Genomic DNA, 95240 nt, shown 5'->3' with positions numbered 1-95240 from the left:
CCGAAGACAAAATCCGGACAGCCGACTCAGCACCGGCATCCCCATCCGGAGCCGAAGACAAAACCCGGACAGCCACCCACACAGACACACAAAAAAGCACCCGCATGCGGGTGCTTTCCTCTTGCATAAAGCTGTGAAACCAAACCTTAAAACTACAAACCTTGAAGCTGTAAAGCTGTATTGCTATTCATAGGCGTCCTGCAGATCTTCTTTCGTCTGCGCTTCGCCTTCTTTCGCATCTTTGCTTTCCAGATCTTTTGTATTTTCATTTGCGCCACGCTCTTCTTCGCGAGCCTGTTCACGCTTCTCTTCTTCGAACACATCTTTTTTATCTTTGTTTCCAGCCACTTGAATCACTCTCCTGGGAGAATATCAATATATTATATTATTATCTGTACTCCATATATACCCACGCCCTGTGAAGCTAAACATACATATTCAAAAGTTTTTTCCGATGATGAAGCACATCTTAAAATGCGCCTTCCGTCACTTACAGAATGCATTCTTCCTCTATTTCTACTATAATGGGGAGGGACTGAGGTGAAACAGATGTTAAAAAAATTCAGGGATCAGAGTGAAGTGCACATCAGCCTGCTGCTCGGCTTGTTCTTCATTATATTGGGCATTTTCATTCTATTCAACACGGGCAGGATCCGGGATGCGGCAGACGGCACTCCCGTGGACGAAGCCGATATAGAGACGATATGGGATCTGGTGAACGCGTTTTTCCTTGAGGTGATGAATATGCTGTCGATCCTGATCGGGGATTTCCCGATCATCGCCGGCATCCTCATGATCATATTCGGGGTATTCATGTTCATGATCGGCAAGACGGTCCGGGACACCACCAGGTATGACGGTGTACTGTCTTTCTTCTTCATGGGCCTGGCGCTGTTCTTATTCATCGTCACGACCATATTGATGATGCAGGTGTACGGATGGTGGGCACTCCTCTTCCTCATTGCATTCATGGTTCACCTGCTCTATAACATCTTCAATGAATATTTGGACCCGCTGCACCGGAAAGAGCATTACATGATCATCATGTTCTTCTACGGCGTCGCTTATTTCTTCACCCAAAACGCGGTGTATGCGAATATCGAAGATGCACTGAGCCCGGCGGATGTGCTCAGCGTCAACATGTTCTTCGCCCTGGTGCTGGTGTTGTCCCTGCTCGCACTCTGGGTGGGCGTCTTCTTATCGAAATCCAAAAATTTCCTTAAAAAGCCGAAGGCAAGAAGCGGGGAGGATATGTCCAGAAGTTCCAAGCGGGGCATGAACAGACTGAATCCGAACCAGTACCTCGGGTTTTCGGAGAAGATCTACCGGTTCAGGAACAGCCTGCTCACACGGATCAAAGATTTCCTGGAGATCGGCGTGCCGGGCTGGCTCAAGGTCAACTATCTTGAGCTTCTGCTCGGTCTGCTGGTGCTTGTATTCATCGGCGTGGAGTTCAACAACAGGCAGGGTGTGTTCACGGAAGGTCATTTCAGATTGTCACAGATGAGCCACCTCTATGAGTGGATCAACCTGTTCCTGACGCTGGTGCTTGCTCTGGCCTATCTGTTCTTCACAGTCATGAACATGTGGAAGAACATCCACTACCACAGGCAGATGATCGTCATCATTGCATTGTGGCTCAAACTGACGGTGAGCCTGTTTGTGACGGTTTACCATGATGTTGAGCTGTCGCTGTTCATTCTGCCGTTCAACATCATACTCGTGCTGCTGACGACGCCGCTTGTTCTGTTCAGCATCTTTAAAGAATTCAATGGAGGGACGACAAATGACAGAAATAAGAAAGCATGATCTCAAAGGTCGCGTTGATCATCCTGATGTCAAAGAAAGGATCCACCAGGTACTGGAGGATTATGGGAAGAAGGAGACGGCGCACCCGGCGCCCGTCTTCCTCGGGTTTGCCTCCGACGAAGGCGTCATGCGCAATAAAGGCCGCGCGGGAGCCGCGGAAGGGCCTTTCAAGGTCCGTGAAAAGCTTGCAGGCCTGCCTTATACTGAAGAAATCTACGACTACGGCACCGTGATGGGCACGGAAGATCTGGAGTCTTCACAGCAGGCACTCGGCAGCGCGACGGCGGAAATCTTAAACAATAAAGACTTCCCGCTCATCATCGGCGGGGGGCACGAAACATTATACGGGCACTATCTCGGGGTCCGCGAGGCGCATCCCGATGCAAAGATGGCGGTCCTTAATTTCGACGCGCATTTCGATCTCAGGATCGAGGACCGGGCGACATCCGGAACCATGTTCTACCAGATACTGACCAAGGATACCAATGTGGATTATTTTGTGCTCGGCATCCAGGAGAGCGGAAATACCGGCACCTTGTTCGATACCGCGGATGCGCTCAATGTGAATTATGCGAAGATCAATGAGATGCGCAGCTCCCCCAAAGTGACGGACTACATGTTCAAGGCGCTCGGCAACTATGACTACGTCTTTGCGACATTGTGCATGGATGCCGTGGCCGAAGCGTATGCACCCGGTGTCAGCATGGGATTGCCGAACGGGTTCACTTCGGTGGAGATACATGACCTGATCGAAAGGCTTGCGGGCGTGGACAACCTCGTCAGTTTCGACATCAGTGAAACTGCACCGGCGCTTGATGCGGGGGACCGCACCAGTGCACTCACCGCAAGCATCATACACAGGTTCCTCATTACAAAGGATGGTTTTGAATGAATACTATACAATTGAAAAAGGGCGCTGAAAGACCTTTCCATAAAGGGCGGTTGAATATCGCCGAAGAAGACCTGAGTGATGCCGTCTTTTTGAAGGACGGTGAAGTGGTGGAGCTGACGGACTATCTCGGAGCATTCATCGGTTATGCGATGATGAGCTTCGAACAGCGGACCCATGGCTGGATCCTCAGCAGGGATGAGGATGTACAGATAGACGAACGGTTCATCAGGGAGAAGATCATTACAGCGATCGAGGAGAGGACACCGCTTTATAATCAGGAGGATACGGATGTATTCCGCATCTTCAATGAAATAGGCGACGGCATCGGCGGTCTGTCCATCGATGACTTCAACGGACACCTTCTGATCACTTATTATTCCGCGGGGATATATAAGATCCGCAACCTGGTCGTCCAGGTGCTGATAGAGACCCTCACCCCGGAATCGATCACCGAACAGACAAGGTTCTCCATTGACGGCCGGATGCAGATCGAGAACACTCCCGTGACGGGCAATGCGCCGGAAAGAATCATCGTCACGGAAAGCGGCATGCGTTTCAACGTGAACTTGACGGCCGGGCCGATGACGGGGCTTTTCCTCGATCAGCGGGAAACTAGAAAGGCGCTGCTTAAAAATAAACACTCCCATAATGAAGCGTTTTTGAATCTCTTTGCCTACAGCGGTTCATTTTCTGTTGCAGCGGCCCTTTCCGGCATGTCCACCACCAGTGTGGACATGGCAGGCAGGACGACGGCGCTCGTCACGGAAAACTTCAATGTGAACGACCTGCCGCTCGACAATCACCATATCCATATCATGGATACTTTCGACTACCTTAAATATGCGGAGAGGCAGGATCATCAGTTCGATACGATATTGATCGACCCACCGAGCTTCAGCCGCAATAAGAAGAAAGTCTTCAAGGTCGGGCGGGATTACCCGAAATTGATACGTGAAGCCGTTAAAATATTGAAACCGGGTGGAGAACTGATCTTAAGCCAGAACCTGGAGACATTCACGCTGAACCAGTTCAAAAAGCAGATTGATGAAACGATGAAGCACATGGGCCGCGGGTATACCCTGCAGGATGTCAAAGGACTGCCGAAAGACTTCAGGACGACCAGCGGATACAGGAACGGGAAGTATTTGAAAATTGTAACGATAAAGCTCGCCAACGATTAAAAACCGGAGATTTGGGTATTGTAAACATTAGATAAGTATTCTTGAAGAGAAGAGGGTTATTTATGGTTCAATATCAAATGACTGAACAAAATCTGAAGGATAAACAGGAAAAAGCACAGGCACTTGTGCAGAAGAAAGCGAGGACTTCTGCCATAGCGGCCGTTGTGCCGATTCCGTTCCTCGATGTCGGCACCGACATCAAATTGATGAGGGAGATACACGGCGAGATTGAGGAAATCTTCGAGATAGACCATGATGATGTATCGTCCACGAGCGATGACATCGTTACACGCGCACTGGTCATGGCCACAAGCATCGGGAGTGACCTGGTCCGTAAAAGAATTACGCCTTTCGTCTTCAGGAGAATAAGCAAAAAGCAGAAATTCAGCAGATTCGGTCTTGTGACCATCATCGGCAATGTTCTCGGGGCCGCAATCAGCTACTATCTGATGAGGAAGCTCGGGAATGACCATATCGACCATGTAATGCAGCATTTAAGGAATGAAGCTGCCTGAACCGGGAGCTGACACTTTGTCGGCTCTCGCTGTTGTGCAGGTTGATGTGAACGGTTAAGGATAAACCCAAATATAATCATTTTATTTCATGACAAAAAGGAGCTAATCAGCAATGGAGCAAAAATCATATTTTATAACGGATGAAACAGGTATACATGCAAGGCCGGCGACGATCCTGGTGCAGACGGCGTCGAAGTTCGATGCGGATCTGCAGCTGGAGTTCAACGGCAAGAAAGTGAATTTGAAATCCATCATGGGCGTCATGTCACTTGGTGTGGGGAAAGATTCGGAAGTCACGGTCTATGCAGACGGCAACGATGAGGAAGAGGCTCTGCAGGCGGTGACGGATACATTAAGCAGAGAAGGGCTGACTGGCTAATGTCAAAAATACTGAATGGAATCGGTGCGAGTGAGGGCATAGCGATGGCAAAAGCCTACTCTCTCGCAGAACCGGATTTGAATTTCACTGAAACTTCAATCGAAGGCAGTGCATCGGCAGAGGAAGTTCAAAAGTTCAGGGACAGCATCCACAATACAAAAGTGGAAATCACCAAAATCCGCAACCATGCAGAAAAGGCTGTAGGGCCTGAACACGCGGCCATTTTCGAGGCACACCTATTGGTTCTCGACGACCCTGAATTCATCGGTCCCATCGAAGAGAAGGTCACCGGTGAATTACGGAGCGCGCCGCAGGCACTGGTGGAAGTGCGGGATCAGTTCATCAGCACGTTTGAAAATATGGAAAATGAGTATATGAAGGAGCGTGCCGCAGATATCAAGGACGTCTCCAAGCGGGTGCTTTCACATCTGCTCGGACGTCCCCTGCCGGACCCTGCATCCATTGATGAGGCGGTCATCATCATCGCCGATGATCTGACGCCTTCGGATACCGCGCAGCTCGATAAACGGTTCGTCAAAGGTTTTGTGACGAACGCCGGCGGGCGCACATCCCATTCTGCAATCATGGCGCGTTCCCTGGAAATCCCTGCAGTCGTGGGGACGAAAGAGGTGACGGCTTCAGCCGCTGGCGGCGGCATGGTGATCGTTGACGGCACAGTCGGAGATGTCATCATCGGCGCCACCGCAAAGGAGATCAAAGCCTATGAACTGAAGGCCGAAAACCTGGAGCAGGAAAGGGAAAACCTGCTTGAACTGAAGGGCGATGAAACCAAGACGCAGGACGGCGTGACAGTCGAGCTTGCTGCAAATATCGGCACCCCGGATGATGTGGACGGTGTGCTTGCGAATGGTGCAGAGGGCATCGGCCTGTTCCGTACGGAATTCCTGTATATGGGCCGCGATACATTGCCGGAAGAGGATGAGCAATATGAAGCTTATAAGAGCGTCCTTGAGAAAATGGATGATCAACCCGTCGTCGTGCGGACGATCGACATCGGGGGCGACAAGGAAGTTCCGGCCCTCGATATGCCGAAAGAGCTCAATCCATTCCTCGGCTACAGGGCGGTACGCTTGGCCCTCGGCAATAAAGAACTCTTCAGGACGCAGCTCCGTGCACTGCTCCGGGCGAGCGTGCACGGGAATCTGAAAATCATGTTTCCGATGATCGCGACGATACAGGAGTTCGAGGAAGCGAAAGCACTGCTGGTCGAGTGCAGAGATGAACTGAAGGCGGATAAAGTGGATGTCAAAGATGATATAGAAGTCGGCATCATGGTCGAAATACCATCGGCTGCCATCCTTGCGGATGAATTCGCCAAAGTGGTGGACTTCTTCAGCATCGGGACGAACGACCTGATCCAGTATACATTTGCTGCCGACCGTATGAACGAGAACGTCTCCTACCTTTATCAGCCCGGCCATCCGGCATTGCTGCGCCTGATCGACAACGTCATCAAATCGGCGCATGCAGAGGACAAATGGGTCGGCATGTGCGGTGAGATGGCGGGGGACCCTGAGGCGGTGCCACTCCTGATCGGCCTTGGTCTCGATGAGTTTTCAATGAGTGCAGGCAGTGTGTTGAAAGCGCGCAGGCAGATCAAAAACCTCAAGAAGACGGATATGCAACACCTGGCTGAAACTGCATTGCGTTCACCGGATGCGGAAACGGTGAATGCGCTCATCAAAGAGTACACAGAGCGTATATAAGTTAACCCGGACACATGAAATTCACCTCAGGCTGATGTGGATTCATGTGTCTTCATTTTTGGATGGAAACAGGATGAACGTTTTCGGAGCGCCCGGCCTTTATTGAACATTTTTTCACAATATTGTCATGTAACACCGATTGAAATGCGGTGAAATGGTTATATAATTAGGGGTACGGATATAAGGAGTGATTTAAGTGGATGATGTTCTGTTAGGACGTATAATAACAGCAAGTACTCTTGGTTTTCATATTATCTTTGCCACTATCGGCGTCGGTATACCCATAGTCATCATGGTCATGGAATTTCTGGGAATCAAAAAGAAAGACTCGCAATACTTGACGATGGCAAGACGGATTGCCAAAGGCTTCACAGTGACCGTTGCAGTGGGGGTCGTGACAGGCACGATCATCGGCCTGCAGCTTTCACTGATATGGCCGGACTTCATGAGGCTTGGCGGGCAGATCATCGCGCTGCCGCTGTTCATGGAAACTTTTGCGTTCTTCTTTGAAGCCATATTCCTTGGGATCTTTCTATATACATGGGGACGCTTTAAAAACCCCTGGCATCATTGGCTGCTGAACATACCAATCGTCATCGGTTCCACGTTGTCGGCCGTATTCATCACTTCGGTGAACTCTTTCATGAATACACCGGCCGGATTCGAACTGTCTGAAGAGACATTCGTCAACATCGATCCTGTGGCAGCGATGCTGAACCCCTCAGTCTATGTGAGGGTCTTCCACGTGGTCGCGACGGCGTATATGACAGCAGCATTCATCCTTGCATCAATCGCCGCATACAAGCTCATCAAAAATAAATTTGAAAAAGACCGCGAGTACCATAAAAAGGCTTTGAAAGTGACGATGTCCATCGGTGTCATCATGAGTCTGCTCACAATCGTTGCAGGGGACTTCTCGGCTAAATTCCTTCATAACGAGCAGCCGGAAAAACTGGCGGCGATGGAATGGCATTTCGAGACCGAAACCCATGCCGACCTGGTCTTGTTCGGCATATTGGATGAGGAAAACCAGGAAGTGAACTATGCCCTCAGGATCCCTTGGGCGCTCAGCTTCCTGTCAGGCAATTCCTTCGATACGGAAGTGACCGGACTGAACGATATACCTGAAGAAGAGCATCCGCCTCTGGTCATACACTATTTCTTCGACCTGATGGTCATGTTCGGGATGTATGCCTTCGGTGTCTCGGTGATTTACTTCATCGTCAAGAAGTTCACCCGGTTCAATGAACATCATCCGGCACTGTTATACGCCTACTTCCTGACCGGACCGTTATCCATGATGGCCATCGAGGCAGGCTGGTTCCTGGCTGAGATGGGCCGTCAGCCGTGGATCATCCGCGGCTATATGCGGGTGGCGGAAGCCGTGACGAATGCGGAAGGTCTTGGCATGGTGCTGATCGCATTCATCATACTATACATCGTGCTCGGGTTTACATGTGCATATGTATTGATCAAAATGTTCAACAACAGCTCAGCCGAATCTTCACGCGCGGAATATTATGGTGAGGGAGTGGATGCCAAATGATGGACTTGAACTATGAAATGATCGGCATCACGGTGCTCTGGACCTTTCTATACGGATATATCATCGTCGCAGCCATCGACTTTGGTGCGGGGTTCTTCAACTATTATGCGATACAGACCGGACAGCACCGGAAAGTCAGTCATATCATCCAGCGTTATTTGAGCCCGGTCTGGGAAGTGACGAATGTTTTCTTCGTGTTCTTCTTCGTCGGCATCGTCGGGTTTTATCCCGACACGGCTTACTACTTCGGCACGACACTGCTGATCCCCGGGAGCATCGCGCTGATTCTGCTTGCCATCCGCGGGAGTTATTATGCATTCAATTCCTATGCGACAAAACCGCGTAAATCGTGGGCGTTCCTTTACGGGGTGACTGGTCTCCTGATTCCGGCATCACTATCGGTGGTGCTGGTGATCTCGGAGGGTGGATATATTTATGGGGATGGTGACGGGGTGCAGCTCGATGTCATGGAGCTGCTGCTCAGCCCCTATGCCTGGACCGTCGTTTTCCTGGCGATCATACTGGTCCTTTATATATCCAGCGGATTTTTGACTTACTATGCAGCAAAAGCGAAAAATGAAAGTGCCATGGAAACATTCAGGGGCTGGTTCATGATCTGGACACTGCCGATGCTTGTAATCAGCCAGTTCACGTTCTTAAGCTTAAGGGAACACAACCTTGAACACTTCGTGGCTGCGCAGGACTACTGGTATCTATTCGGCCTGAGCCTGCTGTCGATGATCATCGCGGTCTTCCTGATATGGAGGAAGCGGCACTTCGGGCTCGCCTTCATCATGATCATGCTTCAATTCGGCTTTGCATTCTACGGATACGGCATCAGCAAGCTGCCGTACATCCTGTACCCTTATATTGATATCAACACAAGTGTTGTAAATGAATCGATGGCTTTCAGCCTGACCATCGCTTTCATACTTGGACTGCTGCTGTTGATACCGAGTATCATACTTCTCCTGAGGCTGTTCATATTCAACACCGAATATGTGGAAGGCAGGAATGAGGAAGGGTACTAGGCCTGGTCAATTTGGCCGCGTCCGTCACAGGACGCGGTTTTTTCATTTATTTGTTGAATTTTACAGCAGGAAGTTTATTATATGAATTATGGTTGGAAAAGATGTTTTAAGAAGCGGAGGAGTCAGGAATGAAAAAGGAATTCGCAGTGATCGGACTCGGCAGATTCGGCGGCAGCATAGTGGAGGAGCTGAATGAACTGGATGCCAACGTGCTTGCCATTGACAGGGATCAGGAAAGGGTGAAGGATTTTCAGGATATCGCCACTCAGTCGGTGATTGCAGATACAACGGAAGAGTCCGTGCTGAAGGATCTCGGGCTCAGAAATTTCGATCATGTCATCGTGGCGATCGGGGACAACATCCAGTCGAGTATCCTGACCACACTTCTTTTAAAGGATATCGGCGTCAAGAGAGTCACCGTGAAAGCACAGAGCATGTACCACGCCCGGGTGCTCGAGAAGATCGGTGCAGATTATGTCGTCCACCCGGAACGAGATATGGGCCGCCGCATCGCCCACAAGATGATGTCGAGTTCGGTGCTGGATTACCTGGAGCTGAGCGATGAATTCTCGGTCGTGGAATATCTTGCCGGAAAGAAACTGGCGGGGCGGTCGATCCTCGAGCTGGATATCCGTGCGACTTACGGCATCAGCATCATAGCAATAAAACGGGATGACTCGATCATCATTTCACCGGACCCGAATTTGGAGATAGAACGTGATGATGTATTGATTGCGATCGGCGGGGACAGTGATTTGACGGCTTTTGAAAAGAAGATGATGGATTAGAGGCGTGGCGGCAGTGACTGCCGTGAAGACTTAAGATGATGGAGACACCAAAACCGCCCCGGCAGATCTGCCGGGGCGGTTGTTTCATCTACTACTTCTTTTGGAGTTTCTCGTCATTGATCCTCATGATCATTGGCAGGATCATGGGACTGCGTTTCGTTTTTCTGTAAAGGTGCTGGCTGAGTTCTTCGATGATGAGCTGTTTGACGTTGAACCACTCGACATTCTCCTTGGATTCAAGCAGCTTGGTCACATCGTCTTTTATTTTCCTCTCCGCACTGCGGATGAGTCCGTAGGATTCACGCATGTACACGAATCCGCGGGAGATGATGTCCGGGCCGCTGAGCAGCTGCTTCGTCTCGAAGTCGATGGAAACGACGACGATGGCCAGCCCCTCCTCGGACAGATCCTTACGGTCACGGAGGACGATATTTCCGATATCCCCGATGCCTATGCCGTCAACAAACACTGTCCCTGCCTGTACACGGTGGCTCAAGCGCGCCGAATCTTTTGTCAGTGCGACGACGTCGCCGATTTCCGTGATGAAGACATTCTCCTCTTCCATGCCTGTGGAGACGGCCAGGTCTTTATGCAGTTTCAGCATGCGGTACTCCCCGTGGATCGGCATGAAATATTTCGGCCTGATCAGGCGCAGCATCAGTTTCTGCTCCTCCTGGGAACCATGACCTGAAGTATGGATGTTGGAGAGACGGCCGTGGATGACATCCGCTCCGGCTTTGAACAATGAATTGATCGTGCGGTTGACGCTCAGTGTGTTGCCCGGAATCGGTGAAGAACTGAAAATGACTGTGTCATCCGGGATGATGCTGATCTGGCGGTGGGTGCCGTTGGCGATCCTGGACAGTGCCGCCATAGGCTCCCCCTGTGATCCTGTACACAGGATCATCACTTTGTGCTTTTCGATTTTGTTGATCATCTTCGGTTCGATGAATGTTTCGGGCGGCGCTTTGATGTAGCCGAGCTCCGTACCGATTTTGATGTTGTTTTCCATGCTGCGTCCGAAAATGCAGATCTTGCGGTCCAGTTTGACTGCGGCATCGATCGCCTGCTGTACGCGGTAGATATTGGATGCGAATGTCGCGAAGATGATCCTGCCCGTACACTTCCTGAATATATCCTCGACATTCTGTCCAACCGATTTTTCACTGATTGTGAAGTTCGGGACGGTGGCGTTCGTCGAGTCGGATAGGAGGCATAAGACGCCTTCCTCGCCGAGCTGGGCCATTTTGGCAATGTTTGCCGGCTCACCGACAGGCGTGAAGTCGAACTTGAAGTCACCGGTGTGCACGATGTTGCCTTCCGGTGTCCTGACGACCACTCCGTACGCTTCCGGTATGGAGTGTGTGACCAGAAAGAAATCAACGGTCATATTGCCGAAGTCCAGCACGCTGTCCTCCTGGATTTCATTCAATTCCGCCGTACGCAGCAAGCGATGCTCTTCCAATTTGTTGCGTATCAGCCCGAGTGCAAGCGGACCGGAATAAATCGGTACGTTGATCTCTTTCAATAGAAACGGTATACCGCCGATGTGGTCCTCATGCCCGTGTGTAACGATGAGTGCTTTGATTTTGGATTGGTTTTCAATCAGATAGCTGTAGTCGGGAATGACATAGTCGATGCCGAGCTGCTCGTCATCCGGGAACTTGATGCCTGCATCAATGATGATGATTTCATCCTTATATTCGACACAATACATGTTCTTGCCGATTTCACCGAGGCCGCCCAGTGCGTATACGCCGACTTCCTGTTTTTCAAGTGACATTATAAATTCTCCACCTTAAATTGTGAATTGTTTTCTTTTTCGTAATTCAGGTGAGCATCGCTGAGTTCCTCGACAAGCTCGATATTGTAACCCGAGTCGCTTAAAATCCTGCGGACTTCCGTTTCCGACTCTGCTTCGAAATACTTTGTATGCGTATCTTCACGAATGATGCGGTCGGTCAGGTTTTCCTGATAAAACACTTTGAATACTGCCATGTCCATTTCTCCTTTTTATTAAAAATATATATAGTGTTGATCTAAATATCATCAAAAAAATTGTGCTCATATAAGTTAAGCACAATTTTAGGATCATTCTCACTTCCTGAATTCACTGCCTAATGAACATTCTCTTCCGGGAATGCGTCCCGGTCCCTGCCTGAATATGCGGCATGACCGTTTGAGCATGATGACTGCATCCCCCATCCACTTACTTTTTATTCTACAATATAGACGACTTGCATGCAAAGACTTTATAATAGTAGTGAATGGAGGGAAACTTGTGAAAGCACAAAACTTATTGACCCGCATACTAATGGAGGCGGAGCGTGAAGATCGGAATTTCAGCCGCCTCGAGTTCAACGTCCGTGACAAAGGCGTGGTGATGACCTATGAATATGCAGCGGATTCAGATGCTGAAGATGTCCACCGCCCGAGGCACGGCAAAGATCCGGAAGTATTGGACCTGGACACTTTTGATGAACTGAAACCCCTGCTCTATGAAAAAAACATCCCGTTCAAAGAACGCCGGGATGATTTCCTGTAAAACCCGTGGTGTCACGGGTTTTTGTTATTCCAGCGGCTTGGCGCCGATTTTAGGATCGTTCGGAAAGTCTTTGTCGATGTGGTCATAAAACAGGATGCCGTCCAGATGATCCAGTTCATGCTGAAGTATGACCGCGAGGTAACCTTTCGCTTTGATTTCGATTTTCTCCCCGTCTGTCGTCGTTGCTGTGACACGTATCCTCTGATACCGGTGGACGAGCCCTTCGATATCTTCATCGACGCTGAGGCAGCCTTCACCGCCGGGCAGATAGGTTTGGTTCACGGAATGGCTCTTCACTTTAGGATTGATCAGCATATAATCATATTCCGCTTCTCCATCCTCATTCTCCACATAGATTGCGAGCATCCTCTTATTAAGGCCTATCTGGGGTGCGGCAAGGCCCACACCGGGACGCAGTCCGTATTTTTCCGCCGTCTCCGCGTCCTGGGAATTGATCACATATTCCCTCATCTCTTTCAATTGTGAAACCGTCTCTCCATCTATATCGGTGACCTCTTCGGCTTTGGTCCTGAGTCTGGGATCCGGGTCACGTACGATATCTTTCATTGTCAACAAGGCAAACCCTCCTGTTTTTGTGTAGGAATATTTATAGTATACTATAAATGACCGTGATAGATAACATCTGGTAACCATTTAAATCTGGATATTATGGAGGACTTTATTAATGAAGAAGATTGCCGGGCTCATGATGGCAGGTTTGGTTTTTCTGCTGGCATCATGCAGCAACGAAATGGATGAGTTGGAGGGCTTCTACACAGAATTCCAGGAGACGCTGGATATTGAAGCGGAAATCAGCGACATCAGTGAAGAATATAATGCACTTGAAAATGAGCGCGGGCGCATCCAGGACAGCCTTCCGACTGCTGAACGCAGTGAATTGACTGAGATGGGGGAAGCGCTGGCTGACAATACGGAGGAACGTCTCGGACTGATCAGGGAGGAACAGGAAGTCATGGCTGCTTCTGAAGAGCAGGCGGCGGAAGCATCTGAAGAGATCGATGACATCAGCAACGCGGAGTACAGACAGCAGGCGGAAGCATTGATCGCCGCGGCGGATGAACGTTACGACGTGCATGATGAGCTGATGGGAGCCTTCGAGTCCGTGCTGGGAAGCGAGATGAACCTGTTCGAACACCTGCAGACGGAAGAACTGAATCAGGATACCATCGATGACCGCATCAACACGCTCAATGAAGAGTATGAAGCGCTGTCTATATTGCAGAGCGAGTTTGCGACGGCGACGGAACGGTTAAATGAAGTGAAGGACGAAGTTTACAGTATATTTGCAGAATAACGTCGTGTAATATAACAGATCTTTCTGTTTCGCATGTTCATTCCCTTTAAATTAAGGATTATCACAAACTGTTTCACACCATTGAAATTTACTGTTATAACAGGGTGTGATAAAATTAAAGGTAATAGATACAAAATAAACATTAAAAATGTGAAAGGTTCGGTGAACATTCCATGGCATCTAAAAAAGGATTCGATCCTGTGAAAACATTGGAAGAAATCGAAGACAAATTTGAAATGTACCAGATTCTGAACGAAAAGGGGGAAGTGGTGAACGAGGCTGACATGCCGGATTTATCAGACGATGAGCTTGTGGAATTGATGACGCGCATGGTCTGGACGCGTGTCCTGGATCAGCGTTCCATATCATTGAACAGACAGGGGCGTCTCGGTTTCTATGCGCCGACTGCAGGTCAGGAAGCTGCACAGCTTGCCAGCCAGTACGCGCTTGAACAGGAAGATTATATCCTCCCGGGCTACAGGGACGTACCGCAGCTCATCTGGCACGGTCTTCCGTTGACACAGGCGTTCCTCTTCTCACGCGGACACTTCAAAGGGAACCAATTCCCCGAAGGTGTAAACGCTTTAAGTCCGCAGATCATCATCGGCGCGCAGTTTGTACAGACCGCCGGGGTCGCGCTCGGCATCAAGAAGCGCGGAAAAAAATCGGTGGCAATCACCTATACGGGCGACGGGGGCACGTCGCAGGGCGATTTTTATGAAGGTATGAACTTCGCGAGCGCCTACCTGGCACCTGCAATCTTCTTCGTCCAGAACAACCACTACGCAATCTCGACACCTGTCGATCTGCAGACGAATGCGAGAACATTGGCTCAGAAAGCGGTTTCTGTGGGCATCCCGGGTGTACAGGTGGACGGCATGGATCCGCTCGCCGTATACAAAGTGACGAAAGATGCCAGGGACCGTGCAGTGAACGGTGAGGGCCCATCCTTGATCGAAGCACTGTGCTACCGTTACGGGCCGCACACGATGGCAGGGGATGACCCGACGCGCTACCGTACTTCCGATGAAGATTCCGAGTGGGAGCAGAAGGACCCGCTTGTGCGCTTCCGTAAATTCCTCGAGTCGAAGGACCTGTGGGACGAAGATAAAGAGAATGAAATCATGGAACAGGCTAAAGAAGATGTTAAAAAAGCGATCAAAGAGGCGGATGCCACAGATAAACAGACTGTGACGCAGCTGATGGAAATCATGTATGAAGATATGCCTGCGAACTTACAAGAACAGTATGAAGTCTACAAAGAAAAGGAGTCGAAATAGATAATGGCTGAAAAGACAATGATTCAGGCAATCACTGAAGCGATGGCCACTGAACTCAAAAACGATGAAAACGTCCTTGTCTTTGGTGAGGATGTCGGTGTCAACGGCGGTGTCTTCCGTGCGACGGAAGGCCTGCAGAAAGAATTCGGCGAAGAGCGCGTATTCGATACACCACTTGCAGAGAGCGGCCTCGTATCCATGGGTCTCGGCCTGACGCTTGAAGGATACCGTCCGGTCATCGAAATACAGTTCTTCGGGTTTTTATTTGAAGCGATGGACGGGGTTGCGGGTCAGATCGCAAGGCACCGTCACCGTTCAGGCAATTCCAAGCCGATGCCCGTCGTCATCCGAGCGCCATTCGGCGGCGGTGTGCATACACCTGAGATGCACGCGGATTCATTGGAAGGTCTGATGGCCCAGACCCCGGGCCTGAAAGTGGTCATTCCATCAAATCCGGTGGATGCTAAAGGCCTGCTGATTGAAGCGATCCGTTCCAACGATCCTGTCATTTTCCTTGAGCATATGAAATTATACCGTTCTTTCCGTGAAGATGTGCCGGAAGAAGACTACACAGTTGAAATCGGCAAGGCCAAAGTGAAGCGGGAAGGCACCGATGTGACACTGATTGCATACGGTGCAATGGTCCAGGAATCACTGAAAGCTGCAGAAGCGCTTGAAGAAGAGGGCATATCGGCCGAGGTCATCGACCTGAGGACCGTATCCCCGGTCGATTACGAAACATTGATCGAATCTGTAGAGAAGACGAACCGCGTGGTCGTCGTGCAGGAAGCACAGCGTCAGGCCGGGATTGCAGCAAATGTTGCAGCCGAGCTGTCGGAGCGTGTGATCCTGAGTCTTGAAGCACCGGTCAAACGTGTGACGGCACCGGATACCGTCTATCCATTCACACAGGCGGAAGAAGTATGGCTGCCGAACAAAGATGATATCATTGAAACTGCAAAAGAAGTATACAATTTCTAAATGGTAAACACCTGAAAAAGGAGGAGTTACAGTGGCTTTTGAATTTAAACTGCCAGATATCGGTGAAGGTATCCATGAAGGCGAAATCGCGAAGTGGATGATCGCAGAAGGCGATGAAATCAAGGAAGATGATGTGCTCGCTGAAATCCAGAACGATAAAGCGATGGTTGAAATACCATCGCCGGTGGACGGGACGGTCAAAACAATTCATGTTGGAGAAGGCGAAGTGACCACCGTGGGCACTGTCATCGTGACGATTGATGACGGGTCGGAAGACAGCGGCGGGTCTGAAGAAGCGGCCGGGAAAGAAGAAAGCTCTGAAGAAGAGAAAGAAGACGACTCCAAAGAAGAGGAAAAAGAGCAGCCGAAAGAAGCAGACAGCAAACCCGAAGAGGCGTCCAAAGACGAATCCGAAGAAAAAGAAGAGACTTCAGGCGGCCGTGTAATCGCCATGCCGTCAGTACGCAAATTCGCACGTGAAGAAGATGTCGATATCAACCAGGTGACCGGTTCCGGTAAAAACGGCCGCGTGACCAAAGAAGATATAGAGGCATTCAAGAGCGGCGACGCTCCGGCTGAATCCGATGATGCGGAACAGGCGGCATCTGAAGAGGGCGGCCGGGAAGAAGCTCAGCCTGCTGCAAGTGCTTCAGCGGATGAAGCACGTGAAACAAGGGAAAAGATGTCCGGCATGAGGAAAGCGATCGCCAAAGCGATGGTCGACTCCAAGCAGACTTCCCCTCACGTGACGCATCTTGATGAAGTCATCGTGGATGATCTCTGGGATCACCGCAAGAAGTTCAAGGAGATTGCTGCGGAGCAGGGCGTCAAGTTGACATTCCTGCCTTATGTGGTCAAAGCGGTCGTTTCAACACTCAAGAAATTCCCTGAACTGAACACTTCGATCGACAGTGAAACGATGGAAGTCATCCAGAAACATTATTACAATGTCGGTATAGCGGCGGACACCGAACGCGGCCTCGTCGTCCCGGTGATCAAAGATGCCGATAAGAAGTCGATGTTTGAAGTCTCGGATGAAATCAATCAGCTTGCAGAAAAAGCACGCGACGGAAAATTGTCGGGTGATGAGATGAAAGGCGGCTCCATGTCGATCTCAAATCTTGGTTCTGCAGGCGGTTCACACTTCACTCCGGTGATCAACCAGCCGGAAGTGGCGATCCTCGGCATCGGCCGTATCGAGGAAAAAGCTGTGGTCAGGGACGGTCAGGTTGTGCCGGCACGTGTTCTTGCGTTATCATTGAGCTATGATCACAGGCAGGTTGATGGCATGAAAGCCCAAACTGCATTAAATCATATCAAGAGATTATTGAATAATCCGGAATTATTACTCATGGAGGGATAGTTGGAATGGTAGTTGGAGATTTTCCTATTGAAACAGACACAATTGTAGTTGGTGCAGGTCCTGGAGGTTATGTTGCGGCAATACGTGCAGCACAGACAGGCCAGAAAGTGACGATCGTTGAAAAAGAAGCATGGGGCGGAGTTTGCCTGAACGTCGGATGTATACCGTCGAAAGCGGTCATCTCTTCATCCCACCGTTACCAGGAAGCGCTGAACGGTGAGGAAATGGGCGTCAAGACTGAAGGTGTGAGCCTTGATTTCACCAAAGTCCAGTCTTTCAAGCAGAGCGTCGTCGACAAACTGGTCGGCGGTGTCGAAGGTTTGCTGAAAGGCAACAAAGTCGAGATGGTCAAAGGTGAAGCCTACTTCGTCGACAACAATACGATGAAGGTCATGGATGAAAAGCAGTCCCAGACTTATAAGTTCAAAAATGCGATCATCGCTACAGGTTCCCGTCCAATCGAAATCCCGGGCTTCAAATTCGGTGAACGCATCATCGATTCGACAGGTGCGCTTGCACTCGAGGAAAAACCTGAAAAACTCGTTGTCATCGGTGGCGGCTACATCGGTACGGAGCTCGGTACAGCATATGCAAACTTCGGTACGGAAGTGACGATCCTTGAAGGACAGAAAGATATTCTCGGCGGTTTCGAAAAGCGCATGACTTCACTCGTCAAACGCAACCTCAAGAAGAAGGGCACCAAAATCATCACTCAGGCGATGGCGAAATCTGCCGAAGAAACAGAGAACGGCGTGAAAGTCACTTACGAAGCCAAAGGTGAAACCCAGGAAATCGAAGCCGACTACGTACTGGTCACCGTCGGCCGTAAACCGAATACTGAAGAGATCGGCCTGGATGAGCTCGGCATCAAGAAGGATGACCGCGGCCTGATTGAAGTGGATAAGCAGTCAAGAACTTCAATCGACAACATCTACGCGATCGGTGATATCGTTGCGGGACTGCCGCTGGCCCATAAAGCGAGTTACGAAGGCAAAATCGCTGCTGAAGCGATTGCAGGCGAGAAATCGGAAGTCGATTACATCGGCATGCCGGCGGTATGTTTCTCAGAACCTGAGCTGGCGACTGTCGGACTCAACGAAGCGGACGCCAAAGAAGAAGGCCACGAAGTCGTCACAGGCCAGTTCCCGTTCGGAGCCAACGGCCGTGCACTCGGTCTGAACAAATCAGACGGTTTCGTCAAAGTCGTTGCACGCAAAGAAGACGGACTTGTACTTGGTGCACAAATTGCAGGGGACGGTGCTTCCGACATCATTGCGGAGCTCGGGCTTGCTGTCGAGACAGGCATCACTCTGGAAGATATCGCTCTGACTATCCATGCACACCCGACATTAGGTGAGATTCCTATGGAAGCGGCTGAAGTTGCATTGGGCAGACCGATCCACTCCATGTAATATCGAAGGCGTCTTTATGACGCCTTTTATTTTTTACTTTTATCATGTAGAGGTGAATGAAATTGGCGCAGGAATACAGTTATCCGCTGGATTTGGACTGGACGACGGAGGAGATCGTCAAAGTGGTCGAGTTTTTTGAAGCCGTCGAAACCGGTCATGCAGAAGGGATCACTGCCGGTGCACTCAGGCGGCACTATAAGAATTTCAAAAGTGTCGTACCGTCGAAGAGCGGAGAAAAAACGCTGTTCAGGGAATTCAAGGCACAGAGCGGCCTTGAAGCCTTCACCCTGACCAGGCAGCTGAAAGACGCCGGTGACGAGGATGTCATCAGGGCATGACCATTTGCAGGAAAAAGAACAGTTTTTATGAATTGAATCATCCTTTCAGATCATTTGTGATTAAAATGAGTCAGCAGGGGTAATATTTAAAAAGAAAGCAATTTTAATAAACACAATTTATGGGAGGTTCCTATGGCTAAAAGAGAATATACTCAGACTGTAAGGCCGGTGAGCCGGATTGCAGAGAAAATCTTTGGATGGCTGGCATGGCTCGGCCTGCTGATCATCGCCGGCGCCCTTTTATTCTTCTCATTGGTGACGGTGAACGATCAGGCATTCGTCAATGATTTCACCACCGGGATGCAGCAGCAGCTGGAAGGACAGAATCTTGAAGGTTTCACACCTGAAGAAGTGAGCCAGATGATGCTTGATCTGCTGAACAATTTTTGGATGGTGGCATTGTATCTGGCACTGCCCCTGATACTGGGTCTGTTTGGACTCCTGACCATGAAACGTCGTATTCTGGCAGGTTTTCTCCTGCTGCTTGCGGGACTGTTGACTGCACCGCTTGTACTTGGAGTCATCACAGGATTGATTCCTTTATTCTTCATAATTTCAGCGATTCTCCTGTTCGTCAGAAAAGATGAGGTGATCACCGATGACCTTGAGCCGATGGACGGAAGACGCGGCGTCAGGGACCGGGCTGAAGAGCCGGACGCCGGGCCTGTAAGACACGACCGTGACCTCGGTGATGAGAGGACACGCGGCCGCAGCGATGATTATGCGCGCAATCAGCAGTACGAACGTGAGCGCGAATATGAAGGCGGCCGTGGAAGCGGGGCGGTGGCAGATGATGTGCGCACCGACCGTGATTATAGAGACAATAGGGCCCGCAGAGACGACAGGGGCGACATCGAGGATACACGGCAGTTCGATAAGATCAATGAAGGCGAGCATTATAAAGAGACGCGGGAAAATGACCGCTACGTTGACGGCAACATCGATTCCGAAGGTACGGTCGAACCTGTGAGCGAAGAGGAATATAATCGTACACACGGTATCGCAGTCGAAGATGAAGACGGACGTGCACGCGACAGGGAAGGTTACGGCTACGAAAGCGACGCCACCACGGAGCGACGCCAGAATGTCGACCGCCGAAACAATGATAAGTATTGATGTGGAATTTTAATGAGTGCCCACCTTATGTGGGCACTTTTTTTGATCATGTACGGGACGGTGTTCCCCCTCAGTCCGGGGCCGCAGCACCAGGTCCCTGATGATCGGAACATCCGGGTGAAAATTGTAATGAAAATTTACTGACAGGTTGTAATCGGTACCAATACGATGAAATCAACATCCTGGTAGTAAGGTGAATGCGCTGAAAGGTGGAAACATTCTAAAAATTTAAAATTAAGGCTATGGACTTCTTCGGAAATTTGGTATTATAAGTGCTATTAAATATATTTACATAGAATGGGGTCTTGAGTTATGAATGCATTAATTCGTTTCAGTCAGTTTGTGGGGAGCACGTTTGCCATATGGGCGCTGGCCTTTGCCGTTTTGGCATTTGCCTTTCCGGCCGGCTTCACCTGGATTGCACCTTACATTTCGATTCTGCTGGGTGTGATCATGTTCGGGATGGGGCTGACCTTGAAGCTCACCGACTTCAAAGAAGTGGTGAAGGCGCCTAAGGCGGTCCTCGTTACAGTTCTCGCACAGTATACGATCATGCCGCTGATTTCCATACTGCTGGTATGGGTGTTCCAGCTGCCTGCCGAGATAGCGATCGGTGTCATACTGCTCGGGTGTACACCCGGCGGGACGTCCTCGAACGTCATGACATACCTTGCCAAAGGAAATGTGGCTGTGTCCATCGCAGCGACTTCAATTGCCACACTGCTGGCGCCGGTGGTCACACCGATGCTGACATTGCTGCTTGCAAGCGCACTGCTGCCGGTCTCATTCATGGACATGTTCATTTCAATCGTGCAGATTGTACTGATACCAGTCGTTCTGGGTGTGTTCGTCAATTACCTCCTCGGTGAGCGTGTGGAAAAAGTGGTCGGTGTTTTACCGTTGGTATCGGTTATTGGTATAATCGGTGTGATTGCAGCGGTCGTTTCGAATAATGTGCAGAACATCATCGAGACCGGGCTGTTGATCTTTGCAGTCGTCATACTGCATAACCTGCTCGGTTACACTGCCGGCTATCTTCTCGGTAAGATGCTGAACTTGAAGGTCCAGGACCAAAAAGCGGTCTCCATCGAAGTGGGTATGCAGAATTCAGGGCTTGCAGCGACACTCGCAACCGCGCATTTTTCACCATTGGCTGCAGTACCGGGGGCGATCTTCTCGGTATGGCACAATATTTCAGGTTCACTTGTTGCGAACTGGATGAGCAAAATTAAAAACGATGACGACGATGTTAAGGAGACTAAGAAAGAAACAGGTCAAACAGAAGAAATAATCACTTAAAAGGCGGGATTTTTATGTCAGAGAAGAAAGATCTGAGGATCAACAGTAAAGTTTATACAGAAAGTAACGTCAAGGCACCGAATCGGGCGATGCTGAGGGCAGTCGGCTTCACTGATGAAAAGTTTCAGATGCCGCAGATTGGTGTGGCGAGCAACTGGGCGGAGACGACACCGTGCAATATCCACCTGAATGATCTGGCTCAGTTTGCCAAGGAAGGTGTCAGTACTGCAGGTGGTGTGCCCATTCAGTTCAACACGATCACCGTCGCTGATGGCATTGCGATGGGTACCCAGGGCATGCGTTTTTCGCTGCCTTCCAGGGACATCATCGCAGACTCGATCGAAACGATGGTCGGAGGCCAGAACCTGGATGCGCTTGTCGCAATCGGCGGATGTGATAAGAACATGCCGGGCTGTGCGATCGCCATGGCAAACCTCAATGTCCCTGCCGTGTTCGTTTACGGCGGTACGATTTCCCCGGGCCGCCACAAAGGTGAAGACATCGATCTGGTCAGTGTATTCGAAGGTGTCGGAAAATGGAATAACGGCGAGATAGACGACGATGAATTGAAATCGATAGAATGCAACGGCTGTCCGGGACCTGGCGGCTGCGGGGGCATGTATACAGCGAACTCCATGGCTGCTGCACTCGAGGCGATGGGCATGAGCCTGCCGGGATCAGCTTCAAACCCGGCGGTTTCGAAAGATAAAGAACAGGATGTCTATGAAGCCGGACAGGCTGTTTTGAACCTGCTTGAAAAAGAAATTTATCCTAAAGATATCCTGACGAAGGAAGCATTTGAAAATGCGATTACGGTCGTTTATGCACTCGGCGGTTCGACGAATGCAATCCTTCACCTGCTCGCAATCGCACACGCAGCGGAAGTGGAACTGACCATCGATGATTTCAACATCATGCAGGAAAAAGTCCCTCATCTGGCTGATCTGAAGCCGAGCGGCAAATACGTGTTCCAGGACCTGTATAATGTCGGCGGTGTGCAGGGTGTGATGAAGTATCTGTACGAGAACGGCCTGATCCATGGTGACTGCCTGACGGTGACCGGGAAGACGATTGCTGAAAACCTTGAGGCAGTCGATCATTTGAAAGAAGGCCAGGACGTAGTCATGACACTTGAAAATCCGAAGCGTGCCGACGGCCCCCTCATCGTTCTTAAAGGGAACCTTGCACCGCTTGGCGCAGTCGCCAAAGTTTCCGGCGTCAAAGTGCGCCGGCATGAAGGTCCGGCTAAAGTGTTCAATACCGAACAGGAAGCCATCGATGCGGTGATGGCCAACGAAATTGAAAAAGGTGACGTCGTCATCGTAAGGTATGTCGGTCCGAAAGGCGGGCCGGGGATGCCTGAAATGTTATCCTTGTCCAGCCTGATTTCAGGCAAAGGGCTCGGCGAAGACGTGGCGCTTCTGACGGACGGCAGATTCTCCGGCGGCACCCGCGGGCTTGTGGTCGGACATATCGCGCCTGAAGCCCAGGAAGGCGGCCCGGTCGCACTTGTCAAAACAGGGGACCTGGTGACGATCGATCAGGATACGAAAGAGATCACCATGGCTGTTTCGCCCGAAGAGATGAAGGCACGTGCAGATGCACTGGAATTGCCGCCGCTTCATAGAAAAGGTGTGCTCGGCAAATATGCGCATATCGTCTCCCATTCCTCGCTCGGCGCAGTGACGGATTTCTTCAACAGGGATGATATCAATCAAAAATAAGTCATTGGATTAAACCCGGATGAGTACCTTTCATCCGGGTATTTTCATCTCTTCATCCACAGTTGCATTGTCGGAAGCCGTAAAACCACGAAAAAACATAAAAAAAAGTTTGGAAATCCGAACGATGCACCATGAAAGCATTGTAATCGTTTTCACTTACAAAAAATTTAGACAATTTAAAAAAATTTCGGATAAACGGTTGATTTCTTTGCCGAAACGATGTAATATAACTCTCAACATCATATTACTGAAATATCAGATTAATTCTGAGCTGAATAATCTTCAAAGCTGTGAAGGGAATTTAAAGTTTGCAATGTTGATTTAAAGAGAATGGGGCCCGGCTGAAAACCCAGATCAATTGAAACTTTATGCTCATCCCTGAGTGCTCATCTGAAAGGCCCATGCCGATTAGGATCAGCCGGGTGCACGCCACCCGTTATACAAACGGACTGCATGGTAAGTCATAAATTAAATGGAATGACCGCCATATAATTAACTCCTTATTAACTTTACCTCTTCTTATCATGCAGTCCATAAGGCCGGCGCCGTGAGGTGCCGGCAAAAAATGGGTGGTACCGTGAGTGAGCTCTTTTCTCCCCATTGTTACTTTGTAGCAGTGGGTGGAAAAGAGTTTTTTTTATTTAAAATTAAAAGTGATTGAATGAGGAGGTCTTATCAATGAAGACAGAACTAGCCATTAAAGAAGCGCAGTTGAACAGTAGAGTTGAAGAAGATTTTATGACGGGTGCGGATGTCTTGATTGAAGCGTTGGATAATCAAAATGTAGATACAGTATTCGGCTATCCTGGAGGTGCTGTATTACCCATTTATGATGCACTCCACAAGAGCGATGCATCATTCAATCACATTTTATGCAGACATGAACAGGGTTTGATCCATGCAGCAGAAGGATATGCCCGGACGACCGGGAAACCGGGCGTCGTGATCGCGACAAGCGGTCCGGGTGCGACAAACCTGATTACAGGCATCACTGACGCGATGATGGATTCACTTCCAATCGTCTGTCTGACAGGTCAGGTGTCTACAGCAGTCATCGGTACTGATGCGTTCCAGGAGGCAGACATCATCGGTCTGACGACGCCGATCACAAAGTACAATTATCAGGTGACGGATGTTAAGGATTTACCAAGAATCATCAGGGAAGCATTTCATATCGCCACTACAGGCAGGCCGGGTCCTGTAGTGGTCGATGTCCCGAAAAACATTTCGCAGGAGATCGTTACAGAAGCTTTCGAAACGGATTTCCATCTACCCGGATATCAGCCGACGATCAATCCGAATCCGTTGCAGATCAAGCGTCTGATGGAAGCGATGCGGGTGGCGAAAAGGCCGGTCATACTGTCAGGTGCGGGTGTCCAGTTCGCAAAAGCGGGTGAAGATCTGCTCCAGTTCGCAGAGGAATACCGCATCCCCGTCACAACGACGTTGCTTGGCCTCGGCACATTCCCGGGTACACATGAACAGGCACTCGGCATGGCGGGCATGCACGGATCCTATGCCGCGAACATGGCAATATATGAAGCAGACCTGCTGATCAACATCGGCGCACGTTTCGACGACAGACTGACCGGTGCGATACAGCACTTCGCACCTGATGCGAAAGTGGCGCATATCGACATCGACCCGGCTGAAATCGGCAAGAACATCGAAACGCACATCCCTGTTGTAGGGGATGCCAAAGAAGCATTGAAACGCATGAATCAAACGGAAGTGGACTGCGAAGACCATTCCGAATGGTTCGAACATGTCATGGCAAATAAAAAGGATTCGCCATTCTGGTACGAACGCAGCGACGACTTGATCTCACCACAGTGGCTGATCGAACAAATATATGAAGAGACCGACGGTCAGGCAATCGTCACGACCGATGTCGGCCAGCATCAGATGTGGGCGGCACAGTTCTATAAATTCAATGATTCGAACCGCTTCGTCACAAGCGGCGGCCTCGGCACGATGGGCTTCGGCCTTCCGGCCGCGATCGGTGCTCAGCTTGGTCATAAAGACGATACGGTCGTTGCAATCGTCGGAGACGGCGGATTCCAGATGACGATGCAGGAAATGCAGACCCTGAAGCATTACAACCTGCCCGTCAAAGTGGTCATCGTCAATAACGAGGCGCTTGGGATGGTCAGGCAGTGGCAGGAAAAGTTCTACGAAGAGCGCTACTCCGAATCACTGCTTGATAACAACCCGGATTTCGTTAAGCTTGGAGAAGCTTTCGGCGCTGAAACTTTCCAGGTGACGGAAGAAAGCAAAGTAAGGGAAACATTGAAGAAAGCATTCGAACACGACGGCCCGGCTTTGATCGATGCACGCGTCGTCAAACTGGATCTGGTGTTTCCTATGGTTGCACCAGGCAAAGGGAACCATGAAATGATAGGGGTGAAACCATGCGAAGAATAATCACTGCAACGGTTCAGAATTCGAGCGGGGTTTTGAACCGGGTCACCGGTCTCCTGTCGAGACGCGGATTCAATATTGAAAGCATTACAGTCGGCGGGACAGAGCAGGAGGGCATTTCCAAGATCACGTTTGTGGTGGAAGTTGAAGAATCACAGAAAGTCGAACAGCTTACAAAACAGCTTCATAAGCAGATTGATGTCCTTAAAGTGAACGACATCACCCACCACAATAAAGTGGCAAGGGAACTGTGCCTGATCAAAGTGGTTGCCACACCCCAGAGCCGCTCAGAAATCAGCGGCATCGTGGAACCGTTCCGGGCAAGGATCCTCGACATCTCGAAGAATTCCCTGATCGTCGAAGTGACCGGCAAGCCGGATAAGGTTGAAGCTTTGATCGACCTGCTCACACCATACGGCATCAAGGAACTTTCCCGTACAGGCATCACGGCATTCACAAGAGGTACACAAAATAAGCAGATTTCTGATTATCAGACATTAATAGTATAAATTCACAGGAATGAAAGGGAGAAAAATTATTATGACTAAAGTATTCTATGACAAAGATCTTGACCAAGCAGTATTGAACGGAAAAAAAATTGCCATCATTGGTTACGGTTCGCAGGGCCACGCTCACGCGCAGAACTTGAGGGAGAGCGGTTATGAAGTAGTCGTCGGTCTCAGGGAAGGCAAATCTTTTGATAAGGCAAAAGAGGATGGCTTCGAAGTCAAAGCGGTAGCGGAAGCAGTTAAGGATGCGGATGTCACGATGATTTTACTTCCGGATGAACATCAGGCGAAAGTATACAATGAAAGCATCAAGGACAACATGAAGCCCAACAGTGCACTGGCTTTCGCACACGGCTTCAACGTCCACTTCAGCCAGATCGTACCGAGGGAAGATGTGGATGTGTTCCTCGTAGCCCCCAAAGGACCGGGCCACCTTGTACGCCGTACCTATGAAGAAGGTGCAGGAGTACCTGCATTGTACGGAATCTTCCAGGATGTGACAGGTGAAGCGACACAGGTTGCAATGTCATATGCCGGCGGCATCGGTGCAGGCAGGGCAGGTATCCTTCAGACGTCTTTCCAGGAAGAAACGGAAACCGATTTGTTCGGTGAGCAGGCGGTGCTCTGCGGCGGCATGACTTCACTCGTCAAAGCAGGATTTGAAACGCTGACGGATGCAGGCTACCAGCCTGAAGTGGCGTACTTCGAATGTCTGCACGAATTGAAGTTGATCGTAGACCTGATGTACGAAGGCGGACTTGAAAACATGCGCTATTCGATTTCCGATACAGCACAATGGGGTGACTTCGTCAGCGGCCCGAGAGTGGTCAACGAAGACACAAAAGCGCGTATGAAAGATATTTTAACTGAAATACAGGATGGCTCATTTGCGAAGGACTGGGTGCTTGAAAACCAGGCAGGACGTCCGAGATATAATGCTATCAACAACCGGGAATATAACCATCCAATCACGCAGGTTGGCAAGGACCTGAGGGAATTAATGCCGTTCGTTGGAGAAGCAGTGAATAAATAATTGTAGGAAAGGATGATTGGCAATGGCTGATATTCAAATTTTTGATACTACACTGAGGGATGGTGAGCAATCACCGGGGGTCAATCTGAACAAGAGTGAAAAGCTGGAGATCGCCAAGCAGCTCGAGCGCCTCGGTGTGGATATCATCGAAGCAGGTTTCCCTGCAGCTTCCGAAGGGGACTTTGAAGCGGTGAAGCTGATTGCCGACAGCGTTAAGCACTCATCGGTGACAGCACTTGCGCGGACGCATCAAAAAGATATCGACCGGGCATACGAAGCCTTGAAGGACACTGAAAGACCGAGGATCCATATCTTTCTCGCAACATCTCCCATCCATATGGAATATAAGTTGAAGATGACCGAAGAGGAAGTTCTGAACAAATCGGTGGAGATGGTCACATATGCCAAAGAGAGATTCCCGGAAGTGGAATTTTCAGCGGAAGATGCGACACGTTCCGATATTGATTTCCTGTGCAGACTGATCGAGCAGGTGATTGATGCCGGTGCAACCGTGATCAACCTTCCGGATACAGTAGGCTTCACCACACCTTATGAATACGGCCGGATGTTCAAAATCATCAGTGAAACAGTGCCGAACATCGATAAAGTCAATCTATCCTGCCACTGCCATGACGACCTAGGCATGGCGGTGGCGAACTCCATCGCAGCTGTTGAAAACGGTGCGACCCAGGTGGAATGTGCGGTCAACGGCATCGGGGAGAGGGCCGGCAATGCCGCTCTTGAAGAGATCGCCGTGGCACTGGAAATCCGTAAAGATTTCTATCCATATGAGACATCCCTTATCCTTAACGAAATCAAACGTACAAGTGATATCGTCAGCAAACTGACGGGCATGTACATTCAGGCAAACAAAGCGGTGATCGGCCGGAATGCCTACGCACACGAATCGGGCATCCACCAGGACGGCGTGTTGAAAAATGCCGAAACATACGAAATCATCACGCCTGAACTCGTCGGTGTATCCGAGAACACCCTGTTCCTCGGCAAACACTCCGGGCGCCATGCTTTCAAAGACAAAGTCATGGAGTTCAAACTCGACTTGAGCGAGGATGACATCACGACAGCATTCAAGAAATTCAAACTTCTGACAGATCACAAGAAGGAAGTCACTGAAGACGATATATACACGATATTGATGGAAATAAAGACCGCAGATACTGATATCCCTATGTACAAACTTGAGGACTTCCAGGTGAACTACGGGCCTGAAAACGGGACGGAAAGTGAAGTCTCTCTCCGCACGCCGGACGGTCGGGTCGTCTCGAACAAGACCACGGGCAGCGGCAGTGTGGACGCACTTTACGGCACGATAAAAAGCCTGATCGATATGGAATTGAATTTGATCGATTACCAGCTGAACTCTGTCGGACGCGGTAAGGACGCACTTGCTGAAGCGCACCTGCAGTTGAAAGTCGACGGTCAGGTGATGAACGGACGGGGCTCAGCACAGGATGTGATCGAGGCATCTGCAAATGCCTACATCAATGCAGTGAACCGTTACCTGATCAAAAATACAGAGGAAAAATCAGTCTCTGTCAGCAGTTAGAAAAGGAGTGCCATCGATGAAGAAACATATACTGACACTTCCGGGCGACGGCGTCGGCCCTGAAATAATGACGGGTGCAAAATCAGTCCTGGAGAAGATCGCTGATGACTTTAATCACGAATTCACATTCGAAGACGGTCTGATCGGGGGCGCTGCATATGACGCCTCCGGGACGCCCCTGGATGATGGGACGCTGAGCCGGGCGAAAAATGCGGATGCAATCCTGCTCGGAGCAGTCGGCGGACCCAAGTGGGACACGGTAGAGAAAACATTGAGACCTGAACAGGGACTGTTGAAGATCCGTAAAGAACTCGGGCTGTTTGCCAACTTACGGCCGATAAAAGTATTCGACAGACTGATACCGGCTTCTCCCCTGAAAGAAACCATCGTCGGCGGCACGGATATTTTATTCGTCCGTGAACTGACGGGAGGACTGTACTTCGGAAAACCGAGTGAGCGGAGGGACGGCGGCAATTCAGTGGTCGACACCCTGGCATATACTAAAGAGGAAATAGAACGGATCGTAGAGTACGGCTTTCAGGCTGCAAAATTGCGCGGCAATAAGCTGACTTCGGTGGATAAGGCGAACGTACTGGAATCCAGCCGCATGTGGCGTGAAATCGTGGATGAGAAAAGTGCCGCATACCCTGAAGTGGAAGTCGAACATGCGCTTGTGGATTCCACAGCCATGAAGCTGATCACCAACCCGAACGACTTTGATGTCGTCGTCACAGAAAATCTTTTCGGGGATATATTGAGCGATGAGGCATCTGTCATTACAGGGTCGATCGGGCTTCTCCCGTCGGCGAGCCTCAACAGTTCCGGCTTCGGCCTGTATGAACCGGTGCACGGGTCAGCCCCGGACATCGCCGGGAAGGGTATCGTCAATCCTCTGGCAATGATTTTATCAGCTGCCATGATGCTGAAATATTCCTTCCATTTAAGTGAAGAAGCGGAAGCGATTGAAGCAGCGGTGGACAGTGCTTTGAAAGACGGCATACATACATCAGATCTTGACTTCGAAGGCGGCCGCACTGTCAGCACTGAAGAAATGATTGGAACGGTAATAAGCTACATTAAATAATATGAATAAGAGAGTTGATTGAGGAATGGCTGAGAAAAAGACTATAATTGATAAAATTTGGGAAAATCACGTTGTTCATAGAGAAGAGGGACAGCCGGATTTGATATATATTGATCAACATTTAGTTCACGAAGTCACTTCTCCTCAGGCATTTGAAGGTTTAAGACTGACAGGAAGAAAAGTCCGGCGGCCCGATTTGACTTTTGCAACGATGGATCACAATGTACCGACGAAAAACCGTGAAAACATCAGGGATGAAATTTCTGCAAAACAGATGGATGCGTTGAAGAAGAACTGTAAGGATTTCGGCGTGAAGCTTGCAGACATGTTCCACCCTGATCAGGGCATCGTCCACGTCATCGGCCCGCAGCTCGGATTGACACAGCCGGGCAAGACGATCGTCTGCGGAGACAGCCACACTTCCACGCACGGTGCATTCGGCGCACTGGCTTTCGGCATCGGTACAAGTGAAGTGGAGCACGTGCTTGCGACACAGACTTTATATGGAGACCGTCCGAAGACGATGAACGTCAAAGTCAACGGACCACTTGGGGCAGGCGTGACTGCAAAGGATCTCATCCTTGCGATCATAGCAAAGTTCGGTGTGAAGTTCGGTACCGGATATGTCGTTGAGTATACTGGTGAAGCTGTACGCGACCTGACGATGGAAGGCCGCATGACGGTATGTAACATGTCCATCGAAGGCGGCGCAAGAGCCGGACTGATCTCCCCGGATGAAAAAACGGTCGACTTCCTGACCGGCCGCCGCTATGTCCCTAAAGACGAGGAAGAATTCAATGCACTTGCCGGCGATTGGCTGGCACTCGCCACAGATGAAGGTGCAGAGTATGATAAAACGATAGAAATCGATGCAACACAGATCGAACCGCAAGTCTCATGGGGCACAAACCCGGGCATGGTGGTTCCGATCAGCGGCACGACACCGTCACTTGATTCTGTCGAGAACAAGGATGAGATCGGCCGTGCCCTGACTTATATGGACCTTGAAGAGAACCAGCCGATCACATCGATTGAAATCGACCACGTGTTCATTGGATCATGCACGAACTCGAGAGTGCTCGATCTGCAGCGTGCAGCGAAGATCATCGAGGGAAAAAAAGTCAAAGCCGGCATACAGGCCATGGTGGTGCCGGGCTCATTCCTGGTTAAGCAGGAAGCCGAAGCGCTCGGCCTGGATGAAGTGTTCAAATCTGCAGGGTTCGAATGGCGGGATGCCGGATGCAGTGCATGCCTCGGAATGAATGATGACATCATCCCTGCAGGCGGCCGCTGTGCCTCGACATCCAACCGGAATTTCGAAGGCCGCCAGGGCAACGGTGCAAGAACGCATCTGGTGAGTCCTGAAATGGCTGCAGCTGCAGCCATCGAGGGCAGATTCGTGGACGTCAGGGAATACGGGAAAGAACCACAGATTTCTTAAGGGAGGATATCGATGATGGAAGCAATTGAAAAGCATACCGGTACTGTTTATCCTCTCGGGAGGGATAACGTGGATACCGACCAGATCATTCCAAAACAATTCTTAAAAAGGGTTGAACGCACGGGTTTCGGTGAATTCGTCTTCTACAACTGGCGTTTCGATGATGAAGGCAATCCGAAGGAAGATTTTGAGATCGACAGCCCGAAATATGAAGGTGCATCAATACTCATCGCAGGGGAAAACTTCGGCTGCGGATCTTCAAGGGAACATGCACCGTGGGCGTTGCTCGATTATGGTTTCAAAGTCATCATCGCCCCAAGTTTTGCAGACATCTTCTACAGCAATGCCTTCAAGAACGGCATCATCGTCATTGAGGCTGAAGAGGATAAAGTGAAGGAATGGCAGGAAAAAGCCCAAAATGGAGACTTCATGCTGGCAGTGGATCTTGTCGAACAGACAGTGACTTCTGACAGCGGAGTATATAAATTTGATATCCCATCATACCATAAAGAAAAACTCATCAATGGATGGGATGACATCTCATTAACTTTGCAGCTCGAGGATAAAATCAAACAATATGAGGAAAGTGGTGGTCGCATGGGGATTTCTTAACCGGTGGATTAGTGGTTGACGCATGGAGTCAACTCGGAGGAACAATCCACAATACGCCTTTAGTCACATCGAATACTACGAATTTACGTACAGACAGAGAAGTTTATTTCAAAATGGAAAATCAACAGAAGACGGGCGCTTTCAAATTCAGGGGCGCAAGTTATAAGTTGATGAAACTGTCTGCTTTGGAGTTATCGAAAGGTGTGCTCACGGCTTCGGCCGGGAACCACGCGCAGGGTGTAGCGCTCGCTGCCTCGAAACTCGGTGCAGCCGCCACGATATTCATGTCGGAGTCCACTCCGACCAATAAAGTGGAAGCGACGAGAGGGTATGGAGCAGAAGTGATACTCGTCGGGGAAAGTTTCCAGGAAGCTTATGAAGCCTCCCTGGAACATCAGAAAAAAACCGGCGCAACTTACGTCCACCCTTTTGATGACTACGATATTATGGCAGGTCAGGGGACAATAGCATTTGAAATGCTGGCTCAGCAGCCGGATCTCGACACACTGATCGTTCCGATCGGTGGCGGCGGGCTGATCAGCGGCATTGCAGTCGCCGCCAAAAGCATCAATCCGGATATACGCGTGATTGGTGTACAGGCCGAGAGGGCACCATCCATATTTAAAGCCTATCATGAGGGACAGGTTGAGCGGTTGAAGACCGTCACCACCATTGCGGAAGGCATTGCAGTCAAAGAGCCAGGTCAGTTGACATTGCCTATAATCAATAAGTATGTAGACGATGTAATTTGCGTATCGGAGCCGGAAATCGCTGATGCGATGATCTACTTCCTTGAAAGAAGCAAGACACTGGTGGAAGGTGCAGGCGCAGCGGCACTTGCGTGCCTGCTCAGCCATCACGATGTCATCGATTCTGATAAAACCGGTGTGGTCGTCAGCGGCGGCAACATCGACATCTCGAAGATGCCCGACATCCAGAGTCTGGCAAAAGAACTTCGTGTTGAAGCGGGCTTACCGAAACGGGAGCTCGTCAAGAATCAGCATTGAGAATAAAGTTAAAGTTAAAGATGCGTCCGGGAGACCGGGCGCGTCTTTTTGGTTTGGGGTGTGGGGGATGTAGGATCTGAAGGGACAGATGTGAGCAGAATCTGCTTACTCAGCTCATAAAACGGGCCTGAATGAGCAGGCATGAGCAGAATCTGCTTACTCAGCTCATAAAACGGGCCTGAATGAGCAGACATGAGCAGAATCTGCTTACTCAGCTCATAAAACGGGCCTGAATGAGCAGACATGAGCAGAATCTGCTTACTCAGCTCATAAAACGGGCCTGAATGAGCAGACATGAGCAGAATCTGCTTACTCAGCTCATAAAACGGGCCTGAATGAGCAGACATGAGCAGAATCTGCTTACTCAGCCCTGAAAACGGGCTCGAATGAGCAGGCAGAAATAAAAACTGCTCATCCGGTTATGATAATCATAACGAATGAGCAACTATGTTTTATAATCCCTCAGTAGTCAATCCAATTTTTTTGTCTATAACGTCTTATTGTGGCACTGCTGAAAGTATGACCGCTATATTCAGCTAACTTATTAGATGAAAATTGCCAGGATGAATTGAGTGTGCGTAATTCTTCAACTAGCTGCTTCAATACTTCAACCGAAGTGTAGTCATGTGAGCAGGATGCACACCTGAATCTTCCGCGATGCACCCGGCGCAGCGGGCCATTCGCTCAATCCGGACAGAACACTCCGCCGGAGAGTTCATCGAAGGTGACATTGGCGTCCGCATCATAGGCGGATTTGACGACACGCCTTGAATCGAGCAAATCAATGAAGCGGGAGTAATCATACTGGTTAGGCTGCAGCACGTACTTCAGCCGCTTCATCAGATTGTTACGGATATATATGTTCTGATGGTTCGGCAAATTGTAGATCGTCTGTTCCGGGTGGATGAAGACAATATTGTTTGTCATCTTGAAGTGCATATTGAATTCACGCATCATTTCCGTCAGGACATTCCGGTGGTTGTCGACCTGGTTCAGCGGGTTGACGATTTCCTTGCCGCCGGCAAATCGCCATGACCGGTCGACCGTGTATTCAATATCGTACTGGTAGTTCTTTATTTCGAATGTATAAATCCGGTCGCCGCCGATGATGATATTATCAATCTGGACTTCAGCCGGTCCTGCGGTGGTTTTACTGTTTTCCGCGGCAGCATCAAGCCGGAACCTGTAATCTTTCAGATGCACGACCGGCACCCCGAGGTCTTCCACAATTTCATCAAACTGCAGTTCTCCGGCATATCCCAGCTGATATTTCATCAGGTCCTTCTTGTCCCGGGGCGTGAGGACGGTGCGCCTGTTCAAAATTTCAAGCTGGGCATGCCTCAGGGACTTCCCCCTCATCAATAAAACTTCATGAGCCTGGTCATCACCTTTTCCAGATCGGCGATGAAAGCCTCATCGGATTCAAGCTCGGAATCCCCGGGACGATAGACTTTTCCGACAAGGAATTCGCCTTTCTTCACATCCCGTAAACGGACCAGTCCAGCCTCGATGTCTTCATCGGATAACTCCGAGAGCTGCGGTTTCACGGGCTTCATATGATCGAGTGAAATGGAATAATCCTGGGGCAGCGCCCTGAACAGATCGATATCCTGAAGCCATTTATCAGCCATATTCTTCTTATCCGGGGATTCGTAGATCACCCCGTACATGCAGAAGGCATGGTCTCCCCAAAGCCCGATTTGGAAATGGGGCATCATCTTGTAGCCGCGCTTATTCGGCGAGAATGCCACCCAGGTGTCATCAGGGGGATTCACTTTGCGGCGGGCATGCATCGCCACATGCGCAAACTGCTCCTCACCCGTGAGATCTGTCAGGAACCCTGAAAAATGGTCCCCGAGATTGTAAAGTTTAACACGCGGGTTTTCCTTCAATGCTTCCATGCGTGGTTCTAGGCCGTCAATTTGAAATATATCAAAATCTTTTTTTGTAAAGCGATATTTTGTCATGTACATTTTCCCTTCTGAAATAATCCTTATGAATATGATAAAATAATATAAGAACCCAATCAAACTTTTGAGGTGTATTTATGGAAATCTATAAATTTGCACAGGAAGTCATATCGGATGCGGGAGCATTCATCCGCCAGCGTATGACCGAAGATTTTAACATTGACAGTAAATTGAATCCGAACGACCTCGTGACGGATGTGGATAAAGAAACAGAGCGTTTCCTGTTCGAAAAAATTGAAGAAAGATACCCCGACCATAGAATTTTGGGAGAAGAAGGCCAGGGGGCGGACATTGAGGACACGGACGGTGTGTTGTGGATCATCGACCCGATCGACGGGACTTTAAACTTCGTGCATCAGCTGGAAAACTTTGCCGTCTCAATCGGCATTTACATTGACGGTAAACCCTATGCAGGATTGATACTGGATGTCATGAAGGACGACCTGTACCACGCGGCTTATGAGCAGGGCGCTTATAAAAACGACCGGCCGCTTCACGACATCGAGGCGTCCAGCCTGAAATCCTCACTCATCTCCACCAACGCCAACTGGCTCGTACGTGACGGGATCAACACGCCGTTCATTCAGATAGTGAAAGATGCCCGCAGCGTACGTTCGCTGGGCTCTGCTGCCCTGGAATTCGTCAATGTCGCCCGCGGGACGAGCAGTGCGGCTCTATTCTACCGTCTGCATCCATGGGATTTCGCAGGCGGCGTCATTTTATTGAACGAGGTGGGCGGCATAACGACGACGCTGCTCGGGGACGGGCTCAGGCTGCTCAACACGAACAGCATAATCGCCGCGAATAAAACGATCCACGCCGAGATCATCGAGTATTTCAAGGCTGATGAGGCGTTCATCAGAAATCATAAAAAGTTCCACAAGCTTTAATCCCTGCGTCCGGTGAATTCATATCTCCGGGCGGAAACTTTCTGGAAAAGCATCCCGGTCAGCCTGGTGTAGGCGTAATTGTTCAAGTCAAAACCGAGATGGTGCATTATATCGCGTCGGCTGTAGACGGTCTCCGGCATGACCTTGTCCAGGCAATGAAAGTAATCCTCCGCCAGGTGAAGCAGATTATCGATGGTCATACAGGTGTTGCACTGAAGCAGGTTGCTGTTGAATATCTTGAAATCAAGGGACAGGCACTTCAGGCACCTCATGCCGGGTTTGAATGCAGCAAGATCGAAATCATGATCAGGTTTCAGTGATAAGTCGACTGGGGAGTGGCGCGTCCTTCTTTTTCAATACGGCTGAGTGTTCGATGGCCTTCAGGTAATAGTCAAGGTTCTCCTTAGATAAAAACAGGTCGGATTTACGGGTCTTCAGTCTGAATTCATCGTTCATCATCACGTATTTCACGATGATCGGGCGCTGGAACGCCCCTTCATCGATCAGCTGGGCCCTGAACATCTGATAAAGTTTTTCACTGCGGTTCAAATCCAGCACCGCATCGTGTGCATCATTGCAAAGGATGTTGAAGGCATTGATATAATGACTGCCGGCAAGGTCATGAAGGATGAATATGTAATAGCAGTAATCCGTGACGAGCAAAACATGGATGAATTCGCATCTGCCATCCACGTACACCTCCGAGTGCCAGTGGATCTCCATATTTGCGGTTTTAATCCTGCTCAGGTGCCGCTCGAACGCCTCTTCCAGTTTTTCAGAGCGGCGGAGGGCCTGATATTCTTTCGCCTCATCTTCGGAAAACGGCAGGCGGTTGTACAAAAACTCATAAACCTTCAGTTTTTCATTCTTTTTGCGCATCTGTAGCACCCCTTTGTATGTATTATTTCAATTGTGCACAAAAGGTGAATTGTCGTCAAAATGCAATAATTTGATTTCAGGCATGAAAAAAGAACAGAAACAAGGTTTCTGTTCTTCAGGATTTCAAATTCTGCAGATGCAACGACTCAGAAATACGAAATCTGTAGTTTTTATAACCAGCCGTTTTCACGGTACTTCTTCTTCAGCGTAAAACCGGCACCGAAGATACCGATGAAAATCAGCACGGTCAGTGCAGCCAACAGCCACATTGCCTCCGCGGCGAAAACAGAAAAAGCGACCATCATTAAAACAGCCAGAAAGGCGAGGAGTAGAAATACAGCTTTTGATTTGGGTTTATCCATCATCCGGAGCTCCTTACGTATCATTATATTATAACAGTATAGCATATTTACCATATTATCAACACTTTACAAGATATATGATTTAAAGGGTAACTGTGATATAATGGTACAGTTAAAGATCAATTCTAACAATGAAGGGAAAGTCTTGATGAAATTAAGAGAAGATATCCGTAATATTGCCATCATCGCCCATGTCGATCATGGAAAAACCACATTAGTTGACCAATTATTGAAGCAGTCCGGCATATTCCGTGAAAATGAGCATGTGGAAGAACGCGCAATGGACTCGAATGACATAGAGAAAGAACGCGGTATTACGATTCTTGCCAAAAACACCGCAATTGATTATAAAGGCACCAGGATAAACATCCTGGACACGCCGGGCCACGCGGACTTCGGCGGGGAAGTCGAGCGTATCATGAAGATGGTGGACGGCGTCATCCTTGTAGTGGATGCATATGAAGGGACGATGCCGCAGACACGCTTTGTACTGAAGAAAGCACTCGAACAGGATTTAAAGCCCCTCGTCGTCGTCAATAAGATAGATAAAGAAGCAGCACGTCCTGAAGAAGTGGTGGACGAAGTGCTGGAACTGTTCATCGAATTGGATGCAAACGACGAACAGCTCGAATTTCCGGTCGCCTACGCCTCCGCGATGAACGGTACAGCAAGTGAGGATCCGGACAAGCAGGATGAGAATATGCAGTCACTATACGAAATGATCGTCAACCAGGTGCCGGCCCCTGTCGATAACAGGGATGAGCCTCTGCAGTTCCAGGTGGCTTTGCTGGATTACAACGACTATGTCGGCAGGATTGGTGTCGGCCGTGTATTCCGCGGGGAGATGCGTGTCGGTCAGCAGGTTTCATTGATCAAAATCGACGGCACCGTAAAGAACTTCCGGGTGACCAAGATATTCGGCTTCTTCGGGTTGAACCGTGTGGAAATCGACCATGCAGTCGCCGGTGATCTCATCGCTGTCAGCGGCATGGAAGACATCAACGTCGGCGAGACGGTGACGCCTGTCGACCATCAGGAAGCAATGCCTGTGTTGAGGATCGATGAGCCGACGCTTCAAATGACGTTTTCAGTGAACAATTCTCCATTTGCCGGCAGGGAAGGCAAGTTCGTCACTGCAAGCAAAATTGAAGAACGTCTTGAACAGCAGTTGGAAACGGATGTATCCCTGAAGGTCGAGCCGACCGATCAGCCGGATATGTGGATCGTTTCAGGCCGCGGTGAACTGCATTTGTCCATCTTGATCGAGAATATGAGGCGCGAAGGATTTGAACTGCAGGTATCCAAGCCGATCGTCATTGAAAAGGTGATCGACGGCGTCAAATGTGAACCATACGAACGCGTTCAAATCGATGTGCCCGAAGGGGATACAGGCAGCATCATCGAATCACTGGGCCAGCGTAAAGGTGAGATGCTGGATATGGCCAACACCGGAAACGGCCAGACGCGCCTTGTATTCCTCGTGCCTGCGAGAGGGCTGATCGGCTACAGGACCGAGTTCATGTCCATGACGAGCGGATATGGTATATTGAACCACACATTCGAAGAGTATCGTCCGGCCATCAAAGGCCGCATCGGCGGCAGAAGGAACGGGGTGCTGGTATCCATGGATAAAGGCGCCGCCTCCACTTATGCCATACTACAGCTTGCAGGCCGCGGCACCAACTTCATGGAGCCGGGGACGGATGTGTACGAGGGCATGATCGTCGGTGAAAATTCACGTGATAATGACCTGACGGTGAACATCACGAAAGTGAAAGCAGCGAACAACATCCGTTCAGCAACAAAAGAACAGACGGAAACGATGAAAAAACCCCGTGTGATGACGCTGGAAGAGGCGCTCGAGTTCATCAATGACGATGAACTGGTGGAAGTGACCCCGGACACTGTCAGGTTAAGGAAGAAGATACTTGATAAAAGCGCGAGGGAACGCGCCCAGAAGAAAGAAAAGATAAGACTTGAATCGGAGTGAGTATAATTGTTTCTCCCAGCTGTACTGTCAAACGCTTCAGTCAACGTCAATGAGCGTCTGACCTTTTTCGGCCGTCTCTACGGCCTGGACACGAACCCGGAGCTCGGAATGTGGCTGTTGTTCATTACAATTTTTGTGCTCTCCATCATCGTTTATGTACTGGGTTTCGCCCGAAAGATCAAACCATGGCAGAACATCGTCATATATATCGTCATGTTCTTCGGATGCCTGATCTTAACGTTTTTCGGTGCGTTCCTGCCCGTGGCTGAAAGTCTCATCGTTGCAGCGATCGTACTCGGCCTGTACCGTTTCAGGCTGCACAGGGAAAGAAAAGCGGGCAACATACCGCCGAAGGAAAAGGAAGCCAGATAAAAAACACGCCCTCTGCCTGGTACCACTGAAGTTTACAGTTTATTTATTTCAACTGTAGACTTAGGAGGTAGCAGATCAGCAAGGGCGTGTTTTTATTTTATGGTGATGGCCGTCACATGTTTTAAGCGTGTTTTAAGATCATTATCGTCGATGACGACGAGGTCGATCATATTGTCTTCGTACAGTCTTTTGCCGTCCTGACTGAATTGGGCATAATGTTTGTCCCGGTCGTTGTACGGGAGGATCGTCGTGCCTTCATCATGGGTATATGTAATCATCGCTGCTTCGCCGCGTCCGGGTTCCGTATACTCAAGGAAAGGCTTCAGGTTGATGATGAAAGTTTCCTCAAGCAGCTGTTGATTCTTATATTTCTTTTCCGACTTCAGTGTCGGTGGTTTTGAGCTCCCTTCAATGATCTGACGGTTCCATTCGGTATCATCTTTGAAGGAGATGACTTCCTCTTCCTTCGGGGCAGTCAGTGCTTCATCCAAAGCCACTTTACGGTCGTCAAAGATCCAAGTCGAAGGGTCAAGTGTAATCTGGAATTTAATGTCTCCCTGAATTTGTATAATCATAACATCGCTCCTTATGAGGTCAATTATATCAAAGTATACTTTGATATCATACGCCTTTGATTAATTTAAGCCCTTTGGTTTCCTTGCAATTTCACCTTGCGTGATATAAAATTTTATTATAGTGAGTAGAGGGGGTAAGTGAGTCCATGAATGAAGAATTGCGTCATCAGGCATATGCACAGCTCGAAGCGGATGCAGATCGTATAGTACGGCTGATCAAGGTGCAGATGGACAATTTGACGATGCCCCAATGCCCGGTCTATGAGGAAGTTTTGGACACGCAAATGTACGGACTTTCCAAAGAAGTGAATTTCGCCGTACGTCTTGGATTGGTTGATGCAGAAGATGGACGGGAACTGCTGGAGAAGTTGGAAGTTGAAGTTTCTAAAGTCCATGATCTATATATGCAAGAGGAAAAACTTGAGTCTAAAGAAATTTAATCTTTAGACTCTTTTTAAATGAGGGAAATGATATGGGATACATAAAGGATTTTTTCAGTTACGTCAAAGCATATTCCAAATATGTGGACTTCACCATCATCATCACATATGTGCTGCTGAGCCTGATCGGCCTCGTCATGGTGTACAGTGCCAGCATGGTCATGGCATCCAGGGTGGAAGGTTCGCCGGAGTTCTACTACCTGAGGCAGATTTTATTCATCGGCCTGGGTTTCTCCATCGTTTTTTTCATGACCTATTTCATGTCGGGGGAGCTGCTCAGGAATAAAAAATTCCAGATGACCTCACTTATAATCATATTGGTACTGCTGTTGTATACGATGTTTTTCGGTGTGGAAGTCAACGGGGAGAGGAACTGGATCGATCTGGGGCCGTTGCGCCTGCAGACTTCCGAGTTCTTTAAAATCGTCGTCATCATCTATATGGCCTATATATATGACAAGAAGCTGTCCCAGCACAGGCTGGATAATACGGATTACATTTATCCTCTGACATTCATTGGAATATGTTCGACGCTTGTATTGTTGAACGACTTCGGCACCTGGCTGGTCATCATTTCCATCATAGCCGGCGTCTTCATGTATTCGGGTGTACCATTGAAACTCATCATGAAGACAGGGCTCGTCCTCACCGTCGCCGCCGGTGTGCTGATGGGCATCGCGATGCTCATCCAGGGTCAGGTGCTGTCCAACTATCAGATTGCACGTATTGAAACGTTCATGAATCCGTTCGTGGATCCGATGGGGGCCGGCTATCAGCTGACGAACTCGCTCATCTCAATATCCCACGGGGGATTGTTTGGTACAGGTCTTGGCAACGGTGTGATGAAGCTCGGTTATCTGCCTGAACCGCACACTGATTTCATATCTGCGGTCATCGCAGAAGAACTGGGTCTTGTGGGGATATATGCGATATTGATCCTTTACATCGTATTGGTTTTCAAGGCACTCAGGTATGCTGCGATTTCAAATGATAAGTTTTACAGTCTGATATGCATCGGGGTCGCATTGTATATTGCCATGCAGCTGTTCATCAATATCGGCGGGATATCGAAAATCATTCCATTGACGGGAGTGCCGCTGCCGCTGCTCAGTTACGGCGGCTCTTCCTTCCTGTCGGTATCCATTGCGATAGGGTTATTGAACATTGCAGCGAAACATGTCAAAAGAGAAAAAGAAGTATTTTAACACCGGTAATCTAAAAATTACCGGTTTTTCGTACAAAAAGTAGTGTGAATTTTTTAATATCTATTATATAATAAATTCATTATGCTTTGTGGGAGGAATGCGTTTATGAGGAAGATACATAAGTTACTCGTTGCAAACAGGGGTGAAATTGCAATCCGGATTTTCAGGGCTGCGACCGAACTCGATATCACCACTGTTGCAATCTACAGCAACGAGGATAAAGGTGCCCTGCACCGTTATAAAGCGGACGAAGCTTATCTGGTGGATCCGAATTTATCCCCGACGGAAAGCTATCTTAATATAGAAGCAATCATCAAAGTGGCCAAGGATGCCGGTGTGGACGCGATCCACCCGGGCTACGGCTTCCTGAGTGAGAATAAAGAGTTCGCGACCCGTTGTGCGGAGGAGGGCATCATCTTCATCGGACCTGAAGTCCGCCACCTCGAAATGTTCGGGGATAAGGTCCGTGCACGTGAAACGGCGATCCAGACGGGTCTGCCGATCATCCCGGGCAGCGATGGTGCCATCAGCGATTTCAGCGAGGTGGAAGCCTTCATCGAAAAGCACGGTTATCCGATCATCATCAAAGCCATTTCAGGCGGCGGCGGTAAAGGCATGCGCGTCGTCACCGAAGACGACAACCTGAGGGATGCATATGACCGTGCGAAAAGTGAAGCATCGAAATCATTCGGCAACGCCGAAGTGTATCTTGAAAAATACATCAATGAACCGAAGCACATCGAAGTCCAGATCATCGGGGACACGCACGGCAACATCGTGCATTTATACGAAAGGGACTGTTCCGTGCAGCGGCGCCATCAAAAGCTCGTCGAAGTGGCGCCGTCCGTCGGGCTGACGGATGAACTGCGTGAAGATATCTGCAACGCGGCGAAAAGCATGTCCGAGCAAATCGGCTACGTCAATGCGGGCACTGTGGAATTCCTGGTCGCCGACGGCGAGTATTATTTCATTGAAGTCAACCCGCGTGTCCAGGTTGAGCATACAATCACGGAAATGGTCACTGGTGTGGATATCGTCAAGACACAGGTCCTCGTTGCAGACGGTGCCAAGCTGTTCGGCGAAGAGGTCGGCATGCCACAGCAGGAAAACATCCCGCTGATGGGCTTTGCAGTCCAGTGCCGAATCACGACTGAAGATCCCCTCAATGATTTCATGCCGGATACCGGGGAAATCATGGCTTACCGTTCAAGCGGCGGATTCGGGGTCAGACTCGATGCCGGTGACGGTTTCCAGGGTGCAGAAATTTCACCTTATTACGATTCACTGCTCGTCAAGCTGTCGACCCACGGCCTGACTTATAAGGATGCCAATGAAAAGATGGCACGAAGCCTGAAGGAAATGAGGATCAGGGGCATCAAGACGAATCTGCAGTTCCTGTTGAATGTAGTGGAAGATGAAGATTTCCTTAAAGGTGACTACTCCACGAAATTCATCGATACGACACCGTCACTCTTCGTTTTTGAAAAGCCGAAGGACAGGGGTACAAAGACGCTCCAGTACATTTCGACGATCACGGTCAACGGCTTCCCGGGAGTGGACAAACGTGAGAAACCGCATTTCGATCCCCCGAGGATTCCGCAGCACACGCCTGAAATCGTCAACGGCACAAAACAGATCCTCGATGAACGCGGAGCGGAGGGGTTGAGCAAATGGCTGAAGGAACAGGATGAGACGCTCATCACGGATACGACGATGCGTGATGCGCACCAGTCACTGCTGACGACACGCATCCGTACTTATGATATGAAGAAGATAGCACCGTACACCGCAGAAGGCCTGAGCAACGCATTCAGCCTTGAAATGTGGGGCGGGGCGACATTCGATGTCGCCTATAACTTCCTGAAAGAAGATCCATGGACACGCCTTGAGACGCTCAGGAAAGACATTCCAAACGTGCTGTTTCAGATGCTGCTCCGTGCTTCGAACGCGGTCGGCTATAAGAACTACCCGGACAACCTTGTCGAGAAGTTCATCAAGGAAAGTGCTGCAAGGGGCATAGATGTATTCAGGATCTTCGACTCCCTGAACTGGCTTGAAGCGATGAAGCCGGCAATCGAGTCCGTGCTCAAGACCGGCAAGGTTGCAGAAGGTGCCATCTGTTACACGGGTGACATCCTGGATCCGGAGCGTTCAAGTGTCTATACTCTGGATTATTATAAAGATATGGCCAAAGCACTTGAAGCTGAAGGTGTGCATATACTGGCGATCAAGGATATGGCCGGCCTCCTGAAACCTCAGGCTGCCTACGAACTGATCGGAGAACTGAAAGCAACGGTCGATCTGCCGATCCATCTCCACATGCATGATACGAGCGGCAACGGCATCATGACTTATGCGAAAGCGATTGAAGCGGGTGTTGATGTAGTGGATACGGCTCTCGGAGCGCTCTCTGGGCTGACGTCTCAGCCGAGCGCAAACAGTCTGTCCTATGCACTCGATGGTGCGGAAGGGAAGATCCGTGCAGACATAGAGAGTCTGGAAACGCTCAGCCAGTATTGGGAAGATGTGCGTAAATATTATGTCGATTTTGAAAGTGACATCAAGAGCCCGCACACTGAGATCTATGAGCATGAAATGCCGGGCGGCCAGTATTCAAACCTGTTGTCCCAGGCAAGATCAATGGGACTCGGGGAAAGGTACGGCGAAGTGAAGAAGATGTATCAAAAAGTCAACATCCTCTTTGGGGATATCGTCAAAGTGACGCCTTCCTCCAAGGTCGTCGGCGACATGGCCCTGTTCATGGTGCAGAACGATCTGGATGAAAATACTCTGTTCGAAAGAGGCAACCATCTGGACTTCCCTGATTCGGTCGTAAGCTTCTTCAAAGGTGAAATCGGCATTCCGGTCACAGGCTTCAATGAAGAACTTCAAAGCCTCGTCCTCAAAGGCGCAGAACCGCTCAAGGACCGTGCAGGCAGGATTCTGGAGCCGATCGATTTTGAAGCGCTTAGAGAAGAGGTTGTTGAATTCCAGGAAAGTGAAGTCACGGATAAAGATGTATTGAGCTACGCCCTCTATCCGAAAGTCTACAGGGACTTCGTCACGACGAATGAGACATTCGGCAACGTCGACAGACTGGATACACCGACGTTCCTCTTCGGCATGAGGAAGAATGAAGAGTTGGAAATCGTCATCGATAAAGGAAAGACCCTGATCGTCAATCTGCTGTCGATCGGTCACGTCCATGAAGACGGCTACCGCTGGTTGTACTTCGAATTGAACGGCTTCCCGCGTAAAGTCAAGATCAAGGATGAAAGTGTCGAGTCCAAAGTCGCCAGACTTCAGAAAGCCGACCCTAAAGACCTGGGTCATATCGGCGCGCAGATGCCGGGAACAGTCAGTTCACTGCCATTCAAGGCCGGAGATGCATTCGATAAGGGTGACATCATCATCATCACGGAAGCGATGAAGATGGAAAACTCCGTGAAAGCACCATTTGCCGGTAAAGTGACGGATGTTTACGTCGAAGAAGGCGACAAGGTCGAATCGAATGATCTGATGATGAAAGTGGAGAAAACGGAATAATATTTAAAAGAGCATCAGCCGGCGGCTGATGCTCTTTCATTTAGGGTGCATCTTTAAAATAAAACATCCAGCGCGGCAGGGGCCGTGCTGGATGATGATATCAGAATCCACATCATTTGGTTCGGGAGAGCAGCATTATGAAGTAGCATAACAGTCCGAAGAGCAGCGTGATGAACAGTGCATGCAGCAAAGCGATGAAGATGTTCACCATGGTGAATACACTGAGCAGTCCGGTGATCATCTGAAGCATGATGAGAGTGAATGCAATGATCCAGCCGTACTCTATCACACGATACTCACTGTAATGGCGTATCGCATGAATCATGATGAGCAGGACCCAGATGATGGCAACGCCGGCGAGTGCACGGTGGCCCATCTGGACGGCTTCATAGAAATTCGTCGGCATGATGTGGCCCGGCTTGCAGTGGGGCCAGCTCAGACAGGCAAGCGATGAATCCGTATGTCTGACCAGGGCACCTGAATAGACTACCAAGTATATGTAAATGGTTACGAATATCGTATTGTATCTTAAAAATGATCCGACTTTCAGTCTGGTCGCATCAAATTTCAAATCCACTTCAAAAATCAGCAGGGTCAGCAGGAATACGGCGGCAAAACAAATCAGCGATATGCCGAAGTGTGCGGCAAGTACGAAATCGCCTTCCCATATTCCGACGACTGCGGCAGCGCCTATCAATGACTGGATGATGATGAAGCCGAAAGAAACGATGACCAGGAATTTCGTTTCGCGCTTTTCAGGTATCTGCCTCCACGCCATGATACATAGAATGGCAAGAAGGATGATGGCGATGCCCGAGACGCCCCTGTGTGCAATTTCAATGATGGTTTCCATCGGCCAGTCGCTTGGAATGACCTGTCCGTGGCATAAAGGCCAGGAGTCCCCGCATCCCTCGGCAGATCCCGTCTTGGTGACGAGTGCCCCGCCGATCTGGACGAAGACCATGGCAAGAGTGGTTATGAGTGCCACAATTTTCAAATTTTTATACAATCGTTACACCCCAATTAAGTCGTTATAGATTAACTTCATGTTTTCATAATATAAATGAAGGAAGTTACATTTGCAATGTCATTTATTTAGAATTGCTCTTAACAATTCTTGAATCTGTGGTAAAATCAATATGTGAAACACTCTAAACAATTATAAATCAGTTCATCATTTGGTACACAGGTTGTTCATGAAGAATTTATGAACGATTTGTTAAACCTTCTACAAACATAATAAAATGTAACCATTTTATTACGGGTTTGTATAGTATTTGTGTCTCAAGTAATTTATTATTAGAGGTAAATGTTTCTGTTATGAAAGGAGGCGTGAAGATGCAAGGTGATGCTTACAGTGAAAATGTACAGCAGAATCCAAATGATATAACATTTAATGCAGTGAAGACGTTGCTGAAGGATGGGATCATCAAGTCCAACCTCATTCCAGCATTTGCTGCCGGATTTGTCGCTGTGATGTACTACAGCTTGTCATTTTTTCAGAATTTGCCACTTTTACTTTTGATGACGCTCGCAACAGCGCTGGTCATTGGTGGTGTTTGTGCGCTGAATAATTTTTATGACAGAGACATCGACAGAATCATGGAGTCGAAACAGGACCGTCCCAGCGTAGACGGTACATTTACCGGGACACAGATATTGGTGATCGGTTTTAGTTGTCTGGCGGCCGGTCTGCTGATTTTATTCTCGGTCAACGTGACGGCGGGAACACTTGGCTTGGTCGCGGCATTCGGGTATGCAGTTGTATATTCGATGTTTGCGAAGAGGCATTTCGTCTCCAACACCATCATCGGTGCGATACCCGGTGCGATGCCCCCTTTGATCGGATGGGCAGTGATCGATCCCGGTCTGCATACGTTAGCCTGGGCGATGTTCATCGTGATGTTCATCTGGCAGATGCCGCACTTCTACGGTTTGGCGATCAGACGTAGCGAGGAGTACGCACTCGCTGGCATTCCTATGCTGCCATCAGTTAAAGGTAACGAAAGAACCAAGCGCTCAATCGTGTTCTGGGTAACACTTCTTTTGTTCACACCTGTTTTATTGGTGGAACTCGGTTTATGGTTTGCACTGCTGGCGACAGCTTTAAATGTGGCCTGGCTGTACATATCTCTCAATCGGTTCAAACCTGTCGAAGACTATAACCGCTATGCCGGTCGGATATTTGTCTTCTCATTGAATTACATCATTATATTTTTCGTGATGATCGTGATTGCCGGCTTACTCGTGAATATATAAAGTTATTGGATGAAAGAGGGGTTAAAACATGAAGAATCATTGGATGAAGGCAAGATGGATTGGTTTGATCACCGTCCTGATGGTCTTCTTATCTGGATGTGGAAAGAATCACCTGAGTACACTCAGGCCTGCCGGGGAAGTCGGGCAGGAACAGTTCAACTTGATGATCCTTTCAATTATCATCATGCTGTTCGTAGTGGCAGTCGTCACTATACTATTTACACTTGCGGTTGTAAGGAACCGCCGGAGCAAGCGAGGCGAGGATTTCCAGCCGAAAGATGTCGCTTCGAACCATACGCTTGAAGTGATCTGGACAGCTGTACCTATCGTACTGCTCATCATACTTGCAGTGCCGACCGTCTATCTTGTTTTCAAGCAGGCGGATACGAGCGCAAGTGTGACGGAGGATGGGGAAGTCAATCCGGAAGAGACTGTGATCAACGTACGTGCCTACCAGTACTGGTGGGAATTCGAATATCCCGCTGAGGGTGTAGTCACTTCACAGGATCTTGTGGTACCGACGGATACGAGGGTTTACTTCAACTTGCTGGGTGCGGATGTCAAGCACTCATTCTGGATTCCGGCGGCCGGTGGAAAGATGGATACGAACATCGACGGCATCAACAGTTTCTATCTCATCTTTGATGAGGATGCCGCCGAGGAGACAGACCGCCTGTTCTACGGAAAATGTGCAGAGCTGTGCGGACCATCCCACGCATTGATGGATTTCAAAGTGACTGCACTGGCTGAGGAAGATTATGATCAGTGGCTGGCCGATATGCAGGCGATAGAAGAGCCTGTACAGGCATCATCTGAAGATGCTCAGGCTGGGCAGGAGATTTTCGCTGACTCATGCATGGGCTGTCATGCAACCACTTCGACCGGCGCAGGCGCAATGGGGCCAAACCTCACGAACTTTGCAGATCGCGAGCTGATTGCCGGTTACCTGGAGCACAATGAAGAGAACCTACAGGAGTGGATCAGAGATCCTGAGACACTTAAACCAGGTAACAAGATGACAGGCACCTATGATCTTACAGACGAAGAAATTGAACTGGTATCCGCTTATCTTATGGAACTTTCAGTTGAAGAAGGATCCGGAGACCTAGAAGCCCTTGAGGAATCAAGGCATGGCGGCGGAGACGGTGAATCCGAAGATGAGGAATCACCGGAAGATGATGAAGATGAAGAGGAGGGGAACTAACACATGGCACAAACATCTGCACAGAAAAAAGGTGTTGGTTCTGTAATTTGGGAGTATTTAACGACAGTTGACCATAAAAAGATTGCTATCCTATACTTGATAGCCGGTGGTTTCTTCTTCGTACTCGGTGGTATAGAAGCGATGTTGATCCGTATACAGCTTGCGGTTCCGAACAATGATTTCTTATCAGCAGGGTTGTTCAACGAAGTGATCACGATGCATGGTACAACGATGATATTCCTTGCAGCCATGCCGTTGCTATTTGCATTCATGAACGCGACCGTCCCGCTGCAAATCGGGGCACGTGACGTAGCTTTCCCTTTCCTTAACTCGCTGGGGGTCTGGCTGTTCATCTTCGGTGGTATCTTCCTGAACCTTTCATGGTTCATGGGAGGCGCACCGGATGCAGGCTGGACGAGCTATGCATCACTGTCCATCGCATCACCTGGACACGGTATCGACTTCTACGCACTTGGTCTACAGATTTCAGGTGCAGGTACATTGATTTCAGGTATCAACTTTGTAACGACGATCATCACGATGAGGGCGCCTGGTATGACTTACATGAGGATGCCGCTCATGACGTGGACGACTCTTGTAGCGTCCGTCCTGATCGTATTCGCATTCCCGCCGCTCACCATCGGTATCTTCCTGTTGATGTTTGACCGTATGTTCGGCTCAAACTTCTTCCTGGTCGAAGCAGGCGGTAACACGATCATCTGGGAGCATTTATTCTGGATATTCGGACACCCTGAAGTGTACATACTGATACTTCCGGCGTTCGGTATATTCTCCGAGATCTTTGCGACATTTGCCCGTAAGAGATTGTTCGGTTACTCGGCAATGGTCTTTGCTACGGTTCTCATCGGGTTTTACGGCTTCATGGTCTGGGCGCACCACATGTTTACAGTAGGCCTCGGACCGGTTGCAAACGCGATTTTCGCAGTAGCGACCATGGCAATCGCAGTACCGACAGGTATTAAGATATTCAACTGGATCGCCACCATATGGGGCGGGAGTATAGAATTCACGACACCGATGCTGTATGCACTCGCATTCATTCCATCGTTCACGATGGGCGGGGTGACAGGTATCATGCAGGCGGCTGCGCCAGCTGACTACCAGTATCACGATTCATACTTCATCGTTGCCCATTTCCACTACGTCATCGTCGGTGGTGTGGTGTTCGCATTACTTGCAGGCCTGCATTACTATTGGCCGCTGATGTTCGCTACGATGCTGAATGAAAAACTGGGTAAGATCACCTTCTGGCTGTTCTTCTTCGGTTTCCACCTTACATTCCTGATTCAGCACTTCCTAGGATTGTGGGGCATGCCGAGAAGGGTGTTCACTTATCTTGATGGTCAGGGTTACAACGCCGCCAACATGATATCGACAGCGGGGGCGTTCCTGATGGCCGTGGCAGTCATTGTACTCGTGGTCAACATCATCATGACGATCGCTAAAAATGAAAGGGTCGGAATGGACCCGTGGGGCGACGGACGTACCCTGGAATGGTCACTGCCGCTGCCGGTCCCATACTACAACTTTGCACAGATTCCACTGATCCGCGGTCTGGATCCATATTGGGTTGAGAAGAAAGAGGGTAACGGCAAGATGCTGCCGTCGGAATCACTCACTGACTTCCATATGCCGAATAACTCCATCCTGCCGGTAGTGATGTCACTTGGGCTGTTCATCGCAGCGTTTGGTGCGATGTTCTTCCCGGATGGAAAAGACTGGGCAATCGATGCAGTATCAGGGCTCGACCCGAAACCTTGGGCACTGCCTGTATTGATCATAGGTCTGGGTACGACATTCGTAGCGATGGGTATCCGCTCCTGGAAAGATGACCTGGGTTATTACGTGAAAAAAGAGGAAGTCGAAAAAGATCTTGAAGAACTGGAAAGGGGTGGGAAATAATGGCTGAGATGGAATATAATGTCCCTACTGAAAGATGGCCTGCCCATCCCGAGACGGCGACGCAGGAAGGTAAGAATAAATTCGTAGGCTTCTGGACATTCCTAGCAGGTGAGACTGCATTATTCGCATCACTTTTTGCGACATATCTGGCATTGAAGGACTCAGTGCCGAGCGATGACCATATGCTTGCTTCCGAGTTGTTCCACCTGCCGCTTGCATTCGTCATGACGATGTTGCTTTTAACATCGTCACTGACAAGTGTGTACGCGATATATCATATGAGGAACAATAACTTCCAAAAGATGCAGTTGTGGCTTGGCATCACAGTGCTGCTCGGTGCCGGCTTCCTTGCGCTCGAGATCTATGAGTTCATCGAGTATTACGGCTATGGCCATACTTTCAGAAGCAGTGCCTTCGGAAGCGCATTTTACTTCCTGATCGGTACTCACGGTTTCCACGTCATTGTCGGACTGATCTGGGCTGTCCTGCTCATCCTGCGTAACGCAAAACGCGGCCTGTCCGTCTACACTGCAGCGAAAGTGAACACTTTTGCACTTTACTGGCACTTTATCGACGTAGTATGGGTATTCATCTTTACTATCGTTTACTTGTTAGGGGTGTTATAAAATGGCAGAACTTAATCAGGAACATATGACAAAGGCACAGAAGGAATACTTGAGAAAAGAACGCACTAGAGAGATGCGCCAGCAGCTGGTCTCATTCGGACTGATGATTTTCCTTACATTCATCGCTTTCGGCCTGGCTGCGTTGGAAGTGATTCCGGCACAATTCACGATTCCGATCGTCATCGGTTTTGCATTCATCCAGGTCATACTGCAGTTCTACTATTTCATGCACATGAAGGACAGAGGCCATCAATTCGCCAAACTGTTCATGCTGACAGGTTTTTATTTCGCATTAGCTTTCATTGTGGCATTCATTTACATCGTATGGATTGGTGCACCAGTCAACTAAGCGTTTAAAAGACCAACACTCCATGTGTTGGTCTTTTGTCATTATTTTGACATGTATCGAAGCGAACGTTTGTTGTTAAACATCCGGGAAGTATCTATAATATAGTTAGTCATAATAATTAAGGGTGATGTTGATGGATAATATTTCTTCCATATCTATATTTGGGTTCATAGCGAATTGGAGCCCGTTCTTCTTTATTTTCGTATTGATGGTGACCTTAGTCTACTTTTTGGTGACCAAGAGATGGTACAGGGAATTCGAAGGCGGCCGTCCGATCACTAATAAGGAATCGGCAATCTTTATAATCAATATGGTGCTTGTCTATATCATCTATGGATCACCTGTGGATCTGCTCAGTCATATCCTGTTCAGTTTCCACATGCTGCAGATGGCATTTGGATATCTGCTCATCGCCCCGTTATTCTATGCGGCGATTCCGGACTACCTTCAGAAATACATAGTCAGCCTGCCGGTGGTGAAGCAGATTTTTGCGATAGCAAAGAAACCTCTTGTTGCCTTGATTTTGTTCAACGGGGCATTTTCGGTGTATCATCTGCCGATTGTCATGGATAACCTGAAGATGAGTGCCACAGCGCATTACGCGGTGATCATCATCCTGTTCGTTCTTGCCCTGGTGATGTTCTACCCGATTTTCAATAAGGTCGAACCAAGAGAGAATCATATGAACGGCCTGTTCAAAATGCTTTATATCTTCGGTATCGGTATGCTGCTCACACCGGCCTGCGCATTGATCATCTTCGCCTCCGAACCGATGTTCAGGACGTACACGAACGGTGACGCATGGCTGTCCGCCATGGAACTCTGTGTACCTGCGGGGACACTCGAGAGCCTGAAGGGGCAGGGCATGATTTCCGGTCCTGAATACTTCACCGGCATGGATCCGATACATGACCAGCAGACGGGCGGCATCATCATGAAGATCATGCAGGAAATCTTCTTCAGTTTCATGCTGGGCTTCATCTTCTTCCGCTGGTATAAACACGAAAGAAAAGACGAGGATGAGATGACGCGCCATTCGCTTGAAGAAGCAAGATTGAAAAGAGAACTGCACAGTCAGTTCAGATAAGTAAGGAGAAGACACGACTATATGGAATTCATACTGCCTACAATAAACACAGCTTTCATCATCCTCAGTGCAATCTTCATGGCCATCGGGTTGAAGCATATCCGAAACAAGCAGTTCGAACTGCATGAAAAGTGGATGAAACTCGCAGCTCTCGCGGCGTTAATATTCTTTATAGGCTATGTTTCAAAAACTGTGTTCATCGGAAGCACCCAGTTCGGCGGACCGGAAAACCTGGTGCCTTTCTATGTGACGTTCCTGATCAGTCATATCATACTATCAACGACCGGCGGTGCACTCGGTGCATTTCAGCTCTATGCCGGCGTCAAAAGGAAGCTGCCTATTCACCGCAGGGTCGGGCCGGTTGCGGCCGTCGTCTGGTTCCTGACGGCGATTACAGGAGTCATGGTATACGCACTGCTTTACGTCATCTATCCGGGCGGCTCCACAGCAGGCCTGTTTGATGCGATTTTCCATTAAGATGCAATATGAACGAAAAATGATTACGATCACGCCCGGGCTCTGATATGAGCCCGGGCGTTTTCGCTGGAACGACATAAAAAGCCTCAAATCTTCAAAAAGATTTGAGGCTTTTATATTAGGATGAACGGTTTAGAGCAGTTCCTGTAAATCCTTGGTGACAGTGCGCAGATTGTTGACTGCATGTTCAACGATTCTTTCCGGGAAGTTTTCATCGGCCCCGTATTCAAGGCCTGTCGGGAAATAATGTTTCCCCATATACGGATCCATCAGCTGGAGTTTGGCATTCCTTGCACCGACATCCCCTTCAATCGCATACCCCGGCAGGCGGAGATAAAATATGCCTTCAGGTATCTCATACTTATAATCAAAGGTCATACGCTCATAATCCCATGAGCCGCCAAGTACCCAGCCGTTTTTGTTCATAATATTTTGTAAGACATCTTGAGGCACGATCATTTTCTCAAGACCAGAGTTTTCGAAAATCATGAAATTTCCTCCCTAGCATTAATAACATTAATTCAATTTTAATCTATAAACTTGATAGTTGCAAATAGAATTTCAGTGTCGCAAAGAATAATGAAGTCTGATACTATGAATTGAGAGGTGATTTTATGAATACACTGCAGGAACTGACAATGTTCGATCAGCTCGACCATCTGAATGACATGATTACCCAGACTGAAGAGTTCAAGCGATTTTGTAAATATAGTCATCTTATGGATAATGATCCGGAAGTTCTGGAAATCATTTCGAACTTCAAAAAACTGAAAGAGGACTTCGAAGAAGTACAGCGCTTTGGCAAATACCATCCCGATTTCACTGTAAAAAGAAGGGAAGTCAATCAGTACAAAAAGAAATTGGATTTACACCCGGTAGTCATGGAATACAGGCGGGCGGAGTACCAGCTCCAGGAACTGCTCGATGAAGTGCTCTTCCATATCAGCGAAGACATCAGTGATAATGTCAATATTGTCAGTGACAATCCGTTCTTCACCAGAGACTCATCCGGCGGCTGTTCAACCGGCGGCGGATGCTCATGTGCCAGCTGATTTCATTATATACACTCCCGGCCTCCTAAAACGGAGGGCCGGGATTTTTTGAAGCCGGGGCAGTCCTCGATAGCATGCGTTGTACGGTACAAAATAAAAACCCCTTCAAGAGAAGGGGTTTTATATTAATATCTCTGGTTCAACAGGTGGTGACTGATGTCGGGGAAGTCGGTCACAATCGTATGTGCGCCTTTTTGGATCAGTTCATCCATTTTGTCCATATCGTTGACCACCCAGTAGCCGACCGCTACATTCAGGTTCTGCAGGAAAGCGATGAACCTTTCACTGTCGAGAGGGTAGCCTTTCATATCCACGGGGATCTGGAAGGTGTCCGCGTCCGGCTGATACAAGTGGCTGAACCCGGATTTGAAGCTTAAATAAGCTTTCTTCACCTGATCTTTACCGGCACCGAGTGCAATTTCATCCCCGGAGTAAAGCCTGAATCTGTTGATCTGCGCATCGTGGAAGCTTGTCACAAGTACACGGTCTTCCACACCGAGCTCTTTGATCAGGCGGTACAGCACCGTCGGCATGAGACTCCCCTCGTAGGTTTCGGGCCTGTCCTTGATTTCGATGTTGATCAGTTTATCCGGATAGTTCTCAATCAGCTCCCTCAAAGTGAGCACATTGGCGTCCGGATGGCCCCGGAATGGTGTATTGCCTTCGACATCCCTGAAATGGTGGCCGAAATCCAGCTGCTTCAATTCAGCGAGTGTCAGGTTGCTGACACGTCCGGCGCCGTCTGAAGTACGATCCACATATGCATCATGCAATACGACGATCTCTTCATCCCTGGTCAGGCGGATATCGATTTCAAATCCATCAACGTTGAATTCATTTGCTTTGTCGAAAGCAAGTTTCGTATGTTCGGGGGCGAGCCCCATGGCGCCGCGATGGGCGAAGATGTATGGGGAGCGTCTTTTGAAATAAGGCTTGATGTGCTGTACTTTCGTTTCGGTTGTAAGTTTCGTCCCCAGCCATAACCCGCCGATGATTCCGCCGGTTATTCCTGCCGCCGTCATTAAACCCTTGATACATTTTCTCATTTTAAATATCCTCCAATGACTCAATCTTAAATGATACTGTTAAAAAATTGTTTCCAAGATGGTATGATATCTTTATACGAACACAAACAGATGGGTGGTATGAACATGTTAAAGAAACGCCTCGGCATTTACATTTATTTTAAACAAAATAAATTCATCCGACAATTAAAACGCTACGGCCATCTGATATATGTAAATAAAGACAAGAAGTACTTATTATTATATATTGACGAATCCGATGTCTCTCAAACAATAAAAGAACTGGAGAGACTCAAGTATGTCTCTGATATCATTGTCTCACAATACCCGAACATTAAAAGGGAATACGATCGGGAAAACCATGAAGCCAGGGATTACAGGGTCATTTAAGACAACGGCGGGATCAGGTTGTTCAGTCTGAGCACACCGAGCATATACTGGAAGTATTGTGTCCGGTCATGGAAATCACCGGGGTCCCTCGTCGTCATCTCGACTTTGCTGATGTTGTATTTTTCCAGGTTTTCATTGATGATTTTGTATTTTTGCCTGCTTTTGCTCGTCATGGGTATGCCCTGGTAAATGGTGTAGAGCGCCTGGAAATTCCCGCGCACCGGGGCCATGACAAGGATGAAAGTGGAAGGTTTGCCTTCCACATGCAGATAGATGCCTGATTTGATGCGCTGATGATTATTTTGGATGAGTGCCTCGAGTTCGAAGACATCTCCGTAGCCCTCACCGAGCTGGATGAACTTTTGCATTGACTATCAACTCCTGGTACTTATAGTATCGTATATCGTCTGAAAATGAAAAGAGGTTTTTTATGAGAGTGATCAGCGGCAGTTACAAAGGTAAGAAGATAAATTCACTGTCCCATAACGACACACGTCCGACGACGGACAAGGTCAGGGAGAATATATTCAACATACTCGGTCCGGTCGATGGTGATGTACTGGATTTGTTTGCAGGGACCGGGGCGCTCGGCATCGAGGCACTTTCGCGTGGTGCCGCTTCATGCATATTCATAGACGGGGCGAAAGATGCAGTCAAGATCATAAAGGAGAACACACAGGACGTGGAAGAAGAGACTGAAGTCTACCGCAATGACTACAGACGTGCGTTAAAAGCGCTTGCCAAAAGAGGCAGGACCTTCGATCTGATTTTCCTGGATCCGCCTTACGATAAAAACATCATCCCCCGTGTGCTCCCGGAAATCAGCAGAACAGGGCTGCTGAAGGCCGGCGGCAGGATCGTCGTGGAAACACGCAAAGATGAAGGCTTCGACCATCCGGATTTTGACAATGTCCGGGAGGTCGTCTATGGTACAGTTAAAGTAAATATTTTGATCAATAATGAGGAGTAATTTCCATGAAAAGAATAGCGGTCTGCCCGGGCAGTTTCGATCCGATCACTTACGGGCATTTGGATATAATTGAAAGAGCGAGCAAAGTGTTTGATGAGATCTATATATCAGTATTGAGGAATTCTTCCAAAGAAGGGTTGTTTACGCCCGACGAAAGGGTGGACATGATCGAGGAAGTGACAAAGCACCTCGGGAATGTGAAGGTCAGGCAGTTCAACGGGCTGTTGATTGAATTCTGCCATCAGGTGGGGGCAGGGGCCATCGTAAGGGGGCTGCGTGCGGTCAGCGACTTCGAATATGAAATGCAGCTGACGAGCATGAACAGGAAGCTCGACAGTGACATCGAAACGATCTATATGATGACGAACAACAATTATTCATTCATATCATCCTCCATTGTGAAGGAAGTGGCAAAGTACGGCGGCAAGATTGAAGATGTGGTGCCGCCGCATGTTGCCAACCTGCTTGAAGAGAAATTCAACGCACGATGATGACTGGGGTGTTGAAATCGTGGCGGTTTGAACCGCTGGCTATATTGTAAACGTCGGTCGCCATGATTTCATCTGAAAGATGACGGGCATTCTTCTTGTTGACATTGGTGATGATTTCAACATCTTCATCCTTCAATGTGCTTAAATATTCACGGCCCTTTGAATTCATGCCGAGGATGCGGACGGCATTGATGTCCTTCATACTATAGTCTTCCATATCGCGCCATCCGATGTTGAGGAGGATGCAGACCATCAGACGGTTCAGGCGTGTCCATGTGTAACGTTTGGTCTTAATGCGGTGCATATACTCATCATAATCATCCGCACCGCGCATCATCGTTTTCAGCCGGTGCTCGAGGCCTTCGGTCATCATATAGATTTCCCGGAGCTCAGCGGGCGTGCGATGGGTGATGAGCAATTTCAAGGCATTGAAGAAGTGTTCGTTGCTCACGGGCCCTGCCTGCAGTATGTCCTCAACCAAATCGGGCGGCATGAATCGTTTGGCATTTTCAGCCCCACCTTTCATGATGCTGCAGCGGAGGCTGGTGGCGCTCGAAAATGCACCTTCCGACAGTGTCCGGTCATTGTACTGATTACTCTGCCTTTTTATTGTCATGGGAATGATGGGACTTCCGAGCGTCTCGAGTGCTTTCAGGTAACTGAGGCCGAGTATGTTGTTCGAGCCGCCGGCATCCGGGTTTCCGATCATTGCCTCCAGTGCCCGCGGGTGGCTGTAGCCCTGCTTGATGAGCCGGGACAGCCGGCCCTTGTCAAAGTGGTCTTTCGTCTCGGCATGCAGCCGCTTCAAAGCATTGATGTCACCTGATTCGCTGCCGAAGACGAGATGCGTGCTCTGCAGAAGATCTGCAATATGCACGCCGCCAAGTGCGAAATCGTCTGCGTAACTGATGGTTGATTTCAGGGGCATTTCGGCAACAAGGTCGACATGACGGAGTGCATGGCGCGTACGGATGAATTTATCGGTGACCGCAGCCTCTCCACGCTGGGTGAAGTTGCCGCTCATGATTGCAATGACGACATCCGGCCGCGCGGCTTTACGGCTTTCCTCTATATGATAAATATGCCCGTTATGAAATGGATTATATTCTGTGATCAAGGATGTGACACGCACATCAAATCCCCCCTTTGGTCTTTATTGTAGCAAACAATCTGTTAAGAAAATAACTTGACATACATCCCCATAAAATGTACAATATTTTTTGTGCTCAATAAGAGGTGAAGAGTATGAAATGGACACTGTCTCAATTAAGAAAATTTAATGATGAAGCGGTTGAATTTGATGGTGAACTCAATATTCATGACTTAACGGATCGCAGGGATGTCGTCTCTGTGGAATCGGCCTATGTCAAAGGTGAAGTGCTTGTACAGAGGGATCAATTTCATGTACAGCTCAGTATTGATTCAATCATCAACATGCTCGATAGTCGAACATCTGAAGAAATTCAAGTCCCGGTCAGCGTCGAGTCAATGGAAATATTCGATGAGACGGTCGACGATGAGGATGATCTGGCAGAAAATGTCCATCCCGTCATTCACACGCTGGATTTGGAACCTGTAATCAGGGAGCTCATCATAGTCAACCTTCCAAACGCTTATACGAAAAGCGAAGAGCTGACCGCAAGCGGGAAAGACTGGACGGTCATCGATGAAGATGATCATCTGCACGAAAGTGCGGAGAAAGTCGATCCCAGGCTTGGGAAATTAAAAGCACTACTGGATAGTGACGAAAAAAAGGAGGATTAATCATGGCAGTACCTAAAAGAAGAACGTCTAAAAGCCGTAAAAATAAACGCCGTACGCACATCAAACTTTCAGTGCCGGGAATGGTTGAATGTTCAAACTGCGGTGAAATGAAACTTTCACACCGTGTATGTAAAGAATGCGGAAGTTACAAAGGTGAAGAAGTAGTAAGCAAGTAAAAAAAGATGAGCTGATTGCTCATCTTTTTTATTGTTTTAAAGAGTAACCTTCCGGATACCAGATGTAAGCGTCATCTGCAAGATCGCGCTCAATATCATACTTCAATGTTTCAAAGCCGTGTTTTTCGAAGAAAGTCCGGGCATTTTGCCGGCTGATCGCCTTGATTGGCATGCCCTGTTTTTTTACATAATCGATCATCGCCGTGCCAAGTCCACGGCCGCGGTACTTCTCCAATACCTCAAGTTTCCAGATGACCAGATAATCATGGGGCGGTTCGAAAATCGGCTGGTCCGTATCTTCCTTTTTCAAAAGACACATGCGGGCCGCGAGGTTCTCCCCGACATAGATGCCGTAAAAGGGTGAATCGGTATCCGCATCGATCATATTGGCTTCCAGCTCTTCCTTCATCTGAAGTTCCTGGGCGCCGTATTCCCGGAATTTCTTGAATTCTTCAGCTGTTTTGTAATTGATCGGTAAACGCTTGATTTCAAACATTAGCATTCGCTCCTTTCACCTCATTATATTATATTTGCTGAACAGTTCAATTGTTTTATGAAATGAAAAAATCTATAATTTTAATTAATTACCGTCACAAAGGAGAAGAATCATGGAAATCGAATGTATGAATTTCTCTAAAGATGATTTCATCGATAAATTCAATCAACAGGAAGAGGATATACTGAAATACTACCAAAACCTTTCACTCAATCAAAAGAGTGTGGAGGAAGTGATTGGACGTCCGGCACACGGTCATACCGCCGCACTTGCAGACCTCATACGGAATGATATGGAGCGCTACGGCATCTCCGAACCCCAGGAGCGGAACTTGAAGCAGCTGGCCGGGGGCAGGCGTGTGGTCATCGGCGGCCAGCAGGCGGGATTGTTCATGAGCCCGGCCTACATCCTCCATAAAATCATGTCCGTGATCATCGTGGCCAAAGACGTGAAGGCAAAATATGATTATGATGCCGTACCCGTCTTCTGGATCGCAGGGGAAGACCATGACTATGAAGAAGTCAACCATACATTTGTCTATGACAGCATGCACAGGAAGCGCAGGAAGGTCACTTATAAGCCGAATCTGCGCATCAATATGAGCATCGGGTTCTATGAATATGACAAAAAAGTGATGAAGGAGACGTTGCATAAAATCATCGAGCTGTGCGGGGACAGGGAAGACCTTCTCATTTTAAAGGGCAAAGTCGAAACGATGATCGAACGGCACACCTACTGGACAGAGCTCTTCCATGCGCTCGTGCATGATGTCTTCAAAGACGAAGGCCTGCTGATATTCAACAGCCATCTCCCTGAGGTGAGGGCGCTTGAAAAGGGGATGTTCAGGCGCATGATAGAGTCGCACGGGGACATCCATGAGGCTTTCATGCGGGGGCAGAAGGATTTCACCGAAGCGCTCCGCATCCCGCCGGTCATACAGACGGATACGAACGTGCATCTCTTTACCGGCTCAACCACATCACGAACCCTTTTATCAAATGAAGATGGGCATTTCACCGCTGACGGGGTGCGGTATACAAAAGGAGAATTGCTTGAACTGCTTGAAACTTCCCCTGAAGTGTTCAGCAACAATGTCGTCACCCGTCCGCTGATGCAGGAAATGCTTTTCAATACGCTTGTTTTTTTGGGCGGGAACGCCGAAGTGAAATACTGGGGGGAGCTGCATGAAGTCTTCAAGGTGATGGATGTAGATATGCCGATCGTTTCAAAACGCATGGAGTTCGCCTATATGCCCTCCCGCCTTGAAAAGATGGCATCAAAATACCAGCTGCTTTTCGGTCCCGGCTTTCATCAGCAGGCAGACGACTATATAAATGCGGTCGTGCAGGATGATATCAACCCTGAGTTCGTCAATAAAGTCCACGAAATCACTGAAAGTGCAAAAAAGCATTATGATGACCTCCATGACCTGAATTCCCAGGAATTCATGACCGATATCGTGGAGGCGAACTTCAGGCACCATCTTAAACAGCTGGATTATCTGGAGCGCAGATACAGGACGGAAGTGAAGCGGCAGAAGCGGAAGGAACTGGGCGATGTCAAAGAACTACAGGAAAGGCTGCTGCCCGGGGGCGCGCTGCATGAGCGCATCTATCACCCGTGGCAGTATATGACCGGCATCAGTTGCTTCCCGCCACTTTCATACACAACTGATCTGGTGATCGTCAAAACACTGTAGAGACAGGCTTTAAAAGGGCGGTTCTCCCGTAAGGGAGAACCGCCCTTTTATTATGCATGAAATATAATGCTGAATTTTTATAAATTGTGGTGAAAAGTGGTGGAATGTGGTAGTTTATAAATAGAGGCAGGTGACGGCCATGTTCATGGGGGAATACAACAATAAACTGGATGCAAAAGGGCGGATGATTGTTCCGAGCAAGTTTCGCGGAGAGTTATCAGATCAGTTTATAATCACCCGCGGGCTGGATAAATGTCTCTTCGGCTATACAGAAGATGAATGGTCACGAATTGAAGAGAGCATGAAGCGCCTGTCACTTACGAAACGCGACGCCCGCAAGTTCATGAGACTGTTTTTCTCCGGTGCAACAGTCGTCGAAGTGGATAAGCAGGGGAGGATCAACATCCCCCGTAACTTACGCACTTATGCCGGACTGGAAAAAGATTGCACGATAATAGGTGTTTCGAACCGTATTGAAATTTGGGATACCGCTGAATGGACCGATTTTTATATAGATTCTGAAGAAAACTTTGAAGATATCGCTGAGGATTTAATCGACTTTGATTTATAGGATGTGACGATGTGTTCACACATGACACGGTATTATTAAAAGAAACGGTGGACGGTCTGGGTGTACGTGAGGACGGTGTATACGTGGATGCGACCCTGGGCGGCGGCGGTCATACCGAATATCTGCTCGGAAAAGTCACGACCGGGAAAGTGATCGCATTCGATCAGGATATTTATTCGATAAACCATGCGCGTGAGAAATTCAAGGCTGATCCAAGACTGATACTTGTACACAGTAATTTTGAAAATTTAAAGGCTGAACTTGAAGAATTGAACATCCATGGCATCGACGGCATCATGTACGATCTCGGGGTGTCCAGCCCACAGCTCGACATCACCGAAAGAGGTTTTTCCCATTCAAAAGAGGCAAGGCTTGATATGAGGATGGATCAATCCCAATCCCTGGATGCGTACGAGATCGTGAATACATATTCATATGAAGCACTTGTGAGCATATTCTTCAGATACGGCGAGGAGAAATTCTCGAAGAAGATAGCAAGGGAGATTGAAAGGAAAAGAAAAGAACAGGACATCAGGACGACAACCGAACTGACTGAGATCATCAAATCACAAATCCCCCACAAATTCAGGCGCACAGGAGGCCATCCGGCAAAAAGGGTGTTCCAGGCACTCCGCATAGCGGTAAATGATGAACTTGGAGTCTTTGAACGGTCGCTGGAAGCCGCAATCGGACTGTTGAACAAAAACGGGAGGGTGTCGGTCATCACTTTCCATTCATTGGAAGACCGCATATGCAAGCAGATGTTCGTGGAATACGAAAAAGGGCCGGATCTGCCCAGGAACCTGCCCGTCATTCCTGAAGAGTATCAGCCGATCCTTAAAAGGGTGAACCGTAAACCGATCCTTGCAAATGAAGAAGAACTGGAGACCAATCCCAGAGCCAGAAGTGCGAAACTACGGATTGCAGAGAAACAAAAATAGGATGTGATAGCATGGCAGTTGAAAGATACAGACAGGTGGCACCTGAGACTAAAAACTTTGAAGAGAGACAGAGGGACTCCGGCAGGGGAACGCGCACCAAACGTAAGATCGTCGGTTTAAGAAGGACTGAGACGATGATTTACCTGGTGTTGATGTTTGTCATTGCCCTTACCGCAGTTGTTGTATTATCGCTACGGATGGAAGCATACCAGCTGCAAAGTGAAATCACGAACATCGAAAATGAAATCGCCACGACAAATGGTGAAATCGACGAGCTGAATACGGAAGTGACACATTTGGCATCCTATGATAGAATTTACGAGAAAGCTGGTGAGCTCGGTCTGGAACTGGACAATGGCAATGTAAAGGTTGTTGAAAGACATGGCGAAAATTAAAGTAAAGTTTATGAATAGAACTACATCTTTTTCCCTGGGTGCGCTCCTTATATATTTAGGTATAGGAGTGCTTTTTCTTTTGATATTTTGGCAATTTTCCTATCTGATGATAGGTAAATCCCTCGATGACGAAGATCTGATCGCCCATGGCGATGATAAATTCACAAGGACGGCTGTGAACAACGCAGAGCGCGGTGACATAACCGACCGGGATGGCAACGTACTGGCAAGTGATATGGAAGCTTACCGTGTGGCGCTGATCATCGATGATGAATATCCCAATCATGTTGCGAATGTCGAAGAAGTGGCCTCCCTCTTGAATGAAGTGCTGGATATTGATGAAGAGGAAGTCACCGAACGCATTGAAAAAGGGATGGAGGACGAACGCTTCCAGGTGGAACTCGGCCGTGCGGGCAGAGACATTTCATATAATGAGAAACAGGCGTTGGAAGCAGCTCAGCAGGATGAAGATTTGGAAGTCAGCGGACTGTATTTCGTTTCTGAAACTAAAAGATTTTATCCGAATGGCAACTTTGCCTCCCACCTGGTCGGTTTTGCCGAACAGGATGAGGAATCGGGTGAGCTTTCAGGTCAGATGGGGCTTGAACGTGCCTACGATGAAGAATTGGCGGGCGAAGCGGGCTCCACGGGCTATACGCAGGATATTTGGGGGTACATCGTGCCGAATACGCAGAACGAGGTGAAAGCACCTGAAGATGGGGCGGATATTCAGCTTACGATCGATTCCAATATCCAGTTGTACCTGGAAGATTCCCTGGACACGATGGAGGACCACTTTGAACCCGAAGAATTATTTGCGGTTGTGGCCGATGCTGAATCAGGCGAGATACTCGGGTACGGACAGAGGCCTTCCTTCAATCCAAGGACCCGGGAGGGATTCGGCAACAGCTGGCTGAATATGCTGTACCAGTATTCCTTTGAACCGGGTTCGACATTCAAGGTTTTCAGTCTGGCAGCGGCGATCGATGCCGGAGAATATGATCCGAATGCGACCTTTGAATCAGGCGCCTTTGATGTCGGCGGTCATACGATCTATGACTGGGAGCCCGAAGGGTGGGGGAACATCACTTATAATGAAGGTATGCAGTATTCCTCCAATGCTCTGATGATGATTCTTCAGGACCGGGTCGGCCAGGAAAGGATGCTCCAATATTACAAAGATTTCGGTTTCGGAACTTCGACGGAGTCGGAGTTTCCGGGTGAAGTATCGGGCGTCATCGCATGGGATGAGGAACTGCAGCGTAAAACGACATCGTTCGGTCAGACTTCCACTGTCACCCCGATCCAGATGATCCAGGGGATGACAGCCATCTTGAACGACGGGCAGATGAAAAAACCTTACGTGATTGATTCCATAACGGATCCGAACACGGACGAAGTCCTGTATCAGGGCGGTGAATCTGTGGTGAGGGAAGTCATCAGCCCCGAAGCGGCACAAAAAACCCAGGAAGAGATCAACACCTTCGTGGGCGGCTCGATGGACAGGAACCCCCAGTATCAGCTGGAAGAATACGAAGTGGCCGGGAAATCGGGGACGGCCCAGGTCATCGACCCCGACGGCGGCGGATACATGGATGGACCGTATGAATTCCTCACGTCCTTCATAGGATATGCACCCGAGGAAGATCCGGAAGTGATCATTTATTACGGCATCAAGCTTGCATCCAAAAACAAGGCGGATACATGGGACTACGGTGTCATGCACGGATTCAACCCGCTGATGGAACGCACGCTCAAGTATCTGGAAGTCGGCGGAGGGAGCGGTGATTCCAAGGCTGAAACCGTTGTTGTCGAAGATTATACAGGTGCCCCGGTGGACGACCTGCTGCCGGAGAAGGAGACCATCCGCAAGGTGGTGGTCGGCGAAGGCAGTGAGGTGGCAGACCACTACCCGAAAAATGATACACTGCTCCCGTACGACACTTTCTTCATTAAGACGGACGGCGAAGCGACTATGCCTGATCTGACAGGCTTATCAAAACGCGAAGCGATTATTTTTGGAGAGTTCACAGATGTGACTGTAAATATCGAAGGTGAAGGGTATGTCAGCGGCCAGTCCCTCGAGGCCGGCCGCCTGATGGAAGCGGGCCATGAAATTGACCTCACCCTGAAATCGATGGATCCAAATGATTAGGAGGATATGATGAATTTAATATTTTTATTGCTGGCATTCACCATGACGGCAATCTTAGTACCGGTGACCATCCCATTATTGAAACGTTTGAAATTTGGCCAGTCCATCCGTGAGGAGGGGCCTGAGTCCCACCAGGCAAAGACGGGGACGCCGACGATGGGCGGCCTGACCTTCCTTTTGCCGGCAATATTCCTTGCTCTGATCGCATTGTTCTTTGTCGATGACATATATAAGATGCTGGTGTTGATCATAGTCACACTCGGATTCGGCCTGATCGGCTTCATCGATGACTATATCATCGTGGTCAAAAAGGATAATACGGGCCTCACGACAAAACAGAAATTCACGGCCCAAATCCTTGTCTCAATCATTGTATACATCATAATGATCAACTGGATTCCGGATATCACCAACAGTATCCACATACCGGGTACGGATTGGGCGATTCCTCTCGGCTATGCCTTCATACTATGGATCATCTTCTGGCTGGTCGGATTCAGCAATGCAGTGAATCTGACCGATGGACTGGACGGACTTGCGACAGGTTTGTCCATCATAGCGTTCGGCGCCTTCCTAACACTCGCGTCCATGTATCATGAATATGAACTCGCAACATTCCTTGCCATCATCATCGGTGCGCTGATAGGATTCCTGATCTACAATAAATACCCTGCAAAATTATTCATGGGAGACACCGGGTCGCTGGCACTCGGCGGCTTGATCGGGATCGTATCGATCATGATCAACAACAGTCTCCTGCTGCTGATCATCGGGCTCGTCTTCGTCATAGAAACGGCATCCGTCATACTGCAGGTGGCATCTTTCAAAATCACGGGCAGAAGAATCTTCAGGATGAGCCCGATCCACCACCATTTTGAACTCGTCGGATGGAGTGAGTGGAAGATCGTCGGCGTTTTCTGGGCCGCAGGGGCCATCGCTGGCATTATCGGCATCCTGCTTGGAGGGATGTAAATGACCCCTAACAACTATTCAGGCCAGAAAGTCATCGTACTCGGCTACGGGAGAAGCGGTAAAAGTGCTGTCAGCATGATGCTCCACTTCGGTGCCGATGTCACACTCACCACTAATGAAGTGTTCGCAGATGAAGAAGCAAGGAAGATGCTGGAAGGCCGGGGCGTGGAGATCGTCGACGGCCATCATCCCGTCAGCCTTTTGAATGACGCGGATCTCATCATCAAGAATCCGGGCATCCCTTATACAATAGATTTCATAAAAGAAGCCCAAAAAAGAGGCGTGCCGATCATAACGGAAGTCGAACTGACAGGGGCGCTCACCAAGGCCCCCATCATAGGCATCACCGGTACAAACGGCAAGACGACAGTCACCCATCTGATTGGTGAGATGTTGAAAAATGACGGTAAAAAGCCGATTTTGTGCGGCAATATCGGTTATCCGGCGAGCGAAGCAGCTTATGAAGCGGATTCCGACAACATCCTTGTAATGGAACTTTCATCCTTCCAGCTGATGGGCGTGGATGCCTTCAAGCCCGATATCGCTTTATTCACGAACATATACGAAGCCCATCTGGATTACCATTCGGATAAACAGGAGTACGTGGCGGCTAAACTTTCACTGATGAAGCACCTGACAGAAGAAGACACCGTCATATTCAACGGTGCCCAGAAGGATATGCTTGTACAGCAGGACGTCCGGGCGGAATTGAAATTCTTCAACGACAGCCACTCTGAAGTGTGCATCAAGGACGGGAGCATATACTGGAAAGATGAGCGTCTGATCGGACTTGACGAGGTCCTTCTTAAGGGCAGCCACAACCATGAAAACATACTTGCATCCATTATGGCGGTGGACGGATTCGGTGTTGGAAAAGATGCAGTCATAAAGACATTGAAGTCATTCGGCGGCATACCGCACCGTATGGAATATCTTGGAGACATCAACGGTGTCAAGTACTACAATGATTCAAAAGCGACGAACAACCTGGCCACTTCTTTTGCCCTGCGAAGCTTTGAAATGCCGACCGTATGGATTGCGGGCGGTCTCGATCGGGGACAGACATTCGGGGAACTGGCGGAATACACCCGTCATGTGAAACATCTGGTGGCCTACGGAGAAACGAAAGAGAAGTTCACTGACTGGGCACGCACCCTGAATGTGGAGGCGACTATGGCCGGAGATCCTTGCGAGGCAGCGGGAATCGCAGCCGGTATAGCTGCTCCCGGCGATGTTGTATTGTTCTCCCCGGCATGTGCCAGCTGGGATCAGTACAAGGATTATGAAGCGAGGGGCAATCATTTCAAAGAAGGTTTTCATAAAATTCGATGACAGGCGGTGAGCCATGGCACATGAAGGATAATGAAGAAGTATCAAAATTAAGGAAGAAACTTGAATCCAGCCGCAACGATGGTCAGAAAACTTCAATCGAATCACGTCTCTATGGCTCTCGTGAGGCGGGGGACCTGGCACAGGAAGAGGCCGGGCCCATCAAACCGAAAGTGCAGGATTTCTCAACCTTAAAAAAAGAAAACCGGAGTGAAGCGCCGGAGGAGGATGGCCCGCGCATCATTGCGGACTATACAAAAGAGGGCGGGGAAGGACGATCGGGCGCAGTGCCGGCAGACGAAACGGAACCCGTCAAGCCTGAAGCGCTTGGGTCCCCATATTTCAATAAAGAAGATGTAGGAACGGCAGAAGCGCCTGCATCAGAACAAGAAACGGAGCCCATCAAGCCTGAGTCGCCACCCTTAAAACAAGAAGATGAGGGAGCCTCAGAAGAGGGGCCGCGCATCCTTGCGGATTATACAAAGGAAGGTGGAGGAGAACATCCGGGCAAAGAAGAGGCCGATGAGCCGGGAGCAAAAGGAGAACCGCTTCCGGAACAGGTGGAGGAAACCTCCGGGCGCAGTCCCGCGGTGAAACCACCCTCGAAGCCGAAAAAGGAGAAGCAGCCGCGACGCCATACCAAATTTACAGCATTGAAAGAAAACATCCTGTCGATTCCAAAGTATATAATCATAGCGGCCCTGTTGTTCCTTATACTGTCGGGCACACTGTTCTGGTATGTGTTCACCGATGCGAGTGATTTGAAACAGATCAATATAAGCGGCAACGATATCATTACCGAGGAAGAAATAAAAAGCCGCCTCGGTTTCGGGACGGGGGATAAGATGTACAGCATCAGCACCGGCACGGCGGAAGAGAACATCGGACTCCTGCCCATCATAGTGGAGGTCGATGTCGAAAGGGAATGGTGGAACGATGTGAATGTGACCCTGCGCGAGCACCGTGCAGTAGGTTATGTGGAAAATGAAGGCAGCTACAACCCGCTGCTTGAAAATGCACGCATACTGAGAGGCTATCAGGTCACCCCGTCTGCCGGGCCTCTGATCCACTACTTCGAGGGTGAAGAGATGGACAGGCTTGTTGCCAACCTGAATGATATCGAACCGGATATTCTGGCCGGCATTTCGGAGATCTACTACCGGCCTTCCGAGAACTCCATGACGAGGATTCATATCCTCATGAACGACGGTCAGGAGATTGTCGCCGACTACCGTGATTTCGGGGAGAAGATGAACCATTACGTCGGGATGAGGGAAGCGATCGGCCCGGAGGAAGAGGGCATCATAGATATCGAAATCGGCAGCAGTTTCCTGCCGTATGACTCCGCCGAAGCAAGGCACATCAAAGAAGGCATCCATAATTCGCCGGAAGCCAGCGGTTACGTAAATGAAGTGAATGCATCCATGGACAGCATCAAGCAAGTGCTGAATGAATTTGATGCGCCTGAAGATGAATGAAATATTCAGATTAATATTTTGTATAATACTTGGAAATAGTTCACAATTAACTTGCGATAATGTAAACTGAGTATAGTAAATTGATAGCTCGCTAGGAGGCAGATGACTTGAAGGAACATTACTATGTAGCCCTTGATATCGGCTCATCAAGTATAAAAGCAGTCGTCGGTGAGAAGTTTCACGATGGGGTCAACATCATCGGAACCGGTCAAACTTTCACTGACGGGATATCTAAAGGTATGATCACGGATTTTGAACTGGCTAAAAGTGCAATTAAAGATACAGTGAAGAAAGCAAGCATTTCATCAGGTGTGGAAATAGACGAAGTATTTTTAAAGATGCCGATCACTGATTCGGAAATGAAGTTCGGTGAAGAGGCGATCCGCTTCGGCGGGGAATCGACTGAAATCAAAGGTGAACATATTGAAAGTCTGCTTGAATCAATAAGGGAAAAGGAACTTGGGAATGACCTGGAAGTTGTGACGGTGTTTCCGGTTCATTTTATCGTGGACGACCTGCACGAAGTGAAGGATCCAAAAGATATGGTGGCGACCCAGTCACTTTCAGTCAAAGCAGGCATCGTTCTTATAAACCGCACACTGCTCATCAATACGGTCAAATGTGTCGAGGAGTCCGGTCTGACTGTCCTTGACGTCTATTCCGACGCAGTGAACTTTGAACATATACTCACGGATGCCGAGGCGGAACTCGGCAGTGTGGTGATTGATATCGGCGCGGAACTCACGCAGTATGCATATTATGAACGCGGTGGTCTGAAGTATGCTTCGAGCATACCGGTGGGCGGCAATCTGATCAGCAGTGACCTCTCCCAGGCGTTCGATACACCTTACGACATAGCAGATAAGATGAAAACCCAATACGGCCATGCTTTCTTTGATATGGCAAACGACGAAGATATCATCCGCCTGCCGCAGATCAACAGTGAAGACGCCATAGAAGTGACACCGAAAGATCTGGCAGATATCATCGAGCTGCGCCTCGAAGAAATGCTGCTCGGTGTCTTTGAGGATCTGCAGCAGCGTTCGATCAATAAAGTGAGCGGCGGTTTCATAGTCACGGGTGGCACGGCGAATCTGCTCGGCGTCAAAGAGCTGATGCAGGACATGGTCTCTGAAAAAGTCCGCATTCATATACCGAATCAGATGGGGGCGAGGAAACCTGAATTTTCAAGTGCCATTTCCACGGTCAGCAGTGGAATTTCATTTGATGAGCTCCTGGAATATGTTACAATTGATAATTATGACACGGCACCAGTAAATACTTCTGCAGAAACTCCGGATGACAGCGATTCAAACTTCTTCAGTGGTTTATTCAAGACTAGAAAAGATAAGAATGAGGCAGTGGAAAGACCGGCTGAAGATTCGCCGGCCCAGCATGAGAAAGTCCAGGATGATGCGGAATACGAAGAGTATACTGATTATTCCTATGATGACGGCAAAAAAGTGAGTGACGGCAGCACCGTAGAGAAACGGCCTAAAGAAGCAAGAGATGTCAGCGGCTATATGAAAAAATTATTTAAGAATCTTTTTGAATAAGATGAATCATTGGGAGGAAAAACAAGATGTTAGAATTTGAGCAAGGGTTTAACCATTTGGCAACACTTAAAGTTGTTGGTGTAGGTGGCGGCGGTAACAACGCCGTCAACCGGATGATCGACGACGGCATGCAGAATGTTGAATTCATCGCCATCAATACGGATGGCCAGGCTTTGAATTTATCAAAGGCGGAATCCAAAATCCAGATTGGTGAGAAATTGACAAGAGGACTTGGCGCCGGTGCAAACCCGGACATCGGTAAAAAAGCGGCCGAAGAGTCCCGTGAACAGATAGAAGATGCGCTGCAGGGCGCGGATATGGTGTTCGTGACTGCCGGCATGGGCGGTGGAACGGGTACAGGCGCTGCACCGATCGTTGCCAAGATAGCGAAGGAAATGGGCATCCTGACAGTCGGGGTCGTGACACGTCCTTTCTCATTTGAAGGCAGAAAGCGTCAGACACAGGCGGCAGCCGGTGTCGATGCGATGAAAGCTGCAGTGGATACACTGATCGTCATCCCTAATGATCGTCTACTTGATATCGTGGATAAATCCACACCGATGATGGAAGCGTTCAAAGAAGCTGACAACGTACTCCGTCAGGGTGTACAGGGCATTTCAGACCTCATCGCAGTCAGCGGTGAAGTGAACCTGGACTTTGCAGACGTCAAAACAATCATGCAGAACCAGGGCTCCGCACTTATGGGCATCGGCATATCAGCCGGTGAAAACCGTGCGGTGGAAGCGGCTAAAAAAGCAATTTCAAGCCCGCTGCTTGAAACGTCGATCGTCGGTGCACAGGGCGTACTGATGAACATCACAGGCGGTGAATCCCTGTCACTGTTCGAAGCCCAGGAAGCAGCGGACATCGTGCAGGATGCGGCAGACGAAGATGTCAATATGATCTTCGGTACCGTCATCAACCCTGAACTTGAAGATGAACTCGTCGTGACGGTCATCGCCACAGGCTTCAATGAAAAAGGCGTGAACCGCACACCGGACAGAAGCCCTGTCGAGGAGAAGAAAGAATCCTTCTCATTCTCAAGTCAGGATGAAGAGCCGAGAAGGTCCCGCAGTCTGCATCGGGAAGAAGAGCCGAACACGGGCACTTCCCAGGACGATGATTACGAAGTGCCGACTTTCTTAAGGAACCGTAATCGCCGCAGACGATAATAATATCCTATAAAGTCAGAAGGGCGTGCCTTTCTGACTTTATTTTTGAGGTGAGGCTATGACTCCATTTTCATTTCAACCACATGATCACTTTTACGGAAACACAGAAGATGGCTGCCTGTTCGGGTATACGAAGCGGACGGGGGGCTTGAGCCGTTATCCCGGGGAGAGCTTCAACATGGCACTGTATATCGGGGATGACAGGGGGAACGTCAACAGGCACCAGGATCTGCTGGCGGATGAAATCGGCATCAGCCCGGACAGCTGGGTGCTGCCGGTGCAAAAACATGGCGGAAATGTCGCTGAAGTGTCGTCGAAAGACAGAGGTGTGAACGTCAGGGAACTGACGGAGGCGCTGCATGACATCGATGCATTATACACCTATGATGAAAACCTCCTCCTCACCATGAATTATGCAGATTGTGTGCCGGTATATATATACAGCAGGGTCAACAACTTCACGGCCCTGGTCCATGCAGGCTGGAAAGGGACTTCAAAAGAGATCCTGATCAATACATTGGATGAGTATGACGGGCGCCCGTCCGACCTGGTCGTCATCATCGGCATCAGCATCAACCCCTCCCATTATGAAGTGGACGACAGGGTGATCCGACAGCTGCGTGATGAACATCTGAAAGGCGCGGTCGTCGAATCAGGAGACGGCTTTCTGCTGGATCTGAAGACGGTCAATCGAAATCAGGCGGAATCTTTCGGTGTGGATCCGGACGATATTCACGTCACACCGCTTGGCACCGAAGATACGGATCGGTTTTTCTCTTTCCGGCTGGAAAAAGGGGAAACCGGTCGTGCATTAGCATTTATAGGGAGAGTATCAAATGATCAAAGAAAATTTTAATGCGATAAAACAAGAGTTGTCCGATGATGTGAAAATCATAGTCGTGACGAAATACCATTCAGTCGAAGAGACACTTGAAGCATATGAAGCAGGTGTCAGGGAATTCGGGGAGAATCGTGTTGAAGGATTTTTGGAGAAGCGCAGGGCGCTTCCTGAAGATGCGAATGTCCACTTCATAGGCACTCTGCAGTCAAGGAAAGTGAAGGAGATTGCAGAGCATCTGACTTATCTGCATTCCCTCGACAGGGAAAGTGTTGCAAAAAGAATTGAACAACATGCCCTGAATGAGGTAAAATGTTTTATACAGGTCAATATTTCGGAAGAATCCTCCAAACACGGACTGGACGTTGAAGAAGTACGGCCTTTTCTGGAGGCTGTCGCACAATATGACAAGGTTGCAGTGGTCGGTCTGATGACCATGGCGCCTCTGACTGATGACACCGGTGTATTGCACGATACATTTGGAAGGTTGAAATCTTTGAGGGATGAGCTGCAGAAGACCCATCCTGAAATCACGGAACTCAGCATGGGAATGAGCAACGACTATGGCATCGCAGTTGACCACGGCGCATCTTATATAAGGATCGGCTCAAAAATAATGGGGAGCAGGTGATTGTCATCGCTATAAAAAACTTTTTTAAAGATTTTTTTGTTGTGGAAGTGGAAGAAGAATCATCCGGAGCTGAACAACAATCGAAAAAGGTGGAGGCTGAGGTCAAAAATAATGACCGGCAGTCCAGCTCGAGCAAGGTCACCCGGCTTGACCTGACGAAGAATGGGAGCACGGAGACAAGCAGCAAAATTAAAAAAGATGAGGACGACAGGCAGTCCCGCCCATTTTTCAAGAAGGAAAAGACCACCTTCGGCAGACAGGCACCGAAAAGGAAATATGCATCTGATAAGGATAAGGAGAACACTTTGATGAACACTGACGACAGGAACGCAAAAGTGCATTTATTTGAGCCGAGAGTTTTTTCAGAAACACAGGATATTGCGGATGAATTGAAGAATGAACGTGCAACTTTAGTGAATTTATCCAAAGTGGACGCAGCGCCCAAAAAGAGGATTGTGGACTTTTTAAGCGGCACCGTTTATGCATTGAACGGTGATATCCAAAAGGTGGGCAGTGATATTTTCCTCTGTACGCCTAAAAGTGTCGTTGTAGAAGGTGAAATCTCTTCCGATAAGGAAAACCTAGAAGAAATGTAAGGAGCATTAACTTGGATAAATCATTAATACTTAATATCATCTACGCACTTTCCAATATCACACTGATACTACTCCAGCTGTTCAGGTGGGGTCTGATCATCTATATACTGAGTTCATGGCTGCCGGCTCTACGGGAATCATCGTTCGGCCAGTTTTTGGGCAAAATTTATGAACCGATATTGGAACCATTCAGAAAGATCATTCCACCGCTCGGCGGTATGCTGGATCTGTCACCGATCATCCTGTTCGTGGTGCTGTGGCTGTTCCAGGTCGGACTGGTTGAAGTTTTCAACGCTTTAATTTCATTTGTAGTCGCATTTTAATGTATAATCACGGTGATATTTATTATCCCCGTGATTTTCAAATTAAGGAGCAATGATTGTGAAAGAGATATTCCAGCATTTCAGGCCGGAAGAAAAAGAGAAGATCATAAAGTTCAACAGCCGGTTCGAAGTGGCTGAGCGGGATTACTATCCGGTGCTGCTTGATTTCCTGGACCCGCGTGAGCAGAACATTGTTGAAAGTCTGGCGGGGCATTATCCGGACGTAGGCCTCAGGTTTTACGGCGGGGGCGAGACGTGCGGGCGAGAACGCATGCGTGCGATGCTGATTCCGGCAATGATGGAAGTGACGCACGATGATTTTGAAGTGATGGTCCTTGAATTGGAGTATCCGGAAAAATTCGTGGATCTCAGCCACCGGAACATACTGGGTGCGATCATGAATGTGGGGCTGGATCGCAGCCTGATCGGAGACATCGTCCTCGGGGAAACCATCCAGTTTGCCATCGCCAGACCTTATCACCACATATTTGAAACGGAGCTCACCATGATAAAAAACGCCCCCGTAACTCTGAGTGAGGTGCCGCATGAACACCTCAAAGCCATCATTGACGACGGAACGGCAGAAACCATACTGATATCCAGCTTCAGGCTGGATACCGTGACTGCCGAGATGCTGAAAGAGAGCAGGGCAAAAGCGAAGAACAGGATTGAAAAGATGAAAGTGAAGGTCAACCACACGCGCGTCACAAATCCTGCCATGGTGGTTGAAGAAGGCGACGTCGTCTCAGTGAGGCATTTCGGCAGATTTAAAGTGACGGAAATGCTCCATGAGACCAAAAAAGGGAAATTCAGGGTGAAAACGAAAGTCTATAAAAGTAATTGAGAGGTGAGGGGCTATGGAAGCGAGCGAAAGGACAGGCAAGAAGTTTTCAACGGTCTACCGCGGGCTGGATGAAAAAGAAGTGAGGGATCACCTGAAAAGGATTCAGAGTGAAATCGAGGAACGGGATAAGAGAATAGACCAGCTTGAAGGTATGCTGAACGAACGGGAGGAGAACCTGTCAAGCTTCAGGTCCGTCGAGACGAGCATCAATGAGGCGATCCTGACCGCACAGAGGGCGGGCGATGATATGAAGGAAGCGGCACGTGAACGCGCAAATGAAATCATCGCTGCAGCCGAAGCGGAACGGGGGAGGATCATGGATGATGCAATGGACCGGGCAAGGCATATCGGAAGCCAGACAGAAGATATGAAACGTCAGTCGAAAGTGTTCAGGGCACGTTTCAAGATGCTCGTCCAGGCACAGCTTGACCTGCTCGAATCGGATGACTGGGATTATCTTCTGGATTACGATCTCGACAATGAGGACCGTGCGCGTGACATCATTGATGAACACAGAAATAATGAAGAGTAAATATTGACGAATCATGATAATTTTAGCATAATGTATATATTGTTAGACACGCATGATGCGAGTGGCTTCTAAAGCGACCGGGGGATGGTGGGAGCCCCGGATGCCCGGCATTTTGACATCACTAATGATTCGCTGTGAATATTATCGATCGAGATGACTCTGACTACGGGTCAATAAGGGTGGTACCGCGGAAAAATTCGCCCCTGTTGATTCAGTTGGAGTTTTTTTATTTTAGGAAAATCATTAGAATACGGGAGAGTGGAAAATGGATTATAAAGATACGTTGCTTATGCCGAAAACGAAGTTCAAGATGCGTGGCGGCCTGATCAATAAAGAACCCAAGATGCAGGAAGACTGGCGCGAAATGAACTTATATGAAAAGAAACTGAAGATGAATGAGGGGAACACACCATACATCCTGCATGACGGCCCGCCGTATGCGAACGGGGCGCTCCACATGGGGCATGCGCTCAACAAGATCATCAAGGATATCATCATCCGCAATAAACAGATGCAGGGTTACTATTCACCTTACGTGCCCGGCTGGGATACCCACGGTCTGCCGATCGAGCAGGCACTGGCCAATAAGGGTGTCGACCGGAAGAGCATGACGATCGAAGAATTCAGGAACAAATGCATCGAGTTTGCGGATTCACAGATCGACGCGCAGCGGGAAGGATTCAAGCGCATGGGGATCGACGGTGAATGGGACAATCCTTACCTGACGTATAAACCGGAATTTGAAGCCTCCCAGATCAGGGTGCTTAAGGACATGGTTGAAAAAGGCCTGATCTACAAAGGCAAGAAGCCGATCCACTGGTCCCCGGCAAGTGAATCATCGCTTGCAGAAGCGGAACTCGAATACAAGGACAAACGCTCACCTTCAATTTATGTATCATTCGAAGTTTCCGACGGGAAAGGTGTCCTTGAAACGGGTGTAAATCTCGTTATCTGGACGACCACACCATGGACCATCCCTTCGAACATGGCGATCGCCGTGCACCCTGATTTGAACTATGTGCAGTTCAACCATGAAGGGCGGGAATATGTCGTCGTCGACGACCTGCTCGATCATCTGTGCGAAGAGGCTGGATTCGATAAGGAGAAGGTCACGCGCACGAAAGAGTTCAAAGGGTCCGAGCTCGAGTATGCAGAAGCGAAGCATCCGTTGTATGACCGCACCAGCCTGGTCGTCCTCGGTGATTATGTGACGACCGATGCCGGTACGGGCCTCGTCCATACGGCACCGGGCCATGGTGATGATGACTTCATCGTCGGCCAGAAGTACGGGCTGCAGGTGTTGAGCCCGCTGGATGACAAGGGTGTGTTCACTGATGAAGCCGGCAAATATTCAGGCATGTTCTATGATGATGCCAACAAAGTCATCACGGAAGACCTTGATGCGGCCGGTGCATTGCTGAAGCTGAACTTCTACACCCACTCGTTCCCGCATGACTGGCGCACGAAGACACCTGTCATATTCCGTGCAACGCCGCAGTGGTTCGCATCAATCAACGGTGTGCGCGATGATATCCTGCAGGCGGTCGAAGACACGAAGTTCCAGGTCGAGTGGAATAAAAAGCGCATGTACAACATGATCAAGAACCGCGGCGACTGGGTCATCTCCCGTCAGCGTGTATGGGGTGTGCCGCTGCCATTCTTCTATGCGGAAAACGGTGAAGAAATCGTGGATGCCGATGTGATCGAACATGTGGCAGAACTGTTTGAAGCACATGGTTCCAATGTATGGTTCGAACGTGAGGCGGCGGATCTTCTGCCGGAAGGCTACACGCATCCCGGATCCCCGAACGGCAAATTCACAAAAGAAACCGACATCATGGACGTCTGGTTCGACTCCGGATCCACGCACAGAGGTGTGCTGCATTACCGGGATTACCTGACATATCCGGCAGACCTTTACTTCGAAGGTTCCGACCAGTACCGCGGGTGGTTCAACTCATCGATCATCACGAGTGTCGCGACGAAAGGCCATTCCCCTTACAAGGAACTGCTGAGCCATGGATTCGTCATGGACGGGCAGGGCAAGAAGATGTCGAAGTCCCTCGGCAACGTCATACTGCCTGAGAAGGTTATGAAGCAGATGGGTGCTGACATCATCCGCCTGTGGGTCATGTCTTCCGACTTCGAGGAAGATGTGCGCATATCCGACGACATCCTGAAACAGGTGTCGGAAGTCTACCGCAAGATCCGCAACACATTCCGCTTCATGCTCGGCAATGTCGATGACTTCGATCCGAAGACGGATGCTGTGGCATATGAGGATTTATTTGAAATCGACCAGTTCATGCACCAGAGGTTCAATGAAATGATCAATCTGATCCGTGATGCTTATGAGCGTTATGATTATGTGACGGTATATCAGTCGCTGCAGAACTTCATCAACGTCGACCTGTCCAATTTCTATCTGGACTACGGCAAGGACATCCTCTACATCGAACAGATGGATGCGCCGATCCGCCGCAGCATGCAGACGGTGCTCTATAAGATCCTGACGGATCTCAACAAACTGCTGGCACCGATACTGGTACACACTGCCGAAGAGATCTATCAGCATACACCGCATACGGAAAAAGAGAGTGTGCATCTTGAGTATCTGCCCGAGAAGGCGGAAGTCGACACTGCTCTCGTTCAGAAATGGCAGTACTTCCTCAAAGTCCGTGATGATGTCTACCGGGCGCTCGAAGTGGCGCGTAACGACAAAGTCATCGGAAAATCCCTGGAAGCCAAAGTGTATGTGACCGAACCGAAGGAAATGAAGTTCGAGGATCTGCACGGCAATCTCGAGCAGCTCTTCATCGTCTCCCAGGTCGAAGTGGTGGAGACGCTTGCTGACGGCACCGAATATGAGACAGTCACCGTCAAGGTCGAACATGCGGAAGGCGAACGTTGTGAGCGCTGCTGGAATTATTCCACTGCAGAGCGCATCACGAGCGGCGAAGACGATATCTGTCCGAGATGCCGCAGTGTCGTCGATGCACAATAGGAGGATTTGATGAAAAAATACAGACTTGCTTCAATGGGCCTCCTTGGCGGGGGGCTGATCGCCCTCGATCAGCTGACCAAAAATCTGGTGGTGAGACATATGGACATCGGGGAATCCATCGCGCTCATCGACGGATTCCTGAGGTTGACCTCGCACCGGAACACGGGCGCAGCCTGGGGCATGTTCCAGGGCCAGATGCTGTTTTTCTACATCGTCACGGTCGCTGTTGTAGGGATGCTGATCTACATCTATAAAAAAGAGGCGAAGGATAATCTTCTGATGCAGCTTGCACTGACTTTCCTCCTGGCCGGTGCGGTCGGGAATTTCATCGACAGGATCTTATTCCAGGAAGTCGTGGATTTCGTCGATGTCATGATCTTCGGGTATGACTTCCCGATATTCAATGTCGCCGACAGTGCACTGACAGTCGGTGTCGTGCTGATGCTGATCGAGTTTTTCTTCATGGGACGAGGTGATGAAAATGAACAGAATAACAGCAGGCCATGATGATGCCGGTGAAAGGCTCGACCGCTTCCTGAGCGGGATCGTGCCGGATTCGTCCAGAAGCGATCTTCAGGGGCGGATCAAAGACGGCATCGTCAAAGTGAACGGTGAAACCGTGAAGCCCAATTATAAAGTGAAAGACGGTGATGACATCATCGTCGAGGAACGCGAGCTCGTCGAATCCGATATCAGCCCGGAAGATCTTGATCTGGATATCATCTATGAAGATTCGGATGTTGCCGTCGTCTACAAGCCGAAAGGCATGGTGGTCCATCCATCAGCCGGGCACACCGGCGGCACGCTCGTGAACGGGCTGATGCACCAGCTGGATGAGTTATCCGGCATCAACGGTGAACTGCGGCCGGGCATCGTGCACCGGATCGACAAGGATACGAGCGGACTTCTGATGGTGGCGAAGAATGATGTCGTCCACCGCAACCTCGTCGAGCAGCTCGTCGATAAAAGTGTCACAAGGAAATATACGGCACTCGTCCACGGCGTGATCCCGCATGACAAGGGCACCGTGGAGGCGCCGATCGGCAGGAATCCGCGCGAGCGCCAGGAGATGGCCGTCGTCGATGACGGGAAAGAAGCGGTGACGCACTTCAATGTGCTGGAACGCTTCAAGGATTATACACTCGTCGAGTGCATACTTGAAACCGGAAGGACGCACCAGATCCGTGTGCATATGCAGTACATCGGCTATCCGATAGCCGGTGATCCGAAGTACGGCCAGAGGCGGACGATGGACGTCGGCGGCCAGCTGCTCCATGCCGGAGTCATCGGCTTTACACACCCGGCGAGCGGCGAGAGGCTTGAATTCTCTGCCGGACTGCCGGACGAATTTGAAGCCGTATTGGATGATTTGAGGATGAGGGAGCAGTAGATTTGAGGGAAAAAGCAAAATCCGTCACGGATTTTGCTTTTTTTTAGGGAGGGGGCGGAGGGACCTGCTCATTTGGAGTGAAAATCAAGCCTGAGTGAGCAGGCAGAGAAAGAATCTGCTCATTCGGAGTGAAAATCATCCCTGAGTGAACAGGCAGGGGAGGAATCTGCTCATTCACAGTAAAAATCAAGCCTGAATGAGCAGGCAGAGAAAGAATCTGCTCATTCACAGTAAAAATCATCCCTGAGTGAGCAGGCAGAGAAAGAATCTGCTCATTCACAGTAAAAATCATCCCTGAGTGAGCAGGCAGAGAAAGAATCTGCTCATTCACAGTGAAAATCATCCCTGAGTGAGCAGGCAGGGGAGGAATCTGCTCATTCACAGTAAAAATCAAGCCTGAATGAGCAGGCAGCGGAGGACGCTCTTTATTCCTCCAAAAAATCAGCTCTGAATGAGCAGGAAAAGGCTTCCCTCCAAATAAAAATCCATTCCACTAATCCTTGACAATGCTTTTCAACAAGGCTATGCTTATAAACAATACGAACGACAACCGAATATTATGAAAATGTCTTTAAAACCGGTCCCGTGAGGCCGGCAAGGCATGATATAAACGAGGACAAGTCTGTCTGCCGACGAGCACCTGCGGGTGCTTTATCTGCAGCAGGACTGTTTCAAGGGATACGTATATACTCATGCCGCGGGGCATGAGTATTTTTTTATGAAATTTTATGGAGGTTTAAAAAATGAAAGAACGTATGATTCTTGATGATGCGCAGATCAGCCGGTCATTGACGCGGATGGCGCACGAAGTGCTTGAGAGGAATAAGGGAACTGAAAACATCATCCTGCTCGGAATCAAAACCAGGGGGGAGTTCCTTGCAGACAGGCTGCAGCAGAAGATCGTGCAGATTGAAGAGGTGAGTGTCCCGACCGGAGCGATAGACATCAGCAACTACAGGGACGATAAGCCCGGACGGAAACTGGCAGATGAAGATATCGTCATCGACGCCGACCTGAATGACAAGCACGTTGTGCTCGTCGATGATGTACTCTTCACCGGCCGCACCATCAGGGCGGCGATGGATGCGATATTGAACTCGGTGCGGCCATCGAAAATATCACTGGCGGTGCTGATCGACCGGGGGCACCGGGAGCTGCCGATCCGTGCGGATTACGTAGGCAAAAACATCCCGACCGCCAAAGAGGAAAGCATCAATGTTGCACTGCAGGAAGTCGACGGCAGCAATGCAGTCACATTGACAGGATAGGAGAAAAGACATGAGAGAAAAACTACCTACAGACCACCTTTATGAGAGAAGCTTCGAACCGAAGCTGGATGTCCATGAGAAACCGAAGATGTCCCAGTGGGCACTCCTGAGTTCACAGCATTTGTTCGCAATGTTCGGAGCCACTGTACTTGTGCCTTTCCTGACCGGCCTGCCGGTCAGTGCGGCTCTGATCGCAAGCGGAGTCGGCACGCTCCTTTACATATGGATAACGAAAGGTCAGATCCCCGCCTATCTCGGGTCGAGTTTCGCCTTCATACTGCCGATCACGATCGCGCTCGGGGCGAATACTTTGGGTGAAGTGCTGACTGCACTGTTCTTCAGCGGGGTGCTGTATGTGGTCATCGGGCTCATCATCAGAGTATCCGGGACGGACTGGCTGATACGGATGCTGCCGCCGATAGTCGTGGGGCCGGTCATCATGGTGATCGGCCTCGGGCTGGCACCGGTCGCAGTGGATATGGCGATGTACACCGATTCGGGTAATCAGGAGGGCTACAGCCTGAGCTACATTGCAATCGCCGTCATCACCCTCATGATCACAGTGGCCGCTTCTGTATTCCTGAAAGGCGTGCTCGGTCTCATCCCCATCCTGATCGGGATCGTCGGCGGATATATTACGGCGATGCTTTTCGGAATTGTGGACTTCACACAGATCAGGGAGACGGGATGGTTTGTGCTGCCGGATGTGCATATGCCGCTGCTCTCATATGAGCCCTCCATCAATGTCGGCCTGTTCATCGTCATGCTGCCGATCGTTTTCGTCACGGTGTCCGAGCATATCGGACACCAGGTCGTCATCAACAAGATCGTCGGACGGGATTTCTTCAAAGAGCCGGGCCTGCACAGGTCATTGATCGGGGACGGCGTCGCGACGATGTTCGCAAGCACCATCGGCGGTCCACCGACGACGACTTACGGCGAGAACATCGGTGTCCTGGCCATAACGAAAGTCTTCAGCATATGGGTCATCGGGGGTGCTGCGGTGTTTGCAGTGATACTCGGCTTCGTCGGCAAGTTCACCGCACTGGTGCAGTCGATACCTTCCCCGGTGATGGGCGGGGTTTCAATCCTGCTCTTCGGCATCATTGCAGCGAGCGGACTCAGGATCCTGATCGATGCAGAGATCGACCTCGATAATAAAAGGAACCTTGTCATCGCATCAGTCATATTGGTGATCGGCATCGGCAAGGCCCACCTGGACTTCATGATCGGGGATATACCTTTCAATCTTGAAGGCATGGCTTTAGCAGCACTCGCAGGCATCATACTAAATGCAGTATTACCGAAGGAGGCGGCTGTCAATGAATAATCTGCTGACAGTGGAATCTTTGAATGAAACTGAAATTCTGACGTTGATCAAGCGTGCATTGACTTTGAAGGAGGGGGAGAGCCCCCGGAAGTTTCACGATAAAACCGTGGTGAACCTTTTTTTTGAAAACTCCACGCGTACAAGAATGAGTTTTGAAATGGCGGAGTTCAACCTTGGCATACATGCAATCCCTTTTGATGCGGATACGAGTTCCGTCCAAAAAGGGGAAAGCCTCTATGATACATGCAGGACACTCGAAGCGATCGGGGCGGACGTGCTTGTGATCCGGCACGGTGACAACCGGTACTTCGATACATTGGAAGACATCAATGTACCGATCGTGAACGGCGGGGACGGCAGCGGATCACACCCGACCCAGTGCCTCCTCGACCTGATGACGATATACGAAAACTTCGGCAGCTTCAAAGGATTGAAAGTCGTGATTTCCGGAGACATCTCACACTCACGGGTCGCCCACAGCAATTATCAGGCGCTGAGGAAACTGGGTGCCGACGTTTATTTCTCCGGGCCCCGGGAGTGGCAGGATGCGGGCCTCGAAGGCGCATACATCGATTTCGATGAGGCGGTGGAGACGTGTGATGTCCTCATGCTGCTGCGCGTACAGCACGAGCGGCATTTCGTGCAGATGACATTTTCGAAAGAAGGGTATAATGCCGAATACGGCCTGAACCCCGCACGTTACGAGAAGATGAAGGATGAAGCGATCATCATGCATCCGGCACCGGTGAACCGGGATGTGGAAATCTCCTCGGAACTGGTCGAAGCGGAGAAGAGCCGTATTTTCAGCCAGATGCAGAATGGTGTGTTCATGCGCATGAGTATTTTGGAAAACATTTTAAAGGAGAATAATTGATGCTATTAAAAAATGGTGTGGTACTTCATGATAACGAACTGATCGAACAGGATCTCCTGATCGAAGGCGGTAAGATCAAAGCAATGGGGACTGACCTGGATGGGGAGGACCGGGAGGTCATCGACCTCGGCGGCAAACTCATCACGCCGGGCCTTGTCGATGTGCATGTGCACCTCAGGGAGCCCGGTTTCGAACATAAGGAAACGATCGAGACAGGCACCCTTGCTGCGGCAAGGGGCGGATTCACCTCAATCTCCCCGATGCCGAATACGAACCCGATCACGGACACCGTGGAACGGCTGGAACATGTCAACAGCATCATCGACACGGATGCGCATACGAAAGTACTGCCATATGCATCCATCACCGAAGGACTGAAGGGGGAGAAGCTGGCGGACTTCGAAGGATTGAAGGAGTCGGGCGCATTCGCCTTCACGGATGACGGCGTCGGTGTGCAGAGTGCGGACATGATGTTCCGTGCAATGGTTGAAGCAGCAAAGCTTGATATGCCGATCGTCGCCCATACGGAGGAGAACACACTCATCCGCGGCGGTGCGGTTCATGACGGCATCACAAGCGGGGTGCTGGGGATCCCGGGCATCCCATCAGTGACCGAATCGGTCCAGATCGCAAGGGACATCCTGCTTGCCGAGGCTGCGGGCTGCCATTACCATGTGTGCCACGTCTCGACGAAGGAAAGCGTGCGGATCATACGTGATGCGAAGCGTGCCGGCATCAACGTGACCGCTGAAGTGACGCCGCATCATCTCATACTGGATGAAACGGACATCACCTCGAAAGACCCGAACTTCAAGATGAATCCGCCGCTCCGGGGTGCCGCCGACAAAGCGGCGCTGATCGAAGGGCTGCTCGACGGCACGATCGATTTCATCGCAACGGACCATGCACCGCATCAGGAAGATGAAAAGGCCGTGGGGATCGAAACTGCGCCGTTCGGCATCGTCGGCATCGAAAATGCTTTCCAGCTGTGTTACACGAAACTTGTGCTGACCGGTGTGATGACGCTCCAGGAGCTGGTGGACCGCCTCACCGTCAAGCCGTCCCGTGTATTCGACCTGGACATGGGTGTTTTATTGCCGGGGAGGGACGCGGACATCACCGTGATCGATCTGGAGGAAAAGTACACACTGGATAAGACAGCATTTTTATCAAAATCCAAAAACACACCTTTCGACGGTGTCGAACTGTCGTCGGATATATACCTGACCATTGTGAATGGTGAAATCAAATATCAAATGGAGGGAAAATAATGTTAAATGACATAAGATACCTGGTGCTGGAGGACGGCACCGTCTATGAAGGATATAAACTCGGGGCGGAAGGGGAGTCTTCAGGTGAAATCGTCTTCAACACGTCCATGACCGGCATCCAGGAAATCATCACTGATAATTCATATACGGATCAGATCATCACTTTCAGTTATCCGCTCGTCGGGAGCGCGGGATTCAATACAGAAGACAGCGAATCATTACTGCCGACAGCCAAAGGTGTCGTCGTCAGGGAAGCGGTTGAACATCCCTCCAACTTCAGGTCTCAGGAAAATCTGGATGCCTTTTTGAAAAAGTACGGAATTGTCGGCATCAGCGGTGTGGATACCCGGAGTATCACAAGAAGGATCCGTTCGACCGGTGTGATGAAGGCCATGATCACTGATTCAGCAGACCATGAAGATACGGTCCGTTCACTGGAATCTTTTGAACTCCCCCGGGACCAGGTTGAACGTGTCTCGACCCGCACACCTTACATTTCAACAGGGAGAGGGCACAGGGTGGCACTCATCGATTTCGGAAAAAAAGAGAATATCGTCCGTTCCCTGAATCAGCGGGGATGCGATGTCACGGTGATGCCGCATGATTCGACAAGTGAAGAGATCATGCAGCTCAAGCCCGACGGTGTGATGCTTTCGAACGGACCGGGCAACCCGGAAGATGTGGGGGCTGCGGTTGAAACAATCAAAAGCTTGATCGGCAGAGTGCCGCTCTTCGGCATCTGCCTCGGTCATCAGCTCATCGCGCTTGCCGGAGGGGCGAGTTCTTACAAGATGAAATTCGGCCACCGCGGCGGCAATCAGCCTGTAAAGAACCTCGCGGCAAATAAAATAGAAATCACATCCCAGAACCACGGTTATGCCATAGTGGAAGACAGTTTGAAGGACACTGATTTCGAAGTGACGCATATCGCGATCAATGACGGTTCCATAGAGGGCATCAGGCACAAAACAGAACCGGTGTTCAGTGTCCAGTATCATCCTGAAGCAGCGGCTGGACCGCATGATTCATCTTATCTCTTCGACGAATTCATGGACTTGATGACAACTGAAGGAGGACGACAAAATGTCTAAACGCACGGATATCAATACAATACTCGTGATCGGGAGCGGTCCGATCATCATCGGCCAGGCGGCGGAATTCGACTATGCCGGAACGCAGGCATGCCTTGCATTGAAGGAGGAAGGTTATCGTGTCATCCTTGTGAATTCGAATCCTGCCACGATCATGACGGATAAGGAAATAGCGGATGTGGTCTATATCGAACCGCTGACACCAGACTTCATCAGCCGCATCATCCGCAAAGAGCAGCCGGATGCACTCCTGCCGACGCTCGGCGGCCAGGTCGGGCTCAACATGGCGGTTGAACTGGACCGTCTCGGCGTCCTCGAAGAAAACGAAGTCGAGCTGCTCGGAACGAAGCTTGATTCCATCAAACAGGCGGAAGACCGCGACTTATTCAGAAATTTGATGAATGAGATGAGTGTGCCTGTACCGGAGTCGGACATCATCACCACCATTGACGAAGCCTATGACTTCGTTGACAGGGCCGGTTACCCGTTCATCGTGCGCCCGGCATACACCATGGGCGGCAGCGGCGGCGGCATCTGTGAAAACGAAGATGATCTGAAGGAGATCGTTGCGAACGGGTTGAAATACTCACCGGTGAACCAGTGTCTGATTGAAAAATCAATCGCCGGCTTCAAAGAGATTGAATATGAAGTGATGCGGGATTCAAACGACAACGCGATCGTCGTCTGCAACATGGAAAACATCGATCCGGTCGGCATCCATACAGGGGACTCTATCGTCGTGGCACCAAGCCAGACGATGACCGACAAAGAGCACCAGATGCTCCGCAACGTCTCCCTCAACATCATCAGGGAGCTTGAAATCGAAGGTGGATGCAACGTTCAGCTCGCGCTCGACCCGGACTCATTCGACTACTATATCATCGAGGTGAATCCGAGGGTGTCACGCTCAAGTGCACTGGCATCGAAAGCGACCGGCTACCCGATAGCGAAGCTTGCCGCCAAGATTGCGGTCGGCATGACGCTGGATGAAATGATCAACCCTGTGACGAACACGAGCTATGCGGCATTCGAACCGGCGCTGGATTATGTCGTTTCAAAAATTGCGCGTTTCCCGTTCGATAAGTTTGAAAAAGGCGAGCGCAAACTCGGCACGCAGATGAAGGCGACTGGGGAAGTCATGGCGATTGGACGAACGTATGAGGAATCCCTGTTGAAGGCGATCCGTTCACTCGAATACGGCGTCCACCATCTGGGGCTGCCGAACGGTGATGCATTCACGCTGGATTACATCATCAATTCCATCAAGGCCCAGAGTGATGAGCGCCTGTTCTTCATCGGTGAAGCGATCCGCCGCGGGGTCACACTGGAGGAGATACATGACTGGACGAAGATCGATATGTACTTCCTGAACAAGTTCAAGCATATCATCGATATCGAAAGGGAGCTCAAAGAGAACAAAAACAGCATCCCGCATCTCAAATGGGCAAAAAAATACGGCTTCAGCGACCGTGTCATCGGACACCGCTGGGAGATGGCCGAAGGTGATGTCTTCAAGATCAGAAAAGAAGAGGGCATCATGCCGGTATATAAGATGGTGGATACCTGTGCAGCCGAATTCGAGTCCAATACGCCGTATTTCTACGGCACGTATGAAACCGAAAACGAGTCGGTGCCAAGTGATAAAGAAAAGATCCTCGTCCTCGGCAGCGGTCCGATCCGCATCGGGCAGGGCATCGAGTTCGACTACGCCACGGTCCATGCGGTGTGGGCCATCCAGGAAGCGGGGTATGAAGCCATCATCGTCAACAACAACCCTGAAACCGTATCGACAGACTTCTCGATCTCCGACAAATTATATTTTGAGCCGCTCACACATGAAGATGTCATGAACATCGTCAACAATGAAAATCCGAAAGGCGTCGTCGTCCAGTTCGGCGGCCAGACCGCAATCAATCTTGCGGACCGCCTGTCCGAGGAGGGTGTCAGAATCCTCGGTACGAGCCTCGATGACATCGACCGTGCCGAAGACCGCAAACGTTTTGAAGCACTGCTGCAGGAAATAAAAGTCCCTCAGCCGCACGGCAAAACCGCAACGAATGAAGAGGAAGCCCTGGACAATGCGCACCACATCGGTTTTCCGGTGCTCGTGCGACCGAGTTATGTCCTCGGTGGCCGTGCAATGGAAATCGTCTTCAATGAAAATGAACTGAAGAACTATATGCGCAATGCCGTCAAAGCATCACCCGAGCACCCTGTGCTCATCGACAGCTATCTCACGGGCAAGGAAATCGAAGTGGATGCGATATGTGACGGGGAGAATGTGATCATACCGGGAATCATGGAACATATCGAGCGTGCCGGGGTGCACTCGGGAGACTCCATGGCGGTCTATCCTCCGGTCAATCTGTCGCAGGATGAGATCGATACGCTTGTGGACTACACTGAACGCCTTGCGAAGGGTCTGAACATCATCGGCATCATCAACATCCAGTTCGTCCTGTCCAAAGACGGCATTTTCGTACTGGAAGTGAATCCGAGGTCGAGCCGGACTGTACCATTCATGAGCAAGATCACCGAAGTGCCGATGGCCGGACTTGCGATGCACGCCATCCTCGGGAAAAAACTCAGCGAGAGCAGCCATGCGCCTGGATTGCAGCCGGTCAAACCGGGTTACTACGTCAAAGCGCCGGTATTCAGTTTCTCCAAGCTGAAGAATGTCGATGTCACACTCGGCCCCGAGATGAAATCGACGGGTGAGGTCATGGGCAAGGACGATACGCTGAATAAAGCACTGTATAAGAGCCTCGTCGCGAGTGGCCTGGATGTCAAGGACCACGGCACGGCCCTGTTCACTATTGCGGATAAGGATAAGACGGAAGCGGTTGAGCTCGCGAAAAGATTTTCACACTGCGGTTACCGCATCCTCGCCACGAAAGGGACCGCTGCCGCACTCGAAGAAGCGGACATCCCGGTCGTGACCGTGGAGAAGATCGGGGAAGGTGAGGAAACACTCCTCCGCACCATCCAGAACGGCAATGTACAAATCGTCGTCAACACGATGACCAAGGGTAAGGAAGTTGAAAGGGACGGCTTCAGGATCCGCCGTGAATCAGTGGAAAACGGTGTGCCGTGCCTGACTTCACTTGACACTGCAAGAACATTGATAGAAGTCATTGAAAGCATGACATTCAATATGGATAAAATGTAGGTGAGAAGATGAAAAATATAATGACCGTCGTTTCCCAGGAAGAGATTGCCGATAAGATTTATGAAATGGTGCTTGAAGGTGAGATCACTCAGAACATGACAACGCCGGGCCAGTTCGTACATGTAAGGGTGAGCGGTTCAACGGAAAATGTACTGCGCAGACCGATTTCCATTTCCGATATCAATCAGGACAAGTCACAGTTCACGATCACTTACAGAGCAGACGGGGAGGGCACCGGGAAGCTTTCCCGTTTCAAGCCGGGCGATGCGGTGGACCTCTTATCCCCGCTCGGCAGCGGCTACCCGGTTGAACCAGGCGGACATGTTTTGATCGTCGGAGGCGGCATCGGTGTGCCGCCGCTTTATGAACTATCGAAACAGCTCAATGCCATCGGGGTCAAAACGACACATGTACTGGGCTTCAACTCGAGTAAGGATATTTTCTATGAGGAAAAGTTCAGGGCGCTGGGCGAGACACTCATTGCGACGGCCGACGGCAGCTACGGCACAGAAGGCTTCGTGACTGATGTCACGAGGCATTTGACGGATTCATTCGACCGGTTTTATGCATGCGGGCCGAAAGTGATGCTGAAAGCGGTCAGCGATGAACTCGACATCGACGGTTACATTTCCCTCGAAGAGAGGATGGGATGCGGTTTCGGCGTCTGCTATGCATGTGTGTGCCAGCGTGCAGACGGCACGCAGGCGAAAATATGCACCGACGGGCCGGTCTTCAGGAAAGGTGAGATCATACTATGACAAATTCCAAACTTGCGGTTTCACTGCCCGGCCTCGAGCTGAAAAACCCGGTCATGCCCGCTTCAGGATGTTTCAGTTTCGGGGAGGAATTTTCAAAGCTCTACGATTTATCAAAGCTCGGTGCCATCATGATCAAAGCAGCGACCGAAGAAGAGCGGCCAGGCAATAAAACGCCGCGGGTGGCCGAGACTGCCAGCGGCATGCTGAATGCGATCGGCCTGCAGAATCCCGGTGTGGACCATATCATGGAACATGAATTGAAATTTCTGGAGCAGTATGATGTGCCGGTCATTGCGAACGTGGCCGGCACGAAAATCGAGGACTATGTGAGTGTGGCGGAGAAAATCTCCGGTGCACCGAATGTCAAAGCCCTGGAATTGAATATTTCATGCCCGAACGTCAAAGAAGGCGGAATCCAGTTCGGTACGGACCCGGAAACAGCAAGAAAACTGACATATGAAGTTAAAAACGCGTCAAGCGTGCCGGTTTATGTTAAACTATCACCAAATGTCACCAATATCGTGGATATGGCGAAAAGTGTCGGGGACATGGCGGACGGACTGACGATGATCAACACATTGGTCGGTATGCGTCTGGATAAATCCGGCAGGCCGATTTTAGCGAACATTACCGGTGGCTTGAGCGGACCGGCGATCAAACCCGTCTCCTTGAACATGATTTACCAGGTCAGGCAGCATATGCCTGATGTCCCGATAATCGGAATGGGTGGCATTGCAACAACAGATGATGTATTTGATTACTTATCGGTCGGTGCCGATGCAGTGGCGGTGGGGACGATGAACTTCACCGACCCGTATATCTGTCCGACATTGATCGATGAGCTTGCAACACGGGTCAATACCCTGAACATAGATCATATACATGATTTGAAAGGCAGGGCATACTCATAAAACAATAGGGGGAAATTATTATGAACACACCAATTATCGCACTCGATTTCCGCGAGTATGAAACGGTCAAAGAATTTTTGGGTCAGTTTGATGAGAAGTTGTTCGTCAAAGTGGGTTTGGAACTTTATTTATCAAATGGACCTAAAATCGTCGAAGAAATTCGTCAGATGGGTCATGATATTTTCCTGGATTTGAAGCTCTATGATATTCCGAACACTGTAGGCAAGGCGATGGAAGGCATCGGCAGACTGGATATACAGATGACCAATGTCCATGCCCAGGGCGGCACAGCAATGATGAAACGTGCAGTGGAATCATTCAAGGACGGCAATCCCGACGGCAAGCTGATTGCGGTGACACAACTCACTTCAATGAGTGACGAAATGGTTGCGAGGGAGCAGCAGTCGGTGCTGACATTGACGGAAAGCGTGGTGCATTATTCGGCACTCGCACAAAATGCGGGACTTGACGGTGTGGTGGCCTCCCCGCTTGAAGCAGAAATCATCCATGAGAAGACACATTCGGATTTTCTCACGGTCACGCCGGGCATACGACTTGAAGAAGACTCCAACGACGACCAGGTGAGGGTGGTCACGCCGGAGGATGCAAAAAAAATGAAGTCGGATTATATCGTCGTCGGACGTTCAATCACGCAGGCTGAAAACCCTGTGGATAAATACAACAAAATCAAATCAATCTGGGAGGGCAGCACGGTTGGCTAAAAAGAGTGTGGCAAAAGCTTTACTGGATATCGGTGCAGTGCAGATCAGGCCGGATGCGCCCTTCACGTGGGCAAGCGGCATCATTTCACCGATATACTGCGACAACAGGCAAATCATCGGTCATGTGGATACCAGGAAGAGGATCGTTCAGCACTTCACGGAGAAAATCAATGAGATTGCACCGGATGCCGAGGTGGTTGCAGGCACTTCTACTGCAGGCATCCCACATGCGGCTTTCATCAGTGAAGTGATGGACCTTCCGATGTGTTATGTCAGAGGCAGCAAGAAGAAGCACGGGACAGGCAGGCTGATCGAAGGAGCGGCAGTGGAGGGCAGAAAAGTCGTCCTCATTGAAGACCTTATTTCGACCGGCGGTTCAAGCATAGAAGCGGCTGAAATTTTGAGGGAGGAAGGCGCGGAGGTCGAGGCCGTCGTGGCCATATTTTCCTATCAGCTTGAAAAAGCCGCCTCGAATTTTGAAACGTCAGGGTTCAGGTGCGTCACGTTATCCGACCTTGATACTCTGCTTGATGTCAGCATCAGGGAAAACCTGCTGACGGAAGCCGAAAGGGCGGAAGTCGTGAAATTCAGGGACGAATTATAGAATGGGAAAAGGATGCCGGGTGCCGGCATCCTTTTTTGTCGGGGTCAGTCAAGTTTCGGATAGACGACCGTCTGATCCTCCTCGATGATCGGCATCGCCCCCCATTTCCCGAGCTCGTGAGGTGTGAGTTTTATTTCATCTTCAGAACGGCGGATGATATGGATGACTTCATGGTCGTGTGCCTTCAGCCAGTTGCTGATGAGCAGGCGGTGGCAGCGGGCGGGATGATTTTCGGAACACATATAGGCGACCGTGTGACTCTCTGCTGTTCCGAGAAGGGCGTTTATCCCGTCGGCGAATTCCTCCGACAGAGTATAATCCGCATAATGATGGAACGACTGGTTCCTCCAGCCCTCGTTCAGCGTCGGGCCGATGACCGAGGAACTCCCGCGTCTTCCTCCGAGTGCCGGCATATGATCATAATCCACACCCGCCGATTTGAGCCATGTCATCATTTCCTCCCCGTTGAAGTGCGGATGCTTATTACTGTAGGGGAACGCCCGCACATCCGCGACGCAGTTTATTTCCGCGTGTTTGAGCATCACGGTGAACACCTCTTTTGAATAATCCGAATGCCCGATCGTGTATATTTTCATGGAATCACCTTTTTAGTAGTCCATACCACCTTCTGGGAAATAAAAACCCGGTGGCCGGGGGACGCGTGATGCGGGGAGTCGATTATCTTTATGAATTCGACCGACTTAATCAAATACCGTCTGCGAAATCGATTATCCTGAAGAAACCGGTCGACTTAATCGAATATCGCCACCACTGAGTGACTAAAGCTTTAATCTGCCTCTTTTCACATTGCTCCTGACATAAAATTCACTGATGCCTCCATCCGAAAACGTCTGAATCAGACTGGGGGTGACCTTCCATGAGCGGTTGAGCACTTTCAACTCACAAATCAGCCTGGCGGTCGCATCCAAAATGGGGAAATCAACTTCGCAGGCCGCACATCTGAACCAATCCCTGTTCCTGCGCAGGAGCTTCCTCCCGCATTGCTCACAGAACAGGCCTTTTTCAAGCTCGCGAAACTCAACAATAGTATCTCTTTGATATTTCAGGACGTCCACTTTCCGTGATTCGAGCCTGGAAACAAGGTGGCTGTGATCATACTGGTTGCCACCCATCGCCTTGGAGAGCTTCTTATGTAAATGACTCCTCACAATGATTTCAGTGGTCGCCGGCAGGTTGAAGATCGTCTGATTTTCATTGATGAAGACCACCACATTGAACATGCGTATCCGTGAATCAAAGCTGCGAAGCATTTTCCCGAGCATATCCCGCTGCCTGCCCAGCTGCAGCAGGGGACTGGTGAACTCATTGCCATTTTCAAAATACCAACTGGCGTCCTTATAAAAAAGGTCGAAATTATAATTCTTGATTTCGAACGTGTATAAAAAATCCTTCGCAACCACCACATTATCGATCTGGATGTGCGATGTGTCCTCTTTCGATTTTGTCAGTATTCCCGGGGCATCTTCGGGATGGCAGCTGTAGTCTTTCATATGGATGATGTTCGTGCCGGTAATGAATGAACCGATGATGCCGTCGAACTGCAACTCGCCTTGATATCCGTCCTCCAGTTTCTGAAGCTCGTCTTTCTCGTAAGCCGACAATCTGTATCTTGCACTCAAAATTTCCAACTGCTGATGGCGTCTGGTCTTCGCTCTCATTCCCGAACCTCCGGCTTTTATTCTGATGATAAACCGGATCTGAATTGTTGTCATATCGCAACAATTCAATATCTGACATCTGAATGCCGCACTTTTTCAATAATCATCGGTGAAACAATGCAGAATTCCGATTTCCGCCTGCAGAATTTCAAAATCTGTATAATAAAGACCCGTCACCGGAATGAGGTGCGGGTCTTCATAATAATCTTCAGACGCCGAATATCATGTCATTGATGATTTTGGCTTCTTCGTCGATATGATCGGTCTCGAGGGAGACGTACAATTTGATTTTCGGTTCCGTGCCGGATGGCCTGAGTGCAATCCAGCCGTCATCAAAGTGGATTTTGATGACATCCGCAGAAGGCAGGTCGATTTTTGCGGTTTCCCCCGACTCGAAACGCCGTTCGCCTGAGAGATAGTCTTCGACACACCGGACTTGGCGCCCCTCGATTTCACGGGGGGTGTTCCTTCTGAACTGGTCCATGATTTCAGAAATCCTCTCGCGGCCCTCCATTCCTTCGAATGTGTGGCTGATCATCTTTTCACGCTGAGGGCCGAATTCTGCATATATCTTTTCAAGGTAATCGACAAGGGTCAGCCCTTCATTCTTGAGCCCGGCTGCAAGCTTGACGATGGCGGGCACGATCTGGACGGCATCCTTATCACGGACGAAGTCACTGATCAGATACCCGTAGCTCTCCTCATAACCGAATGCGAATTCGCGGGCATCATCAGCCTCGAGCGACCGTGCGACCGCGCCTATATATTTGAAGCCGGTGAGGACTTCGACCAGTTCGGCACCGAATTTTTCAGAGATCTTTCTGCTCAGATCACTCGTGACGACACTTTTGACGACCACCGGCAGGCGTTCAAACTCTGTTCCCTCCAGCCGGTTGTGTAGTAAAATGGCGCCCAGCTGGTTGCCGTCCAGGTGGACATAATCATCTTCATGCCATACTTCAACACCGATCCTGTCGGCATCGGGGTCGGTTGCGACAAGCAGGTCGGCACCGGCCTCCCGGCCCAGTTTCCTCGCTCCGGCGAAAGCCTGGACGTCTTCCGGATTCGGGCTTGCGACATGAGAAAAGTCACTGTCGACTTCGCACTCATCCGGCACGAGATGCAGATGATGGAAGCCGAGGTCCCGGAGAATATATTCCACGACCGGCAGCGCCGTGCCGTGAAGGCTTGAGAAGACGACCTGCAGATCCGATTCCGGTATATCCCCGGAAATCGACTTCACTTTCTGCTGATAGTCTTCATAATGCCGGTAGTCGATGTGGATGACCCGTCCCGCTTCCAGCGCATCATCAAAGTCCGCGGATGGAATATCGAAAAAGTCTTCAACGGCGTTGATTTCATCACTCAACGCACCGGCGGGCACATCCGTCAGCTGCGCACCGTCGGAGCCGTAAACCTTGATGCCGTTGTATTCCGGCGGGTTATGGCTTGCCGTGATCATGATGCCGTAATCCGCCTCATGCCGCCTTGTGAAAAAGGACAGCTCGGGCGTGGTGATGTAACCTTCCGACAAATAAACTTCAATATCATTCTGCACGAGGACAGAGGCGATCGCCTCCGAGAAAGCCCTGGACAGATGGCGGATATCATACCCGATCACGACACGACCCCCGCCTTCTTTCTGCATCTGCCTGCTGAGTCCTTCAGCCACCCTTTCCACTGTGTAGCGGTTCAGCCTGTTCG

96 protein-coding genes (1 of these 96 running past the window's edge) are annotated in these 95240 nt (G+C 49.5%); 75 read left to right on the top strand and 21 right to left on the bottom strand.

The annotated features are described in order from the left end of the window. Positions 1-183: 183 nt before the first annotated feature. Positions 184-348, bottom strand: a complete 165-nt coding sequence (locus tag BUA12_RS13015; RefSeq protein ID WP_178138216.1) for a hypothetical protein — start codon at positions 346-348, stop codon at positions 184-186. 201 nt (positions 349-549) lie between these two features. On the opposite strand from BUA12_RS13015, the gene auxA reads away from it, so the two are divergent. The 9 genes from auxA (at position 550) to BUA12_RS04105 (ending at position 9868) form a co-directional block, all read left to right on the top strand. After that, positions 550-1809, top strand: a complete 1260-nt coding sequence (gene auxA / locus BUA12_RS04145; RefSeq protein WP_072708922.1) for a lipoteichoic acid stability factor AuxA — start codon at positions 550-552, stop codon at positions 1807-1809. Continuing rightward, on the top strand, positions 1787-2701 hold the full coding sequence (gene hutG / locus BUA12_RS04140) for a formimidoylglutamase (protein ID WP_072708574.1): 915 nt from the start codon (positions 1787-1789) through the stop codon (positions 2699-2701). Before auxA ends, hutG begins: the two co-directional genes overlap by 23 nt. Then, positions 2698-3882: a class I SAM-dependent rRNA methyltransferase gene (locus tag BUA12_RS04135; RefSeq protein ID WP_072708572.1), complete on the top strand. Its 1185-nt coding sequence runs from the start codon at positions 2698-2700 to the stop codon at positions 3880-3882. The genes hutG and BUA12_RS04135 overlap by 4 nt, the downstream gene beginning before the upstream one ends. 62 nt (positions 3883-3944) lie before the next feature. After that, positions 3945-4397, top strand: a complete 453-nt coding sequence (locus BUA12_RS04130) for a hypothetical protein (RefSeq protein WP_072708569.1) — start codon at positions 3945-3947, stop codon at positions 4395-4397. A gap of 112 nt (positions 4398-4509) precedes the next feature. Next, positions 4510-4776 carry a phosphocarrier protein HPr gene (locus BUA12_RS04125; protein WP_072708567.1) on the top strand — a complete coding sequence of 89 codons (267 nt, stop codon included), beginning with the start codon at positions 4510-4512 and terminating at the stop codon, positions 4774-4776. Beyond that, complete coding sequence (gene ptsP / locus BUA12_RS04120; RefSeq protein ID WP_072708565.1) at positions 4776-6503, top strand: phosphoenolpyruvate--protein phosphotransferase; 1728 nt, start codon at positions 4776-4778, stop codon at positions 6501-6503. Before BUA12_RS04125 ends, ptsP begins: the two co-directional genes overlap by 1 nt. A gap of 196 nt (positions 6504-6699) precedes the next feature. Then, entirely contained in the window at positions 6700-8049 is a 1350-nt protein-coding gene (locus BUA12_RS04115) for a cytochrome ubiquinol oxidase subunit I (protein ID WP_072708563.1), read from the top strand. Between the two features lie 5 nt (positions 8050-8054). Then, positions 8055-9080 carry a cytochrome d ubiquinol oxidase subunit II gene (locus tag BUA12_RS04110; protein ID WP_072708920.1) on the top strand — a complete coding sequence of 342 codons (1026 nt, stop codon included), beginning with the start codon at positions 8055-8057 and terminating at the stop codon, positions 9078-9080. A 128-nt stretch (positions 9081-9208) separates the two neighbouring features. Further along, positions 9209-9868 carry a potassium channel family protein gene (locus tag BUA12_RS04105; RefSeq protein WP_072708561.1) on the top strand — a complete coding sequence of 220 codons (660 nt, stop codon included), beginning with the start codon at positions 9209-9211 and terminating at the stop codon, positions 9866-9868. Positions 9869-9959: 91 nt separating this feature from the next. Here BUA12_RS04105 and rnjA read toward each other — a convergent pair whose 3' ends face one another. Both rnjA and BUA12_RS04095 read right to left on the bottom strand, forming a co-directional pair. Continuing rightward, positions 9960-11651 carry a ribonuclease J1 gene (rnjA, locus tag BUA12_RS04100; RefSeq protein WP_072708558.1) on the bottom strand — a complete coding sequence of 564 codons (1692 nt, stop codon included), beginning with the start codon at positions 11649-11651 and terminating at the stop codon, positions 9960-9962. Further along, entirely contained in the window at positions 11651-11866 is a 216-nt protein-coding gene (locus BUA12_RS04095; protein ID WP_072708556.1) for a DNA-dependent RNA polymerase subunit epsilon, read from the bottom strand. Before BUA12_RS04095 ends, rnjA begins: the two co-directional genes overlap by 1 nt. A gap of 283 nt (positions 11867-12149) precedes the next feature. On the opposite strand from BUA12_RS04095, the gene BUA12_RS04090 reads away from it, so the two are divergent. Beyond that, positions 12150-12413, top strand: a complete 264-nt coding sequence (locus BUA12_RS04090) for a hypothetical protein (protein ID WP_072708554.1) — start codon at positions 12150-12152, stop codon at positions 12411-12413. A 24-nt stretch (positions 12414-12437) separates the two neighbouring features. On the opposite strand, the gene def is transcribed toward BUA12_RS04090, so the two are convergent. Then, complete coding sequence (gene def / locus BUA12_RS04085; protein WP_072708552.1) at positions 12438-12989, bottom strand: peptide deformylase; 552 nt, start codon at positions 12987-12989, stop codon at positions 12438-12440. 109 nt (positions 12990-13098) lie between these two features. Between def and BUA12_RS04080 the strand changes: the two genes are divergently transcribed. The 17 genes from BUA12_RS04080 (at position 13099) to ilvA (ending at position 32915) form a co-directional block, all read left to right on the top strand. Next, positions 13099-13728: a YkyA family protein gene (locus BUA12_RS04080; protein WP_072708550.1), complete on the top strand. Its 630-nt coding sequence runs from the start codon at positions 13099-13101 to the stop codon at positions 13726-13728. Between the two features lie 173 nt (positions 13729-13901). Continuing rightward, a complete protein-coding gene (pdhA, locus tag BUA12_RS04075; protein WP_072708548.1) occupies positions 13902-15008 on the top strand; it encodes a pyruvate dehydrogenase (acetyl-transferring) E1 component subunit alpha in 1107 nt (368 codons plus the stop codon). 3 nt (positions 15009-15011) lie between these two features. Beyond that, positions 15012-15989: an alpha-ketoacid dehydrogenase subunit beta gene (locus BUA12_RS04070; RefSeq protein WP_072708546.1), complete on the top strand. Its 978-nt coding sequence runs from the start codon at positions 15012-15014 to the stop codon at positions 15987-15989. Between the two features lie 31 nt (positions 15990-16020). Further along, on the top strand, positions 16021-17352 hold the full coding sequence (locus tag BUA12_RS04065) for a dihydrolipoamide acetyltransferase family protein (RefSeq protein WP_072708545.1): 1332 nt from the start codon (positions 16021-16023) through the stop codon (positions 17350-17352). 5 nt (positions 17353-17357) lie between these two features. Further along, the gene (gene lpdA, locus BUA12_RS04060; protein ID WP_072708543.1) at positions 17358-18764 is read left to right on the top strand and encodes a dihydrolipoyl dehydrogenase; all 1407 of its coding nucleotides are present in this window, start codon (positions 17358-17360) and stop codon (positions 18762-18764) included. Between the two features lie 62 nt (positions 18765-18826). Then, positions 18827-19102, top strand: a complete 276-nt coding sequence (locus BUA12_RS04055) for a UPF0223 family protein (protein ID WP_143146078.1) — start codon at positions 18827-18829, stop codon at positions 19100-19102. Positions 19103-19234: 132 nt separating this feature from the next. Then, positions 19235-20218 (top strand): DUF4064 domain-containing protein, encoded by a 984-nt coding sequence (locus BUA12_RS04050; RefSeq protein WP_072708539.1) that lies wholly within the window; start codon positions 19235-19237, stop codon positions 20216-20218. A gap of 312 nt (positions 20219-20530) precedes the next feature. Beyond that, the gene (locus BUA12_RS04045) at positions 20531-21517 is read left to right on the top strand and encodes a bile acid:sodium symporter family protein (RefSeq protein WP_072708537.1); all 987 of its coding nucleotides are present in this window, start codon (positions 20531-20533) and stop codon (positions 21515-21517) included. A gap of 14 nt (positions 21518-21531) precedes the next feature. Beyond that, positions 21532-23241 carry a dihydroxy-acid dehydratase gene (gene ilvD, locus BUA12_RS04040; RefSeq protein WP_072708535.1) on the top strand — a complete coding sequence of 570 codons (1710 nt, stop codon included), beginning with the start codon at positions 21532-21534 and terminating at the stop codon, positions 23239-23241. 678 nt (positions 23242-23919) lie between these two features. After that, positions 23920-25665, top strand: a complete 1746-nt coding sequence (gene ilvB / locus BUA12_RS04030; RefSeq protein WP_143146076.1) for a biosynthetic-type acetolactate synthase large subunit — start codon at positions 23920-23922, stop codon at positions 25663-25665. Beyond that, positions 25653-26171, top strand: coding sequence for an acetolactate synthase small subunit (gene ilvN, locus BUA12_RS04025; protein ID WP_072708531.1), 519 nt, complete (start codon positions 25653-25655; stop codon positions 26169-26171). The genes ilvB and ilvN overlap by 13 nt, the downstream gene beginning before the upstream one ends. Positions 26172-26202: 31 nt before the next feature. Next, positions 26203-27204 carry a ketol-acid reductoisomerase gene (gene ilvC, locus BUA12_RS04020; RefSeq protein WP_072708529.1) on the top strand — a complete coding sequence of 334 codons (1002 nt, stop codon included), beginning with the start codon at positions 26203-26205 and terminating at the stop codon, positions 27202-27204. A 22-nt stretch (positions 27205-27226) separates the two neighbouring features. Then, complete coding sequence (locus BUA12_RS04015; protein ID WP_072708527.1) at positions 27227-28771, top strand: 2-isopropylmalate synthase; 1545 nt, start codon at positions 27227-27229, stop codon at positions 28769-28771. A 16-nt stretch (positions 28772-28787) separates the two neighbouring features. Continuing rightward, positions 28788-29855: a 3-isopropylmalate dehydrogenase gene (gene leuB, locus BUA12_RS04010; RefSeq protein WP_072708524.1), complete on the top strand. Its 1068-nt coding sequence runs from the start codon at positions 28788-28790 to the stop codon at positions 29853-29855. A gap of 25 nt (positions 29856-29880) precedes the next feature. Beyond that, the gene (leuC, locus tag BUA12_RS04005; RefSeq protein ID WP_072708522.1) at positions 29881-31296 is read left to right on the top strand and encodes a 3-isopropylmalate dehydratase large subunit; all 1416 of its coding nucleotides are present in this window, start codon (positions 29881-29883) and stop codon (positions 31294-31296) included. A gap of 15 nt (positions 31297-31311) precedes the next feature. Further along, complete coding sequence (gene leuD, locus BUA12_RS04000; protein ID WP_072708916.1) at positions 31312-31908, top strand: 3-isopropylmalate dehydratase small subunit; 597 nt, start codon at positions 31312-31314, stop codon at positions 31906-31908. An 11-nt stretch (positions 31909-31919) separates the two neighbouring features. Beyond that, positions 31920-32915, top strand: coding sequence for a threonine ammonia-lyase (gene ilvA / locus BUA12_RS03995; protein ID WP_072708520.1), 996 nt, complete (start codon positions 31920-31922; stop codon positions 32913-32915). A 14-nt stretch (positions 32916-32929) separates the two neighbouring features. Here the strand turns inward: ilvA and BUA12_RS03990 are convergent, their stop codons facing one another. From BUA12_RS03990 to BUA12_RS03980, 3 genes are all read right to left on the bottom strand, one after another. Beyond that, positions 32930-33262, bottom strand: coding sequence for a hypothetical protein (locus BUA12_RS03990; RefSeq protein ID WP_072708518.1), 333 nt, complete (start codon positions 33260-33262; stop codon positions 32930-32932). A gap of 337 nt (positions 33263-33599) precedes the next feature. Next, a complete protein-coding gene (locus BUA12_RS03985; RefSeq protein ID WP_072708516.1) occupies positions 33600-34274 on the bottom strand; it encodes a nuclease-related domain-containing protein in 675 nt (224 codons plus the stop codon). Then, positions 34274-34882 carry a YktB family protein gene (locus tag BUA12_RS03980; RefSeq protein ID WP_072708914.1) on the bottom strand — a complete coding sequence of 203 codons (609 nt, stop codon included), beginning with the start codon at positions 34880-34882 and terminating at the stop codon, positions 34274-34276. The genes BUA12_RS03985 and BUA12_RS03980 overlap by 1 nt, the downstream gene beginning before the upstream one ends. 80 nt (positions 34883-34962) lie before the next feature. Between BUA12_RS03980 and BUA12_RS03975 the strand changes: the two genes are divergently transcribed. After that, a complete protein-coding gene (locus tag BUA12_RS03975) occupies positions 34963-35775 on the top strand; it encodes an inositol monophosphatase family protein (protein WP_072708514.1) in 813 nt (270 codons plus the stop codon). Here the strand turns inward: BUA12_RS03975 and BUA12_RS12935 are convergent. The 3 genes from BUA12_RS12935 to BUA12_RS03960 form a co-directional block, all read right to left on the bottom strand. Continuing rightward, the gene (locus BUA12_RS12935) at positions 35772-36047 is read right to left on the bottom strand and encodes a hypothetical protein (RefSeq protein ID WP_218587330.1); all 276 of its coding nucleotides are present in this window, start codon (positions 36045-36047) and stop codon (positions 35772-35774) included. The genes BUA12_RS03975 and BUA12_RS12935 overlap by 4 nt on opposite strands. 34 nt (positions 36048-36081) lie before the next feature. Beyond that, complete coding sequence (locus tag BUA12_RS03965) at positions 36082-36654, bottom strand: hypothetical protein (protein ID WP_072708511.1); 573 nt, start codon at positions 36652-36654, stop codon at positions 36082-36084. 170 nt (positions 36655-36824) lie between these two features. Further along, a complete protein-coding gene (locus tag BUA12_RS03960) occupies positions 36825-37016 on the bottom strand; it encodes a DUF5325 family protein (protein WP_072708509.1) in 192 nt (63 codons plus the stop codon). A gap of 145 nt (positions 37017-37161) precedes the next feature. On the opposite strand from BUA12_RS03960, the gene typA reads away from it, so the two are divergent. Further along, a complete protein-coding gene (gene typA / locus BUA12_RS03955; RefSeq protein ID WP_143146074.1) occupies positions 37162-39006 on the top strand; it encodes a translational GTPase TypA in 1845 nt (614 codons plus the stop codon). Between the two features lie 6 nt (positions 39007-39012). Continuing rightward, complete coding sequence (locus tag BUA12_RS03950) at positions 39013-39378, top strand: YlaH-like family protein (RefSeq protein WP_245772737.1); 366 nt, start codon at positions 39013-39015, stop codon at positions 39376-39378. Positions 39379-39470: 92 nt separating this feature from the next. Here the strand turns inward: BUA12_RS03950 and BUA12_RS03945 are convergent, their stop codons facing one another. Then, complete coding sequence (locus BUA12_RS03945; RefSeq protein ID WP_084669879.1) at positions 39471-39953, bottom strand: hypothetical protein; 483 nt, start codon at positions 39951-39953, stop codon at positions 39471-39473. Positions 39954-40099: 146 nt separating this feature from the next. Between BUA12_RS03945 and BUA12_RS03940 the strand changes: the two genes are divergently transcribed. The 3 genes from BUA12_RS03940 to BUA12_RS03930 all read left to right on the top strand — a co-directional run bounded on the left by BUA12_RS03940 (position 40100) and on the right by BUA12_RS03930 (position 45144). Beyond that, complete coding sequence (locus BUA12_RS03940; protein ID WP_072708505.1) at positions 40100-40393, top strand: Fpa/YlaN family protein; 294 nt, start codon at positions 40100-40102, stop codon at positions 40391-40393. Positions 40394-40425: 32 nt separating this feature from the next. Then, positions 40426-41598: an FtsW/RodA/SpoVE family cell cycle protein gene (locus BUA12_RS03935; RefSeq protein WP_072708503.1), complete on the top strand. Its 1173-nt coding sequence runs from the start codon at positions 40426-40428 to the stop codon at positions 41596-41598. Between the two features lie 105 nt (positions 41599-41703). Continuing rightward, positions 41704-45144, top strand: a complete 3441-nt coding sequence (locus BUA12_RS03930) for a pyruvate carboxylase (RefSeq protein ID WP_072708501.1) — start codon at positions 41704-41706, stop codon at positions 45142-45144. A gap of 112 nt (positions 45145-45256) precedes the next feature. On the opposite strand, the gene BUA12_RS03925 is transcribed toward BUA12_RS03930, so the two are convergent. Further along, positions 45257-46153, bottom strand: a complete 897-nt coding sequence (locus BUA12_RS03925; protein WP_072708499.1) for a COX15/CtaA family protein — start codon at positions 46151-46153, stop codon at positions 45257-45259. 329 nt (positions 46154-46482) lie between these two features. Here BUA12_RS03925 and cyoE point away from each other — a divergent pair, with 329 nt between their 5' ends. The 7 genes from cyoE to BUA12_RS03890 all read left to right on the top strand — a co-directional run bounded on the left by cyoE (position 46483) and on the right by BUA12_RS03890 (position 53069). Then, a complete protein-coding gene (gene cyoE / locus BUA12_RS03920; protein ID WP_072708498.1) occupies positions 46483-47403 on the top strand; it encodes a heme o synthase in 921 nt (306 codons plus the stop codon). A gap of 28 nt (positions 47404-47431) precedes the next feature. Further along, a complete protein-coding gene (gene coxB / locus BUA12_RS03915) occupies positions 47432-48607 on the top strand; it encodes a cytochrome c oxidase subunit II (protein ID WP_072708497.1) in 1176 nt (391 codons plus the stop codon). 3 nt (positions 48608-48610) lie between these two features. Beyond that, entirely contained in the window at positions 48611-50530 is a 1920-nt protein-coding gene (locus BUA12_RS03910; protein ID WP_072708493.1) for a cytochrome c oxidase subunit I, read from the top strand. After that, positions 50530-51156: a cytochrome c oxidase subunit 3 gene (locus tag BUA12_RS03905; RefSeq protein ID WP_143146073.1), complete on the top strand. Its 627-nt coding sequence runs from the start codon at positions 50530-50532 to the stop codon at positions 51154-51156. Before BUA12_RS03910 ends, BUA12_RS03905 begins: the two co-directional genes overlap by 1 nt. A 1-nt stretch (position 51157) precedes the next feature. Then, positions 51158-51505 (top strand): cytochrome C oxidase subunit IV family protein, encoded by a 348-nt coding sequence (locus BUA12_RS03900; protein WP_072708489.1) that lies wholly within the window; start codon positions 51158-51160, stop codon positions 51503-51505. Positions 51506-51638: 133 nt separating this feature from the next. Then, complete coding sequence (gene ctaG / locus BUA12_RS03895; protein ID WP_072708487.1) at positions 51639-52592, top strand: cytochrome c oxidase assembly factor CtaG; 954 nt, start codon at positions 51639-51641, stop codon at positions 52590-52592. A gap of 21 nt (positions 52593-52613) precedes the next feature. After that, on the top strand, positions 52614-53069 hold the full coding sequence (locus tag BUA12_RS03890; protein ID WP_072708485.1) for a DUF420 domain-containing protein: 456 nt from the start codon (positions 52614-52616) through the stop codon (positions 53067-53069). A gap of 132 nt (positions 53070-53201) precedes the next feature. Here the strand turns inward: BUA12_RS03890 and BUA12_RS03885 are convergent, their stop codons facing one another. Next, a complete protein-coding gene (locus BUA12_RS03885) occupies positions 53202-53558 on the bottom strand; it encodes a YugN family protein (protein WP_072708483.1) in 357 nt (118 codons plus the stop codon). 125 nt (positions 53559-53683) lie between these two features. Here BUA12_RS03885 and BUA12_RS03880 point away from each other — a divergent pair, with 125 nt between their 5' ends. Then, positions 53684-54121 carry a YlbF/YmcA family competence regulator gene (locus BUA12_RS03880; RefSeq protein ID WP_072708481.1) on the top strand — a complete coding sequence of 146 codons (438 nt, stop codon included), beginning with the start codon at positions 53684-53686 and terminating at the stop codon, positions 54119-54121. A 125-nt stretch (positions 54122-54246) separates the two neighbouring features. Here the strand turns inward: BUA12_RS03880 and BUA12_RS03875 are convergent, their stop codons facing one another. Continuing rightward, a complete protein-coding gene (locus tag BUA12_RS03875; RefSeq protein ID WP_072708479.1) occupies positions 54247-55167 on the bottom strand; it encodes a glycerophosphodiester phosphodiesterase family protein in 921 nt (306 codons plus the stop codon). A gap of 105 nt (positions 55168-55272) precedes the next feature. Here BUA12_RS03875 and BUA12_RS03870 point away from each other — a divergent pair, with 105 nt between their 5' ends. Then, a complete protein-coding gene (locus BUA12_RS03870; protein WP_084669878.1) occupies positions 55273-55536 on the top strand; it encodes a DUF2129 domain-containing protein in 264 nt (87 codons plus the stop codon). On the opposite strand, the gene BUA12_RS03865 is transcribed toward BUA12_RS03870, so the two are convergent. Continuing rightward, the gene (locus BUA12_RS03865; RefSeq protein WP_072708477.1) at positions 55533-55904 is read right to left on the bottom strand and encodes a DUF7147 family protein; all 372 of its coding nucleotides are present in this window, start codon (positions 55902-55904) and stop codon (positions 55533-55535) included. The genes BUA12_RS03870 and BUA12_RS03865 overlap by 4 nt on opposite strands. 62 nt (positions 55905-55966) lie before the next feature. Between BUA12_RS03865 and rsmD the strand changes: the two genes are divergently transcribed. Then, the gene (gene rsmD / locus BUA12_RS03860; protein ID WP_072708475.1) at positions 55967-56506 is read left to right on the top strand and encodes a 16S rRNA (guanine(966)-N(2))-methyltransferase RsmD; all 540 of its coding nucleotides are present in this window, start codon (positions 55967-55969) and stop codon (positions 56504-56506) included. Between the two features lie 5 nt (positions 56507-56511). After that, complete coding sequence (gene coaD / locus BUA12_RS03855; protein ID WP_072708473.1) at positions 56512-56997, top strand: pantetheine-phosphate adenylyltransferase; 486 nt, start codon at positions 56512-56514, stop codon at positions 56995-56997. Here the strand turns inward: coaD and BUA12_RS03850 are convergent. Further along, positions 56984-58129 carry a nucleotidyltransferase gene (locus BUA12_RS03850; RefSeq protein ID WP_072708471.1) on the bottom strand — a complete coding sequence of 382 codons (1146 nt, stop codon included), beginning with the start codon at positions 58127-58129 and terminating at the stop codon, positions 56984-56986. The two genes, coaD and BUA12_RS03850, sit on opposite strands and share 14 nt — an antisense overlap. Before the next feature lie 113 nt (positions 58130-58242). Between BUA12_RS03850 and BUA12_RS03845 the strand changes: the two genes are divergently transcribed. Further along, entirely contained in the window at positions 58243-58761 is a 519-nt protein-coding gene (locus tag BUA12_RS03845) for a YceD family protein (RefSeq protein ID WP_072708469.1), read from the top strand. A gap of 2 nt (positions 58762-58763) precedes the next feature. Continuing rightward, complete coding sequence (gene rpmF / locus BUA12_RS03840; RefSeq protein ID WP_072708466.1) at positions 58764-58937, top strand: 50S ribosomal protein L32; 174 nt, start codon at positions 58764-58766, stop codon at positions 58935-58937. 28 nt (positions 58938-58965) lie between these two features. Here the strand turns inward: rpmF and BUA12_RS03835 are convergent, their stop codons facing one another. Beyond that, the gene (locus BUA12_RS03835) at positions 58966-59433 is read right to left on the bottom strand and encodes an N-acetyltransferase (protein WP_084669877.1); all 468 of its coding nucleotides are present in this window, start codon (positions 59431-59433) and stop codon (positions 58966-58968) included. 112 nt (positions 59434-59545) lie between these two features. Here BUA12_RS03835 and bshC point away from each other — a divergent pair, with 112 nt between their 5' ends. From bshC to BUA12_RS03740, 19 genes are all read left to right on the top strand, one after another. Beyond that, complete coding sequence (gene bshC, locus BUA12_RS03830) at positions 59546-61132, top strand: bacillithiol biosynthesis cysteine-adding enzyme BshC (protein WP_072708462.1); 1587 nt, start codon at positions 59546-59548, stop codon at positions 61130-61132. Between the two features lie 139 nt (positions 61133-61271). Beyond that, entirely contained in the window at positions 61272-61703 is a 432-nt protein-coding gene (gene mraZ, locus BUA12_RS03825; protein WP_072708460.1) for a division/cell wall cluster transcriptional repressor MraZ, read from the top strand. 11 nt (positions 61704-61714) lie between these two features. Then, positions 61715-62644, top strand: coding sequence for a 16S rRNA (cytosine(1402)-N(4))-methyltransferase RsmH (gene rsmH / locus BUA12_RS03820; protein WP_072708459.1), 930 nt, complete (start codon positions 61715-61717; stop codon positions 62642-62644). A gap of 11 nt (positions 62645-62655) precedes the next feature. After that, entirely contained in the window at positions 62656-63039 is a 384-nt protein-coding gene (ftsL, locus tag BUA12_RS03815; protein ID WP_072708457.1) for a cell division protein FtsL, read from the top strand. A 79-nt stretch (positions 63040-63118) separates the two neighbouring features. Next, complete coding sequence (locus tag BUA12_RS03810) at positions 63119-65194, top strand: penicillin-binding protein (RefSeq protein WP_245772736.1); 2076 nt, start codon at positions 63119-63121, stop codon at positions 65192-65194. Positions 65195-65203: 9 nt separating this feature from the next. Then, a complete protein-coding gene (gene mraY / locus BUA12_RS03805) occupies positions 65204-66166 on the top strand; it encodes a phospho-N-acetylmuramoyl-pentapeptide-transferase (protein ID WP_072708453.1) in 963 nt (320 codons plus the stop codon). Next, positions 66167-67498 carry a UDP-N-acetylmuramoyl-L-alanine--D-glutamate ligase gene (gene murD, locus BUA12_RS03800; protein WP_072708451.1) on the top strand — a complete coding sequence of 444 codons (1332 nt, stop codon included), beginning with the start codon at positions 66167-66169 and terminating at the stop codon, positions 67496-67498. Between the two features lie 20 nt (positions 67499-67518). Next, a complete protein-coding gene (locus BUA12_RS03795) occupies positions 67519-68973 on the top strand; it encodes a cell division protein FtsQ/DivIB (protein ID WP_143146072.1) in 1455 nt (484 codons plus the stop codon). Between the two features lie 107 nt (positions 68974-69080). Continuing rightward, complete coding sequence (gene ftsA / locus BUA12_RS03790; RefSeq protein ID WP_072708446.1) at positions 69081-70529, top strand: cell division protein FtsA; 1449 nt, start codon at positions 69081-69083, stop codon at positions 70527-70529. A 26-nt stretch (positions 70530-70555) separates the two neighbouring features. Then, positions 70556-71701, top strand: a complete 1146-nt coding sequence (gene ftsZ, locus BUA12_RS03785; protein WP_072708444.1) for a cell division protein FtsZ — start codon at positions 70556-70558, stop codon at positions 71699-71701. 58 nt (positions 71702-71759) lie between these two features. Then, positions 71760-72557 carry a purine nucleoside phosphorylase YfiH/LACC1 family protein gene (locus tag BUA12_RS03780; RefSeq protein WP_072708442.1) on the top strand — a complete coding sequence of 266 codons (798 nt, stop codon included), beginning with the start codon at positions 71760-71762 and terminating at the stop codon, positions 72555-72557. Next, entirely contained in the window at positions 72538-73170 is a 633-nt protein-coding gene (locus BUA12_RS03775) for a YggS family pyridoxal phosphate-dependent enzyme (protein ID WP_072708440.1), read from the top strand. The genes BUA12_RS03780 and BUA12_RS03775 overlap by 20 nt, the downstream gene beginning before the upstream one ends. Positions 73171-73211: 41 nt before the next feature. Then, a complete protein-coding gene (locus tag BUA12_RS13180) occupies positions 73212-73766 on the top strand; it encodes a cell division protein SepF (protein WP_245772735.1) in 555 nt (184 codons plus the stop codon). A gap of 11 nt (positions 73767-73777) precedes the next feature. After that, entirely contained in the window at positions 73778-74089 is a 312-nt protein-coding gene (locus tag BUA12_RS03765; RefSeq protein ID WP_084669876.1) for a YggT family protein, read from the top strand. A 58-nt stretch (positions 74090-74147) separates the two neighbouring features. Next, positions 74148-74933: a YlmH family RNA-binding protein gene (locus tag BUA12_RS03760; RefSeq protein WP_084669924.1), complete on the top strand. Its 786-nt coding sequence runs from the start codon at positions 74148-74150 to the stop codon at positions 74931-74933. A gap of 13 nt (positions 74934-74946) precedes the next feature. Next, positions 74947-75465, top strand: a complete 519-nt coding sequence (locus tag BUA12_RS03755; RefSeq protein WP_072708435.1) for a DivIVA domain-containing protein — start codon at positions 74947-74949, stop codon at positions 75463-75465. A 265-nt stretch (positions 75466-75730) separates the two neighbouring features. Further along, the gene (gene ileS / locus BUA12_RS03750) at positions 75731-78469 is read left to right on the top strand and encodes an isoleucine--tRNA ligase (RefSeq protein ID WP_072708433.1); all 2739 of its coding nucleotides are present in this window, start codon (positions 75731-75733) and stop codon (positions 78467-78469) included. Between the two features lie 9 nt (positions 78470-78478). Next, entirely contained in the window at positions 78479-78976 is a 498-nt protein-coding gene (gene lspA, locus BUA12_RS03745; protein WP_143146071.1) for a signal peptidase II, read from the top strand. Further along, positions 78951-79859 (top strand): RluA family pseudouridine synthase, encoded by a 909-nt coding sequence (locus BUA12_RS03740; RefSeq protein ID WP_084669875.1) that lies wholly within the window; start codon positions 78951-78953, stop codon positions 79857-79859. Before lspA ends, BUA12_RS03740 begins: the two co-directional genes overlap by 26 nt. Positions 79860-79902: 43 nt before the next feature. On the opposite strand, the gene BUA12_RS03735 is transcribed toward BUA12_RS03740, so the two are convergent. Continuing rightward, on the bottom strand, positions 79903-80190 hold the full coding sequence (locus BUA12_RS03735; protein ID WP_143146070.1) for a hypothetical protein: 288 nt from the start codon (positions 80188-80190) through the stop codon (positions 79903-79905). 412 nt (positions 80191-80602) lie between these two features. On the opposite strand from BUA12_RS03735, the gene pyrR reads away from it, so the two are divergent. The 10 genes from pyrR to pyrE are packed head-to-tail and all read left to right on the top strand — an operon-like array spanning position 80603 to position 91857. Next, positions 80603-81127: a bifunctional pyr operon transcriptional regulator/uracil phosphoribosyltransferase PyrR gene (gene pyrR / locus BUA12_RS03730; RefSeq protein WP_072708425.1), complete on the top strand. Its 525-nt coding sequence runs from the start codon at positions 80603-80605 to the stop codon at positions 81125-81127. Between the two features lie 10 nt (positions 81128-81137). After that, on the top strand, positions 81138-82457 hold the full coding sequence (locus BUA12_RS03725; protein WP_072708424.1) for a uracil-xanthine permease family protein: 1320 nt from the start codon (positions 81138-81140) through the stop codon (positions 82455-82457). Continuing rightward, positions 82450-83331 (top strand): aspartate carbamoyltransferase catalytic subunit, encoded by an 882-nt coding sequence (locus BUA12_RS03720; protein WP_072708422.1) that lies wholly within the window; start codon positions 82450-82452, stop codon positions 83329-83331. The genes BUA12_RS03725 and BUA12_RS03720 overlap by 8 nt, the downstream gene beginning before the upstream one ends. Then, entirely contained in the window at positions 83331-84602 is a 1272-nt protein-coding gene (pyrC, locus tag BUA12_RS03715) for a dihydroorotase (RefSeq protein WP_072708420.1), read from the top strand. Before BUA12_RS03720 ends, pyrC begins: the two co-directional genes overlap by 1 nt. Next, positions 84602-85693 carry a carbamoyl phosphate synthase small subunit gene (locus BUA12_RS03710; RefSeq protein ID WP_072708418.1) on the top strand — a complete coding sequence of 364 codons (1092 nt, stop codon included), beginning with the start codon at positions 84602-84604 and terminating at the stop codon, positions 85691-85693. Before pyrC ends, BUA12_RS03710 begins: the two co-directional genes overlap by 1 nt. Further along, positions 85686-88862, top strand: a complete 3177-nt coding sequence (carB, locus tag BUA12_RS03705; protein WP_072708416.1) for a carbamoyl-phosphate synthase large subunit — start codon at positions 85686-85688, stop codon at positions 88860-88862. The genes BUA12_RS03710 and carB overlap by 8 nt, the downstream gene beginning before the upstream one ends. Before the next feature lie 8 nt (positions 88863-88870). Next, positions 88871-89620: a dihydroorotate dehydrogenase electron transfer subunit gene (locus BUA12_RS03700; RefSeq protein WP_072708414.1), complete on the top strand. Its 750-nt coding sequence runs from the start codon at positions 88871-88873 to the stop codon at positions 89618-89620. Beyond that, on the top strand, positions 89617-90531 hold the full coding sequence (locus BUA12_RS03695; protein ID WP_072708412.1) for a dihydroorotate dehydrogenase: 915 nt from the start codon (positions 89617-89619) through the stop codon (positions 90529-90531). The genes BUA12_RS03700 and BUA12_RS03695 overlap by 4 nt, the downstream gene beginning before the upstream one ends. Before the next feature lie 17 nt (positions 90532-90548). Further along, entirely contained in the window at positions 90549-91253 is a 705-nt protein-coding gene (gene pyrF, locus BUA12_RS03690; protein ID WP_072708410.1) for an orotidine-5'-phosphate decarboxylase, read from the top strand. Further along, positions 91246-91857 (top strand): orotate phosphoribosyltransferase, encoded by a 612-nt coding sequence (gene pyrE, locus BUA12_RS03685; RefSeq protein ID WP_072708408.1) that lies wholly within the window; start codon positions 91246-91248, stop codon positions 91855-91857. The genes pyrF and pyrE overlap by 8 nt, the downstream gene beginning before the upstream one ends. 44 nt (positions 91858-91901) lie before the next feature. Here pyrE and BUA12_RS03680 read toward each other — a convergent pair whose 3' ends face one another. The 3 genes from BUA12_RS03680 to BUA12_RS03670 form a co-directional block, all read right to left on the bottom strand. Beyond that, the gene (locus BUA12_RS03680; protein ID WP_072708406.1) at positions 91902-92453 is read right to left on the bottom strand and encodes a DUF488 domain-containing protein; all 552 of its coding nucleotides are present in this window, start codon (positions 92451-92453) and stop codon (positions 91902-91904) included. A 183-nt stretch (positions 92454-92636) separates the two neighbouring features. Next, positions 92637-93536 carry a nuclease-related domain-containing protein gene (locus tag BUA12_RS03675; RefSeq protein WP_072708405.1) on the bottom strand — a complete coding sequence of 300 codons (900 nt, stop codon included), beginning with the start codon at positions 93534-93536 and terminating at the stop codon, positions 92637-92639. Positions 93537-93744: 208 nt separating this feature from the next. Beyond that, on the bottom strand, positions 93745-95240 hold the 3' portion of the coding sequence (locus BUA12_RS03670; protein ID WP_245772734.1) for a phospho-sugar mutase. 151 nt of this gene lie beyond the right edge of the window; 1496 of the gene's 1647 nt are visible here — the last part of the coding sequence; its start codon lies off the right edge, out of view — the gene reads right to left on this strand; its stop codon occupies positions 93745-93747.

Source organism: Lacicoccus alkaliphilus DSM 16010 (assembly GCF_900142805.1).
Taxonomy (GTDB): domain Bacteria; phylum Bacillota; class Bacilli; order Staphylococcales; family Salinicoccaceae; genus Lacicoccus; species Lacicoccus alkaliphilus.
This window is presented reverse-complemented; position numbering and strand designations above follow the sequence as displayed.

What these genes read in the sequence shown, in the direction of transcription:
- auxA (WP_072708922.1), top strand. Translation starts at nt 550, where the DNA reads ATGTTAAAAAAATTCAGGGATCAGAGTGAAGTGCACATCAGCCTGCTG.
- hutG (WP_072708574.1), top strand. Translation starts at nt 1,787, where the DNA reads ATGACAGAAATAAGAAAGCATGATCTCAAAGGTCGCGTTGATCATCCT.
- BUA12_RS04135 (WP_072708572.1), top strand. Translation starts at nt 2,698, where the DNA reads ATGAATACTATACAATTGAAAAAGGGCGCTGAAAGACCTTTCCATAAA.
- BUA12_RS04130 (WP_072708569.1), top strand. Translation starts at nt 3,945, where the DNA reads ATGGTTCAATATCAAATGACTGAACAAAATCTGAAGGATAAACAGGAA.
- BUA12_RS04125 (WP_072708567.1), top strand. Translation starts at nt 4,510, where the DNA reads ATGGAGCAAAAATCATATTTTATAACGGATGAAACAGGTATACATGCA.
- ptsP (WP_072708565.1), top strand. Translation starts at nt 4,776, where the DNA reads ATGTCAAAAATACTGAATGGAATCGGTGCGAGTGAGGGCATAGCGATG.
- BUA12_RS04105 (WP_072708561.1), top strand. Translation starts at nt 9,209, where the DNA reads ATGAAAAAGGAATTCGCAGTGATCGGACTCGGCAGATTCGGCGGCAGC.
- rnjA (WP_072708558.1), bottom strand. Translation starts at nt 11,651, where the DNA reads ATGTCACTTGAAAAACAGGAAGTCGGCGTATACGCACTGGGCGGCCTC.
- BUA12_RS04095 (WP_072708556.1), bottom strand. Translation starts at nt 11,866, where the DNA reads ATGGCAGTATTCAAAGTGTTTTATCAGGAAAACCTGACCGACCGCATC.
- BUA12_RS04080 (WP_072708550.1), top strand. Translation starts at nt 13,099, where the DNA reads ATGAAGAAGATTGCCGGGCTCATGATGGCAGGTTTGGTTTTTCTGCTG.
- pdhA (WP_072708548.1), top strand. Translation starts at nt 13,902, where the DNA reads ATGGCATCTAAAAAAGGATTCGATCCTGTGAAAACATTGGAAGAAATC.
- BUA12_RS04070 (WP_072708546.1), top strand. Translation starts at nt 15,012, where the DNA reads ATGGCTGAAAAGACAATGATTCAGGCAATCACTGAAGCGATGGCCACT.
- lpdA (WP_072708543.1), top strand. Translation starts at nt 17,358, where the DNA reads ATGGTAGTTGGAGATTTTCCTATTGAAACAGACACAATTGTAGTTGGT.
- BUA12_RS04050 (WP_072708539.1), top strand. Translation starts at nt 19,235, where the DNA reads ATGGCTAAAAGAGAATATACTCAGACTGTAAGGCCGGTGAGCCGGATT.
- BUA12_RS04045 (WP_072708537.1), top strand. Translation starts at nt 20,531, where the DNA reads ATGAATGCATTAATTCGTTTCAGTCAGTTTGTGGGGAGCACGTTTGCC.
- ilvD (WP_072708535.1), top strand. Translation starts at nt 21,532, where the DNA reads ATGTCAGAGAAGAAAGATCTGAGGATCAACAGTAAAGTTTATACAGAA.
- ilvB (WP_143146076.1), top strand. Translation starts at nt 23,920, where the DNA reads ATGAAGACAGAACTAGCCATTAAAGAAGCGCAGTTGAACAGTAGAGTT.
- ilvN (WP_072708531.1), top strand. Translation starts at nt 25,653, where the DNA reads ATGCGAAGAATAATCACTGCAACGGTTCAGAATTCGAGCGGGGTTTTG.
- ilvC (WP_072708529.1), top strand. Translation starts at nt 26,203, where the DNA reads ATGACTAAAGTATTCTATGACAAAGATCTTGACCAAGCAGTATTGAAC.
- BUA12_RS04015 (WP_072708527.1), top strand. Translation starts at nt 27,227, where the DNA reads ATGGCTGATATTCAAATTTTTGATACTACACTGAGGGATGGTGAGCAA.
- leuB (WP_072708524.1), top strand. Translation starts at nt 28,788, where the DNA reads ATGAAGAAACATATACTGACACTTCCGGGCGACGGCGTCGGCCCTGAA.
- leuC (WP_072708522.1), top strand. Translation starts at nt 29,881, where the DNA reads ATGGCTGAGAAAAAGACTATAATTGATAAAATTTGGGAAAATCACGTT.
- leuD (WP_072708916.1), top strand. Translation starts at nt 31,312, where the DNA reads ATGGAAGCAATTGAAAAGCATACCGGTACTGTTTATCCTCTCGGGAGG.
- BUA12_RS03990 (WP_072708518.1), bottom strand. Translation starts at nt 33,262, where the DNA reads ATGTCTGCTCATTCAGGCCCGTTTTATGAGCTGAGTAAGCAGATTCTG.
- BUA12_RS03985 (WP_072708516.1), bottom strand. Translation starts at nt 34,274, where the DNA reads ATGAGGGGGAAGTCCCTGAGGCATGCCCAGCTTGAAATTTTGAACAGG.
- BUA12_RS03980 (WP_072708914.1), bottom strand. Translation starts at nt 34,882, where the DNA reads ATGACAAAATATCGCTTTACAAAAAAAGATTTTGATATATTTCAAATT.
- BUA12_RS03975 (WP_072708514.1), top strand. Translation starts at nt 34,963, where the DNA reads ATGGAAATCTATAAATTTGCACAGGAAGTCATATCGGATGCGGGAGCA.
- BUA12_RS12935 (WP_218587330.1), bottom strand. Translation starts at nt 36,047, where the DNA reads ATGAGGTGCCTGAAGTGCCTGTCCCTTGATTTCAAGATATTCAACAGC.
- BUA12_RS03965 (WP_072708511.1), bottom strand. Translation starts at nt 36,654, where the DNA reads ATGCGCAAAAAGAATGAAAAACTGAAGGTTTATGAGTTTTTGTACAAC.
- BUA12_RS03960 (WP_072708509.1), bottom strand. Translation starts at nt 37,016, where the DNA reads ATGGATAAACCCAAATCAAAAGCTGTATTTCTACTCCTCGCCTTTCTG.
- BUA12_RS03945 (WP_084669879.1), bottom strand. Translation starts at nt 39,953, where the DNA reads ATGATTATACAAATTCAGGGAGACATTAAATTCCAGATTACACTTGAC.
- BUA12_RS03940 (WP_072708505.1), top strand. Translation starts at nt 40,100, where the DNA reads ATGAATGAAGAATTGCGTCATCAGGCATATGCACAGCTCGAAGCGGAT.
- BUA12_RS03935 (WP_072708503.1), top strand. Translation starts at nt 40,426, where the DNA reads ATGGGATACATAAAGGATTTTTTCAGTTACGTCAAAGCATATTCCAAA.
- BUA12_RS03930 (WP_072708501.1), top strand. Translation starts at nt 41,704, where the DNA reads ATGAGGAAGATACATAAGTTACTCGTTGCAAACAGGGGTGAAATTGCA.
- cyoE (WP_072708498.1), top strand. Translation starts at nt 46,483, where the DNA reads ATGCAAGGTGATGCTTACAGTGAAAATGTACAGCAGAATCCAAATGAT.
- coxB (WP_072708497.1), top strand. Translation starts at nt 47,432, where the DNA reads ATGAAGAATCATTGGATGAAGGCAAGATGGATTGGTTTGATCACCGTC.
- BUA12_RS03910 (WP_072708493.1), top strand. Translation starts at nt 48,611, where the DNA reads ATGGCACAAACATCTGCACAGAAAAAAGGTGTTGGTTCTGTAATTTGG.
- BUA12_RS03905 (WP_143146073.1), top strand. Translation starts at nt 50,530, where the DNA reads ATGGCTGAGATGGAATATAATGTCCCTACTGAAAGATGGCCTGCCCAT.
- BUA12_RS03900 (WP_072708489.1), top strand. Translation starts at nt 51,158, where the DNA reads ATGGCAGAACTTAATCAGGAACATATGACAAAGGCACAGAAGGAATAC.
- ctaG (WP_072708487.1), top strand. Translation starts at nt 51,639, where the DNA reads ATGGATAATATTTCTTCCATATCTATATTTGGGTTCATAGCGAATTGG.
- BUA12_RS03890 (WP_072708485.1), top strand. Translation starts at nt 52,614, where the DNA reads ATGGAATTCATACTGCCTACAATAAACACAGCTTTCATCATCCTCAGT.
- BUA12_RS03885 (WP_072708483.1), bottom strand. Translation starts at nt 53,558, where the DNA reads ATGATTTTCGAAAACTCTGGTCTTGAGAAAATGATCGTGCCTCAAGAT.
- BUA12_RS03880 (WP_072708481.1), top strand. Translation starts at nt 53,684, where the DNA reads ATGAATACACTGCAGGAACTGACAATGTTCGATCAGCTCGACCATCTG.
- BUA12_RS03875 (WP_072708479.1), bottom strand. Translation starts at nt 55,167, where the DNA reads ATGAGAAAATGTATCAAGGGTTTAATGACGGCGGCAGGAATAACCGGC.
- BUA12_RS03870 (WP_084669878.1), top strand. Translation starts at nt 55,273, where the DNA reads ATGTTAAAGAAACGCCTCGGCATTTACATTTATTTTAAACAAAATAAA.
- BUA12_RS03865 (WP_072708477.1), bottom strand. Translation starts at nt 55,904, where the DNA reads ATGCAAAAGTTCATCCAGCTCGGTGAGGGCTACGGAGATGTCTTCGAA.
- rsmD (WP_072708475.1), top strand. Translation starts at nt 55,967, where the DNA reads ATGAGAGTGATCAGCGGCAGTTACAAAGGTAAGAAGATAAATTCACTG.
- coaD (WP_072708473.1), top strand. Translation starts at nt 56,512, where the DNA reads ATGAAAAGAATAGCGGTCTGCCCGGGCAGTTTCGATCCGATCACTTAC.
- BUA12_RS03845 (WP_072708469.1), top strand. Translation starts at nt 58,243, where the DNA reads ATGAAATGGACACTGTCTCAATTAAGAAAATTTAATGATGAAGCGGTT.
- rpmF (WP_072708466.1), top strand. Translation starts at nt 58,764, where the DNA reads ATGGCAGTACCTAAAAGAAGAACGTCTAAAAGCCGTAAAAATAAACGC.
- BUA12_RS03835 (WP_084669877.1), bottom strand. Translation starts at nt 59,433, where the DNA reads ATGTTTGAAATCAAGCGTTTACCGATCAATTACAAAACAGCTGAAGAA.
- bshC (WP_072708462.1), top strand. Translation starts at nt 59,546, where the DNA reads ATGGAAATCGAATGTATGAATTTCTCTAAAGATGATTTCATCGATAAA.
- mraZ (WP_072708460.1), top strand. Translation starts at nt 61,272, where the DNA reads ATGTTCATGGGGGAATACAACAATAAACTGGATGCAAAAGGGCGGATG.
- ftsL (WP_072708457.1), top strand. Translation starts at nt 62,656, where the DNA reads ATGGCAGTTGAAAGATACAGACAGGTGGCACCTGAGACTAAAAACTTT.
- mraY (WP_072708453.1), top strand. Translation starts at nt 65,204, where the DNA reads ATGAATTTAATATTTTTATTGCTGGCATTCACCATGACGGCAATCTTA.
- murD (WP_072708451.1), top strand. Translation starts at nt 66,167, where the DNA reads ATGACCCCTAACAACTATTCAGGCCAGAAAGTCATCGTACTCGGCTAC.
- BUA12_RS03795 (WP_143146072.1), top strand. Translation starts at nt 67,519, where the DNA reads ATGAAGGATAATGAAGAAGTATCAAAATTAAGGAAGAAACTTGAATCC.
- ftsZ (WP_072708444.1), top strand. Translation starts at nt 70,556, where the DNA reads ATGTTAGAATTTGAGCAAGGGTTTAACCATTTGGCAACACTTAAAGTT.
- BUA12_RS03780 (WP_072708442.1), top strand. Translation starts at nt 71,760, where the DNA reads ATGACTCCATTTTCATTTCAACCACATGATCACTTTTACGGAAACACA.
- BUA12_RS03775 (WP_072708440.1), top strand. Translation starts at nt 72,538, where the DNA reads ATGATCAAAGAAAATTTTAATGCGATAAAACAAGAGTTGTCCGATGAT.
- BUA12_RS03755 (WP_072708435.1), top strand. Translation starts at nt 74,947, where the DNA reads ATGGAAGCGAGCGAAAGGACAGGCAAGAAGTTTTCAACGGTCTACCGC.
- ileS (WP_072708433.1), top strand. Translation starts at nt 75,731, where the DNA reads ATGGATTATAAAGATACGTTGCTTATGCCGAAAACGAAGTTCAAGATG.
- lspA (WP_143146071.1), top strand. Translation starts at nt 78,479, where the DNA reads ATGAAAAAATACAGACTTGCTTCAATGGGCCTCCTTGGCGGGGGGCTG.
- BUA12_RS03740 (WP_084669875.1), top strand. Translation starts at nt 78,951, where the DNA reads ATGAACAGAATAACAGCAGGCCATGATGATGCCGGTGAAAGGCTCGAC.
- pyrR (WP_072708425.1), top strand. Translation starts at nt 80,603, where the DNA reads ATGAAAGAACGTATGATTCTTGATGATGCGCAGATCAGCCGGTCATTG.
- BUA12_RS03725 (WP_072708424.1), top strand. Translation starts at nt 81,138, where the DNA reads ATGAGAGAAAAACTACCTACAGACCACCTTTATGAGAGAAGCTTCGAA.
- BUA12_RS03720 (WP_072708422.1), top strand. Translation starts at nt 82,450, where the DNA reads ATGAATAATCTGCTGACAGTGGAATCTTTGAATGAAACTGAAATTCTG.
- pyrC (WP_072708420.1), top strand. Translation starts at nt 83,331, where the DNA reads ATGCTATTAAAAAATGGTGTGGTACTTCATGATAACGAACTGATCGAA.
- BUA12_RS03710 (WP_072708418.1), top strand. Translation starts at nt 84,602, where the DNA reads ATGTTAAATGACATAAGATACCTGGTGCTGGAGGACGGCACCGTCTAT.
- carB (WP_072708416.1), top strand. Translation starts at nt 85,686, where the DNA reads ATGTCTAAACGCACGGATATCAATACAATACTCGTGATCGGGAGCGGT.
- BUA12_RS03700 (WP_072708414.1), top strand. Translation starts at nt 88,871, where the DNA reads ATGAAAAATATAATGACCGTCGTTTCCCAGGAAGAGATTGCCGATAAG.
- BUA12_RS03695 (WP_072708412.1), top strand. Translation starts at nt 89,617, where the DNA reads ATGACAAATTCCAAACTTGCGGTTTCACTGCCCGGCCTCGAGCTGAAA.
- BUA12_RS03680 (WP_072708406.1), bottom strand. Translation starts at nt 92,453, where the DNA reads ATGAAAATATACACGATCGGGCATTCGGATTATTCAAAAGAGGTGTTC.
- BUA12_RS03675 (WP_072708405.1), bottom strand. Translation starts at nt 93,536, where the DNA reads ATGAGAGCGAAGACCAGACGCCATCAGCAGTTGGAAATTTTGAGTGCA.